Consider the following 90,003-nt stretch of genomic DNA (forward strand, 5'->3'; position numbering starts at 1 on the left):
TAACCGGGGATTTCAATCCCCGGTCTTGGGGAAAGGTTCACCCCCAAGAATCCCGTAGGGATGGTAAAAATACCATAAGACCAGATTTTGCGCGAGTCTCCCCAAAAAAAATCGATTTTTCACTTAGGTCTCGACCGTCTTTTTCCCATAAGGAATTGTGGGGTTAAGGGTTCGGCCGTGCCTCCGGCACTTTGATCTGGGGAACGATGTCTGCTTTCCCCACAATGAATTGTGTGGTTAAGAGTTCGGTCGTGCCTCCGGCACTCTGATCTGGGGAGATTGATGGATAAGGCCTGGATTCGTCCATGGTTAAAATCGCGTAGCGATGGAAGAAATCTTAACCGGGGATTTCAATTCCTGGGGGAAGGCTTGATCTTGGAACAGATCCATTTTCTTCAATTCCCTTGTTCAAACCCCAATATCTTCAATCCATTCTGGATGTCGGAGGCCTGCATAAATAGGTTCCAACCCAAACCGGTCCTGTGGTTTTCGATCATGGCCACCATGGGGCCTTGATCGATGGCCAAATAGCGCTGTGGGTAAAAGCCATGCTCTGGACTCATCGCATCATAAAACCCATATCTCCCCAAAACCTTTTCACCATAGTTGTAATAAAGATTCTTCAATACCCTCATGGATTCTTCGGGGGTATAGGGAATCGAAGAAATGGCGGCCGTCGGTGAGATGACCCCGTTGTCGTTACCCGGATGGTGGGCATTGTAAAAATTGATGGAATAACTGGCCGTCAATCCCCAAAGGTCCTCTCCATATCCTTTGAATCCCCCTGAATTTTCGATTGCCCAAGCCCTGTTGATCAGCGTTTGGTTGCGGTTTTCCTCCCAGTAATCCGCATACCTGTCCTTTAAACCTTTGGGATTCAATCCCAAATAGGAGTAATGTGCCCAGAAAAGCGGGCCTCCCATCTTCTCAGATCCATTGTGTAGCAATTGAAGGTCGAATCCATAGGCTTGGACCGGATTGTTGATCTTTCCATTTCTGGCCCATCCCTCATGGTAGGCTTCAGGGCCAATAGGGTGGGTAGGCGAGGCGGCGGCAAGCACATACGTGATGAGACATTCATTGTATCCCTCCAAGGGAAAATTCATCGCCCATTCATGCTTTGGCGACCAATGCCAATACAACACGTTTTTTCCGCCTTGGGTAAACCAATCCCATTCCATGGTTTCCCAGAGTTTCTGAATCCGGTCCGCTACCGCTTTTTGGGGAGCAGATCCATCGCTGTAATATTCCCGAAGGGCCAATAATCCCTGAATCAAAAAAGCGGATTCCACCAAGTCTGCACCATCATCTTTCTCTGAAAAAGCTTTGGTTTTCCCTGTCTTTCCATCCAGCCAATGTGGCCAAATGCCATGGAATCGATCTGCTTTCTCCAGGAATCCAACGATTTTTTCGAATCTTTTCAAACCCTGCTCTTCACTGATCCAGCCCCGTTCGATTCCGGTGATCAAGCCAAAAATCCCAAATCCAGTACCACCGGTAGTGACGATATGGGCATCATTGTTTTCGTATTCCCCATCGATATGAATTCTTTCTGGCGCCATCCCTGAATTGGGTTCTGCCCCATGCCAAAAATAGCGGAAGGTATATTGTTGGATCATGTCCATCAATTCTTCATCACTCATCTTCCTGGTCTGGACGTCAGTTTTGCCGATTTCGATGGCCTTATCTTCCTTTTGTGCCAAAATGCTGTAATGAATAAGCCCATGTCTTTTCAGGTCTTCTGCGAAATCAAGGTAAATGGTGTCGTTTACCTCAGCCCTCAATTCATAATTTTTTCCATCACTGCTGGCCATGACTTGATAAACATCCACACCTTCCAATTTTGACCACTGCAGTTCCACATGTTGGTCATACCCTTCCGCCAAAAGTGTATACTCATTTTTGCTTTCTCCTTCCTGACAACTTTGAGCAAGCAATGCGAATAGCAATATTCCGCTCAGGAGAAAAAATGAGCTGTCCCTTCGCGTGCTTTTTTTGTGAATCGGGCTTGAAATCATGGGAATTTCTATTGGGTGGATTTTGGTAAAATTTTAGAGGTCGAATGGCTTTTGAAAGCGAATTGGTAGGTGTTTTCTAAACTCAAAAGGGGATCGAATTCAATACAGTGGCTCTTTGTTTCTGTTTTTTATTCAGAAATGAAAGTAAGGAACAAAGGGAGAATAGGCAAGCTCTTTTCATTTAAATGGTGGATTCGTGTCTATTTCATATCCAGGTGATGCCAGACAATGAATTGATATTGCTACATAAAACCAAAGTTTATGGTGCCATGAATCAGCAAGAAATAAATTTGGGATAGTGGAATGGAACCAAACCAAGTATTTGGATGGGAAGACTATTGAAGGCTTTGAGGAGATTTTTTTTTAGAATTGGTCTGGGTATCAAATGTGGATACTGATTTGTCCCCCATCAAAAATTGTGTGGTTCTTGTTGGAAACTTCTTTAAATTCCACAAATTTGTAACACTTGAATTTTAACCAACCCACACCATGAAGAGATTTTTAATTTTAGCAATGGCTGCAGGCTTTATGCTTTCCTGCCAGAATCAACCTTCCCAAGAGGAAAAAACCGTAGAAAAAGTGATCGAAAAGAAAATCATCAAGGGCGAAAAAGTCCTTAGACATGTCGTACTCTTCAAATTCAAAGACGAATCGAGCGCTGAAGATGTCAAAAAAGTAGAGGATGCCTTCTTGGGCCTGTCCTCGAAAATTGAGCAGATCCAGGACCTGGAGTGGGGAATCAACAACAGTCCCGAGGGGCTGGATCAGGGGTTTACCCATTGCTTCTTGGTGACCTTTGCTTCAGAAGAAGACAGGGCGATTTATCTTCCACATCCGGATCACAAAGCATTTGTAGATGTTTTGGGTCCTCATTTGGACAAAGTGTTGGTCGTGGATTACTGGACGGCTGACTGATAAACCATTGATATTAAAAATCGCCGAAGGGAGGGAAGCCGCGTATGCAAACGACGCGTTTTTCCTTCCTTCGGCGATTTTGTTTAAAGAAATGGTGCTGTCCGATTAATCAAAGGGCAATTCTTGCGAAGTGCTTTTTCCGCCTGCCACATCCAGGACCTCAATGACCACATATTTGCTTGCACCTCTCCAAGGTAAGGGTTGGAGGTATTCTTTGTAGCGCAATTCCACGAACTTCCCGCTGGCTCTTTCCAATGCATTTGCCACCTCGTCGCTTTTGGAACTGAACCTAAATTCATTGCTTTGCAAAGCGCCTGCGGTTGGGCTCTGAAAACCCTCCTGAACCAATCTTCCTTCCCAGGTTTTGAAAACAAAGCCTTTCTTTTCGAAGTAATTTAGATTTCCGGCTTTGACCCCTTCGGAGAAAACAAAGAAGTACCTCCAATAAACCACAGCGGTCAAAACGACTACCAGAACTAGAATTCCGATCTTTACATATTTGTTCATAAAATTGAAAAAGGGTTTTGTATAAAAATTTAGGCGTTAATATCTTGTTTCTTTTCTTATAAATCAAGAATAAAATTTTTGTATTATCCTGTCGATTTGCAAAGTTTAACCTTCAATATGCATTCCGTTTCCAAATGAGATCGAAACTGAAAGAAAATCAGTTTATTGGGAGACTAATTCCTGATACCAATAGTGTGGAGTCAAAAATAGTCAACATCTAAATGATTATCAGGTAAATACATTCTTGAATTGAGGGCGTAATGCATAAAACGGGTTCCAAGAAAAACAATGGATTAGCTGCCAAAGCGGTTCTTCTTAAAACCATGTTTCAATATTCAATGTTATGCAATGACATCCAATAGCCGATTTTCCATGCCTACAAATCTCCTGCCCTTTCAAGGGGAAGCCTCCTTTTTCCCGGATTTTTTTTCTGAACAAGAAAGTGATCTCCTCTTTCAGAAAGCAGTGGAGGAAATCCATTGGAAACAGGAACCGATCTGGATGTTTGGTAAAAAAGTGATGCAACCCAGGTTGACAGCCCTCTATGGCCATCCGGAAATCAGTTACGGGTATTCGGGGATCGAGATGAAGCCATTTCCTTGGACCGACTTCCTGTTGGAAATCAAGAACCGGATTGAAAAGGAGGCCGGTGTGATTTTTACCCATGTATTGCTCAACCATTACCGGGATGGAAAGGACAGCATGGGTTGGCACAGGGACAATGAAAAGGTTTTAGGGCCAAATCCCGTGATCGGTTCGGTAAGTTTTGGTGCGCTTAGAAATTTCCAGCTGCGCCACTACGTGGACAAACAGCACAAGATCTCCCTTGATTTGTCCCATGGAAGCTTTCTGCTGATGAAAGGGGAGACCCAGCACCATTGGGAACACCAAATCCCAAAAACCTCCAAAATCATCGGGCCGAGGATCAATATGACCTTTCGGAGGATTGGATAAACCCTAGTTGTACATTTCCAAATGCTATTCAAGTCAGAAATTGATTGATAATCAGCTAATTGTTTGCATTTTTTTGACTTCACCATGTCGAGAACACGCCTTATTCAACCAACAGCCTGATGATCTATCGGTTTCAACTCCAACCCAAAACGGAATGCATATTTTGCGTTCAATGGAACGGTCTATGAAGACACAGATCAAGGTTTGGTTTTTATAAAATGGTGGCCAAAGATCATGGAGGGGATTCAAAAGCAAGAGGGACGGGATTCCAACACTGTTGAATCCCGTCCCTCTTGCTCCCCACCCAAGGGGCCATTCAATTCTTGTGTTTTTTTAATCCACGAGCCAAATATATTCACCGTAGCCTTCTTTTTCCATATCCGCTTTTGGGATAAAACGGAATGAGGCGGAATTCATGCAATATCTTAAACCTGTGGGTTTGGGGCCATCGTAAAAAATATGTCCTCCATGGGCATCTCCCAATTTACTCCTGGCTTCTACCCGCATCATCCCGTAGGCGGAATCAATGGGTTTGCTGATCAACCTTGCATCAATGGGTTTGGTGAAGCTTGGCCAGCCTGTGCCCGAATCAAATTTATCCTTGGAACTGAACAAAGGTGCTCCAGAGACGATGCAGACATAAAGTCCTTTCTCCTTGTTTCCATCAAATTCATTGTCAAAAGACCTTTCCGTCGCTTCTTCCATGGTCACCTGGTATTGCAGGGGGCTGAGCTTCTTTTTCAATTCTGCTTTGGAGGGCATTTTGTATTTTTTCTCCAGATCCGATGGCCAGTGGTCAGCGATGAACTTGTCCCTGCCGGAGCCTTTTCTGTAGGAATAATAATCCGCCGGATTTTTCTTGTAGTAGTCCTGGTGGTATTCTTCCGCTTCATAGAAATTGTCGAATTTCACAATGGGCGTCACAATGGGTTTTGAAAATTTCCCTGACTTGTCCAGTAATTTTTTGGAGGCTTCGGCTACTTCTTTCTGAAGGGAAGAGTGGTAGAAAATCGCGGACTCGTATTGTGTGCCTCGGTCATAAAATGATCCTCCTGCATCCGTTGGGTCAAACTGCTGCCAGAAAATATCAATGATTTCGGAATAGCTGATCACCTCGGGGTTGTATTTGACTTGAACAGCCTCTTTGTGGCTGGTTTTGCCTGCACTGACTGCCGCATAGGTCGGGTTTTTCTCCTTGCCGCCGGAATAACCCGATACGACAGAAACGATGCCTTCGATCCCTTCAAAAGGGGCTTCGATGCACCAGAAACAGCCTCCTGCAAAAGTTGCCAATTCCGTTGGACCCTTGTAATCTATGGCAGGGGAGGATTCGGCCGATTTCTCTTTGGCATCGTTCGCCTTGGAACAAGACATGAGAGATAAACTGAATACTTGGATAATTACCAGTAGGATAATTTTTTTTGCGTTTTTCATGGAGATAAAACCAGAGGTTTCTTGGAACATATTTTCAGGCATGATTTTAGTAAATAGGTAAAAAGCCATACGAGGCTGAATGGGGTATATTGACTTTGGTGGCCAAAAAGGGATCCTTTATTCATTTGTTGGATGAAGAAACGAAAAACAATTGATAACCATAGTTTTAAACTGTAATCAAGGGACTTCTGTTTTTGGATTTGCCTTTTTTAACATTTGTATCAGTATACGCACAAACAACCTCAGGTGGATTGTCAGTGTTTGGTTCACATTCATTTCAAATGAATGAACAGTTTTGCTGGACAGGACCATTGCACAATCATTTTAAACTAAAACGCTATAAACATGAGAAAATTAACAAAATCAACAGTTCTGCTCCTTTTGTTGTCCTTTTTTTACTTTTCCGCCAATGCCCAAACCGGTGGAGGTTTTGGGATAAAGGGTGGATTGAATTACAATTCCAATGGTAAATATTTTAAGGATGCCGGTGCCGCTTTTGGCGATCCGTTGAACAACCTGGGCTATAATCTGGGAATCTTTGGCAAAGTAAATTTGGGGCCTGTATTTCTGAGACCTGAATTGTCCTACACGCAATTGAATTCCGAAATCAACAACCAGAAATTGACTACGCAAAGATTGGATGCGCCACTTCTTGTAGGAATCAATGTTTTGGGGCCCTTATTTTCCGTATTTGCGGGACCGTCTCTTCATTATACCATCCAAGATGAGTTGAGGTCTTTTGATTATGATGCTGTCAATGCTGGATACCAGTTTGGCATGGGGTTGAACTTCGGTACTGTAGGGCTTGATCTTCGTTATGAGAGGGAATTGAACAACAAGGAAATCGATGTGGATCGGGTATTCAACGGCAGCGGAAATTTCCGGTACCAACAAATTATCCTTGGTTTATCCCTGAAATTCTAAAGTAATTTCTACTAAGGCTCAATTTTTTCATGCATTGGATAAATCAAGTTCATCCAAAACAAAAAAGCTTCTCTTTCGGGAGAAGCTTTTTTGTTGCCTTTAGAAATCCTGAAGAATACAATGAGCGGCTTTAAAACAGGATAACTTAAACCCCGTCTGCGGTCTTCCATCTCCCCTTAAGGCAAATATTTCTCTTTCAAATACCCAATGGCCATCTCGTAGGCTTCTTTGGTGGCTTCCACGTCGTGCTTTGGATTGGAAGGATTGGCGAATCCGTGTACGGCATTGAAGATCTTATATTCCAATTTTTTACCAGCGGTTTTCATGGCTACGGCAAATTCCTCGATCACCTCTTTGCTGATGTTTTGCTCGGTGGCAAAAATCCCCAAGACATCCGATTGCAGTGTTTTTAACTTCTCCACTTCCCTGATTGGCATTCCGTAGTAAATGATGGTACCAATGTTTTGGTTTTCCAAAAGCAAGGCGGATTTCAAGGACCATGAACCTCCAAAGCACCAACCCACATTGGCGATTTGTGCTTCTCTCCCTGCCATCCCTTTTGCGCCAAGCACAATGTTTTCCAACCTGGTTTCATTGGTCTCCCTCATGATGCCCATGGCTTCCTGTGGCGTCGTTCCCACTTTGCCATCGTACATGTCCAAGGCAAGGACATTGACATTTCCGCCAAGATCCTGATAGAATTTATCCGACTCCTCCTTGATATTGTCATTGAGTCCCCACCATTCCTGATACACAAAAAGCCATTGATCGGAAGGTGTTTTGGCTTTGATCAAATAGCCACTGCCCTCGTTCCCATCTGGAGTTGGAAAGGAGATCATTTCTCCCATTCCGGTGAAGTCAAATGCAACCGGTGAAGGGTGGAATGCGACGAATTTGGGATCGTCCAAGAAGGCGAGCATTTCCGATGGGCCGGTGGCATGACAGATTGTGATTTCAGGGAGGTCCGCTTGGCTGGAAGGCGGAGAGAGTTTCCAGCCCAGAAGGCTGAAAAGGATCAGATTGAAATAAAAGACGATTTTGACCATGGCTTGTTTTTTTGAAAATCTAAACACTAAAAAAAGAACATTGTTGCAGAGAAAATCGGGAATATTTCTCGGAATGCGTCATAATGTTGACCTATAATTCAAATATACCTGTTTTTATTTGCACACAAATCACCAATCAACCCTTATTCTTTCCGATTAAAACTGGGCTTTTGTTTCGTAAATCAGGGCATGTTAAATTTATTTCCACACCTTAATACTTTACCATGATAAGAAAAATTTACTGGTTGTTGGGACTGGCCTATTGGATGGTTTTGACCAACGCTATTGCCCAACAGATTCCCAGCCCCAAGGAACATTTTGGTTTTGAAATTGGGGAAGATTACAAGCTGGCGACTTTCACCGCTACAGATGCTTACTTCAGGAAGGTGGCGGCACTTTCCGACAGGGTTAAATTTGTAGAGATCGGGCCCACGGAAGAAGGAAGGCAAATGCCAATGATGATCATTACCTCCCCCGAGAACCATCAGAAATTAGCCCGATACAAAGAAATATCCCAACTCTTGGGCCGCGCCGAAATTGGCGAGGAAGAAGCCAGGAAATTGTCTCTGGAGGGAAAAGCGGTCGTTTGGATTGACGGCGGACTCCATTCCACGGAGACCGTTGGATCCCATCAGCTGATCGACACCTATTATCAACTGGTGACCCGGACAGATGCCGAAAACATGCGCATGCTCGATGACCTGATTATCCTGATGGTACAGGTCAATCCAGATGGCCAAGAAATCGTGACCAACTGGTACATGGGCAACGAGGATGTGAAGAAAAGAGACATGAACAGCCCTTACATGTACCAAAAATATGTTGGGCATGACAACAACAGGGATTTTTTCATGATGAACATGAAGGAAACCACCAATACATCACTGCAACAGTATGTGGAATGGCTTCCCCAGATCATTTACAACCATCACCAGACTTCCCCAGCGGGAACGGTTGTGGCGGGACCTCCTTACCGGGATCCCTTCAACCACGTTTTTGATCCCTTGATCATGACCAGTTTGGACGGTGTAGGTTCTGCCATGATCAACAGATTGAATGTGGAAGACAGGCCAGGATATACCCGTTTGAGTGGTTCCGTATTTTCCTCTTGGTGGAATGGCGGTTTGAGAACCACACCTTATTTCCACAACATGATCGGCGTCTTGACCGAAATCACAGGAGGCCCGACGCCTTCCGAAATCCCACTGATTCCAGAACGCTTGATCCCAACACATGCAACGCCCTTTCCTGTAGAACCACAGGCTTGGAACTTTAAAAAATCACTCGATTACTCGGTTTCGCTGAATTATGCGATTCTGGATTATGCCAGTAGAAATTCCGATGCCTTGTTGTACAATATCTATAAAATGGGTCGCAACAGTATCGAAAGGGGAAGCATGGACCATTGGACCAAATACCCAAAGCGTTCGGCGGCGATTCAATCGGCATTTGATGCAGCTAAAGAAAAAGCCGCGACAGATGATCCGGAAATGGCTTTCTTTGGCATGCGCAGTGGGCTTCCCGGCCAATACTTTGACTCGGTTTTTAAGGATCCAAACCTCAGGGATCCAAGGGGATTTATTTTGTCCTCCGACCAATCCGACTTTTCAACGGTCGTGAGGTTCATGAATGCCCTGATCAAATCGGGTATTTTGGTGCACAAAGCCACGTCAGCCTTTACTGTTAATGGAAAACAGTATCCGGCAGGTTCCTATGTGGTAAAATCAGATCAGGCATTTCGGCCACACGTTTTGGACATGTTTGAGCCACAGGACCATCCCAATGATTTTCAATTCCCGGGAGGACCTCCTGTAAGGCCTTATGATGCAGCAGGCTGGACATTGGCTTTCCAAATGGGGGTTGAATTTGACAGAATAATGGATGGCTTTGACGGTCCGTTTGAAAGAATCACTTTAGGGGAAGTTCAGCCTTTTCCGGTGTATAAAGTTCCTGGTGGCTCCGGCTTCTTGCTGGATTCAAGGGCAAACAATTCCTTCATGGCTGTCAATGATCTGCTGAAGGCGGGAGTGGCTGTTTCCAGAACCACGACCACCGTTTCAGGATTGCCGGCGGGCAGTTTTTATGTTTCTGGAGGAAAATCTGTTTTGGAAAAGGCAGCCAAGGAGTATGGAGTGAAAATGGTGGCTAGCTCCAAACCTGCTGGTGTTGTCAAGATCAATCCCGCAAGAATCGCCCTATTTGACCATTACGGAGGTTCAATGCCCTCAGGTTGGGTCAGGTGGATGATGGAACAATATCATTTTGCTTTCCAAGTGGTGTATCCTGAGGAAATTGACAAAGGCAACTTAAAAGCCAAATATGATGTCATCTTGTTTATCGGAGCAGGAGCACCTGGAACGGTCAGGAATTGGAATAGAATGCCAAAAACAGATGAAATCGATGCACAATACCACAATCTTTTGGGAGCGCTTACCAAGGATAAATCCATCCCGGAATTGAAGAAATTCATGGAAGCTGGGGGAAATGTCGTGGCAGTGGGAGAAAGCACCTCATTGGCTTATGATCTTGGATTGCCGATCAGCAATGCCTTGGTGGAAAAATTGCCCAACGGAAAGGAAAGAGCTTTGCCGGGCGATAAATATTATGTTCCGGGAAGTATTTTGAAGGCCAAATTGGACGGGAATCATTCCTCAAACTGGGGAATGGGTGAATCTGCCAATATGGTATTCAACAACAGCCCAGTCTTTTCTTTGGCACCAGATGCCTTGATCAAGGGCGTGAAGCCTCTCGCTTGGTTGGGCACTGAATCCTCCCTGATTTCTGGTTGGGCCTGGGGTGAATCCTATCTGAAAAATGGTGTGTTGGCTTTTGAAGCCCCAATTGGAAAAGGAAAACTGATCGCTTATGGACCTGAAATCACCTTCCGGGCACAAGCACACAATACCTTCAAATTGTTGTTCAATCAGCTCTATACACAATAAACAATAAATCTGGAATGCATTTTCCTAAACCTCCATACCTAGTGGGGTCTTGGAATTGTATTCATAATCGGGTAGAACAAAAGAAGGCTTGGAGAAAATTTTCTCCAAGCCTTCTTTTATTTAATCCTTGTGGATGGTTTGTTGGGTGATTTTATGACCTACCCAAAAGCCTATTCCATCATGGCGAAAAATTTGTCCAAATCAGGTATGATCACGATTCTGGTCCTTCTGTTTTTGGCCATGTTCTCTTTGCTGTCATTTTCAACAAGTGGAGAATAGCTGCTTCTTCCTGCTGCGATCAGTTTCTCTGGAGCAACATTGTATTTGGTTTGAAGGATACGAACAATTGACGTTGCTCTTTTTACACTTAGATCCCAGTTGTCCTGCAATACGCCAGTGGAAATAGATCTTGGATCTGTATGTCCCTCAATCATGACTTCCATGCTCGGCTCAGAATTGATTACTTCGGCAAGTTTTTTCAAAAGATTATCTGCATTTCTGCTGATGTTGTAACTACCGGTGTTGAACAATAACCTGTCGGAAACAGTGATCATCACGACTGTTTTGTCGATGTCGATCTGGATATCTTCGTTTTCTTCAGCAGAACCATCTGTGATGGATTTCTTCAGGTTGTAGGAAACTGCAAGATTTACTGAATCTTCCAATGTTTTGGCATTCTTCAATGCTTCCTGATCAACTTTGGCCATTGTGGCTTTCAATTTGTCCATAGTGGTGTTCGACATTGGTGTCTTTCCATTGATGGAGAACTTTGAATCGCTTTCGTCCTTTAGGGAGTTGATTCGCGCATTGTATTCTTCTACGCGTGCTTCGATACGGGCAAATTTGTCTTCCAAAATCTGGTTTTCGGATTCAAGCGCCTCTTTCGCGGCGTTGGTCTCTGCCAGTGAACTTTCTGTTTGGTACAGATCATTTTGTAGTTCGACGTATTTCTTTTTGGAAACACATGATCCCATAAGGGTTGCCGATGCTAATGTGAAAAGAATAATTTTTTTCATGTTGGTTAAGTTTTTATGACATGACCCCACATACCAAAAATGTTGCCATCTAAAAGCCAGTATCATATTTTACCCTATTCATTTTAAATATTGCGGGTATTTAGATGATTATTACCAGTAATATTTCATTTATTTTGAAAAAACAGTGTGCTTTTTCTTAATTGGGGAATTTCCAATGGGCTGAACTGAATAAATAAAGTGAATTTCCCCTACATATGTGGAATATCAATTCCCTGATATGCATTGCCAATTCAATTTCAGCCTAAAATTGATTCATAATCAGCCTTTGTCACAATTTTTCACTTCAGCAAATCTGTAATATGGGTTATTCTCAAAACAATCAGATTTTGTTGTAGGGACAACCTCATTTGGAAACGGAAAATGTTTTTCGGTTTGAACCCGATTCTGTAAAGAATATGAAATTAAAAAGTTAAAAAGGGATGGAAACATCTTACACAGGTATCAAGGAATAATAACGTTTGAATTCTAAAGTGGGGGGCAATCAAATTGTTTATAAATATCCATTCCCAAAATATTATTCTGACATTGATTATATTTATACCTAACCAAAGCCTTGAAGTATGAAAATCCTTAAAATTGTTGCCGTTTTATTCGGCTTGATGATAGCGGTGGTCTTGATTGTTGGCCTTTTTTCTCCCAAAGATTACCACATCTTGAGGGAGGTGATCATCGAAAGGCCTCATCAAGAAGTTTATGATTATGTCAAGTTTCTCAAGAACCACGATAATTTCAGCAAGTGGGCAAGTATGGATCCCAACATGAAAAAGGAATACAAGGGAACGGATGGAACTGTAGGTTTTATTTCTTCTTGGGAAAGTGAAAACAAGAATGTGGGCAAAGGAGAACAAGAAATCATTGCCATTGAAGAAGGAAAGAGAATCGATTATCAGTTGAGATTTTTTGAACCTTTTGAATCTTCGGACAAAGCTTTCATGACTTTTGAATCCTTAAATGCATATCAAACGAAAGTCCAATGGGGTTTTGACGGCCATATGGGCTTTCCCATGAATACGTTGTTGCTTTTTATGAATATGGAAAAAATGATCAAGGATGATTTTGAAACAGGTCTCAACAATCTTAAAAGTATTCTGGAGAATTGATCTTTTAATTTCTTATTTAAAAACATGATGAGCCGCCTTTGTGCAAATATCGCCAAGGTTCACAGGAAGGACGCGAAGGTCTTTTTCTTCTGATTTTTGGTATCTCATCAAATGATAGAGAGGCAACTTGTTTTCTTTGCGGACTTTGCGAAGTACTTTGCGTACTTGGCGTGAAAATTTTAACGCAGCGAGCGCTAAGGTTCACGGGAAGGTCGCGAAGGTCTTTTTCTTCTGATTTTTGGGTTCTCCTCAAATGATAGAGAGGCAACGTGTTTTCTTTGCGGACTCTGCGAAGTACTTTGCGTACTTAGCGAAAAAATTTAACGCAAAGGGCGCCAAGGTTCACGGGAAGGTCGCGAAGGTCCTTTTTTTCTGATTTTTGGTATCTCCTCAAATGATAGAGAGGCAACTTGTTTTCTTTGCGGACTCTGCGAAGTACTTTGCGTGCTTGGCGTGAAAAATTTAACGCAAAGGGCGCTAAGGTTCACGGGAAGGACGCGAAGGTCTTCTTTTTCTGATTTTTAGTATCTCCTCAAATGATAGAGAGGCAACTTGTTTTCTTTGCGGACTTAGCGAAAAAATTTAACGCAAAGGGCGCTAAGGTTCACGGGAAGGTCGCGAAGGTCTTCTTTTTCTGATTTTTGGTATCTCCTCAAATGATAGAGAGGCAACTTGTTTTCTTTGCGGACTTAGCGAAAAAATTTAACGCAAAGGGCGCTAAGGTTCACGGGAAGGTCGCGAAGGTCTTCTTTTTCTGATTTTTGGTATCTCCTCAAATGATAGAGAGGCAACTTGTTTTCTTTGCGGACTCTGCGAAGTACTTTGCGTACTTAGCGAGAAAATTTTAACGCAAAGGGCGCTAAGGTTCACGGGAAGGACGCGAAGGTCTTTTTCTTCTGATTTTTGGTTTCATCTTGAATGACAAAATAATGCTTTTTTCCTTTGGGATTTCCTCTTGTGATGTTGCGAGAAAATTTTAGCGCAAAGAGCGCCAAGGTTCACGGGAAGGACGCAAAGGTCTTTTTTTTCTGATTTTTGGTATCTCCTCAAATTATAGAGAAGCAACTTGTTTTCTTTGCGGACTTTGCGAAACGCTTTGCGTACTTGGCGTAAAAATTTTAACGCAGCGGGCGCTAAGGTTCACGGGAAGGACGCGAATGTCTTTTTCTTCTGGTTTTTGGGTTCTCCTTGAAGGATAGAATAACAACGTGTTTTCTTTGCGGACTTTGGAAGTACTTTGCGTACTTGGCGTGAAAATTTTAACGCAGCGAGCGTTAAGGTTCACGGGAAGGTCGCGAAGGTCTTTTTTTTCTGATTTTTGGTTTCTCCTTGAATGATAGAGAAGCAAATTGTTTTCTTTGCGGGCTCTGCGAAGTACTTTGCGTACTTGGCGAGAAAATTTTAACGCAAAGAGCGCTAAGGTTCACGGGAAGGACGCGAAGGTCTTTTTTTTCTGATTTTTGCTTCTCCGAATTTGGGTTTTCAATAAGGGTAATCTGGATTTTGGCATGAGGTGGGGACATTCCGGAGAGGCATAAAAAAAACGTGGAATCGATCATGTTAAAAAGACCAATTCCACATTTTTACTTTTCATTACCAAATTTTGGATCAATACAAAGGAAATTCCTTTTGCAAACCTTCAAAGGCGTCAATCATTTCCCATTTGGGTCGGTAAAATTCGGTCCTCATCCGTGCATTGACGGTTCCGTTTTCGATAAATTCCATTGCCGCCTTGAACCTTCTTTCCTCAGGATTGCCCCAGTTTTTTGCTGGATCATCTCCCACGGGGAAGTTGACAGGAAACCCATCAAAATATTCCGCCCTGCCCTGTGAATTGGCGATTGCGAAAGTAATGGGAACAAGTTCGACGTTATTGGAGCTTAGACTTCTATTGAATCCGGAGAGAGGAAATGAACCCACTGGCTTTCCGTAGGTATTGTCCCCAATCAACACGATATCCATGTAGGGCTCGAGGCAATTGATCAACAGTTCTGAAGCGGAAGCCGAACCTCTGGAAGTGATGAAAATCACACGAGAGAGATTTAAATTTCCTTTCTTGGCAAAATTGACAGTCCTATTGTTGGAAAATTTGTTTCCATTGTGTTTGTTGGTGTACATGGTATTCCCATTGGCACTGTTGGGTGCAATGTAGTTCAGTATCTGCTCAGTGACCGCCACCGATCCACCACCGTTGTACCTGAGGTCAATGATCAGTTCATTGATCCCTTCGGCCTGAAAATAGGTGAACAAATCGTCCACTTCCTGGCTTCTGGTAGGGGTGAGGCCGGCAGTGGCCTTAAAGCTTTGATACACCCAGTGTCCCACTTTTTTACCTCCGATTTCATTTACTTGCTTGTGCAACACCGAATTTGTTTGGAAAGCACCTTTTAGAATGGTCCTTGTCGATTCGGTGCCATCCGGCAACTTAAATTTGAAGGTATTGCTTACGCCAACTTCATTGGCTCCGAGGGAAAAACTATAGCCTCCCTGGCTGTTTTTGTAATCAGAAATAGGTTTTCCATTCATTTCCACGATCTGCCAACCTCTTTTCCATCCATCTTTTCCGGCAGGCGATTCGTCATAAACAAATGCGACAAACAATCTTTCCTGCTGATCGAATGCGAAACTGAATCCGTGGGCGCCAGTCGTCTGCCCGGTAAAGGAAGCATCAAATGCCGCCCTCGTGGTCAGGTAGGACCATCTATCCAGGGGTTTGAACATCAAGGCATCCAGCAATTCCTCGTTGGAATTGTATTTGGTGACATCAAAAGTCAAAGGCAGTTCGGATTCCCAAAAATACCATTCTTTCATGCTGTCAAAAATGGCTTTTTTGACCACATCTTCAGCCGCAACCGGCATCGGGTCATCTTTTTCAGGATTACAGGCAGAAAAGAATGCTGAAAACAGAAATAAAAGCGTCCAGTGGGATAAATAGTTTTTATTCATTCTGATTGATTAAAATTCACACGCTATAAACGATGTTTATAGCCATTTGGTTTAGATGATAAAATCATAGACTTTAACTTGGGTCCACTTGGTCGAATTTCTTTCGATAAAGGCCAAGTGCATGGGGTCTGTCTGATAGTAATTCTGATCTTCGATGCTGTCAAAAAACAGTGTACAGGCAACCTGAAAACTGTGGTCAACAACATCCCTTCTCTCTGTTGGGGCGGGAGTTCCCATGTAGAATTTAGCTACGGTTTTGCATTTCCCCAGTACAGCAGCTTCTTTTTTGAAGGCTTCGGCGCCTTCTTTGTCTGCCAACCAGAAAAATACTTGGTGGATCATTTTTTGGGAATCTTGCGTGTTTGCCATGGTTTGAATAGGTAATGTAGCGGCTACGCCTGCTACGGTTAAGGTTTGAAGAAATTTTCTACGGGATTTCATAGCCATTTTGTTAAAGGTTTCTAAAGATAAAAATTTAAATTGCTTCCTGAAAAAATCACCGAAATAATCATTTGAAATATGGAGTATAGAAAACTGGGCAAGACCGATTGGAAGGTATCTGAAATATCTTTGGGGACTTGGCAAGTCGGTGGAGGATGGGGAGGAACCTTTGATCCGAAGGCTGCTTATAAAATCATCCATACAGCCATCGATCAAGGGATCAATTTCATTGATACTGCTGATGTCTATGATGGGGGATTGAGCGAATCCGCAGTGGGAAAAGTCGTTCGGGAAAGCAGCGAAGAGATATTCGTAGCCACCAAATGCGGGAGACAAATCAATCCTCATGATAATGCAGGCTATACTACCGAAGCGCTTCGTGGGTATGTGGAAGGCTCATTGAGAAACATGGGTTTAGAGACCATTGACTTGATGCAACTCCATTGTCCCCCCACAGCGGTGTACCAGAGGGATGAGATTTTCGAGCTTTTTGAGCAGTTGAAAAAGGAAGGAAAAATCCGTCACTTGGGCGTAAGCGTAGAAAAGGTGGAGGAGGCCATGTTGGCCATGAAATACGAAACCGTCTCCACCGTTCAAATTATTTTCAACATGTTTAGGCTTAAGCCTTCGGAGAAGTTTTTTTCCCAGGCGGCAGTCAATAACGTCGGCGTCATCGTGCGGGTACCGTTGGCAAGTGGTTTGTTGACCGGAAAATTGACCTCCAGTTCGGTTTTTGATCCAGAAGACCATCGGACTTTCAATCGCGAAGGGGCTGCCTTTGACAAAGGAGAAACTTTTTCAGGTGTGCCTTACGAAAAGGGATTGTCTGCGGTGGATGAATTGAAGCAAATATTCGAAGGGAATGAACCCCTCGCTGCAATGGCCTTGCGATGGGTATTGATGTTTCCGGAGGTGAGTACGGTGATTCCTGGAGCTTCCAAAGTGGAGCAGGTTCTGTCCAATGTCAAGGCAGGGAGTCTCGCTCCGATTGCCGCAGAAAAAATGGAGGCAGTGAGAAAGGTGTATGAAAAATACATCAAGGAAGAAGTCCATCCCCAATGGTAAATACTGCTTGTGCATCCAAAAAAGGTCAGAGCCAGTATCATATGGAATTGATTTATCCCGTTGGTACTCCTTGACTTTCCTTCTTTTAATTTGTCCATATAGAGAAATTTTCTTTTGGTGGAGTGTCTCGAAAGCCCAACTTGCACCTATCTTTTATAGTTGAAATTCAACAATAACCTTATGTCCAAACGTGTCCTGATCATCACTTATTACTGGCCGCCGAGTGCGGGATCAGGTGTGCAGCGCTGGTTGAAATTCGCGAAGTATCTTCCCGGTTTTGGCTGGGATCCGGTGATTTTTACACCCGAAAACCCGGATTTTGAATTGAGGGACGAAAGCCTTTTGAAAGAGGTGGACCCACAAACCGAGGTGCTTAAATTCCCGATTTGGGAACCTTATGGGATTTTTAGAAAACTCAAAGGCGAAAAGCTGGGCGATACTGCCAAGGTATTGGAGAAAAAAGAAAAATCCATTTTGGACCAACTGGGAATCAGCTTGAGGGCCAATTTACTGGTGCCGGATCCAAGGGTGTTTTGGGTGAGACCTTCGGTAAAATTCCTGAAGGACCTAGTAGATCAGGGGCAGTTTCAAGCCGTCATTACCACCGGTCCGCCCCATAGCATGCATCTGATAGGGAGGAATCTCAAAAGAAAAACTGGGATACCCTGGTTGGCCGATTTCCGGGACCCCTGGTCGCAGTGGGAATTTCTGGATGCACTGCCCATGATGAAGATGGTGCGGAATATCCATAAGAAACTTGAAATGAGTGTTTTGAAAGAGGCCGATACGATCACAACCATCAGCCCCACCTTCCAAAAGGATTTTGAAGCTTTGGCGCACAAAAAGATCCATTTGTTGACCAACGGCTATGATCCATCGGATATGCCAGGAAATTGGTTCGACATCCTGCCTGATCAGGGGAAATTGGAAATCGTCTACACGGGTGTGATCGATTCCATTCGGAATCCCATCCCTTTCTTGGAGGCGATGCAAGCGGTGTTTGAAAAATCCGAAAATCCGGTAAAGCTTCGGTTTGTGGGCAAGGTTTCGGAACAGGTCCAGGAGTTCATTGCTGAGGAGGAATGGCGAAGGGCCCATGTTGCATTGGAAGGGTATGTCAGCCATGAGGAGGTATTTGGTTTTTACCAAAAAGCCCATCTTTTGCTCCTCATCTTGACGGATACCAAAAATGCCAAGGGCAATATACCCGGCAAACTTTTCGAATACATGGCAACGGGAAGGCCAATTCTTGCCTTGGGTGATCCCTATGGCGATGCGGCCATTATCCTCAAAAAAGCAAATGCAGGACAGGTTTTCGCCCATACGGATAGGGAAGGTGTCCAAACATTTCTTCGGGAATTTATTTCTCAAAGAGATTTCCCCGTCTCTGATTCGGTGGTCCAATATTCAAGAAAACAACGCACGCAAGTACTTGCCCAACTGCTGGATGCCCAAACCGATCCCCTTCCTTGACCGGAACAGGATTTCCGGAGGAGGCACACCTTAGCTGAGGACTTCATAGACCACCACTGGGGATTTTTTGTTTTTGAGGGTCATTTCCCCGATTTTGTTGCACAAAAAGGAATCTTTGATGGACAAATAACTTTTCTCTGATATCAGGATTTGGCCTTTGTTGGCTGCGGCCTGTAGCCGGGAAGCCACATTGACGGTGTCTCCGATGACGGTATAGTCCAGCCGCCGCAAAGTGGAGGAACCAATGTTGCCGGAAATCATCTCGCCACTGTTGATGCCGATGGACACTTCTGGACGATATTCATTTTTATCGGTAGATGCTGAAATGGCCTTTATGGCCTTCCGGATATTCAGGCAGGCTTCGAGGGCACGGTCCAAATGAAAGTCACCCTTGAAGACGGCCATCAAGGCGTCACCTAAAAACTTGTCCACTATGCCCTTCTGCTGGATGATTTCCCTGACCATCAAGTCAAAATATTCATTCAAAAGCTGGACCACCTGATCGGGGCTTTGGGTCTCACTGATGGAAGTAAACCCACAGATGTCGATAAAAGCGACGGATCCCACCACGGTTTCATTTTCAAAAAGTGATTTTTCAAATTCCTTTCGACCCATAAAGTTAAGAACTGCCTCATCGACGTACATCTTGAGGATATTATTTTCCTTGATGGCCTTAAGTGTTTCATGCACTTGGTGTACTTGTTGGATCGTCTTCTCGATGGTGATGGACAAATCCGTGAAATTGATGGGTTTGGTGATAAAGTCAAAGGCTCCACGGTTCATGGCCGTCCGGATGTTGTCCATGTCACCATAGGCAGAGATAATCACGGATTTGATCAGTGGTTTTGTTTCAGAGAGTCGGCTCAATAGTGTCAAACCATCCATTTCCGGCATATTGATATCGGTCAGGACAACATCCACATCTTTGTTTTCTTCGAGGCATTCCAAAGCATGCCTACCGTTACAAGCGAATAGGAATTCGTACTTCTTTTGCCGGATTTGTTGTCGGAATTTTTGCTTGATCAAGGTCTCCAAATCCGCTTCATCATCCACTACCAATATCTTCGCCATGGTTGAGTTTGTTCATTCATTTCTATCCAATTCTTTTGCATTGATCGGCGACACCCTCCACTATTGCATACTTCGGATTTAACTTTTCACCCCTTCTGGTCTATTAAAATCTAAGAATCCATACATGTCTCACACAAGTTAGCAAAAGAAAACAAAGTTTCCAGTGGATCAATCCAATGGCAGCAGGATGGTGAATGTGGTGCCCTCACCTTCCTTGCTTTCTACCCGTATCTCTCCACCGTGCGCCATGACGATGTCATAGCTGAGAGACAATCCCAAGCCTGTCCCTTGTCCGGTGGGTTTGGTGGTGAAAAAGGGTTGGAAAATTTTGGTCTTGATCGCTTCCGGTATTCCAGAGCCATTGTCGCTGACTGAAATTCGAATTTTTTGGTCAATCATTTTCGTGCTGATCTTAACCTTTGGTTTGTATGCATCAATGCTTTTTGGCCTTTCTTTCCTGTCTTTGCCGAGCTCTAGGGCCTCCATGTGGCTTTTATCGGCACAGGCATAGAATGCATTGTTGATCAAGTTGAGCAAAACCCGTCCAAAATCTTCAGGGATCACCATAATCTTCGGGAGGGCGGGATCAAAATCGGTGGTGAAATCCGCATTGAAGGATTTGTCCTTGGCCCGCAGGCCATGGTAGGAAAGCCGGAGGTATTCATCTGCAAGTGCGTTGATATCAGTGAGCTCTTTTTTTCCGGAGTTGCTTCTGCTGTGCATGAGCATTCCTCTGACGATTGCCTCTGCCCGTTTGCCATGGTGGTTGATTTTCTTTAGATTTTGTTGGATGTCATTGGCAATGGACTTGGCCTCTTCCAAATCACCATTTTCCAATTCGGCGTTCATTTCTTGGATGAGTTCATTGCTGACCTCAGAAAAATTATTGACAAAGTTGAGCGGGTTTTGAATTTCATGGGCGATTCCGGCAGTCAATTCTCCCAAAGAAGCCATTTTTTCGGCATGAATCAGTTGGTTTTGGGTAGCTTTTAGTTCATTCAATGTTTTTTCCAACTTATTTTTCTGAAGGGTCAGCGCCGCTGTCCGCTCTGCAACCTGGATTTCAAGTTCTGCCTTCAAAGATTCAGTGATACGATGTTCTTTTTCCCTCTCTTCTGCCTTGATCCTTTCCTTTTCCAGGGCCTTCTTTTGCTTGTTGTTGATGATCAACATGGCCGCAGCCCACAGCAAGGTGAAAAATAGGGCGGTTTCAAAATAATTCTCCCATTTCGCATACAATTCAGGATTGATAAAGCCCAAAAGATCGCCTATAAAGGAAATAAGGAGGTAGGGGAGGCCAGCGAGGACGATGGGCTTTGCACTTTGGAATTCGGGAATGCGATACACTGCAAATATCAAAGATGCCAAAAAACCGAAAGTCAACACTTTCAAAAGTGCGGCATTGGGGAGTCCCATTATGCTCAATATCAAAAGCCCAATGGCTATCCAGATACCGATTTTCAGGATTTTGTCCCATTTTTGGGTATTTCCTGCTTTGCTGGCATGCCTGCGCAGGTTATAAATGATGAGGATTGCGATAATGTTCTCTAAATTCATGTAGCGGCAATTGAGCAATTTTCAAAAAGATACCCAAAGAATAATCGATAACCAAAATACGTTTTTTCTTTGAAAAAGTAAGATGTTGCACCCTAAAACAAAGAGATAATCAGGCAATCTGAAAACGAAAAACCAGGATGGGTTCAATTTTCAATCCATTCGAATTTAACCCGAAATATGCATTCCCTTTCCAAATGAGATCGAAACTGCAAGAAAATCAGACTATTGTGAGACTAACTCCTGACGCCAATAGGATGAAGTCAAAAACAAGCAGCAAATAATTGAATATCAGTTGATTGTAATATTGAATTGAGTTCTTAATGCATAAAATGGGTTTAAACAATTTGGATTTAACCCGAATTCCAAGACTTGGAAAAATTAACGTAAAGCGGCCAACTTGACGCAAGATAGATGGAAGTAGGTATTCTGTTTTCCAATTGGGATTGAAACAAATCCGACTAATTGGAGAATGACGCATGTCGCCGATATGGCGAAGTCAAAAAATGTAAACCATTGACTGAGTATCAATTAATTTCAGGCTGGATTGGGCATTCCTGCCATGGGTTAAAACCCAAATCGACACGGGTTAAAACCCGCAAAAGAAATACGGGTTAAACACTTTTGAAGCCAATACGAGGAAAAATAGCTCCCGAAATCACAAAAGGTGGTGAAACCCCATTTCTGCGACTTCATCACACTTTTCATGATTTCGGGAGAGTACAAAGGTCCGAACCCTTTACTTTAACTTAACGGGTGCTGCGCTTTTGGCTTTTTCCGCGGCTTCGATTTCCTGAATGGCCATGATCAAGGGGCCATTGTCCCAATAGCCATGCTCTTCCACTATTTTTCCATCCTTGAATTGGGCGGTCAAGTGGACCGGCATTTCAATTTTTCTGTTGTCTGCAGCTAGTGTTCCCTCCCAGATCCCCCAGAAATTTACCCAGGTTTCACCCTTGTCCGTGACCACCATTTCGTAATCTTGATCCCTATCCAGAAATCCCCTAGAAGAAAAATTCACATCATTCTGGCCATGATAGGCAGGGACCTCTTTAAATGAAATTGGGGATTTTTTGGTGTTGTAATAGACCTTGGCCGTATCTGCGAAATTTGCAGCCATGGCCTCCCAGTTTTTTGTGTTGTAGTGACTGATTCCTGATTTCAAAATGTCAATTTCAGGGGAGTTTTGCGTGTACCTCGGCGCTTCTTTTTTTTCACAAGCTGCCAATATTAACACTGCCAAAAGAATAAGGATTGAATTTTTCATAAGCGTTTGATTTTAGGTAAATAAAAATTAGTTTTTCGCTTCAACTTTTACCGATGTGTATAGAACATATAAAAATAAAGCAATAATTGAATAATTGCACAAAAAAATTATTTTTTATGAGAATTTTTAGTCAAATGATTTTATCTGATAGAATAATAATATTGAATTTTCAAATAGAATCAGTTAAACTTCTCAGAATCTGATTTTACCTTTTCTGAAAAACCTCATCAAGAAATAAATCATGGTCAATACCCCAATCAAAATGAGGGTTCCCTGAATTTCAACTCCAGATAAGTTGGACAGGAAATAAAGAATAATGCCCGCCGAAAGTAGGGGGACGGTATAGCCAAGTGGGATTTTGAATTCTTCAGGTCTCGTTTCCTTCATCTGTCGAAGCTTGATGACGGAAAGTGATACACCAAAATAAACCAACAGCATGCTTGCCGAGGCGATAATGGCGAGTTGCCGAAAACCACCGATGGCGGCCAAGGTAAATCCTAGACCCGCATACAGGAAAATCGCCAAATGTGGGGTCTTGAATCGGTGGTGGATGGAGGCCAACTTGCCGAATGGGATTACCCCGTCTCTGGCCATGGCAAATATCACGCGGGGATTGTTCAGGATTTCTCCGCTCAGCATCCCAAACATCGAGATCCCTGCGCCGATAAATAGGAGCGTGTACCCAACAGGACCGAATACAATCTTGGCCGTTTCCGCCAATGGTGCTTCCTTGAAATTTGGCAATTCTGCGCCCAAAACCCCTTGAGAAACTGCCTGGATCATGATATAAAGAAAAAGAACAGATGAGATCCCGATAAAAATGGCCCTTGGAACTGTTTTTTGAGGGTTTTTGATTTCTCCACCAATGGTAAGTCCCGCATCCCCGCCCTGAAAGGCAAAAAACAAAATCAAAGAGGCCTCTCCAAATTGTTGGAGTGTTGGCGTGGATTCCCAGTACAAATTGGCCATGGAAGCATCTTTCCAACCAATGACAATCAAAAACAAAAGCGGCGTCAACTTGGCAATCGTATTGATTTTTACCAAGCCGATTCCTTGTTTGACACCGATCACATTGACCATTGCCAGTCCGGAAAATATGAGGAATAGAAAGATCAACCGGACAGTTTGATTTTTGAAAATAGGGAATGCCAAGGCCAGGATCTCCACCAATGCATTGGACACAGCCGCATCGGAAAATATGCTGCCCATCATCATGAATATGGAGGCTAAAAACCCGGGATAAGGCCCAAAAGCAGTTTCCACATAGGCGTATCCTCCGCCCGAGTGGGTTACTTTGCTCCCAGCTTCAGCAAAACACAGCATCACCAAAGCAATCAGAAATCCGCAAAAAAGGTAGGCAATGACCCCGGAAGCACCCATTGTCTCGGCAACGATGGCCGGCAATACAAAAATCCCGGCACCCACGATGATGTTGACAATGTTCGCGGAAATCCCCCAAACCCCAACTTCCCTTTTTAATCCTTCGTTTACTTGTGCCATTGATGGGTCTTCTTTTTGAAAATGTAATGGGAAATAAAAGTCATTCGAAATTCGGATTTCCACCAAATAAAATCAATGCGCTCGCCCAAGTAAATTTTTGAAGGGATTGTCGAGCAGCATTCGGTTGATTTTCCCCCAAATATAATATGGTTTGCATTGATTTGATCTAAAAACCAACATTGTTCCGGTATTTGCCCCCGAAATATGCAGGGATTTTTTTCCGGCCATCTTTCTTTTCACAATGCGGAGCCATGTTCCCACGATCAAAAATCCTGGAATCCCATCAAATCCGGCTCAGAATTCGGGTATTGATATTTTGGTAGGGGATAGGTTTGGTCAGTTCCGTTTGACTTGAAAATAGCGCACTTCAAATCCAAGGGAATCAATGCCCGCTGACCAATTTCACATGTCCCAAATGATGGAGGCCATGCCAGGAATAGAGGGCGATGGTCTTGTCGAGTCGGACGGATTTTTGGCTTTCGGGATGAAAGAAGGTTCTGGCAAAATCTTCCGAGTCCATGCCGCGAAGCAACGCTACCCAGCGTACATGAAGACCTTCCAGTATTGCCAAACTGGATACCACTGGTAGGGTTTTGGCATCTGACATTTCTGCCCAGAGGCCCTCAAAATAGGGCTTAATTGTTGGGTTTTCTTCGGTCAAGGCGAGTTTGAACCGGATAAAACTGTTCATGTGGCTGTCTGCACAATGGTGCACCACTTGCCTCACCGACCATCCACCAGGGCGGTATGCCGTGTCCAGTTGGGCTTCTGAAAGCTTTTGAATTTCCATTTTCAGCATAGCCGGAAAGGCTTCAATATTTGTGATCCATTCATGAATGCTTTCCGGGTTGATTTCTTTTGGCGACGCAAATGGGCCGATGGGATATTGAAGAGGATTGTTCATATGCGGATCAAGATACAGCATTGGAACCAATTCAAAAACTCAGGGGATACAAGAATAAATTCCGGTTTTGGAATTTATCCATCAATAAGGATCCACATCCACCACGAATCGGGTTCCCCTGAAATCTTTATGCGCCTGCATTTCCATCAAGAGTCCTTGCAGTTCATGCTTGAAATGGGCTTGGGCATTTCCTGATTTGTCAAGTTTGGCGAAGGACTCATAGATGTATTGGTTTTTAATTTTTCCCACCAGTCCTTTTTCCGGACCCAAGAGTATCTTCTTAACCTGAATGTCTCCCATCAGATTGTGGAGGTGCCTAGCTGCTTTTTCCGCGGTCTTGTAATCCTTGTGTCGGGTGGAGATTTTGATGATTTTGACAAATGGGGGGTAGAAGAATCGCTGTCTTTCCGCCATTTCCTGCAGATAGAAGTTTTTATAATCCCCAGAAATCACCTGTCCAAAAATTGCCTGATCCGGTTTTCGGGTCTGGATGATGACGGTTCCTTGCTTTTCTCTCCGTCCTGCCCTTCCGGCCACTTGCGTAATTTGCTGGAAAGCCCTTTCCCCAGCCCTGAAATCCGGGAAAAACAAGATCCTGTCCGCATCCAAGATCCCAACCAGCGTTACCTTTTCAAAGTCAAGGCCTTTGGTGATCATTTGCGTACCTACCAGAATATCAATGTTGCCGGCGCCAAATTCTTCCAGGAGTCTTTGGTATCCGTATTTGCTTCTGGTCGTATCCAAATCCATCCTGGCCACCCGTGCCTCTGGAAATAACAGGCTTAAACTTTCCTCGATCCTTTCGGTCCCCAAACCAACGGCGCCCAACTTTCCGCTTCCGCAGGCGGGGCAGACTCGGGGTACTTTCTCCTTGAATCCACAATAGTGGCAGCGCATTTCTTCCCCAAATTGATGGTAGGTCAGACTCACATCACAATGCTCACATTCAGGGATCCAACCGCAATCGTCACAGGCAATATAAGGGGCATAACCCCTACGGTTTTGAAAAATCAGCACCTGTTCCTGCTTGTTGAGCGTCTCCTGTATTTTTTCCCGCATCAGTCTGGTAAAATCCAGCTTGAGCAGGTTTTTCTTTTTGTCCACCAAAATATCGGAAAGCTGGTATTGGGGAAGTGATGCCCCTCCATAGCGTTTGTCCAGAAAGACATATCCGTATTTTTTTGTGCGTGAATTGTAATAGCTTTCAAATGATGGAGTCGCTGAGCCCAGGATCGTTTTTGCCTGGTGCAGCCACGCCAGCATGAGCACAGCATCCCTGGCCTGAAAGCGTGGGGCGGGATCGTATTGTTTGTACGAACTCTCATGCTCCTCATCCACGATGACCAATCCCAGACTGTCAAAAGGCAAAAAAATCGAAGACCTTACGCCGATGACAAAGGAAAATTTGCCGCTGAGCACACCGTTCCAAACCTCCACGCGCTCATTGTCGGAGTATTTGGAATGGTAAACACCCATTTTGCTCCCGAAAACCTTTCGGAGTCGGGAAACCATGTGGGTGGTCAAGGCGATTTCAGGCAACAACAAAAGCACTTGGGAGCCACTGTCCAAGGCCTCATTGATCAGCTGGATGTAAATTTCAGTCTTGCCGCTTCCGGTAATGCCATGCAGCAAGAGTGTGTTTTTTTCCTCAAATTGGGTTTTGATTTGCTGAAGGGCTTCGTCCTGTTCGGTGGAAAGGATGATTTTCTCCTCCGTTGCATTCATCTCCTCAAAGCGACTGATGATGATTTTATACTCTTCCAAAACTCCGTTTTTGATCAGTGTTTTGATGGAACTTCCCGTCATTCCTGCATCCGTGAACACCTTCTTGTCCAAACCTTTGATATTCAGTTCCGGTTTCTGGTAAATGGGGATTTCCTGAAGGTATTTGAGCAGGATTTCTTCTTGCTTGGGTTTGTTGGCCAATTCTTTAAAAAGCGATTCCAATGCTTTGATATCGGAAAAGTAAGGTGGACAAAGCCTGATTCTGGATTCTACTTTGGGGCTGTATTTTTCCATCACCTTTTCAAAGACCAGAATGGCTTCCTTGATGATCAAACTTTTGATGATCCCCTGAATGGATTTGATCCCCAACAAATCCTCGCATTCCTCATAACTGAGTTCTTTCTTGCTGGCAAGTGCCTGAAGGATGATTTCCTCCCGTGCATCCAAAGGGTAGGGGGATTGGTCGGAATCATAGCTGGGATTGAGTTGGATTTTGCTTTGGCTGCTGAGCTTGAGCCCCGAAGGCAAAGCGGCATTCATCACCTCTCCGATATGACAGCAATAATATTCCGCCATCCAAACCCAAAATTTGATCTGAAGTGGATTGACTGTCGCAAAGGTGTCCAGCACATCCAAGATCGGTTTTGCCTCATATTCTTTGGGGGCCTTTTGATGTACCTTGGCGATAATGCCCGTCAGAACCTTCTTGAGCCCAAACTGGACGATCACCCGGTAGCCAATGCCGATTTCATCTGCAAAATTCCTGGGGATTTTGTAGGTGAACATCTTGGGGATGGGGACAGGCATGATGATGTCAGCATACAAATTGGATTTGCTGTCCTGTGGTGCGTAAGCGTCTCCGAATAAACTCTCCAAAAGTATTTAGGCTAAAGTGGGCAATTGTACCAAAGCGTCGGCTGGATCAGCAACCGGCTTTTGACAGGCCTTGTTGAAACATACGTAAATTAAAGCATTTCCCTCCAGATCAGGGGTCTTGTGTGCCAGTAGTGGAGGATTTTCTCCGACATTCTCCGTCGCTGCAAGGATAAAATGTGGATGATGGGATTGCATCAAGGTTTTGGCTTTATCCTTTGCTCCTGTGCCTACGATGACGATTTCGGCTTTTCGGACTAAAGTGGTCAAATACAAACTGGCCCAATTGCACAGATATGCGGGTTCGGATACAATCAGTTTATGGATCGATCCAAGCATATTCTGGGCAATTTCAGCATATTTTTCCTCATAGAAATACAGACCCAGATCCTGGAGATTTCGGGCCATAATGGAATTCGAAGCGGGGATGACATTGTCGAAAAGCTCTTTTTTGTTGGCGATGAGTTTTTCCGCCTTGGGATTGTTGAAAAAGAAAAAACCATCCTCTGGGTCAAGGAAATTGTCCAAAACAAAATCACATAATTTCTTGGCTTCAATCAGCCATTTTTGATCAAATGTGGCTTGATAGAGGGCTATAAAACCCCGGATCACGGCGGCATAATCCTCCAGAAATGCGGGCGTATATGCCGTTCCGTTTTTATAAGACCTTTGAAGAACCCCATTCAGGAGCATCTTTTTTAAAATAAATTCCCCGTTGCTGACGGCCAAATCCAATGGTTTTATGTCGCTGGTGGCCAAATAGGCCTGTACCAATCCGGAAATCATCAACCCATTCCAGCCACTCAGGATTTTGTCATCCAGTCCTGGGTATATTCTCTTGCTCCGCACTTGGAGGAGTTTTTCTTTGGTTTGCTGTAGCCTTTTCAGATATTCAGTTTCGGAAATTCCCTCAGCCTTGGCCAGTGTCTCATAGGAATCGGTCTGGAAAAGAATGTTCACCCCTTCTTCCCAGTTTCCGTCCTTTTTGAGGGTGTAGAGTTTGGCAAACCATCCCAGGTCTTCCCCCAGCAGGCTTTCCAACTCGGTATATTTCCAGGTATGGAATTTCCCTTCCACCCCTTCACTGTCCGCATCTTGTGCGGCAAAAAAACCACCTTCTTCCTGAAGCATTTCGGATTCCAACCAGCCTAGGGTTTCATTTACCTTTTCCTTGAAAAAAGGGTCCTGGGTAATCTGAAAGGCTTTGGCATAAAGCTCCAGCAATTGTCCATTGTCATAGAGCATTTTCTCAAAATGAGGGGCAAACCATTCCCCATCCACCGAGTACCTGGAAAACCCACCCCGGAGATGATCGTAAATACCGCCCATTCCTATTTTTCGGAGTGTAAAGAATACTTCATCCAATAGGGTTTCGTCTTTCTTGAGGACTCCATAGTCCAAAAGAAAACTCCAAATGGCTGGCATGGGGAATTTTGGGCTGCGTTTCATACCTCCCCATTCCGGGTCGAATTTGTCCCGCAATTGCTTGACGACAGCGGCAAGTTCTTCCTTGGAAAGCAGGGCTTTTGCAGCTTTCAAATCATATTTTTCACTTTCACTTCTGGCGATACTTTTCCCGAACCCTTCGGCGCTCTCGGCCAACTGGTCGAAATGTTTTTCGAATGAATCCGCGATGTTGCTGAGCAAACCTTTCCATTGTTTGTTCGGGAAATAGGTGCCTCCGTAAAATGGTTTTTGGTTTGGCATCAAAAATACATTCAGAGGCCATCCTCCCTGCAAACCCATGGTTTGCACGGCTTCCATGTAGATGTTGTCCAGGTCAGGTCTTTCCTCACGGTCGATTTTGATGCAGACAAAATGGGTATTCATGAGCGCAGCGGTGGTCGCGTCTTCGAAGCTTTCCTTCTCCATTACATGGCACCAGTGACAGGCAGAATAACCAATGCTGACCAAAATAGGCTTGTTTTCCGCTTTTGATTTACGAAGGGCTTCCTCTCCCCAAGGATACCAATCCACGGGATTATGGGCATGCTGGAGGAGATAGGGGCTTTGGCTATGGATTAATCTATTTGTCTTCATGGAAAAATAAAAATTGATGAAAGGGAAATCCCGATTTACGATCACATGAGGGGGCGCAAATCGAATTTTATTTCCCCCTGTATTGAACCTGCTTCCTGAGTTGGTCGATCTCTTTGGAAAAATCAAAATCATGGCTCATTCGTTCCAATTTTTTGTGGAGATTTTCGAGGAACTTCAGGTGGGCAGGGCTCTCCACATTGAAGGGCCTGTGCGCCAAGTCTTTTTTGATGCTTTCCACTTCCTTGATAATCGGGAAGGATTTCGGGTCGATCCAAGCCATCATGAATTTTTCCCAGATATATTCTTCGGCCTGCTCGGTGGGGTGGACGAGGTCTTCCTTGTAAAATCGATAATCCCGAAGCTCATCCATCATGATCTCGTAGCTTGGGAAATAATGTGCATTTGGAAATTCGGTGACGATTTCATGACAGGCCAATCGCAAAATACTTTTGCTCAGCTGGTTTTCGGGGATTCCATCCTTGGTGTGGCGCACAGGACTGACTGTCAGGATGATTTTTGCTTTGGGATTGAATTGCTGGAGGATGGACAAAAAGGAGGCAAATGCCTTGGTGATTTCCTCTGTTTTCAGCAGGCGCTTTTCGAACAAACCGGCCGGTTGTTTATGGCAATTGGCCACAATTTGATCCGAATTTCCATATTCATAGACCCATGCCGTCCCAAAAGTGATCAAGATGTGCGTTGCTTTTTCCAGTTGCACTTTGCTCAGGTGCTGCTTTTTTTGAATCAGTCGGTCCAAGGATTCCTTGCTATAGGCCACCACATCGGAATGCATGCCGAAATGCAGGTACAGACCATCCCGAATCAAGATCAGATCCGTATTGACCGGCATCTCCAAAATGGAATCTTCCATGGCTTGGCAGATGGACACTGGATTGAACAAGGTTCCAAAAGGATTGTTGACCATGTTGAATTTCCTGTCCTGGAGTTTCTCGCCTATTGTACTGGAAAAACAGGACCCAATCGAATACAGGACCGTATCGTGGTTGATTTTTGGTTCAAAAGATGGGATTTCAAAAGCTGTGGTCCATTGCATGTCCTAAAATTATAAAGAATGAAGGCAAAGTCATGAGTTTGCGATACTAATTTTTTGAATTTGCCAAGTGGGTGGCAAGGAAACAAAAATGAGACCGATCATTTCCATCGGTCTCATTTCTCTGTTTTTTATATCTTTTTTCGTAATATCCAGCATTCGCTGAAAATCCCCAAACCGGATTTCTCTATCCAAAATCAAAGAATGATTCTGGTTTTTATTTCCGGTTGGTTTGAAAAGCAATGGCCATCAATGGCTTTCCACCCATTTGTACGCATTCACGAAGGCTTCCACCCAAGGGCTTACTTCTTCGTTGAGATTTTCCGATGGATAGTAGGGCCAGTTCCAAGGTTTTAGGGATCTTTCGATATGGGGCATGATGGCCAAGTGTCGGCCATCTTCCGATACGATTCCCGCTACCGCATGGTCGGAACCATTCGGGTTTCCAGGATAGGCTTCATAGCTGTACACCATCCCGATATTGTAGGAATCTTTGGGTTTTGGAAGTTGGAATTTTCCTTCTCCATGTGCTACCCAGACACCCAGTCTTTGACCGGCAAGGCTGCGGAACATCACCGAATTGTTTTCGGGGATATTGACATTGACAAATGCCGATTCGAATTTATGGCTGGCATTGTGGAGCATTTTGGGTTTCACGTCGTGGTCAGGGGTGACCAAACCGAGTTCAACCATCAACTGGCAGCCGTTACAAACCCCGAGGCTGAGGGTGTCTTTTCTTGCGTAGAAATTGTCCAAAGCCAATTTTGCCTTTTCGTTGTAAAGGAAAGCGCCTGCCCAGCCTTTGGCCGAACCCAACACATCGGAGTTGGAGAAACCTCCCACAAATACGATCATCTGCACATCTTCCAGATTCTCACGGCCGGCAATCAAGTCCGTCATGTGCACGTCTTTCACGTCAAAACCCGCCAACCAAAGCCCGTAGGCCATTTCACGGTCTCCGTTGACTCCTTTTTCACGGATGATGGCGGCACGTTTTCCACTGCTTGTTTTCCTATAAGGATTCAAGCCAAAAGCGTCATACGTTCCTTCCCAGTTTTGACCAAATCGATAGGATAATCCTTGGGATTTGTAATTGTTGAACCTGTCCAAAGCCAGCTGATCGCCGCTCTGTTTTTTGTCCAAGAGATAGGAAGATTTGAACCAAACGTCGCGCATTTCAGCAACAGACAGGCTCAAGTCAGTACCAATTAGTTCTACCTTGCCATCAAGGGTTACTTCCCCGATTGAAATGTACGCAATGCCGTGGTTTTCCAAAACGGACCTGGTTCTTTCTGGATTGGCTACCTGGATCAAGACTCCTGGGTTTTCGGCAAAAAGTGCCTTGGTCAAATCTTTTTCGGGAAGCCTGTCGGTCTTTACCTTCAATCCGATTTGGTTGGAAGGGAAAGTCATTTCCAACAAGGCGGTAATCAATCCGCCGGAAGATATGTCATGGCCTGCCAAAATCTCTCCTTTTGAGATCAAGTTCTGAACAGTCATGAATGCTTTCGCAAAATATTGGCTGTCCAACACATCAGGGGTTTCGGTACCCACTTTGTTCAAGACCTGCGAGAAGCTGGATCCGCCTAGTTTGGCGCTGTCTTTGGAGAAATCTATGTGGAAAACCTTGCTCCCGACGATCGGTTTCAGGTCGGGGGAAACGATTTTTTTGATGTCTGCACAGGTTCCTATTGTCGAAATGATGACAGTACCTGGCGAAAAGACGATTTTTCCATCGGGATACTTTTGGGTCATGGAGAGTGAATCCTTTCCCGTGGGAATATTGACGCCCAGATCGATGGCAAATTCACTGACTGCCTGCACCGCCCTGTAAAGCCGGTCATTTTCTCCCGGATTTTTGGAAGGCCACATCCAGTTGGCACTCAGGGAAATTCCCTGCAAGCCTTCCTCGATCGGCGCCCACACCAGGTTGGTCATCGCTTCCGCAATCGCAAGTCTGGATCCAGCCTCTGGATTGGCCAATGCCGCTACCGGCGCATGCCCTATCGAGGTGGCGATTCCTTTGACTCCTGTATAATCCATGGCCATGACGGCCACGTTGTTCAATGGCAATTGGATTTCTCCCGTGGTTTGTTGCTTGGCCACCCGGCCCGTTACAGATCGGTCCACTTTGTTGGTCAGCCAGTCCTTGCAGGCCACGGCTTCCAATTGCAACACTTCGGTGATGTGTTTTTTGAGGTCTTGGAGCTTGTATTCAGGCTCTGAAAAATTGACTGCCAAGGTGCTGTCTTCCAGGATTGTCTTTGGAGAGCTGCCAAACATGTAGGAAAGGTTCCAGTCCACAGGTTTTTCGCCTGTCGCCTGGTTTTCGAACTTGAAGTGCATGTCCCCGGTGGTTTCTCCCACGACATAGAAAGGAGCTCTTTCCCTTTCGGAAATTCTCTTGAGTAAGGCGACGTCTTTTTCGCCAACGACCAATCCCATTCTTTCTTGGGATTCATTGCCGATGATTTCCTTGGCCGAAAGGGTAGGGTCTCCGACAGGCAGTTGATCCAGATAAATGGTTCCCCCTGTGGTTTCCACCAATTCCGAAAGACAGTTCAGGTGTCCACCTGCGCCGTGGTCATGGATGGAAATGATGGGGTTGTCCTCGCTTTCTGCCATGGCACGGATGACGTTGGCCACCCTTTTTTGCATTTCCGGGTTGGATCTTTGGATGGCATTCAGTTCGATGGCATTGCTGAATTCTCCCGTATTGACGGAGGAAACCGCGCTTCCACCCATTCCTATCCTATAATTGTCTCCGCCCATGATGATGATTTTGTCACCTTTTCCGGGTTCGTTTTTCTTGCTGTATGGGGCTCTGGTAAAACCCACGCCTCCTGCCATCATGATCACTTTGTCAAATCCATGATGTTTTTGTCCTTCTTCGTGTTCGAAAGTCAAGACTGAACCTGAGATCATGGGCTGACCGAATTTGTTTCCGAAATCACTTGCGCCATTGGAAGCCTTGATCAGGATGTCCATGGGGCTTTGGTAAAGCCAGTCTCTTTCTGGAAGATTTTTTTCCCATGACCTGCCTTTTTCCGATCGGGTGTAGGACGTCATATAAACCGCCGTTCCTGCCAGTGGAATGGAGGCAGTACCGCCAGCCATTCTGTCCCGGATTTCGCCGCCCGCTCCCGTGGCGGCTCCATTGAAGGGCTCCACAGTGGTAGGGAAATTATGGGTTTCCGCTTTCAGGGAAATGACGGTGTCGATGGTCTCTGGCTCAAAAAAATCCGCTTTGTCCTGTGTTTTCGGGGCAAATTGCTGGGCTTTCGGGCCTTGGACGAAGGCCACATTGTCTTTGTACGCAGAGACGATTTTATTGGGATGTCTCTTGGAGGTTTCCTTGATGAGTTGAAAAAGGGTGTGTTCCTTTGTTTCTCCATCGATGATAAAAGTGCCATTGAAGATTTTGTGCCTGCAATGTTCCGAATTGACCTGGCTGAAGCCGAAAACCTCGGAATCTGTAAGGGGTCTTTCCAGTTGACGGCTGACATCCTCCAGGTAATCGACCTCTTCTTCACTTAGGGCAAGGCCTTCCTTTTTGCTGTATTCGCCGATATTGGATACCGGGATGATTTTTTCGGGTTCCAGATGGATGTCAAAAACATCCTGGTCCAATCCGATATACACTTTCTGCAACATCGGATCGATGGAATCCCCTTCGAGGATTGGGAAGTATTCTTCCATCCGAAGGATACCGCTGATACCCATGTTGCCGGAGATTTCGACGGCATTGGTGGACCATGGGGTGATCATTTCTTTTCTTGGTCCCACAAACCTGCCTTCAACCTTTCCGGTTTTTAAGGCCTTTGCTTCGCCAAAAAGCCAGATGAGTTTGTCGGTGTCAGTGGCATTGAGGGGGTGATGGGATTGTACGGCATATATTTTTGCCTCAAGGGATTGGAAAAAGAGAATCATGTCCGGGGTTTTGGATGGCTTTTCAAGAAGTACAAAGGTAAACAATTGGGGCAAAAGAATAAAGATTTATCAACAGTCAGGCTCGAATAATGAAAGGGGATTGTTTTTTCGCCCATTCGAGCCGTCAGAATAGAGGTTCAATTCCAATTTATAAATCGGCGATTGGAGTCGTTTCCCTTCAATCCTTTCAATTTTCTGATCAAAATCCATCAGAGAAGTTTTGAAAATAAGGGAATGCCCAAACCAAAAAAAAATAAAAAAATCCGATTTGATTTCTTCTTTGATAATGATTTATCGTTTAAATAATTGTGTAAGGAAACACAGTTAAAATTGATTAATTTTATACGTGTAAGTAAATACAGTGGGTATCCTTATCAATTCAAAAAAAACTGAAACACCGAACTTAGCCGGCCTCAAAATTCCCCAATTGAAAAAATAGTTTCTTCACAAATATGGGGCAACAGGGGCCGGAGTTGTTGGATCTTGTTGGAGGTGCAATGGGGACAAAAACAGCTATGGCTTTTCCGGGATTCTTAATGGAAGAAGTGCCAGCATACGCCTGTTTGCCAGTTTGATATTTCAAATTTCAGCTTCTTGAACAATTTTTTTTAGCCACAAATGAAAAAGGAATTGACAAGAACTTCAGCCGCGATCATGTTTTCGGACATCGTCGGATATACCGCCTTGATGGGGGAAAATGAAGAGCATGCGTTCAAGTTGCTGAAAAAAAACACAAAAAATCACCACGATATCCTCAAATCCCATCACGGAAAGATGGTCAAAGAACTTGGCGATGGAGTTTTGTGTGTGTTCGAAAATGTGACCGAGGCCGTACAGTCCGCCTTGGATATCCAGCGGCTTTACAAAGATTCAAATGAAATCAGTCTTCGGATAGGAATTCATTATGGCGAGGTAATATGTGACAAATCAGATATCTATGGAGATGCCGTCAATCTGGCCTCCAGAATCCAAATGATCGGAATTCCCGGATCAATATTGTTGTCGGAAAGGGTCCATCAGGAAATTTCCCATGTGTCGGTTTTCAAATGTGTTTCCTTAGGAAATTTTGATTTAAAAAATGTCAACCATACCACCGAAATTTTCGCCCTAGCCCTTCCAGGCCTAAAAGTGCCCAAACGCGGAGATTTGGAAAAAATCCTTAGGAAGCAGGAGAAAAAACTCATGTTGGCGGGCTTGGTCTTCCTGTCCCTTTTGGTGATGGCGCTTTGGATGTATTACAGTTCTTATATCAGGGCACTCACAAACGAACCTGAAAAGTCCATTGCCGTCTTGCCATTCCAAAATATCGACAACAATCCCGAAAATGACTTTTTTAGTAAAGGCTTGACAGAAGACATCATTTCACACCTTTCCAAAATATCGAGTTTGAAAGTGATCTCAAATGCAAGCGTAGAGGCCTATGACTACCAAAATGAATCCCTCAAGGACATCGCAGCCAGTTTGGGGGTAAATGTAATTCTCGTGGGAAGTGTGCAGCGCTCGGGGAATACCGTCAGAATCCGGGTGCAATTGGTCGACGCAGTCAATGAGGTGAATTTATGGGCCGAAACATTCGACAGGGAGTTAGTGGGGCTTTTTGATGTACAAAGTGAAATTGCCTTCAACATCGCGCAGTCGATGAGTGCCCGGCTGACCAAGGAAGAAATTTTGCTCTTGGACAAAAAACCCACGGCAAACATCAGCGCTTACGAAATTTACCTGAGAGGAAGGGACTATTATTATCAATATGAGGCCGGTACCAATAAATTGGCAATCGATGAATTCAAAAAAGCGATTCAAATGGATTCCAGTTTTGCCTTGGCTTGGGCAGGTTTGGGTGATGCGTACGGTCAATTGTATGGGCGGTTCAATGGGGAGAAATTCTGGATTGATTCCAGTCTGGTGGCAAGTCAAAAAGCCCTCAGCTTGGATTCCAATCTTTCGGAGGCGTACAATTCAATGGCAATTGCCCATAATTACAGAAGTGAATATGACAGAGGGTTTGAGCTCTTGCAGAAAGCGGTTTCGCTCAACCCAAACAATGCACAGGCGGTTGGGAATCTGGGGACCGGGTATTTTTTCAAAGGAAACCTTGAGGAAGCCCTCAAGTGGGAAAAGAAGGCAGCGGGGCTCAATCCAAAACATTATGTCCCTTACCAAATCGTGGGATGGACCTACAGACTTTTGGGAGATTATGAAAATGCGGAATTGTGGTTGAATAAATCACTTGAATTAAAACCATTTAGGGATACCTACGAACAACTTGCCCTTCTTTACATAGGCCAAGGTAAAAAAAGCGAAGCCAAAAAGCTGATCCCTGAACTTTTCAAACTCGGACCAACAGAAAAAGTGTATGAAACTGCTGGCCTGATTGCCTTTATGTGTGGAGATCCTAAAATGGCTAAAACCTTTTTTGAAAAATCCCTGGATCTAAATCCCTTGTTTGGAAGAGATCCGATGGCCATCAGTGCAATCTATTTGGGACATATTCTGCTTGCCGAAAAAGAATATTTGGAAGCCAATTTGTATCTGGACAATGCGTTTGAATTGAACCTTCAGGAAATAAGGAAAGGTGCCCAATATGAGGAGCATGCCTTCTACTTGGCCGGAATCTATGCCACCAGAGGCAAAACAGAGGAAGCAATCCAGTATCTGAAAATCGCAAGGGGCCAGAATTGGAAGGATCATGTTTTGGCTTTTTACAATCCACTTTTCAAAAGTATTCATGACCATCCGGAGTTTGTCAATATCTGTAAGGAAATGGAAACCGAAATGAAAACCCAATTGGAGAGGGCCCAAAAAAATCAGACCCTCGGGATATTGTATGAATTTCCCTGGAAGGTGATTGAGCCGTCGATTGCGGGTGGAGCTGCCTTTGCGTGGATAATTCCTGCCACCAGTGCACAAGCCATGGAAGTTCCGGACATCACTTCATATGTCGCATCTGGAAAAGTAGAAAACACAGCAGTCCCCGGTGCTACCCAATCCACTGGAGGTATTCCTGAATTGGAGTACGAGGCAAAGTTGCCATAGCCGTTTTTACAATCAAAATCCAGGGCTGCCACTGTAAAAACCCTGGGATTGGAACTATGGAAACAACCGGGCAAATTCCGATTGGCATCTCCAAAATCATTGCCAGCTGACATCACTATATATGAACCCCTCCGTGCCAACCTTCGGATTGCCGGGATCACATTGCGATTGGAAGCGCAATTGTCCACGTCATATTCTCCCAAGCTAATCATGACGACATCTCCTTTTATTGCATTTCGAGCAAGATAATCAAAGGCCAAAAGCAAATCAGACCAATATCCTTCTCCGCAGCGATCGAGCACTTTCAAGGGAACCACTTTTGCAAATTTTGAAACCCCATTCATCCCATATCCATCAGGACTTTGGTTTGCTGCTTTGCCGGCAGCTATTCCGGCACAATGGGTTCCATGTCCGGTGCCATCAACGGTAGCATCAGGTTCTCCATCGACAAATGATTTTGCAAATCGGGTTTCTACGTTCAGGTCGGGATGGTTTTTGTCCACCCCTGAGTCCAATATCCAGATCCATTTCATGGGATTTGCGCTTTCCACGGAACCACCCACCAAATTCACCGCGCAACTCGTCTTTTTTGTGGGATCATAATTCCAAGATTGCTGGATAGGCCTGCCTTGTTGGATGGGTCTTCCTTGCTGTATGGGTCTTCCCTGCATTTGGAAATCCGGCTCTACATTTTCTACAAAGGAGTCCTTTTCAAGCGTCCTTATTTCCTCATTGGTCAAGTAAGCAGTGAAACCAATATTGCTGAAGATAAATTTATTTTCGACCTCAATCCCATAACCCTTGGCAAATTCATCGATCTGGTCAAGAAGTAGAAGCATTTTATCATCATACTCCTGCGCGGGTTTTTCCGGACGCTCCTCTTTTAAATCTTCTTGGATGAGCGGAGAAGCAAATGAATCGTTCAGAATGATAATAAAACGTTTTTTTTTCGACTCTTGGACCAAAATCATTGAGACAAGAGCGGGTAAAAATGACAAAACAAGTAGGCTTGCGATTTCCATGGTCATAAAAGTTTAACCCATGGGATGCATTCACATTTCTTCTCGAGCTTGAAAGTGATTGATAATCAGTAAATGGTTCGCTTTTTTTGTCTTCTCCAGTTCAATTAGACGCCACATTCTCCCAATAGTCTGATTTTCTAGCATTTTCAACCCCTTGGATAAACCAATGCATATTTTGGGTTGGATAAAATTAAAAGTCTAATGACAAGGAAGTTAGCTAATTTTCTACAAAATTCAAATGCCAACATTCCAAGAAATGCTTAAGCAATTTCTGAATTCTCCTTCAGTAGGTAATCCACCGTTTCCTCGATAAGGGTATTGTGTCCACAGGGCAATTCGAGGATTTGGATGTGTGGGATTTTGGAGCTGAAAGGGTGGAGGTTTTCGGAAGTGACCATTTTATCAAATTTTCCAGAAACCAAAGTAATCGGTGTTTGGGATTCCCGAAAAGCAGCGATAATCTTTTCTAAGTCAGGCTGAAGGGGTTTGAAGACATTCCAGGTGAAATAGACCTGAGCCCGCTTGGTTCGGGTGCGCATCTGGGATTTCACGAATTTGATAAAGCTGCTTTCCAATAGTCCCAGGCGGTGAAAACGGTCCATCCATTTGAAAAATTGCCTGGGATGAAAAACCACGTACTTGAACAAGCGGTTGAAGGCACCTGGAAATGTCGCCATGTTGTACCAAAATCCGGTTTTGATACCGTCTGGAGCCATTAATAGGAGAGAAATCACCCTTTCGGGAAACAATTCGAAAGTGACCAAGGAAAATTTCCCACCCATGCTGTAGCCCACCAAATGGAATTGTTCAAAATCCTCCTTTTCCATCAGATTCAAAAGGATTTCCTCCCAAACCTGTTTTGTTAGTTTTTGACGGGTGCTGATCCAACTGCTGTGTCCATGATAGAAAACATCAAATACCAGAAAGCAGTCATTATTGGTTTTCAACCTTAGAAAGGGATCAAAAGCTTTCATCGTCTGGCCAAAGCCATGGAAAAGCAAGTGGATATTTTTGCCGTTACCGTGTTTTTTGTAGGCCAATTCCCCAAATGGAGTCTGTAAAAATTGCATGTCCAATATTAAATAAAATTGCAGACAAAAAGGTGGTTTGGGTAAGGAACACATTTTTCAATGGAATTAAACCCGTTTTATGCAGTTCGAAGTCAATTCAATACGCTACTTAACTGATGTTCAATTAGTTGTGAATTTTTTTCTAAATTCACCCTATTGGTATCAGGAATTAGTCTCCCTGTAGTCTGATTTTCTTGCAGTTTCGATCTCATTTGGAAACCTGCTGCATATTTCGGGTTAAAAGAATAATAGTTGGTTATGGAAATTGAATTGAGTTTTTAAATCGGTAAAAATTGGGTTGTTGGAATGAAATGAAATTTTCTTCTTAAAAAAACCACGGAAACTTTGAACATTCAAATAGTTTCTCGAGTTTTGCATCTTAATTGAAAAAATGTTGGATACAAAACACAAAATAATCGAAACCGCAACGGATCAATTTATGCGTTTTGGCGTGAGGTCAGTGACCATGGATGATATTGCCAGGCAAACAGGAGTTTCCAAAAAAACGATTTATCAGGAATTCGCAGATAAAAATCAATTGGTTTACGAGACCTTTCAAGCGGCTTTGCTGCAAGATACCCAGATGGTCGCCGACCTTCCCCGAGTGAAGGACGGCGTAATCGAGCACCTGATTGGGCTCTTCAACTATATGAAAAGCCGGTTTGGAGAGGTCAATCCTTTTGTTTTGAACGAAATAGAAAGGTATTATCCACAATGCTGGCAGTTGTTCGAGGATTTTAAGCAGGAGCATATTCTTGAGAAAATCATCGAAGTCATGGAAACAGGAAAGGAAGAAGGATATTTCCGATCGGAGATCAATACCCAGATCACGGCAAAACTTCGGGTGGAGCAAATGATGATCAGTTTTGACCCCATCAAATTCCCCCCCTCCAAATACAATATGGTGGATTTGCAATTGGAAATATTTGAACAGTTCCTTTATGGGATTTTTACAGAAAAAGGGAGAGCAGCGTATCTAAAACAAAAACTAAGTCAGGCATGAAAACTTTTATGAATCTTAAGGCGGCGATGTCAATCCTCTTGGGCTTGATTTTCATTTCCCCCAGCTATGGGCAAGAGGTATTGGTACTTACCCTTGAGGAAAGTGTCAAATATGCCATCGAAAACAATGTGGACGCAAAAAATGCACAATTGGAGGTGATGGCCTCCAAAGGGATTATTGGGGAAAATTTGGCAAAAGGGCTTCCCCAGATTACGGGAAACTTTGATTTCACCCACAACATGCTTATTCCTGTGGTGTTCTTGCCCAATGCAGGACCATTTGCGGACCCGAACATAGACTCAGATGTCGTCCCTGCCAGGTTTGGGGTAGATTTCCAATCGGCTCTGGGGGTGAGATTGGAGCAAATGATCTTTGACGGGTCTTATTTCGTCGGTCTAAAGGCAGCCAAAACCTTGAAAATGCTGACGGAGTTCGATAAGGAAAAAACCGAAAATGACATCATAGAAGGCGTGAAGAAAGCCTATTATTCTGTCTTGGTCAACGACGAAAGAAGGAAATTGGTGGAAGCCAACCTAGGAAGACTCGAAACCTTGTTGCACGATACTGAGGCCCTTTTTGAGGCGGGGTTTGTGGAGAAGATCGATGTGTCCAGGATCAAAGTCCAGCGCAACAACCTCAATACCGAGCTTGACAAGGTGGTGACCGGAACGGCGATCAGTGTTGAAATGCTAAAATTGCAGATGGGACTTCCCATGAATTCAACTATCGAAATCAGTGAAAAACTCAGCGATCTGAATGAAAAAGCAGAAATCGCATCACTTTTGGAAAATGATGGCTATAGGAGGGTTGAAATCGACCAGTTGAACACGAACCTTGTGCTGGCCAATTTGGACTTGAAAAACAACCAAGTACAATACATGCCAAAAATCAACGGCTTTTTGACTTACCAGAGATCAGGTGCTTCCTTGGATTTCAATTCCTTATGGCAAAGCAACAATTGGTTTTCCGTCTCTACGGTTGGGGTCAACATGAGTATCCCGATCTTTGATGGCTTCTCGAAAAGCAACAAGATCAAACAAAACAGGGTGCAGATCCAACAACTTGAAAACCAGAAGGGATTTGTGGAAAGCAATATCGATATCGAGCGTTTCCAGGCCAAAGCCAACCTCAAGAATAGTCTGAAAGCCTTGTCTGTCCAGGATGAAAACAGGCAATTGGCCTTGGAAGTATTTCAAATGGCCAAAATCAAGTATGATGAGGGAGTAGGCTCCAACCTGGAAGTGGTGGAAGCGGATTCCGCATTGAAAGAAGCCGAATCAAATTATTTTTCAGCGCTGTTTGATACGCTGATTTCAAGAGTGGATTTAGAAAAAGCCTTAGGCATATTGTAAGAAATAACAACAAGACAAGCACATAACAATCATATGAAAATTTACTCCAAATTTTTGATCCTTCCCATACTCGCCCTGGTATTTTCCTGCGCAGAAAAGGATGAATTGACAGAAAAAAAGGCAGCGCTTGAAACGCTCAAAAAGGAATCATTGGCCATGAGGACCTCCATTGAGGAGTTGGAAAGAGAGATTTCAAAACTTGATCCTGAATTCGGTGTTTCCAACCGTAAATCGGTTTTGATCACTACCATCCAGCCTGAGAAAAACAATTTTGCACATTACGTGGAAGTGACCGGCTCTGTGCTTTCAAAGAAGAATGTCAGTATCAGCGGAGAGACATCCGGTAGAATCCAGGAAGTCGCAGCAGTGGAAGGCATGCGTGTCGGCAAAGGCCAAGTTTTGGCACGGATTGATGCCGAATCCATCCAGCGGAACATGGAGGAAGTGGAAAAGCAAATGGAATTGGCAGTCATCATTTTCGAGAAGCAAGAAAGACTCTGGAAACAGCAGATCGGTACAGAAATCCAATACCTCGAGGCGAAAAACCGAAAGGAAATATTGGAAAAAAACATGGCAAGCCTGAAAACCCAAGCGGACCGCAGTACGGTGAGAGCACCTTTTTCAGGAACGGTGGAATCCGTAATGGTGAGGTTGGGTGAGTTGGTCCAGCCAGGTACACCCATGTTTCAATTTGTGGGGGAAAGCGATCTGTTTATTGAGGCAGATGTGTCCGAACGCTTTATCGGTGTGATCAACAAGGGAGATTCAGTGATGATCAACTTCCCTTCCACAGGCCAAAACTTAAAAACGAAGGTTACGGCAGTGGGCGCCATTGTCAATGCCGATAACAGGACATTTAAAGTGGAGGTTTTTGTTCCAAAAATGGACAAGTTGAAACCCAATATGATTTCGGTATTGAAAATCAAGGATTATGAAAATCCTGCAGCGATCGCGATCCCCAATTACCTGATCATGCAGGACAATTCAGGGGATTATGTCTATGTCGTGGAAAACAACTTGAGTAAGAAGCGCATTGTGAAGCGGGGAGTGACCTATCAGGAAGTAACGGAGATTTTGGAGGGATTGACTGGGGATGAGCTTTTGGTGGACAAAGGGTTCAGGGAAGTAGGGGATAATTTCAGTGTAAACATCGCGCAATAGTTCTACTTATGTCAAATCAAGAAGAAAAGAAAAAAGGGGTCATTCGGAATTTTGGGCTGAGTAGTTTGTCTGTTGACAATCAGACCTCTGTCGCAATTTTGGTTTTGATCATTTCGGTATTGGGCATCATGGCCTACAATACCATGCCCAAGGAGAGTTTCCCGGAAATCGTGATCCCCACGGTTTATGTGGGAACCGCTTATCCTGGCAACTCACCCGTGGATATGGAAAACCTGATTACCAGGCCCATTGAAAAAGAATTGAAATCCATCAACAATGTAAAGGACGTGAAGTCCACTTCTGTTCAGGATTTTTCTTCCATTGTGGTTGAATTTACTCCCGGTGTGGAAATTTCCAAAGCCATCCAGGACGTCAAGGATGCTGTCGACAAATCCAAAAGCGAATTGCCATCTGACTTGGACAGCGATCCAGATGTCATTGAGGTAAACACCTCGGATTTCCCGATCATGAATGTCAATATTTCCGGAAACTATTCAGAAGAGGAATTGAAGAAATTCGGGGAATATCTGGAAGACGAGATCGAGAAATTACCCGAAATCTCCAAAGCAGAATTGAGGGGAACGATCGAAAGAGAGATTCGGATCAATGCAGATATTTATAAAATGGAAGCCCTGCGTGTTTCATTCAGCGATATTTCAGAGGCAGTGGGCCAGGAGAATGTCACGGTGTCTGGCGGGAATCTATTGGCAGGCGATTTCAGAAGGTCCCTCAGGATCACGGGAGAGTTCAAAAAACCCGAAGAGTTGCTGGATGTCATTGTCAAAACCGAAAACAACAAGATCGTTTATCTCGGGGATGTGGCAGATGTGGAGGATACTTTCAAGGAAAGGGAAAGTTATGCACGGAGCAACAAGCTCCCGGTCGTCACAGTCAACGTAATCAAAAGAAGTGGTGAAAACCTTTTGGATGCATCAGACAAGATCAAAATTCTGATTGATGATGCCAAAAACAACAGGTTTCCAAAGGATTTGGAAATCACCATCACCAATGACCAATCCAAAGCCACACGTTCGCAAGTTAAGGATTTGGAAAACAGTATTATTTTCGGGGTTATTCTCGTGGTATTGGTCTTGATGTTTTTCTTGGGATTCAGGAATGCCCTTTTTGTGGGTATTGCCATTCCCTTGTCCATGTTTATCTCTTTCTTGATCCTCAACGCCTTTGGGGTGACCTTGAATTTGATGGTGTTGTTCTCATTGATCCTCGCCTTGGGGATGTTGGTGGACAACGGGATCGTGGTTGTGGAAAATATTTACCGCTTGATGCAGGAAGGGAAAACTCCCGTTCAAGCAGCGAAGCAAGGTGTTGGTGAAGTTGCCTGGCCGATCATCACGTCGACAGCAACGACTTTGGCCGCATTCTTTCCCTTGATTTTTTGGGACGATATCATCGGAGAATTCATGAAATACTTGCCGATCACCTTGATCGTGGTGTTGTCTTCTTCCCTTTTCGTGGCATTGGTGGTGAATCCGGTTCTGACCTCACTTTACATGAAGGTTCAGGATGTGGACATGATCAAACCGAAGAAAAAACCATTGGTATTTGCCTTGGTCACTTCCACGCTTGGTATCGTTTCCTACATACTGGGCTGGATGGTCATGGGGAATTTATTGATGCTGATCGCCATCTTCACCGTATTCAATGTACTGGTACTCAGAAAAGCCATTCGCTGGTTCCAAAATGTCTTTTTGGTCAATCTGGAGAATGTTTATGAAAAAACATTGAATTTTGCGCTTCAGGGAATAAAGCCTTACTTCTTTCTGGGAGGTACATTTCTCCTGCTTTTCCTCTCCCTTGTTTTGCTGGGCATAAGAGCTCCCAAAATCCTGTTTTTCCCAGACAATCAACCCGCTTTGATCAATGTTTTCATCGAAAATCCTATCGGTACGGATACAGAGGCGACAAATACCTTTGTGGCCTCCATGGAAGATGAATTGATTGAGGTATTGAAGCCCTTCAATGATGTCATTGAGTCTGTCATTACGCAAGTAGGACAGGGGACAGGTGATCAGTCGGAAGGCCCTGCCATCGCAAATACCCCACACAAGGCGAAAATAACAATCAGTTTTGTGGAATATCAATTTAGACAGGGAGTCAATACCAATGCTGTAATGGAGGATATCCGTGACTTAGTCGAAAAATATCCAGGAGTGTTGATTACCGTGGACAAGCAGAGAAACGGCCCGCCAGTGGGCAAAGCGATCAACATCGAGGTGGCAGGCGAAGATTTTCAGAAATTGATTGCCTTTGAGAGTCAATTCAGGGAATATCTTTCGAGTGCCAATATTCAGGGAATCGAGGAACTCAAATCCGATTTGGAACTGGGCAGTCCTGAAGTGATCCTGAATATCGATCGGGAAAAAGCCAGGAGATTTGGACTTTCCACCTCCTCCATCGCCAATGAATTGCGGACGGCTCTTTTTGGTTTGGAAGTATCCAAGTTCAAGGATGGTGAGGATGATTATCCCATACAACTTCGCCTGAAGGATGATTACAGGTATAATCTGTCTTCCTTAATCAACAAAAAAATAAATTTCAGGGATAAATTCGGCAACCAAAAAGAGGTGCCCATCTCTGCAGTTGCAGAACTGGAGTATGGTTCCACTTACGGGTCGGTCAAACGGAAAGACCTCAATAAAGTTATCTCCATATTTTCCAACGTGACCGACGGCTACAATGCCACCGAGATCAATGATCAATTGAAAGGAATGGTGGCTTCATACGATATTCCGGATGGGATTACGGTTAAGTTTTCAGGTGAGCAGGAAGAACAGGCAAAATCCACTGCCTTTCTCTCCAAGGCTTTGTTGATCGCCGTATCCATGATTTTCCTGATCATCGTAGCGCAATTCAACTCCGTGACCACACCTTTCATCATCATGGCAACGGTGATCTTGAGTACCATTGGTGTATTCTTGGGCTTGGTGATTTTCAACATGGATTTTGTGGTGATCATGACCGGGATTGGAATTATCTCACTCGCGGGTGTGGTGGTGAACAATGCCATCGTTTTGATTGATTATACCGATTTGGTAAGGTCAAGAAGGAGAGAGGAATTGAATACTCCGGATGAAGAATTTCTTCCTGAAGAGGAATTGTTGGGCAGTATTGTCCAAGGAGGAAAAACGAGACTGCGGCCAGTCTTGCTGACGGCCATCACCACGGTGCTGGGTTTGATCCCTTTGGCCATCGGGATGAACATAAATTTCGGTACGCTTTTGTCTGAATTTGACCCCCAATTCTATGTAGGAGGGGACAATGCAGATTTCTGGGGCCCAATGGCTTGGACAGTGATATTTGGTCTAACCTTTGCCACCTTCTTGACGTTAGTAATTGTACCTGTCATGTATTTATTGGCAGATAAATTGAACATGTTGATTCGCAGAATCAAATAGCATGATTAATTAAAGGTTGGTGGTTTTTAAATGTTGAAACCCTTGGGATATTATCCCAAGGGTTTTTATTTTTGCAGATCGATTTTTGCGATTTAACCCGAAATATGCATTTGGTTTCGCAGTAGGGGTTGAAACGGAAAGAAAATCACACTATTATATATAAGACTAATTTCTGGCACCTAAAGGGTGAAGTCAAAAATAATCAACCCCAATTGATTATTAGGCAATTTCAGGCTGAAATGGAATTGGTAATGCATACATAAAACGGGTTTAATTTTTGGTTTTTAATTCAAAAGAAAAATATGGGCGACCAACAGTGGTTCGTGATGTACACAACATCCAGAACAGAAAAAAAGGTGGAGCAGCGGTTGAGGGAAAAAGGAATTGAGGTTTTTTTGCCGATTGTGGAAGAACTTCGACAATGGAGTGACCGGAAGAAAAAAGTACAAAAGGCCTTGTTCAGTGGATATATTTTTGTGAAAACGACCAAGGCCAATTTATGGGAATCACTTCAGGTACCAGGGGCAGTCAAATTTGTCAATTTCTCAGGTGATCACGCCACGGTAAGAGACAGGGAAATCGAGGCGATCAGAAGGATTGTGGAAACCGGTGTGGCTGTAGAAACGGACAATGATGAGATACAAAAAGGCGAGCAAGTCAAAATCCTCGGTGGACCCTTGCAAGGTATGGAAGGTGAATGTGTGAACAAAGGAAACAAGGACTACTTTGTCATCCGGGTGCCGGGTATCAACCAGGTCCTGATGGTCAATGTTCCCCGGAAATTCCTTGAGGTGACTTCTTGAGGCGATTCAGATGGACATAAAAATAAAAACCCGTTCAACCTCTGGGATTGAACGGGTTTTTTTAGGACGATAAAAAAAACAGGTTTTATTTTTTTGATCTTGGCTTCAGGAATTTTTTGTAGACAAGTTGAGCCTGTGCCATATGGTCTCCGAAGCGGTTGAAATTCGCATTGCCATCAAGATTGTCAGAGAAGGAAAACAACATGGTTCCCTCGAGAGCCAAATCGGAAAGTGCTCCCAATCTAAAACTGATGCCCGCTCTAAAAGGGACATAACCCGTCGTCGTTTTTGCGCGGGTTTCCAAAGCATCATCACTCATGGAAAATGCCTGAACCCGATTGACATGCAGCAAGCCAATCCCAAGACCTCCGTAAAGATTGACAAATCGCCTGTTCATGTGGCTGTGAAAGGGGAACAAATACATGATAGGCATTACATCGGCATAAAATGCATGCCCTTTGAACCTGAACGCCCCATTATTGGCGATCCAACGCTCCTGTACTTGTATGCTTGGGCTTACACTGCTTTGGATCCACTGTATACCAGTGGTGGTTTTGAAGGCAAAGCGATTGCTGAATTTTTTTGTGTAGGAAAGGGAAAAGGCAGGGTCCCATTCAAATTTAAAAGTACGATAGGGTCCACCATTGTCTGCATAGATGAAAGAAGGACCAATTCCAATAGAAAAGATGTCCGTTTTGGGAATGCGCTCTTTGTAAAAATTTTGGCCATAACCTAAGGTTGAGAATCCCAAAATCAGGAATCCAACGGCTAAAAATCTACTTATTTTTTTTATTTTCATGAATTTGGATGTGCATGCCACAGCCTTAACCCTTCCAAAAGGTAGTCTTATTTTTTTTATTTTCATGAATTTGGATTGCTAAATCAGAAGCCAATCATACAAGCCTTTTTTAAGGCAAGATATTAAATGACAAAAAACGCATTTTGAATGCATTATTTAATTTTGACACTGTCACAACAAATATGCCAAGGCGTCAAGATTGGGCTGTTTTTTGACTATAAAAGTGATTTAAAACCAATAAAAGGTATTTAATTTTCTTGATAATGGTGGAGGGCCAAGAAACATCCCGATTGAGGTTTTTTTTTTATGTAAATGGATATTCCACAACCCCAACTTTCCCCATTTTGGGATTGGGGTTTTTGGCTTTCATTATTCCATCCTCTTTGTCAAAAATGGGGTAACGATTTGAGGGATTTCAGAATCAAAAAAATCCCTTTTAGGCTTCTTTTCCTTCGTCAAAAGCCTTGGCGATTTCTTCCTCTGTCATCCTCAGTTTGGATTTGCATTTTTTCACCAGACCAGAAGCTTCCTTTACCAGTTCAGACAACTCATCCATTCCCTTGTCCCCTTCTTCCAAAATACCAAGAATTTCTTCGATTCTCTCCAATGCTTTACTGTAACTATAATTTGGTGTTTCCATTTGTCTCGATGTTTTGAATGATACTTTTAAGGCTTATGTTTTTTGCGAAAGTGACCAAGGTGTCACCTATTTGAACTTCCGTTTTATTGATGGGGATTCCATTGACTTCGGATCGGGTATATCCTTTGGCCAAGAATGTATTGGGATCCAATTTCTGGAGATCCCTTTCAAGATTTTCCAGTTTTCTGTCTTCGGAATCCACTCTGCTTTTCCAAGATCTTCTGATTCCCATTTCGAGGTTGTTGATTTTCACCAAATCCATTTTCAAGAGATTGGAGGAAAGGGATTTCAGCTGATTGGTTTTGTAGTTCAGGTTTTCTTTCTGTCGTTGAATGCTGAAATCAGCCAAGGTTTTGATGGTGGTCAGCATATCCCTGAGTCTTCGGTCTTCCATCAGGAGTTTTTGCGAAGTGGCTCTTTCCAGGGTTTTCAAGGCAGTGTTCAATTGCTCTTCAAAATCCCTGAATCCCGAAAGGATAAATTCCGCAGTCGCCGTAGGCGTTTTTAGCCGGGTGTGGGCCACCAAGTCCACGATTGTTTCATCGCGTTCATGTCCTATTCCCGTGATCACGGGAAGGGGGTATTTTGCGATGGTGGCTGCCAATCCATAATCGTCAAAACAGTCCAAGTCCAATTGGGATCCACCGCCCCGGATCAAAACGACAGCATCAAAGGATTCCTTTCCGGACAAAAGGTCGATTTGGTCCAAAGCCCTGATAATTGTCGCTGCGGCATCGGCACCTTGTAGAGTGGCTTGAAATAGCTGCGCATGGATTTGGTAACCTTGTCTGTTTTTTAGGAGTTGGTCCATAAAATCCCCATATCCCGCGGCCGAGGCACTGCTGATGATGGCGATTTTTTGAGGAACCAAAGGCAAAGGGAACCGCTTGTTCAAGTCCATCAAGCCTTCCCGCGTTAATCTTTCGATGACCTCTTGCCGGATTCTTGCCCTTTCTCCCAATGTGTAATTCGGGTCAATGTCTTTGATATTCAGGCTGATGCCATACACTTCGTGAAAAGTGACGTTTACCTGCGCAAGGATTTTCATCCCTGCTTTGAGGTTTTGACCGGTGACGGCGCTGAACCTTCCCGCGATGACCCGGTAGGTGTACTGCCAGATGTTTGCACGGATTTTGGCGGCAATTTGGCTTCCCTTCTTTTCCACCAAATCAAGGTAAGCATGCCCTTGTGCGACTTGTTTGAATTCCCCAATTTCTGCGACTACCCAATAACTCGGATGAAGATGCTCATCCAGTGTAGAGCGGATAAGTTGATTGAGATCCAAAAGTGATAGCGCCTGCTGCATGGCCAAAATTAAACAAATTAAGAAGGGTGACCAAATGTATGCTTGTTTCCGAAGGCCGATCGGTGACTTACGGGGCCCGGAAATTTTATTCAAAGACGGAACCAATGGAGAGATTTACTTTCAATTGGTTCCGTCATTAAGATTGAAGGAGGAAAATCAACGATTAGGGGATCGCAAATTGGAAAATGGAAGGGTTTAGTTCTCTATTTTCGGGATAAAGAAAATAGTGCTAAATTAAATTTGCCGCAATTTTTTCTCTGAGGGATTCAGTCGCTTTCACCAAAGGCAAACGGACTGCGTCCCAGCATATGCCCAATTCCTGCATCAGACATTTCAGACCCACAGGATTGCTTTCTTCATACATCAGTGGATTCAGGTTGAGGAGACTGAAAGTCGCTTTCCGAGAGAGTTCGAGTTCTCCATGGCTGATGTTTTTGAAGGTTTCCGGATAGGCGTTTGCCAAAACGGAGATGACACCGATGGCACCAATGGACCGCATGGCGGTGGTGAGCATGTCGTCCCCAGAGATCAAAGAAAAATCTTGGGGTTTTCCGGCAGCGATGGCCATGCACTGTTCCATATTTCCACTGGCTTCCTTCATGCCGATGATATTCGGATGTTGGGCCAGGGCAAGCGTGGTCGAGGCGGTCATGTTTGACATCGTACGTCCGGGTACATTGTATAGAATGACGGGAACCGGACATGCATCCGCAATCGCTGTATAATGGGCGATAATTCCAGCTTGTGGTGGCTTGTTGTAGTATGGGCTTACGGAAAGAATTGCAGAAATCCCTGAAAAGTCAGTGGCTTTGATTTCATCCAATACGGCTTGGGTATTGTTCCCTCCAATTCCGTAAACGATCGGGAGGCGGTTGGCATTGAACTCCAAGGAGGATTTCAAAACCTGTTCTTTTTCCTGCTTAGACAAGGTGGCGGACTCTCCGGTAGTACCCATGACCACCAAATAATCTACCTCTCCACGAATGACATGATTGATGACATTTTTCAATCCGTCAAAATCGATGCTCAGGTCTGCGTGAAATGGGGTAATAAGTGCAACTCCCGTACCATTTAAATTTAACATGCTTCTTTGATTTTCTTTAGATAATCTAATAAATGGTGGACATTGGAGCCTAGATCTTCTTCATCCTGGCCAAGCATAAAATCCAAGTAGGGTTCGTTTTCCTTTGAATAGAACCCGATTTTGAACCCACTTTGATTTTCGAGGAGCAAATAACGCAAATATGGATTAAGGTGTAAAGAAGGAACCAAAATAAAATCCATGTTTTCCAATTTAAATTCATTGAAGTAGTCAGAGGGATGACCCCAAAACGTGAAATGCTGGCTAGAAAATGCTTCGATAAGTCTGCTGGGTTCCTCAGAGTAAAAAAGACCGATGATCCTCACCTTATAACTCCACAATTCACGGACAACCTCCTTGGTTTCCAAAAACTCGGATTCCGAATTGGCCAAAATGCCGATACACCTAAATTGCTCAGGAATTTTTATCTCCTTGGACTCTTTTAGTTGCAGCTTTTTTGTCAATTGCCATTCGGTCATTCGGTCTTTGATCCATTTCATGTTTATCGATTTTGGGCATTCCCATTGACCAATTCCAAAAATTCAGCTTCAGAAATCATTTTGAGTCCAAGTTTTTTTGCTTTTTCTTTTTTGCTCGGGCCCATATCCTCTCCTTCTATGATGAAGTCCAGGTTTTTGGAAACCGCTTTTACATACTGACCCCCGTTGGCTTCGATAAAATCAACGATCTCATCTCTTTTGAAATGGTTGAGTTTCCCGGAAGCAAGGATTTTCATGCCCTCCAGTTGATGACCTAAAATGGTTTTTACAGCTTCGACAATTTCAAATTTGATCCCTTTTTCCCGTAATCTTGCAATGATTTGGTTGTTTTCTTCTTGGGAAAAGAAATCTTGTATGCTTTGGGCCACGATTTCCCCGATTCCGTTGATTTCCAAAAGGTCCTGCATGCTTGCCGATTTCAAAGCATCGATGTTTTTGAAGTGTCGGGCGAGGATTTGAGCGGTGTTTTCACCGATATTCCGGATGCCCAGCCCAAAAAGAACTTTTTCGAATGGCTGATTTTTGGAAGTGTTGATCCCCTCGATCATGTTCGAAATGACGCCCGCTTGGAAGGTGTTGGATTTCAGTTTTTTGATGCGTGCATTTTGTTCGTCGTTAAGTTCCAGATTGAGCTTTAGCAAAATGCTATGGACTGTACTTTCTTGCTTGCATTGTTGAACCAATTCGGGCAGGTCGATTTGTTTTCCAGTCAATAGGAACAAAACGAGAGGAACGGGAACAAAATCTTCCATCGCAGGGAGTTTTGCTTCGGTCAATAATTCTTCAAGTCTTTGGATGGTGCCGACATTTTGAGCAACTTTTTTGTTGCTCTCCCGAATGTAGGTTTGAAAGGATTTCAAGGTTTCGAAAAGGGAAGAATCCTTCTGTTTTTCCAAGAAATCTTTGATCTCTGTCAAAGAAATCCCTTCCGTAAGCCCAAAAAGCGCCTTGTGCAAGGCAATATAAAGGAGTCCTTCCTCTGTTTTTTGGTACTGGTCCTGATTCATTTCCAATCCTAATAGTTGGTCTTTTTTGGCTTCCAAATCATAGATGTCGGCGGGATTGGAAATGTAATCCTGATCGATCAATGCCCTGATCCTTTCGGTTCCCATCGAATCGATATCCATTGCCCTTTTGTGGACAAAATGCTCGATTCTACCCAGAATCTGTGGAGGACAGTTTTGGGCATTGGGACAGGAATGTTTGGCCTCGGTTTCTTTTCGTTCCAAAAGGGTTCCACATTCCGGACAATGTTCAATGTATTGAATGGGTTTTGCGTCCGGTTTTCTTTTTTTCAAAACCACAGCGGTGATTTTTGGGATGATTTCCCCACCTTTTTCGACAAGGACGGTATCTCCCTCATAGAGTCCGAGGCGTTCGATTTCATTGGCATTGTGGAGGGAAGCGCGTTTTACAGTGGTGCCGGCAAGTTTTACAGGGGCAAGATTGGCCACCGGGGTGATGGCGCCTGTTCTTCCCACTTGATAGGTGATCGAAAGCAACTCACTTTCGGCACTCTCCGCCTGGTATTTATAGGCAATCGCCCAGCGGGGAGTTTTGGCTGTAAATCCCAATTCTTCCCTTTGGTCGAAATCGTTGATTTTCAAAACCACGCCATCGATGTCGAGTGGGAGCGTATGTCTTTTGTCTCTCCAGCTTTCGATGTATTGGAGGACCTCCTGGACGTTCTCACATTTTTTGTAGGTAGGGGAAACGTTGAATCCCCATTTTTCCATCAAATGGATGGCCTCGTCGTGGAAATTGACGCCGATATCATCCCCCAGCATCTGATAGAAATAACAATTGAGTTTCCTTTTGGCCACCAAGCCGCTGTCCTGCATCTTGACCGTTCCGGAGGCTGCATTCCTTGGATTGGCCAGCAATGGATCTCCATTGGCTTCCCGCTCCGCATTGATTTTGTCAAATTCCCTTCGTGGCAGGAATATCTCTCCACGCACCTCCAGTTTTTCCGGAATGTTTTCACCTTTGATATGAAGAGGGATATTTTTGATGGTCTTGATGTTTTCGGTGATCACATCCCCGCGTGTACCGTCGCCCCGCGTCACGGCTCGGATCAGTTTGCCTTTTTCGTAGACCAAGCTGATCGCCACCCCATCAAATTTCAACTCACAGAAATAGCTGTATCGCCTGCTGTCGAGTCCTTTTGCCACACGCTCATCAAAAGCCAAAAGCTCTTCTTCCGAATAGGTATTGCCGAGTGAGAGCATCTTGAATTCATGCTCCGCGGTCTCAAAGTCCTTGGTGATGGCTCCACCCACGCGTTGACTGGGGCTGTCGGGGGAGAGAAATTCAGGAAATTCCAGTTCCAGTCGGATCAATTCCTCCAGCAATTGATCGAATTCCAAATCCGAGATCGCGGTTTTGTCCTCCTGGTAGTAGAGAAAATTGTGGTAGTTGATCTGTTCTGTAAGCTGGGCAATCCTAGCTTTGGCTTGGTCTGGCGTCATAAAATGCTTTGAATTCTTGATTAGGCAAAGACAATAACCAAAATTAAGACTTGGGAAAGGAATCACCAAGTATTAAGGTGTGCGGGAGCTTAATTTATTTGAATGGGGGAAATAAAATGGTTTTTCTATATTTGCCCACTATTCGAAACCAATGCGTAAAAAGATAGACATCGAGTCCAAAATATTGGATATATCCTACAAGTTATTTTTAAAACAAGGATATAAAAACACCACCATGGATGACATTGCCCAAGAATTGGCGATGAGCAAAAAGACCCTTTACAAACACTTTGAAGGGAAAATGGAGCTCTTGGCTGCGGCATTTGAGCAATTGAAAACACGGCTGACACTTAAAGTGGAAACCCTGGTGGAAAACAGGCACATTCCCTTCACTGTGAAATTAAAATCAATGTTGACCGTGATTGCCAACGACCTGGCGCCAATCAATCATGTGCTGTTGCAGGATTTGAGAGAGCATGCGCCCGAAATCTGGAAGGAACTACAGGATTATATCAGGGAATCCGCATTTCTTCGTTTCCAAAAGCTGATTCAAGAAGGCATCGAAAAGGGTTTTGTCTCGGCAAATGTCAACAAAAGCTTGATTGTATTGGTCTATGCCTCTGCGATTCAGAATCTAATTGATCCCACATTCTTGGCCCAATTTCCCAAGGAAATCAAAGAAAATCTGAATTTGAACACCGCCGATATTTTTGATCAAGTGATCAACATGATCTATCAGGGGATTTTAACTGAAGATGCCCGAAAAGAACTCCAAGGGGCCTGATTCCCGATTCTTTAACCCGAATTCCAAGACTTGGAAAAAGTAACGTAAGGCAGCCAACTTGACGCAAGTTAGATGCAATCGATTTCCAAATGGGATTGAAAGGGAAAGAAAATTTGACTGTTGGAGAATAATTGATGATATCAAAAGGGTGTGGAGTCGTAATTAGTCAAGCCTGATTGATGAGCTGTCAATGACAATGTAAAATTGAGTTCGTATTGCATAAAACGGGTTTAACCACCCAATTCCTTCAATTTACCTATCTTTGCAAATGATGAAAAATAAAGAATTCAAAAGATATACGGTTACTTCTGCTTTGCCTTATGCCAATGGGCCCTTGCATATCGGGCATCTTGCCGGATGTTATATTCCCTCAGATATTTATGTCAGGTATCTCAGGTCATTGGGCAAAGATGTCGTGTATGTCAGCGGTTCGGACGAACACGGAGTCGCCATCACGATCAAAGCGCGGAAAGAGGGGGTCACACCACAGGAAGTGGTGGACCGCTACCATACGATGATGAAGGAAAGTTTCCAGGAGTTTGGGATCAGTTTTGACCATTATTCGAGAACCTCAGCACCGATCCACCACGAAACTGCTTCCGGATTTTTCAAGGATCTCTATGGCAAAGGTGAATTTCTGGAACAAACAACAGAGCAATATTTTGACGAGGAAGCCGGACAATTTTTGGCTGATCGATACATAGAAGGGACCTGTCCCAAATGTGGTTATGAAAGTGCCTACGGCGATCAGTGTGAAAAATGTGGGAGTTCCCTCAGTCCAACGGAGCTGATTAATCCCAGATCTAAATTGAGCGGAAGTGTCCCTATTCTCAAAGAAACTAAACATTGGTTCTTGGATTTGGCCCGCTACACGGATTTTTTGAAACAATGGATCCTGGAAGAGCATCAGCACGATTGGAAAAACAATGTGTTGGGACAATGTCGGTCATGGTTGGAAGCCGGTGATGGGCTTCAGGCCAGGTCGATGACCCGGGACATGGATTGGGGAATACCCGTTCCGGTGGAAGGCGCAGAAGGCAAAGTGCTCTATGTATGGTTTGATGCACCCATCGGCTACATTTCCTCTACCAAAGAATGGGCAGCAGAAAAAGGCATCGATTGGGAGCCTTACTGGAAAGATGAGGATACCAAATTGGTCCACTTCATCGGCAAAGACAATATCGTTTTCCATTGCATCGTTTTTCCTGCGATTCTAAAAACCCACGGCGGGTATATCCTCCCGGACAACGTCCCAGCCAATGAATTCCTGAACCTGGAAGGGGACAAGATCTCCACTTCCAGAAATTGGGCGGTTTGGTTGCATGAGTATCTGGCCGAATTCCCGGGAAAACAAGATGTGTTGCGGTACGTATTGACCGCCAATGCGCCGGAAACCAAGGACAATGATTTTACCTGGAAGGATTTTCAGTCCAGAAACAATTCAGAATTGGTGGCGATTCTTGGGAATTTTGTGAATAGGGCAGTCGTGCTCACCCATAAATATTTTGAAGGAATCGTCCCAGAGGCAGAAAACCTGACGGCCCATGACCGGGAAGTAATGGAAACCTTACAGGGTTTTCCTGATAAAATAGCCGCCTCGATCGAGCGGTATCGGTTTAGGGAAGCACTTAGCTTCGTGATGGATTTTTGCAGGTTGGGAAACAAATACCTGGCGGACACCGAGCCCTGGAAGGTGATCAAGGAGGACAAAGCCCGAACGGGAACGATTCTGAATATCGCCCTGAACATTGCTGCCAATGTCGCCATAGTAGCAGAACCCTTTTTGCCTTTTACGGCTGCAAAGATTTATGAGATGTTCAATCTGAAGGATTTGAATTGGACCAAGGCTGGCGATACCGGGATTTTGGGTTACGGACACATCATCAATCCTGCGGCTTTGTTGTTTGAGAAAATTGAAGATGATGTGGTGGAAGCCCAAGTGCAGAAACTGCTGGAAGCAAAGAAGAAAAACGAACTCGAAAATGTACAGGTTGCTCCGATGAAAGACATCATTTCCTTTGATGACTTTGGCAAGTTGGACATGCGGGTGGTGACTGTCTTGCATGCAGAACCGATGCCGAAATCCAAGAAACTCCTGAAGCTCACGGTAGAGACGGGATTGGGAAAGAAAACGGTATTGAGTGGCATTGCAGAACATTTCAAGCCTGAGGATCTGATCGGCAAACAGGTGACGATGCTGATCAACCTTGCCCCAAGAAAAATGATGGGGATTGATTCCGAAGGGATGATTTTGATGGCAGAGGACAAGGACGGCTCCTTGAGACTCTTGCATCCGAATCAAGCGACTGGAAACGGCTCCACGATCAGCTAATAATTATTCTTGGAATCAAAGTATAAACCTTTGCAGTCTTTCGGGACTGCAAAGGTTTTTTTGTGTGCAAATTCGAATCAGTAGATAAAGTCCAATTTCTAATTAGGGATTTTTTAGAGTGATGATATTATTTAAAGAATATTTTTACTTTTCGACTTCAAGGGTCTAAAGAGTGAATATTTTTTTTAATCCAAATATCAGTAAAAATAAACTATATCAGCTTGTGTAAGAGCAACAACAGTTATAACTGTAATCCCAAATCCTATTCCCCAGTTTTTCCAAACTTTCCCACTTTTAATTTTTTTTGATTTTTGGGTATAACCTCTATAATATTCCGATTGATCCATTAGTTCAGAATTTGGAAATCCAAGATTCGCCTCTTTTGGTTCAGTTGAACTGGTGATTAATGCTGGAATTAATCCAACTAAAGGAGAAAAAAGCAAAGTAGTGAAAAGCGTTCCAGTTCCGGCAGGTTTATATCCTTTGTAATAAATGGAAGCGTCTCGTTGACCATTCACGTAAAGATCTCCACTTTTCACCTCAGAATGAGAACTCTGATTTTCATTTGCAAAGATACTACGAGTACCGTTTTCATATTGGACCATTACAACATCTGATTTTAGAATTGAAAAGGTTGGTCCTTCTGTATTATTAAACATTTTGTATTTTATTTCAGTTTGCCCGATTTCTAGCACTTTCACAATAATGTCTTCTCCATTTTTTTTAGTTAGTACATCCTGAGCGTGTACTTGAATTGAAATAAAAATCAGTAACAATAATACTTCTAGCTTTTTCATGTTTTTTAATTTGTTTTTTTTCTGAATAATTTCGGGTGGTAAAAAAAAATTACTTACCCCTCTTTTTTGAACTAAAATAGATGTCGCAAGAAACTAAAAAAAAGGATACAAAAAAATACCCTAAACAGGGTATTTTTACGAATTATTAGAACCACTATTATTAACTAAAAAAACTAATTATGGAACATAATTCGGTTTAAAATATGTGATTATTTAATTTTTTTTGGGATTTGTTTTGAGCATGTTATTTTTAGTTGAACATCAAATTTTTTTCAATAAAAACTTTAGGAATACTTGATAATCTCTTTAAAGTTTATTCAATTTGAACATGAAATCAATTTCAGATGCCTAGTTAAAGGTTTTTAAGCTTTGGTAACCTCAAGAAATATTAAATCTTTCATCTATTAAGTCCTCTTTTTTAGGCTTTTACTTTAAAAATTGCGGTTAAGGTATATCAAAAATCAAATTTCTTTTTTGGAAAACTCCTTGCTTTTGCTCTTTCTAATTATTGAGTTAAACAATCGCGAGTCATCTCTGTTTTAAATATGGTATTATGCCGGCCTCAATTTTTTTCATCCATCAATTTTGAGGTATTTACAAAAATGTTAAAGGGCATTAAAAATTATTGATTTCGTTATTTTCAAAATGTTATTCTTTTTTTTAACCAAAAAACTCAAGAATAAATGTTTTTTTGATAATAATGGGTGATATTTTTTGAAGTAAAATTAAAAAGCCTTTATATTATGCACGAACACGCTTTTTTTCAACCCAAAGAATAAATTATGGAAACAAACAAGTACAAGGTTGGAGATCATTTCGACGAAATGTTCGGCGCTGACGGGAATTGCAGGCCGCACTACAATGAATTTTTAGAGCTATTGAATAAGACCTCGACCAAAAAAATGTCCCAGTTGCAGTTTGCGGCAGATAAGACACAGGTGGCCATGGGCATGACATTCAATGTTTACCATGACAATCAAGGCGTGGAGAAAATCCTTCACCTGGATATTGTACCAAGGATCATCCCAAATTCCGAGTGGAAAATACTTGAAGCCGGCTTGAAACAAAGGATCCAGGCGCTCAACATGTTCCTCCAGGACATCTACAATGAGCAAAGAATATTGAAAGACGAGATCATCCCTGCCGACCTTATCCTCAACAGCAAGGATTATCTGAAGCCCTGCATCGGGCTTACTCCTCCAAAAGGGATTTGGTGCCATATCACCGGAACCGATCTTGTCAGGGATAAAAGCGGGGCTTACTACATTCTCGAGGACAACCTCAGATGTCCTTCCGGGGTTTCTTACATGTTGGAAAGTCGGGAGATCATCAAAAGAGCCTATCCGGAACTTTTTAACAAATTGGGCGTGATGCCCGTGTCGGATTATCCGGCAAAGTTGTTGAACATGCTTCAATTCCTGTCCGACAAGCCTAAGCCGGTGGTAGGCGTCTTGACGCCGGGGATTCACAATTCCGCATACTTTGAGCACTCTTATCTTGCCTTGCAAATGGGCGTTGAGTTGGTTTCCGGAATGGATTTGATTGTCAAAGACAAAAAGGTCTATATGCAAACGACCAAGGGTTTGAAACAGATCGATGTTTTGTACAGGAGGATTGATGACACATTTTTGGACCCGACGGCTTTTAATCCCGATTCCATGCTGGGAATACCGGGAATATTCGAAGCCTACAAGGCAGGAAACATTGCCATCGCAAATGCGCCAGGTACAGGTGTTGCCGATGACAAGGCTGTCTATTCCTATGTGCCCAAGATCATCAAATACTATCTTGGAGAGGAACCGATATTGAACAATGTGCCTACCTATTTGTGCCGAGAGGAAGAGGATAGGAATTATGTCTTGGAAAACATCGAACATTTGGTGGTGAAGGAAACCAATGCAGCTGGTGGATACGGCATGTTGATCGGTCCCAAAGCCGACAAGGAGGAGCATGAGAAATTCAGAAAACTGATCCGTGAGAACCCCACAAATTACATTGCGCAGCCCACTTTGTCCCTTTCTACCGTCCCAACATTGACAGATGAGGGATTGGATGGGAGACATGTGGATTTGAGGCCTTACATTTTGTATGGCAACGAAATAGAAGTGATTCCAGGCGCATTGACGCGCGTGGCATTGAAGAAGGGCTCATTGGTCGTGAACAGTTCCCAAGGTGGAGGAAGTAAAGATACCTGGGTTTTATATAAATAAGAGATATGCTAAGTAGAGTCGCAAATTCCATCTATTGGCTAGGTCGATATTTGGAGCGGGCTGAGAATTATGCCCGATTTATAGATGTGAATTTCAACCTGATGCTGGATTTGCCCCAGGACATGAAGGAGCAGTGGGAACCTTTGATCATGACATCCGGAGACAGTGCTTTGTACTTATCCAAATACAAGAATTTTGACAGCAAAAATGTCATCCACTTCATGGTGTTCGATTTGGAAAATTCAAACTCCATTTTTTCCTCCATCACCATGGCCCGGGAAAATGCAAGGATCATCAGGGAAAACCTAACCAAGGAGACTTGGGAAAAACTGAATGAGCTGTATCATTTCATCAAAGAAAAATCAGAAATCAAGGATTGGAAAAAAGAAGATCCACGGATGTTTTTTGAACGGGTCAAAAACCAAATCCTGCTCTTGTATGGTTTGGCTGAAAGTACCGTCGCCAGGACTGAAGGCTGGTATTTCCGCCAATTGGGCATGTATCTCGAAAGGGCGGACAAGACCAGTAGGATCTTGGACGTGAAATACCATATTTTACTTCCTTCACCCAACATGATCGGATCTCCCTTGGATTTCCTGCATTGGACAGCGTTGCTGAAATCCGTTACAGCTTTCAATACCTACCGAAGGCTATATGGCAACATCGATCCTTCCGGTGTGGTGGAGTTTCTGATCTTCAACAAGTATTTCCCCAGATCGGTTTTTTACTGCCTTCGAGAGGCCGAAAACTGTCTTTCCAAAATCTCAGGTGGAATGGAAAGCGGTTTCAGAAACAGTGCTGAAAAAGCCATGGGAGAATTGAGATCCAAGTTGGAATATGCCGATGTCAATGATGTGATTGAGATTGGCCTCCACGAATATCTGGATGACCTTCAGGTGAAAATAAATCAGGTTTCCAACAAGATCGATTCCAATTTCTTTCAAATTAAGGATAACTTTGTGTCTCAAACGAACGAACAGGAATGACCTTTTGTCTAGGAATTAAAACCAAATACGGTTTGGTCGGGCTTTCCGATACCCGGATTACATCCGGTAACGAAACGACTACTTCAAAAAAAGTATACACCGTCAACAGGGAAAAACATTCCTTTTTCATCATGACCTCCGGTCTGAGGTCGGTTCGGGATAAGGCCATCACCTACTTTACCGAAGTGATCGAGGATCAGGATGAAAGTTTCAACAAGCTGTACAAGGCGGTGAATGAATTTGGCGACCAAATCAAAAGGGTGGCGAAGGAAGATGGTGAGCAGCTCGAAAAAAGCGGCTTGTCCTTCAACCTTTATTCCATAATTGGAGGCCAGTTGGAGAATGACAAGGAACCCAAATTGTATCTGCTTTATCCCCAGGGCAATTGGATTGAGATCAGGAAGGGGACACCTTTCGTGATCATTGGTAATACAGGTGCGGGAAATCCGGTTTTACGTAGGTCCCTGAGTTATGATGATTCCTTGGATTACGCCCTCAAATGTGCCTTCCTTTCCTTTGATGCCACTCGGATTTCGGCCAATGATGTCGATTTCCCCATTGATACGGTCGTCCTCGAAAATGACAGGTATAAGATAAAAGAACAACGGTTCGAAAGGTCGGAGATGGAGCATATTTCCGCTTTTTGGAACAACAGGATAAAGGAAGCGATCAGGGAATTGCCTACGGAGGTGATGAAAAAGGCATTTTTGGATGAAGTTGCTCCCATGGTTCCAATCACTGCCTCATGAAAATCCAGATAGACCACCTCAGTCGCTACACCTATGAGGAGCGGGTTCCGCTCAATCCCCACGACCTTTACCTGATCCCACAGCAGCGCAGTTATTTCAAAACATTGGACAGCCAATTGGAAATTTCTCCCAACCCCATGGGGATCCATGAAAGGATTAGTGCAGAGGGCAATCCCTATTACCAAACTTGGTTCAAGACCGAAACCGATCAGTTGGAAATCAGGTCCAAGTTGACCTTGGAAATCGGAGATTTCAATCCCTATGCCTTTATTCTACAGGCTGGCTTGAGTTTCCCATTTGATTATTTTGCTTATCCAAGCTATTATTTGGAGACTTTGGCACTTTACAGAACTGGGGGAGAGGATGGAGCCCGTCTTGTGCCTTTTGCCAAGGACATCATGGCACAATCAAGCGACCACATCTCCTTTCTGGCGAACTTGGTTGCTTCGATCCACCAAAACTGGAAGCATATCATCCGGGAGGAACCTGGACTGATGACCAGCAAGGAAGTGTTTGAGGAGAAGAAAGGTTCCTGCAGGGACCTTTCCTGGATGCTGATGGAGATGCTCAGGAGTCTGGGATTGGCAACCCGTTTTGTCAGTGGATATGCCTTCAACCCGGAACTCGATGAGGGGCATGAATTGCATGGATGGGTGGAGGTTTTCTTGCCCGGAGCGGGTTGGATCGGTTTGGATCCGAGTTTGGGTTTATTGACCGATCAAAATTACATTCCCTTGGCGACCAGTTTTCATCCCGCCCATACACTCCCAATAATGGGAACTTATGGAGGAAAAGCGGGCTCAAATCTTTTCTCCGAAGTGTTTTTGAAGGAGCTTTGATACAACCGGTTTCAACTCGGCTTGAGGGCTGGGTTGAAACTCTATTTTTTCCAAGACAAATTAAAGGTGTTTCCATCCGTTTTATGCATTGCACCCAACTCAATTTCACCATTGACTGATGATTAATTAGGTGATTACTGTTTTTTTAACTTCACCCCATTGGATTCGGGATTTATCTTCCAAATAGTCTGATTTTCTTTCCCTTTCAATCGCATTTGGAAACCTATTGCGTATTTCGGGTTCAATTCTGGAAAAATTGTTGTCCAAGCAAATTGTCAATGTGCGTTTTCTTTGATTTTTTAAACCATTTCATCAGAATTGATGTATATGACAAGAATCTGCACCCAGTATTATGAACCAATTAGGATCCATCATTTTTCTTATCGCCATCTTTCTCTTCTCTACCTTTCTGAATTGGTATGTTTTTCAGGCAGTCAAAACCCTCACATTTGGCTTGGAAGGGGAGCGAATGAAACAGATTGTGGCGGTTTCTTATTGGTTGATTTTTGGAGGGATTTCCATTTGGTTGGTGATCACCTTTCTGAGGATTTTTCAGATGGGCGAAATAAATGTACAAACCCAAACGGCCCTCAATGTTTTTTTGACCGTGATGGTCACGCAATTGGTCTGTGTCGTTTTTCTTTTCGGGGAAGATATTGTCAGGAATGTTCAGGCTGGAGTAACCTACCTGGTGAACGGGTCCAATGGTTTTAGTTTTCCGGAAAGGATGAGATGGGTAAGCGGGATTGCCTTGGTGGTAGCCATGATCCCTTTTTCGAGTTTCATCTATGGAGTGACCAAAGGAAAACACAATTTCAAGGTGCACAGGGAAATCATTTATTTCGACGATCTGCCTGATGCTTTCGACGGATTTACGATCACCCAGATTTCTGATATCCATTCCGGTAGTTTTACCAATTATGATGCTGTTCAAAAAGGAATTGACTTGGCGATTGACCAAAAATCAGACCTCTTCGTTTTCACGGGGGATTTGGTCAATCATAAAGCAGAGGAGATCGATCCTATGCTGGATCAATTTAAAAAAATCAAGGCTCCCTATGGTCAGTTTTCTATTTTGGGAAACCATGATTATGGAGACTATGTCAGCTGGTCTACCAAAGAGGCAAAGGAAGCCAATTTCTTGAAATTGAAAAACCAACACAAAAAACTTGGTTACCGGCTCTTGTTGGATGAAAACGTGGTCATTGAAAAAGACGGACAAACCATCCAATTGCTTGGAGTGGAGAACTGGGGGCTTGGTTTTAAGGCAAAGGGAGATTTGGAAAAGGCTTTGGCCAACACTGCCGCCTCCGATTTCAAAATCTTACTTTCCCACGATCCTTCTCACTGGGACGAGGAAGTCAAGAAAAACATGAATAAGGTTCACCTGACGCTTTCCGGGCATACACACGGGATGCAATTTGGGATTGAAACTCCGATTATCCGGTGGAGTCCTGTCCAGTATCGCTATCCGAATTGGGCGGGATTGGCCGAAGAAAATGGGCGGTATCTTTATGTCAATAGAGGCTTCGGTTTTCATGCCTTTTCCGGAAGAGTTGGGATTTGGCCTGAGATCACGGTGATTGAGCTTCGCAAGACCGTTTCCTCAATGGAATAATTTTTTCGTTTTGACAGGCAATAGCCACATGCCTGAAAAACAATTCATTGGGTCTGCCAAACCAATTTGAACCAATCAAGGTTCTCATTGCATGGGGTTATACTGGATGATATTGGCAATGATGATGATGGCTGGACAGGATAATGATTTGAAACTGGAGGATTTGAAATGGAAAAACAGGGTGGTCTTGTTTTTTCCGGAAGGTGGCGAGCAGGAATTGGACTTCACGGACAGTCTTTTGTTGGAAATGAAAGACCGTAAGCTTGCACTTTTTGTTTTTGAGGGCTCCCCGTTTACGAATCATGAAAAAACTTTTTCTCTCAATGAAATCGATCAACTCCAAAAAAGATATCAAATGGGTTCCACCAAAAGCTGTTGGGTTTTGATAGGTCTGGATGGAGGGGTTAAGCTGAGAAGAGAAGGAAACTTAGACATGGATTTGGTTTTCAAAACTATCGATTCCATGCCGATGCGCGTGTCTGAAAAAAAAGAAATTAGCAGTATTACTATTCAACTAATTTATTATTAAAATAGGATTAAATTGATAATAAAAGAATTTTTTACGTTAAAACATTGAAAAATACCCTGTACAGGGTATTTTTCAATGTTTCCGAATTTATTAGATTTAAGCATATTTAAACTTAAAATAATGAAATTCTTTTATTTATCCACGAAAAGCAATTTAATAGATAAAAACGAAGTCCATGATCGTGACTGCCCCAAATTGCCTGGGATTTTTGATCGGGATTATTTGGGACCCTTCAACAATGAACAGGAAGCGCTCAGAAAAGCAATCATCCTTCACCCCGAATCCCAGCTTTGCGAAGTTTGTTGCAAAAAAGAAAGCACTGTGATTTTTGTTAAATAGTGAGTATTGGGAGGTCGATTTTGTCTTGATCAATATTGGTCCAAGAGGTATTTGATCACATCGGTAGTGGTGACGATTCCCCTCAGTATTTCACCTTCCACAACGGGAAGGGCATGGAATTCTTCCTTGGCAAATATTTCGGCAACTTCCTTGATGGGATCATCAGCATGGACGGATTTGAGTTTTGAGGTCATGACCTGGGGAATGCTCAGAATCTGCAATATGGCCTCTTCCGACCCTTCCTGATTGTCGAACAAGGCACCGAAAGTCAAGCGGTTGATGTCTGTCCTGCTGATCATCCCGGATATTTTATTGCCGGAAAGCACAGGGATATGGCGGATCTTGTGTTTTCGGAAGATGTTGACTACATCCTGAAGGGTTTCATTTTCCTGAACGGTATAGACATTGGTCGTCATGATGGTACTGACGGGCTCTCTTTTCTTCATGGCACTGTGGTTCTTGATTGAAATATGTTTCAGCTAATTTAACCATTGGGACAAAGACAAATGCTGATAAAAGTCATTTTTTGTATTGATTTTATGGGAAATCGAAACCCAAATAGCAAAATATCCGACGCGCTTTTGAAATATTGATTTTTTGGTGGGCGGAATTGTTTTACTAATGCATTGGCAATCAATTTGGAAAAGCACCGGTGGTTTTTCTTCTTAGATTTAAGTTGGATTTTTTTTTGACATTGGATGGGATTTCTGAATGAATCCCTTAAATTCGAATCTTCAATCGGGGTGTGGCGCAGTCCGGTAGCGTGCTCGTCTGGGGGGCGAGAGGTCGCAGGTTCAAATCCTGTCACTCCGACAATTTGATTGAAATAAAAACAAAACCCAGTGGTACGGATGTAGCACTGGGTTTTGTGCTTTTTGTTGATTTCAGCCCTGCATATAAAGACTTTTTGGGGCTGCGCAACGAATACTCTTCACTTCTCCTTTTATAAACTCAATCCTTGGTGACTGAGAGATCAAAAAGCATAGATGGCCTTAAGAACGAATTGTCTTGGCCTGAGCAAGAGGGACTGTTCTGTGATCAGATAGGAGGAATTGGAGGTGGTAAAGGAGAAGTTCTTGTTCAGCAAGTTTTGGCCGGACAGATGGAATTCAAATTTTGTTTTGGGGACGATCACTGAATAGTCAAAGTCCAAGAAGTTTATATTTGATCTGGAACTGTTGAGATTGGACTTGAAATTTAGAGCCGCATAGGTGAGAGAAATCTGATGGTTTTTGATGGGGAATATATAGAGGTTGACATTCGATTTATTTCTCCAAACCTTGTTGTCAAAAGATTCCTGTGCCTTTGAGTTTACAATGGAATGGGTTTGTTGTATTTCAAAATTCAGGATTTGGACAGGCCGATAACTTAGACGGAAGTTTAAGGTTTTTTGCGAATAAGTTAGATTCTGCAATTGGCTGTTCAATAATAACTCGACAACCGAACGCGTCAAGCTTAAACTTGTGGAGAGACTTGTCCTTAGTTTTGGGATATATTTGCTCGCATCTCCGACCCAAGTAAAAGTTTTCCCGGTGTTGGTCCTGTTTATCGAATTGATGACAATTCCACCGTTCGGAAGAATCGTGTTTTCTGTCAATGTGTTTTTCTCAAAGAAGTTGGCTGTAAAAGTTGAATTGATAAACAGAGAAATCAAAGGATCCTTAAAACTTTGATTGAGCAGGAAAATATTGTTTTTGGAGATCGGCAAATCTGAAGAATTGGTGTTGAGCAATTGATAATTTGAGGCAATGTATCCTGTATAGAGATCGCTGATATTGCCCACTGATATTCTCCTTGATAAGGAAAGTCTATTGGTGATTTGTTGTCCCAATTCCAACTGCCAGAAAAATCCGGGTTCAAAGAACAACTTGGTGTAAGTTGGTTTTATTTCTGATTCGGTTTCCCTGTTTTTAAAATAAGAGAATTTAAGGGGCGCCTTTAGGGTGATGTTGCTGTTTTTTTTGACAAAATTCCAGGAGGCGTTTGCGTAGCTGGTATTTTCTTCAAAATCCATCTTGTTTTCCTGGTTTTCAAAAATCGGCAATTGAGGAATCAATAATTCTGATGCTAGTTTTTCCCGCTTCCAGTAATTCCCCAAAACCAACGATGTGGGGATTCCCAGAAGCGATAATTTTCGTACTGTCATGGAATTGTCGATATAGAAATTATTGTATTTGACTTTCTGTATACCCGGCATGTCTCCAGTCCGCATGCCTTCTTGGAATGCTAGGAAAGAGGGTTGAACAATTAAATCAGGGTCTTCATGGATGACATTGATCGTGGATTTTAAATCGATTATTTTATTTTTGAAATTCAGCAATTTGTTGAATGCATTGTTTACCAACAGCTGATTGTTGTTGATCCTCTGGGAATTGTTTGAGTCGTTGAACAATCTGTTTTGATTGTTGTACACATCCTTGTATTTGATTTTGAGGTTGTTTTTGAGATAATTTTTGTCCGTGTTTTTTAATAGGCCCAGATCAAAATTAAATGATTTGTCTCGTTGATTTTGAATCCCGGATGTAAGAATATCCAATGTGTCGGCTCCTGTCAGGTAGGTTTGACGATTGGAGAATTGATTTTCCACCTTTTCCAGTGAAAAATCAAAGAGAACTTTTATCTCAAGAGCCTTTTTCGTTTTAAAGAGGTGGTTGATGGAACCCAAGTGGCTCCTGTTGAAGTCCACACGGTTTTTATCGATTTCATCATTGCCGGTGGAGGTAATGTTGAACCATTGAAGAGGGTTGGGTTGGTTTGGGCTCAAATTGTCTGAGTATAGATTTTTCACTTCTCCGGAAAGGTCGTTGCTGGTATTGTTGGTGCCTGCACTCAGAATCGTTTGGGAATTGGCATTGAAGAGCATTGGCGCGATTTTTAAATCCCACAAACCAGGAATCCCTGCCCCAAGGTGTCCATTGCCTATCAAGACATCTTTCTTTTTAAGGGTTAAATTCAATGAGGTTCTCGGATTGAATTCCAAGCTGTCCAACATCCTTATCGGTTGGTGGTTTTCCAAGACTTCGATGGATTTGACGGCATCGACCGGAAGGTTCTTGGTCGCCAAATTGTATTTCCCTTCCAATAAGTCTAGACCTTCGATATAGAATTTTTGAATCGCTTTTCCCTGATAATTGATGGTGCCATTGCTGTTGACATCGATTCCAGGCAATCTCCTCAAAACATCAATTATGTGCCTGTCACCCGTGCTTTGAAATGAGGATACGGTATATTCAATTGTGTCTTTCTTTTGTGTGATGGGGTTTTTGATTCCTTCCAGGGTGAACTCGTTCAGTTCGATTTCTTTTTCCTCCAGATAGATTTCCAATTCCTGAGTCTTGGAAGGTGTTTTTAAAATAAAATCTCTGGTCGTCATGGATTTAAAACTTATCAAAACACTGTCTTGATCCGTTGCAAATTCAATTTGAAATATTCCATTTTGGTTGGTGAATGCGAAAGCCAGTGTTTCGGAATTTTCAATATCGATGGCCATCACATTGATTGAGCGTAAAGGATCTTTGGAATCCTGATACATCACTTTTCCTTTTATGATGTTCTGGCACATCCCTTTACCCAGAGAGAGCAGAAGAAAAAGTGATAAAAAAATTAGATATTTAATAGTCCTTAGCATTAATCCAATTTTAATTCCAAAGGATTATTTGCCCGACGGTATCTTTCCTGAATTCGTCTAGCATCTTCAGGGCTTACTCTACTGGCATCGAATTCACTCATTTGACTAAAAATATTTTTTTTATGTTCCTCTTTAATACCAAAGTATTTCTTTTTATCGGTGGCCCTGGCGCTTGAAGGTCTTTGGTCAGAGATGTCAAATTTTCCTTTTTTCAAGGAGACCAGCGTGAAGCGGTAATGATTTTGTGTATCTGCTATTTCGACGATGAGTCCCGGTAACCCATTGAATGAATAAGGGCCATCATTGATCGGGATCTCTGGAGAATACCATGCGAAAAATGTTCTACCCCCATAATCAAGTCTTGCTTTTTTACATTTGTATCCATTGATCTCCTTTTCTCCCGGTTCCAATTTCCAATGGAATTGGTTTTTTGCTTGATGATAAACATAGATGTTTTTGAATAATTTGTCGTAGGTGACGATGGTATTTTCATTAATGCTTTTAAAAATTTTATATAAAAATATCGGATAGGGAAATACGGTCATATCCAGCATGAGTTGGGTGTAATCTTTACCCTTTCTGTTTTCAGGATGTTTGATATATTCGTTCACAACCGAATCCTGCTGGTAACCATGATAGCTTTGGAACAAGCTCAAGGTATCGCTGTGCCACAAAACCATTAAATCTTTTGTTTTTTTTTCTGGATTTAAGCTGTCCCCGGAAAATTCCACCTCGTAGAAAAATGCAAAATTCGCTTCCTGAGCCTCCGCAGGGTTGTTCAAAAAGAAAATCAATAGTATAGAAAAGAAAATTAGGCGAGTTTTTTTCATCTTTTTCATTTAAGGGTTAGAAATCTGAAACAAATACCAAATAATTAGACTGTTAGCGGCAAGAACTAATTTTATCCTAGATAAAACAAATTTAGTTAATAAAACTATTGACTAAATTTGTTTTTTTTTTTTTTTTCGTAAAAAATTGTAAATCAATTAAATAATTTTTTTTTAAGCCGGGGAATCAAATAGTTGTCAATGGGGGTGTTGATTTTGATTCTTCTTTGTTAATTCGAATACTGGAAGAGAAACCGAGATCTTTCGGCCACTGGATGGGTTGCAGCGTAATTGAAAATACTGCTAAGATTTCCCGAAGAACTTAAAATTCCGACAAACCCTTTCTTTCAATACTAATGATTAAAACTCCTCATTGGTATTGAATTAATTAAGAGATGATTTTTATTCAAATGTGTATTGATTATAATGTTTGATAATTCAATCTTCAATGAACCCCCATTTTCCTAGACCATCATTACCATTCACAATGAAATTGGTGAAGCCAAAATCTCAATCCCATTAATTCACCATCCATCCCAAATGATTGGCAAATGCGAGGTATTTTTATTTGATTTTGTCCATGGAGAGAAGAACCGCGCTCAAATCCTTGGCGATCAGCATCTGGGGAATAATGCTCCTGCCGGGCTGCGGCACAGGACTGGAAGAAAATGCCCTGCCGGAGGTTAAATTGCTTCCCTTAAACGCCCTTCAAAAAGCCAACCTTCAAAGCTTGGTGGATACCTTGATTCCCAAAACCGATACCCTTGGCGCGGTGGAATTGGAGGTCCATGGATTTGTGGATCGGATTCTTGCCAATTGCCATGAACTTGAAGTTCAAAATAAATTTATCCAGGGGCTTTCCAAACTGGAAAGCAAATCCCAAATGATGTTCAAAACTTCCTACAATGCCCTTGAAAAGCCAGAGCGGGAATTGGTGCTCATCGGTTTGGACAATGCTGAATTGGAAGCAGACAAAGAATTTTTCGATTTGGCCAAGGAACTGACGGTATTGGGATACACCACTTCGGAATATTTCCTGACCAATTTCACCAATTACCAAATGGTGCCGGGAGGCTATGATGGCTGTGTTGCCGTCCCTAACACTCCTTTTAAAATCTAAAACATGGCCAATATAGCGATAGACGCCCAAAAAGAAATGACCTTTGATGCCATCGTCATCGGCTCCGGAATCAGTGGAGGTTGGGCGGCGAAGGAACTCTGTGAAAAAGGATTGAAGACCTTGGTCCTCGAAAGGGGCCGAGATGTAAAACATATTGAGGATTATCCCACTGCCACAAAAAATCCATGGGATTTCCAGTTCGGTGGAAAAATCCCTTTGGAGCAGCAACAGGAATTCGGTGCCCGTGGTGCCAGGATTCAGGAGTCCACCGCCCATTTTTGGATGAAGGAGAAAGAACAGGAAACCGTTCTGGAAAAACCATTCCAGTGGACACGCGGATATCAGGTAGGAGGGAAGTCCTTGCTTTGGGCAAGACAAACCCAGCGTTGGTCCGACTATGACTTCGAAGGCCCTGCAAGGGATGGCTATGCAGTCGATTGGCCCATTCGGTACAAGGATCTCGCGCCTTGGTACAGCCATGTGGAGAAATTCTCCGGTATCTCAGGCAACAGGGATGGATTGCCCCAACTTCCGGATGGAGAATTTCTGAAGCCATTTGACCTAAGTTGTGTCGAAAGGCACTTTCAAAAAACACTGGCAGCAAATTACAAGGACCGCCACTTGATCCATGGTCGATGCGCGCATATCACAGCACCGGAGGAAATCCACCGGGAACAGGGAAGGGCAAAATGTTTAAACCGAAACCTGTGCAATAGAGGATGTCCTTTGGGCGGCTACTTCAGTTCGAATGCATCCACGCTCCCTTGGGCAGAAAAAACGGGAAATATGACCTTGAGGCCTCATTCGGTGGTCCATTCCATCATTTATGATGAAGGCCAAGGAAAAGCCACCGGTGTCAGGGTGATTGATTCGGAGACGCAACAAACTTCTGAGTATTTTGCCAAGATCATTTTTGTCAATGCTTCTGCCCTTAATTCCAATTTGATTTTGCTCAATTCCACCTCTTCCCGATTCCCCAATGGGCTGGGAAATGACAATGGATTGCTAGGGAAATATATTTCGTGGCACAATTACCGGGGCCATATTTCTGGGAGAAGCGAGGAATTTCAAGACATGATGAGTACTGGAAAAAACCCAAGCCACAGCTATATCCCCAGATTCAGGAACGTTTTCAAACAGGAAACAGATTTTTTGAGAGGCTATGCGGTGGGTTTTGGCTCCTCCTCCAGAGCAGTCCAATTTAGCCGTGGAGGAATCGGAGAAGCGTTGAAAGCCAATTTGTTTGACCGGACACTTGGGCCCTGGTGGGTCAGTGGATGGATGCAAGGGGAAGTGATCCCCATCGAGACCAACCATGTCAGGCTGCACGAAACCTTGAAAGACAAATACGGCATTCCGCAATTGGTGCTTTCCTGTGATTGGACCGAAAACGATGACAAGATGGTGTTGGATTACATGGCCCAGATGACAGAGATGTTTGAAAAAGCAGGATTCACGGATATTTCCGCAAGGGATTCCCATTCCGCTCCGGGCTCAGATATCCATGAAATGGGAGGTGTCAGAATGGGCCTTGACCCGGAAACCTCCTTGTTGAACAAATGGAATCAGCTTCATTCCTGCAAAAATGTGTTCGTGACCGATGGTGCCTGCATGACATCCACCGCCACGCAAAACCCCTCCTTGACTTATATGGCATTTACGGCAAGGGCGGCGAATTTTGCAGTTGAGGAGTTGAAAAAGGGTACTTTTGATTAAAGTATTTGGTATATAGAAATTGGACTTTTTGTCCAATTATTTGGTATTTAGAAGACTTTTATTCTTATAGCTTATTTAGAAGTAATTAAAAGAGAAGGGAAAAGCATTTGCCCGTCCAAATTGATGGATTTTTAGCCCAATTTGGTTTTACCTTTTTCTTTTTCAATGGAATGGCCCAAGGTTTTTGGGTATATTCGGCATTCCAATAAACCTTATCCACATGAATCTCGCAGCGATCGATATCGGTACCAATTCCATCCACATGATCATCGTGAAGGTGACTTCCCGACAGACTTTTGAAGTACTCATCCAAGAAAAGGAAATGGTCAAGTTGGGCGTAGGCGTTTTTGCCAACAAGCGCATCAACCAAAAGGCATTTGATGCCGGCATCGAGACCATCACCCGATATGTGCAGCTTGCCGACCAATACGGAGTTGAAGAAATCATCACCGCCGCCACCTCAGCCACAAGGGAAGCCAAAAACGGAAGGGAATTTTTGGATCGATTGATTCAGGACATAGGCCTTATTCCACAATTGATCTCTGGAAAGGAAGAATCAAGGCTTATTTTTCTGGCGGTCAGAAAGGCAATTGATCTTCGGGGAGAAAATGCTTTGGTCCTGGATATTGGAGGGGGAAGTACGGAGGCAGTGATAGGCAACCAGGATTCGGTGCTTTTCAAAAGCAGTCTTAAATTGGGAGTACTCCGTTTGTTGGACAGGGTTGGTGTTCAAGGACCGCTGGATGCAAATCAGCAGGAAGCTTTGCGTGAGCATGTCAGGGAAACTGCCCAAAAGATTTTTAAAAGAATCTCAACATTTAAATTTTCCAGGGTCATTGGCACTTCGGGAACCATTCGTTCTTTGGGCGAGGCCTGCCTTATTTCCAATGACACAACCATCGTCAATTCGGTCAATGCCGAGGTGGTGAAGGTTGGCGATCTCGAAAAAATAGTAAAGAAGCTCCTTCAGATGGAGCCTGAAAAGCGATCAGACATTCCGGGGATCAGTTCAAACCGGGTGGATGCCGTCCATCTGGGTGGTTTGCTTTTGTTGGAATTGCTTGAACTTGCGGGAGCAGACAAAATCACGCTCTGCGACGCCTCCCTTCGTGAGGGTTTGATCATTGATTATATCGAAAAAAACGGTCAAAAGCTGGAGGAAATCGGGGATGGAAAAAATCTTCGCGAGAGAAGCAGCTTGTTGTTGGCTGCCCGATATGGGACCGATATTGAACCCAAAAAGCATGTTTCCAGACTGGCCATGCAGCTGTTTGACCAATTGAATGGGTTGGCAGGGATGAAAAGTCTATCCAAGGAATTGCTGTGCCATGCTTGTTTGATTTACGATGTTGGCTTGTTTGTCAATTTCCAGGATTACCAAAAGCATTCCAGATATTTGATTCTGCATGGAAGATTGAGGGGATTCAACAATGAAGAATTGATGCTGCTGTCCCATCTGGCCCGCTACCACCGCAAGTCAGGCCCCAAAAAACGGCACAAGAAATTCAGGAGATTGGACAAAAAACAGCGGATGATGCTTCGCGGTCTTGCAGGGATTTTGAGGATTGCCGTGGGTTTGGACAAAACCAAAAATCAATGGGTTGAAAATATCGACTGCATAACAGACAATAAAAAAATCACCATCAAAATATTTGGGGAGGAAAACCTGGATATGGAAATCTGGGAAGCCCAACGCTATTCGGATACGCTTTCTGGATTTTTGAAAAGAAAAATTGAGGTGGTGAAGGGCTGATCCCTAAAAGGTTTTTCCGAGTCATTTGAGAAAGTGGTGGAGGACAAACAAAAATCATTGCCATGATGATTTTTATCTAAAAAATGAGCATTCAGGGGAATTTTAGATTCTCGTTTTTTGTAAAATTCTATTTCGCCAAAAGTGTTCAATGGGGCTTGAGAACTCGTTTTCATTGTTCTTGATGAATAAATAAGCCAGCTTAAAACTGACTTTTTTATTCATCAAGACTCTAAAAATAAATTGAATTACTCTTTTTCTTTGTTTTTTCTCTTAAACATCATTTCTCCCAAGTTCTCGTATTTCAAATCCATCAATCGGGTGATATTGAATCCGATCAGGAATCTCCCGTCAAAGGGGTCGTTCCTATTGAAAACATTGTTGTACTGAGGGACCAACCATTTGTAATTGCCCATAAATATCTGGAATGCGTGAAGTGGTGTTGCCAATTCTACACCAAGGCTTATATTCGGATTTGGATTGTTCAGATTGTGTTTGGTGATGGGTTGATCATAATTCCCGATAAAGGCAAAGGCATCAGAAACTTTATATCTACCCAAAACAGAAAAGGAAAAATGGTCATTTTTCATCTTCGCGATTTTTTGTTCTTCTTGTCCCAAGAATGCTTCTACGGCGTTAAAATGGGAGAAATTAACGGATCCTTGAATTGAGAAATCGCGCGTTACCTTTTTTGATACCATCAGTTGATGGAAAAAACTATATCGATCTGATTTATGAACAAAGCCTCCCTCAGGTCTAGAATCAAGCGCTACGTTTCCAAAATAGGTAACACTTACGGGAGCTGGGGTTTTTGAATCTTCGCTAATAAAGGCATATTTGGCATTGAAATCCCAAAGCATCCTGTCCTTAGTTAGACCAAAACCGACCATCAATTTGTTGATGGGTGTATAGCTAAAGCCCATCCTGATGTTTGAAGGGGCATACATTCCCCATAGGTCATCGAAGCCATTGTTTACAGTGCCAAACCTGTGAAGAATATCAAACTGGAAAGTTTGCTTCATCGGAACAAGCGTCGTCTGGTTGTCGATAATCCAGGTACTTTCAAATGTATTGCCTGTTCTTTGAAGCTTCCTGCTGTGTACCGAAATCGTTTGGAGCTCATCTTCGGGCTCCTCTACCTTTTCTTTTCCTGCTTTTGTTTTTTCTTGTGCATTTGCCTCTGGAATAATAAAATAACAGCAGGTTACAAGAAGTAAACTTCCGAGAAGGGTTATGGATTTGTTAGTTTTTTTCATGATTGGAGGAATTTAATTGTTGAGTGCCCCTTGGTTTATCCATGCCAAAACTTTGGCGTTGTAAGTGGGGTTTGGACCGCTAAGCGGCATGGAAAGGCTTCTATCTCCCCTCATCCATTGGATCAATTCGCTGTTTTCAGGATTCGCTTTGTCAATGTAATTGCCATTGATGAGCGCATTATAGGCAATGTCCAGTCTTAAATCCGGAGCAGCCGCACCACCGTGGCAGCTTGCGCTGTTACAGCTGGTGTTGAAGATGACCATGATATCTCCAGAGAATGACATTTCTCCCACATCTTGTGTTTCCGGTAAGTATTGATCATAGTAGCAGGCATTCATAAGGAGGAGCAATCCTGAAAAAAGCCCCAAGAGCCAGAATTTTTTTAGATTTTTCATATTTGTTTGGATTTCTGATTAAGGTTGGGAGAAACATTTCAGATGGATATATCGTGTTTCTCCCAGCTTCAATTTGTTGATGTTCCTTTAGGACTAATCCAAAATTGAGGCATTCAATAGAGATTGGGCTCCAGTATGGCAAGTTCCACAGGTGGTTGATTCCAAAGAACCTGAACCAGGATGTGCACCACTCTTCAACCAATCACTTGTGTATTTGGGCATCAGAGCTTGTTTTACCCAATTGGTTTCCAAGGCAGGGATACTATTCCAGTCTGCATTTTGAATACTGCCGACCGAGATCGCTCGAATATCTGTATCGGTGGTGTTCGAAAGACTATATGGGATTGAAATATCATGTGTTTCAGATCCAGCTCCTGAATCATGCATGGCAAAGCTTATGGTGTATTTTGAACCATTTCTCAAACCTGCCAAATCTTCATCTCTTTCAGAACCAGTCGTGAATTTCCTTTTCATGATTACAGTCCATTCATTTTTGCTTTGGTCATAGAATCTTTCTGAAGTAATGTCATGTTGGTCTGAATTGTAAATGAAACCAACACTTCTGGTGACCATGGCCATTTTCTGTGAAGAAGTCCATTCTGCATGAACCTCATTGAGTTTGGTAAGGGCGGCAGTTGCGGTAGTTATTTTACTTTCTGTAGCCGAAAATGATTTCCAGGTATTGAAGTCATTACTGTTTTCATCACGAAGGTGAGAAGGGAGATGCCCCACACTTCCTAGGGCAACATATACCAAGTAGCCCAAATCAAGTGCGTTGACTTTGTCTTGGGTATCAAAATTTCTGTCTTGATACACCACCAATAAACTTCTGTTTTTGGAAACGTCTTTTATGGCAGAGATATCAACATGTGGATTTGATAAAATAGTGTTTGATTCATTTGCCAAGAAATAAGCAGGTATTGTAAAATTCCCGGGTAATGATTTTCCTTTGTTGAACACAAAGCGAGGTAACCCATCTGTCAAAACAGGATGTCCTGTTCCCGACAAGGCGCCTTGGTCCTCCCGAAGTCTGTCACCACCGGATCTTAAAAATTTTGTGGGCATGGTGCCCAGATTATCTCTTATTCTTTCGGTTTTGTTTACAGCAGCATCTTCTGCATAACCCATAGGCCCACTTCTTCCGCCTCTCCAATGCCAATGGTCAAGGATGTCATCTGTCAAAAGGTGGTGGCTTTCCATCCCAGAGTGACAGGTAATGGCACATCCTGCCGCCGAAAATCCCTGAATACCACCCGCTTGTTGGTTAAACATGATGGAGATTCTGTCCTCCTCCAATCTTTGTCCTGAAGGTAAACGGTCAAATTTTGTCCCGTCGTGCTTGAGCATGTCATGGAATTGCATCGGATAATTTTTGCCAGTATTGGGCAATCCTGACGGGTAAAGTTTTTTCTGACTTTTCCATGTAAATCTAAAGGCTACGTCTGTGGCATCATAAGCCACCTGTGTACTTACCTGAGCCGGTGTTTCCAGTGTCGGAGGTGTGAATACCCGGTCATCATGGGTACAGCTTGTTAAATATCCTGCCGCTGTAATTACTCCCAGCATAGAAAGGAAGTGTTTTGCTGATTGTAGGTTGGTTCTTGACATGGCGTAAAAATTTCGTGAAGTGTATCAATTGTATTTCATCTGTAATGTTAAAGCTTTATTTGATCCCATGTCCTGACATATTTCATGTAAAAACATGACAGTCGTCAGTGAAAAAATCAATTAAATAGTCTTTATTACCTATGTTTTTTGAATTAATCTCACGGAATGATGTCAAATAAAACAGTCATAATTTATGCCTCGGTCGATGGCCAAACCCAAAAAATTTGTGATAAAATCAGAAATATTCTTTTGTCTGAAAACCATGCTGTAGAGATGATTTCAGTGAATGAAGGCGGTATTGATTTTAGACATTTTGGAAAAATTATCTTGGCCTCCAGTATCAGGTATGGCAAACATCATCCTAAAATGATCCAGCTCATTAGCGAAAATTCAGAAAAGTTAAATGAAAAAAAATCGATTTTTATTTCAGTAAATCTGGTGGCTAGGAAACCGAATAAAAACTCCAAGGATACCAATCCATATGTTGCTAAATTTTTAACAAATTCCACATGGAAACCTGCCCTTGTTGGGATTTTTGCAGGGATGTTGGATTATGAAAAATATTCATTTACAGATGCATTGATGATCCGGCTGATCATGCTGCTAACCAAAGGTCCCATTTACCCTAAAGGTCCGGTTGAATATACAGATTGGGATCGTGTCCATACGTTCGGAAAAGAGATCTCACTTCTTTAATGAAATATACAATTAGGTGAATACGCGAGCTAAAAATTGCAATTTCGGGTGTAAAATACTGTTTAAATTCTCGTCGATTAATTAAAAATAAGTTCTTCCGATACAAATCCGGAGACTTTATTATCCTCTCCTGCATTGACTTTAAATCCTTTTCTTTCAAGAAAAATACGGTCCCGGGTTTTGACAAAAGAAATCATTGGAATGATCGTCAATGAAAATTTGCTCCTTCTCTCATGTTTTGGTTTAACCCGAAATATGCAATGGGTTTCCAAATGGGATTGAAACTGAAAGAAGATCAGACTATTGAGAGAATAATTCCTGATACCAATAAGGTGAAGTCAAAATCAATCAACACCTAATTGAATATCAGTTAATTATAATATTGAATTGAGTTCGTAATGCATTTAACGGGTTTAACCAGTTTCTTTTTTACTGTTTTGACTTCATTATATCGGCAAAGCAACACATTCTCCAATTATTCTGATTTCTTGGAGTTTCAATAACTTTTAACAAACCTAATGCATATTTAGGGTTGAAGGTTTCCCGATTTATCCACCTTGAATCTCTTGTAAGTGACGGACCATGAGTTTCATTTGAATGTAAAAAAAATAAATAAACATGGGTAATCCACTGAAAATGATAAATATGCAAAAGGTTGCGAACTGTTATTTATAGCCTAATATAAATATGAAGCTATAAATAACGAGCCCAACATCATTTTATAGATATTCAGAAATGAGTTTTTGGTGTGACAAATCGAAATGATAAAATTCGAGAAAATTTCACAAAATCACCAAACACAAATCGGTTTCAACGGATGGGAATTGTTTGATTAAAGACCTTTTCCCTTTTCCATATTCTCCGCCAATTCTGAAATGAACCTGGCCATCGGGGCGCCATCCACGACATCATGATCCAGCAGGATTGTCAGGTGGAGGATTTCTCTGATTTCAATTCGCTCACCGATGACCCATGGTTTCTTGGAAACTGTACTGATCCCAAAACAAATGGGATGGATGGAGGAGGGGATAAACCAACCCTGAACTTCGCCCATCATTCCGACCGAAGTGATGGCCACGTTGCCCATTTTCGAAAAAGCAAGGTGGGGATGCTTCAGTAAATTTCTCCAAAAGGCTCTCCTGATAAAACCGGGTAGGAAATAATAAAACCTCTCCATTGCTGTCGATCTTTTCTGGAGGACAATGTCTTTTTTGTTTAATGGATTCTCACGCGCAACGCCAATCTCATTGGTGATGGTTTCAATGCTCTTTTTATCCGCTTTTTCGATCAACAATGGGAGGGGGATTTTTTGGCCGTTCAACTCTTTTTCAACAATAAGCGAGACATTGACGTCCTCAAAAACCAGCAAGCTTCGATTTCCCTTAAGATAGGCAGCAACAAATTCGTGGCTCTTTACGGTATCGCTGATCACTTTGATGAGCCAAGAAGTGAAAGTAATTTTGCCACTTGATTCTTGATGATGCTTTATCCTTTTCTTGCTTTCGGTTACGTCTATTTCAACCAAGGCAACCACATGGTGCTTTCTTCTCCCAATTCCGAAAATGTCGATTGAAGCCATTCTGGTTTTAGGAAATCGATGGGTTTTGTGGCTGATCATATCTTTGTTTCAAAAAATGGAAAGTAAAGCACATGAATTCCAAAGCAGATATTTGGGCTTATGAAAAAATGAACAATACCCTTTTTTCAGAGCCCTCAATTTTATCCCGAAATATGCATTCCTTTTCCAACTCAGATTGAAACGGAAAGAAAATAAGGGCCAATACCAATATGGTAAAGTCAAAATTACCAAACAAGTAGCTGATTAATAAACAATTAAAATCTAAAATTGAATTGGCAATGAATAGCACGGATCCAATCGAACAAAAAATCAGCTTAAAATAAATAGCTCAATCCCAATCCCAGGGAAATATATTTGAAGTCCAAATCCCTGGTGAAAGGTCCGATTTCAAGCCCTCCTGAAAATGACCTGTACCGAACACTGGGTTGCAGGCGAAATCGCTCCGCCAAGGGAATCGAAAGCCCTGCTTCCACCTGCCATCCAAATCCATGGCCCGTATCAAAAAGGGTATTGCCATCGTCATCTTCGATTTCAACATGGTTCCACAAGCCACCCGCCCTCAATAACAAACTGGTTTCGGAAGCACCCAAAGGATATAGGAACTGCAGTCCATAAGTATATCCCGTTTCTTCAAAGTCCAAATCTGTTCCTGCAAAGGATTCCTTTGAACCAAAACGATTCCAGCTCCATCCCGCATAGGCGCTGAGATTTGGCAAAAATCGATAGGCAACAGTGCCTTCAAGCCCAAAGCCATTTTTCAGATCCCCATCAGCCGCATCACTGGTGGGGAGATTAAATCCCGGACGGAACTCCACGCTCCACCGATTTTGGGCATTTGAAACGAAGGATGCCAAAACCAAACAAAATGTCAAGGTACCGATCAAAAAAAATGATCCGGACCTTCTGGGAGGGAAAAAGTGCTTCATAGTTTATTAATTTAGTGAAATAATACTATTAAACTTAAATTAACCTCAATAAAGACTCTAATATAATGAATTATTTATCAAGCGTAAAATAAAACGTGGTCCCTTTGTTTATTTCTGATTCCAACCAAATTTTTCCATTTAGGTTTTCAACGATCTTTTTCACGATGGCCAATCCCATACCTGTTCCGTCAAATTCCTCTTTTCCATGCAGTCTTTGGAAAATCACGAAAATTTTATCAAAATATTCCTTTTCGATACCAATTCCATTGTCCTGAACAGAAAACTCCCAATGGCTATCCCTGTCCACTGCCTGGATGTTGATTTCCGGCCCCATGCCCGGCCTGCTATACTTGAGTGCGTTGTCAAGCAGATTATGGAACAATTGCGTCAATGGTGCTCTATAATTGCTTATCAAAGGAAGGGAGTTCTTGAGGAGAGTTGCGGATTTTTCTTGAATCAATCGGTGTCTCAAAATCCGAAAGTCGTCCACCAATTCATTGATATCGATCATCTCTTTTTGATCTTCAAATCTTCCAACCCGGGAAAACTGCAACAAATCCAAAATTATCTGTCGCATCCTTTTTGCACCATCTACTGCAAAATGAATGTATTGTCGCGCTTTTTCGTCTAATTGTTCTGCATATTTTTTCTCCAACTGCGCCAAAAAACTTGTGATCATCCGCAATGGTTCCTGCAAGTCATGTGAGGCGACATACGCAAACTGCTCAAGTTCGGTATTGGAAATTTCTAATTCCCGAGTGTGTTTTTTCAATTCGTCATTGAGTTCCTTCAGTGAACTTTCATACTCTTTTCGATAGGTAATGTCCTGACTTGCGCCGATCATCCGGATAGCTTTTCCAGTTTCATCTCTGACGATAAATCCCCGATCATACACAAAGGCATAGGTGTTGTTTTTCCTGAGAAATCTGTATTCCTTTTCCCAAAAGTTTTGGTGTGGATCTTCGAAAACCAAGGTTTGGGAATGGATGACCGCTTGCAATTCCTTTGGATGAACCTTTTTTTGCCAAAAATATCCGTCGTTGTTTGCTTCTTCATTGGAATAGCCAAAGATTTTCGTGAATCCTTCTCCAGTCCGGTTTACTTGGTTGGTTTCAAAGTCCCAGTCCCATATTGCATCGTTTGTGGCCAATGCGACTTTTTCAAATCGATCATTGGTTCTATTGATCTGTTCTTCTGCTATTTTTCTTTCGGTAATGTTTTTGAAATAAACGGTGATTCCATCATTGGAGGGATATGCACTGATTTCAAACCAGCCGGCAACAGGGGCGTAGTAATCCTCAAAATGTACCGTTTCGCGTTCTACCATCGCTCTGGCATAATTTTGAAAGGAAGGTAAATGAACGGCATTTGAAAACACCTCCCATAAATTTTTCCCCAATACTTTTTCCCGTGGGGTAAAGAGTAAGGTTTCTGCCAATCTGTTCCAGTACGTGACCGTATAATTTTTATCCAAGGCAAAAAAGGCATCCCCGATACTTTCCAAGATGGTGTTTTTTTCCTCCAGTGATTTTAATGATTCGATTTCGGCACTCTTGAGCTGATGAATATCCTGAAAACTCCCAAATATTTTGATGCATTCTCCATTTATGCGTTCCGATTCCCCAAGACAACGTGTCCATTTTTTATTTCCCTTAGGGGTATTGAGCAGAAGCTCCAAGTCAAAATTTTCTCCCGTTTCAATCAAGTGATTGACCGCCAATACCAATTTATTTTTGCTGTCTTCGTCAAACAAGGATAGTCCATTTTCGAAAGTCGGAATAAAGCTCGAATCAACTTCAAGGATTTCTCTGCTCATTTCTGACCAGTACTGTGATTCTTGCTCATTGTCTTTTAGGTTGAAGTCCCAAGTGCCGATTTTCGCCAAACTCGTGGCCTTATCCAGTAAATCTTCAAGTTCTTTCTTTTCAGTAATGTCCCTTCCAAATGCAAAAACCAACTTTTCTTCCCCAAAAATACTTGAAGAATTCCAGGAAATCCATTTATGGGAACCGGATTTTGTCATCAACCGGTTCACAAAATTATTGGCTTGCCGATCGCCGGTAATGGTTTCCTCAAATTCAAATTGAGTAGCTTTCAGGTCTTTTGGATTGATGAAATTATCGAAAGGTTGGGAAGTGAGCTCCTCCTCTGAATAACCTAAGAGCTTACAGAATGCAGGATTGACTTTTATAAATTTTCTGTTGGGAGAAACGATGGCCAAAATTTCCGGAGCGCTTTGAAAAAATAAATGGAGTTCCTCTTCTTGTTGTTTTCTTTTGATTTCCGTCCCAAGGTAATCTTCCAATGGTTTGAGAAATGCGACATTGTCACCAGCTTCTTGGCGTGTTTTTTTACTGCCTAGGACCAAGACGCCCACAAATCTTTCGTTTTGGAAAAGTGGGATACCCCAGATGGTGTTGATACCTGCCTTTTGTGCTGCGGTCTTTCTGATAAAATCCTTTGAATCCGCAATGTTTTCCCAAACTTCTGTTTTTTGGCTTTCCCAAACCCAACCGGAAATCCCCTCTCCAATTTTGACCTGTTTGACAAATTCGGTTTCCTTGTAGAATGTTTTTGCAATATCATCCTTCGAAAAATGTGAAACCCTATGCAATAGATTTCTTTCATTTCCGAGAAGCCAGAATTCTGCAGTTTTATAATCCCCGAAATCGGTGAGGAAATTCAGCACCTTCTTTAAAATAGTGGAGAGTTTTTCATCCTCCTTAAAGATATTGGCGATTTGCTGTTGGATTTGTTTTTGGACTTCGACCTGTTTGGTTATCGATACGTCGCGCAAAGCACCAATCATCCGTTTTGGTTTTCCGTCCGCATCCCGAATCAGGTGTCCGGTTTCTTCTACAAATGCGTATGTCCCATCATTCCTTCTAAATCGGAAATTACCCAACCACCTTTGCCGGAATTTGTCTTCCAAAAATTCTGTCCAATCAGATTGGTTATTGTCCCGATCTATTGGATGTGTCAATGCTGCCCAATCCTCCAATCGAAACGGTTTGTCGTCTTTTTGAAATCCAAAATTGCGATAAAATCCATCTCCCCAATAAAACAAATCTTTCTCTATGTCCCAATCATAAATGGCATCGTTTGTCGCTTTGTTTACATATTCAAAGCGTTCATTGCTCTTTAAAAGTGCCTTTTCAACTTGGATCCTTTCTGAAATATCAATCCCCACGCACTGTAATTCAAATGGAATGCCTTCCTCATTTGCAATGCAAACAAAATCCCATAGTGTCGACATGTAGGAGCCATCTTCTTTTGGTTTGTCCACTTCAACTTTAAAGACTTTTCCAGGGTGGAGCAGGCATTGATCGACCACTTCCGCAACTTTCTGGTGATCGGAGGCTATAATGGATAAAAAACAGTTTTCTCTAATGATTTCTCCATTTGGATAAAGCCATCCGAAATCCATTTTGAATTTTTCATTGACATATGAATATCTTCCTTTTAGATCTGTTCGGATCACGTAACTGGTCTGGGACTCATACAATCCCCTGATACGGGCCTCGCTTGCCTGCAAGGCCTTGAATGATTTTTCTTTTTGGGTAATATCAATGCAGACCACCATCATGCAATCACGCTCATTGAGCTGCAAGGGATGTCCTGTCACATCCATTCGCATCAACTCACCATCCTTTTTTTTGTGGGTAAACACGCCAAAAGATATCCTTTCCTGAAGATGTCGGGTTTTTTCATGCAATTGGATGAGCCTTGGGACTTCCTCGAGGGGTTTTATGGATGTCATGGTCAGGGATAGAAATTCTTCCCGCTTGTACCCATAATGGTCCAATGCGGTAGGGTTTACATCCAAAATCTGAAATGTATTCAAATCATAAATCCATTTGGGAAGAGGACTGGTATTGAAAAGCCGCCGATATTTTTCTTCAGATGCTTTGAGGTTTCTTTCCGAAGTTATTTTTTCTGTAACATCTCTAAAATTATCCACAATGCCATTGATAAATGGGTCATTCAATAAATTGGTGATTGTAGATTCCAGCCAACGCCAAGAACCATCCTTGTGAAGCGTCCTTGCCGTGTGCCCTTGAATGGGGATTCCAGGATTTGCCAATACTTCTTCCATTTTGTCTACAATACCTGCGACATCTTCGGGATGGATAGAAGCGAATAAATTCAGCTGCATCGCTTCCTCCTCCGTATAACCCAAAACCTTGGTGATAGAAGGTGAAACATAATTCACATTTCCATTTTTCTCCAAGATGATCATCGCATCTGCGCCATTCTCCACCAAAGCTTTAAAGCGCTTTTCACTCCTCAAAAGCTTTTCTTCCTCGATCTTCTTTTCTGTGGCATTTCTTGCCACGCAATACATGATTCTATCAGCGCTGTCCCATCGGGCAGACCAAATGACTGTGATGATACCGCCATCTTTTCTGATGTACCGGTTTTCAAAGTTGGTCACCGGTACACCTGATTTAATTTGCTCCGTGGATTTTTGTGTGAGGTCATAGTCTTCCTCGAGCACAAAATCCACATGACTTTTGTTTTTTAACTCTTCAGGGCTGTATCCCCAGATATTTTCAGCCGCCGCACTTACTTTTAAAAACTTCCCATGTTCATCCAGTGTACAGATCACATCCAGAGAGGAATCCATAATTCTTTCCAGGGCAGCATTGGATTGATTCAGTTTCCATTGTTGATCCACCATTACCGTGATATCCTGAAAAACACCTGTCAACTTGATGGTTTTCCCATTTTCATCCTTCATTTGGATGGCAGAGGACCGGATATGCTTGATATTGCCGTTTTTTGTGACAAATCGTTTTTCGATGTTGTAATCGGCTCCTGTTTCCAACACCTCTTGCATGTGTGCGAGTGCTTTTTCCCTGTCTTCCGGATGGATGACTTTTGTCCCGATCGTAAAATCAACCTTGAAAGATTGCGGGGCATACTCTAAAATATGAAATACACCATCAGACCAGTAGACTTCATTACTTAATAGGTCCAATTCCCAACAGCCCGTTTTAGCCAATGCTTCAGTTTGCATCAACAGGGTCTTGTCCCGAATATCGGTTTTGTTATTGATCATTTGGAAATGGTTTTGTTTTATCCATTTGAAAATTGTAGGATAAGAGCAGTGTGTTGATTTTTGGTTTAGGTTGCTTTGGGTGATTTGAATTCAACTATGCGGGTAATTTTCAGTTCACCTTCCATCGAATTTTATGGCGAATGGTACTGAGCATTTAATTTAGTTCATTTTTTAATGAATTCCTAAAACTTGGTTTTGCCTATGATCAAGGTATTTTCGAGTCTGCCAAAAGGATCAAAATAGAAAAGACAATTTATGCATCACTTGGAGGTAAGGCGAATTACTCGAAATTGGTAAAGTGAAACAATCTTTGTCCAATAAATATTTCGGGCCAATAAAAGATTTCAAAAGCTTATCCCTCTGAATGAATCTTTTTGAGATTTGTCTTTTGCAAAATTGGATTTTAAAGAAAATTAGTTTTTGATGATTTTAACACGTGATATGTTCTGCCATTTATATTTCAGCTTTAAACCCTTTAATCCATTACGAACACAATTCAAGGTTGTGATTAACTGAGGATCAGCTAGGTGTGGGTTGTTTTGGCTTTGCCTTATTGGTGCGAGGAATTGGCCTCCTAAAAGCCTGATTTTCTTGCGGTTTCAATCTCATTTGGAAACGGAATGCATATTTAATGTTTAATCTTTTGGGAAATGGGACCCTTCTGTATTTTGAGAACTCAAGGTTGCTTTGGATTTGATTTTTTCTTGACCCATTTGAATAATTCACCCATCCATAGGACTATTGAAGAAATGGAAATGAGAATAGCAAATTCCCAAGGATCGACAAGAACAAATTTAAAAAGGCTTGAAAAGAATGGGATTTCAATGATTCCGATCAAAATCGCAAAGGAAAATAACATGGAAACATTGATATATGGATTTGAAAAAAAGCCGATCTTGAACACAGATTTTTTTAAAGCACGCATGTTGTAGAGGTTGAAAAGCTGGCTGGAGGCCATGACAATAAACACCATGGTTCTGGCGGTCTCGATGCCCTGGGGCAAATAATAAAAGTAGGTCACCAAGGACATGCCCATCATAAACAAGGCAATCAACAACAAGATGGGCAATGCTTTTCGGGTCAGAATATTCTCGTTTTTGTGAACAGGCTTTTCTGAAAGTTCGTCTCCATGTCCTTTTTCTGCCGCCAATGCCAAATCGGCCACCCCATCTGTCACCAAATTCAGCCATAGGATTTGCGTAGCGGTAAGCGCAATGGGATACCCCATTGCGACAAGCACAATCAAGATGGAGAGAGAGGCAAAGTTGGTGGTGATAAGGAAAAAACTGGTTTGCCGGACATTGGTAAACACAATTCGGCCTTCTTCCACCGCGTTGACGATGGTGGAGAAATTATCATCGGCCAAGACCACATCTGAGGCGTCTCTCGCCACATCCGTACCCATGATTCCCATCGATACACCCACATCAGCTTTTTTTAAGGCTGGGGCATCATTTACACCGTCCCCGGTCATGGCGATGAGTTCGCCTTTGGCTTGTAAATGATCTGCAATCTTCAATTTCATGCGTGGGCTTAGCCTTGCAAAAACATCAATCTTTTGGATGGCTTCGGCAAATCCGTTTTCATCCAAGTCCAGCAAATCCGCTTCAGTCAAGGCTAGGGTTTCGTTTTCTTTTTGAGTGGAAATGATGCCTGTTTCCCTGGCAATGGCCTTTGCTGTGTTTACATGATCACCAGTGGCCATGATGACCCGGATTCCTGCATTTCGGCATTTCTCTATCGACTGCTTGACATCTGGCCGAGGCGGATCGAACATGCTTACGATGCCAGCAAAAACCAGATTGGAAATATCCTTTTCCGAGATTTTTTCTGTGGCGGCATCCGTGGTTTTATAGGCCAATCCGATGACCCGCATGGCATCGTTGGACCACTCCTCAATCTTGCCCTCGATGTGTTTTTTGGTCTCTTCGGTTTTGGTTTTTTCACCCTCCTTGTCAAGGAATCTGGTGGAGATTTCCAGGATTTTTTCTGGAGCGCCGATGACAAATAATTCCCTTCTATTGTTGTCCTCAAAAAGCGTGGCCCTGTATTTCAACTTTGAATTGAAGGGCAAATCATCAATTTTTTTGGATTTATCCGTATCGGCCAAAATAATCCCACCGATTTTTGCCATCACTTTAAGGGCTCCTTCTGTGGGATCGCCAACGATTTCATCCGTCTTTTTTTCCTGGTTGTATTTGATTTCTGAATTGTTGGAGATGGCCGCAATTTGCAGGAGCTTGTCAAGGGCTGGATTTTTTTGGAGATCGATTTTCGTGGGATTTTGTTCCGAATTTTCAACTTGGGTAATGCCTTCCTCACCAACCTTGAATTCCTGTTTATCCAGTTGCATTATTTTTTCTACGATGAGCCTGTTTTGGGTAAGGGTCCCGGTTTTGTCGGTGATGATGACGGTCACGGCCCCCAAGGTTTCCACAGAATTCAATTGTCTGATGATGACATTTCGTTTGGCCATCCTGTGAGAGCCTATGGCCAAAACCAGCGAAAGGATGGCGGGCATCCCTTCTGGAATGGCAGCTACCAATGCAGCAATCGAAATGAGCATCAACTCTTCATTCGACAAATCACTGAAATAACTACCCAGTACATACAGTATTATTGCGCTGACAATGGCGAGTACGCTCATCTGGGTAGCAAGAATGTCTGTCTTTTTCTGAAAATTGGTTTTCTCGTTCTTGATGGAGCTCAGGGTGTCAGCAATATCACCGATTGCGGTGTTGGTCCCTGTCCCCGACACCAGCGCCCTGGCAAAGCCACTTGCCACAAATGTGCCTTTGAAGAGCATGTTTATTTGATCGGCAAGTACCGTGTTTTCGGGAAGGGCCTCCGTTTGTTTTCCCACAGGAACCGACTCCCCCGTTAGGGATGCCTCGATGCAGCGCAAGTTTTTTGACTCGATGACCCTGCAATCCGCCGGGATACTGTCGCCTTCCTCCAACACAACAATGTCACCGGGCACCAACTCCCGAGCCATTACAATTATGGATTTCCCGTTGCGGAGTACCCTTGCCTTGACCACCATCATTTTTTTCAATGCGGATATGGCCTTCTCGGCTTTCTGTTCCAGAAAAAAACCAATGGCTGCATTCAAAATCACGATCCCCAGAATCACATAAACATCCAACATGTCACCAATAAACCAACTGATGGTGGCTGCTATCAATAGAATGAAAACCAAAAGGCTTTTGAGTTGTCTCAATAAGATCCAAATCCAATGAGTTCTGCCTTTTTCGGGGATTTCATTCCAACCATATTTTTTTCGGATTTTCCCCACCGTCTCCTGATCTAACCCATTGATGGAACTTTGAAGATTTTTAAGGGCTTCTTCTGGCGACTGGGAGTGGAATTTCATGTTGTTGCTTGCCTTTGATGTTGATGATTAAAAATTCAACTCGTTATGCATTACCAATTGCATTTCAGCCTGAAATTGCTAAATAATCGGTCAGGTGGTTGCTGTTTTTGACTTCACTCGATCGGGACAACCGCTTCTTCTCAGAATAGGCTGGTTTTTTTTTGGTTTCAATCCCATAAGGAAAAATAAAGTATTTGTCGGGTTTAAGAATTAAATCAAGGTTTCTTCTAATTAATTTCTCTCTACAAACCAATTTAATCCTTTTTATTCGGACCCTAAAATTAAATCAATCATAAGAAAACCTTCCGGGTATTGGCGAAGTTCTTGTTGCGTTTTGTGTCGAGTTTTGCGTTGAATTTTTCGCGCAATGGTCGCCGAGGTTTTCCCGGAGACCGCAAAGAAATGAGGTTGGGGAGGGTAGTTTTATTTGAGGTTTATAAAATGATTTGGAAAAAGTCTTTGTGTTAAGTTTTTCGCGCAAAGGTCGCTAAGGTTTTCGCGGAGATCGCAAA

General features: G+C 43.0%; 60 protein-coding genes, 1 tRNA gene and 1 pseudogene. 27 read left to right on the forward strand and 35 right to left on the reverse strand.

Annotation, left to right across the window (positions count from 1 at the left end; all coding sequences use genetic code 11):
* Nucleotides 1–395 precede the first annotated feature (395 nt).
* A complete protein-coding gene (locus tag F824_RS0119150; protein WP_019599553.1) occupies nucleotides 396–2,018 on the reverse strand; it encodes a glucoamylase family protein in 1,623 nt (540 codons plus the stop codon).
* Nucleotides 2,019–2,531: 513 nt separating this feature from the next.
* On the opposite strand from F824_RS0119150, the gene F824_RS0119160 reads away from it, so the two are divergent.
* The gene (locus F824_RS0119160) at nucleotides 2,532–2,933 is read left to right on the forward strand and encodes a Dabb family protein (protein WP_019599554.1); all 402 of its coding nucleotides are present in this window, start codon (nucleotides 2,532–2,534) and stop codon (nucleotides 2,931–2,933) included.
* 105 nt (nucleotides 2,934–3,038) lie between these two features.
* Here F824_RS0119160 and F824_RS0119165 read toward each other — a convergent pair whose 3' ends face one another.
* A complete protein-coding gene (locus F824_RS0119165) occupies nucleotides 3,039–3,440 on the reverse strand; it encodes a hypothetical protein (RefSeq protein ID WP_019599555.1) in 402 nt (133 codons plus the stop codon).
* Between the two features lie 372 nt (nucleotides 3,441–3,812).
* Here F824_RS0119165 and F824_RS0119170 point away from each other — a divergent pair, with 372 nt between their 5' ends.
* Nucleotides 3,813–4,394 (forward strand): alpha-ketoglutarate-dependent dioxygenase AlkB family protein, encoded by a 582-nt coding sequence (locus F824_RS0119170; protein ID WP_019599556.1) that lies wholly within the window; start codon nucleotides 3,813–3,815, stop codon nucleotides 4,392–4,394.
* A gap of 333 nt (nucleotides 4,395–4,727) precedes the next feature.
* Here the strand turns inward: F824_RS0119170 and msrA are convergent, their stop codons facing one another.
* Nucleotides 4,728–5,897 carry a peptide-methionine (S)-S-oxide reductase MsrA gene (msrA, locus tag F824_RS0119175; RefSeq protein ID WP_019599557.1) on the reverse strand — a complete coding sequence of 390 codons (1,170 nt, stop codon included), beginning with the start codon at nucleotides 5,895–5,897 and terminating at the stop codon, nucleotides 4,728–4,730.
* 276 nt (nucleotides 5,898–6,173) lie between these two features.
* Between msrA and F824_RS0119180 the strand changes: the two genes are divergently transcribed.
* A complete protein-coding gene (locus tag F824_RS0119180) occupies nucleotides 6,174–6,752 on the forward strand; it encodes an outer membrane beta-barrel protein (protein WP_019599558.1) in 579 nt (192 codons plus the stop codon).
* A 176-nt stretch (nucleotides 6,753–6,928) separates the two neighbouring features.
* Here the strand turns inward: F824_RS0119180 and F824_RS0119190 are convergent, their stop codons facing one another.
* A complete protein-coding gene (locus F824_RS0119190; RefSeq protein ID WP_022582381.1) occupies nucleotides 6,929–7,798 on the reverse strand; it encodes a dienelactone hydrolase family protein in 870 nt (289 codons plus the stop codon).
* A gap of 224 nt (nucleotides 7,799–8,022) precedes the next feature.
* On the opposite strand from F824_RS0119190, the gene F824_RS0119195 reads away from it, so the two are divergent.
* Nucleotides 8,023–10,740 carry a M14 family metallopeptidase gene (locus F824_RS0119195; protein ID WP_019599561.1) on the forward strand — a complete coding sequence of 906 codons (2,718 nt, stop codon included), beginning with the start codon at nucleotides 8,023–8,025 and terminating at the stop codon, nucleotides 10,738–10,740.
* Between the two features lie 170 nt (nucleotides 10,741–10,910).
* On the opposite strand, the gene F824_RS0119200 is transcribed toward F824_RS0119195, so the two are convergent.
* Nucleotides 10,911–11,756 carry an OmpA/MotB family protein gene (locus tag F824_RS0119200; protein WP_019599562.1) on the reverse strand — a complete coding sequence of 282 codons (846 nt, stop codon included), beginning with the start codon at nucleotides 11,754–11,756 and terminating at the stop codon, nucleotides 10,911–10,913.
* Between the two features lie 581 nt (nucleotides 11,757–12,337).
* On the opposite strand from F824_RS0119200, the gene F824_RS0119205 reads away from it, so the two are divergent.
* Nucleotides 12,338–12,877 (forward strand): SRPBCC family protein, encoded by a 540-nt coding sequence (locus tag F824_RS0119205; protein ID WP_019599563.1) that lies wholly within the window; start codon nucleotides 12,338–12,340, stop codon nucleotides 12,875–12,877.
* A gap of 1,608 nt (nucleotides 12,878–14,485) precedes the next feature.
* Here the strand turns inward: F824_RS0119205 and F824_RS0119235 are convergent.
* Together F824_RS0119235 and F824_RS0119240 are read right to left on the reverse strand one after the other, a co-directional pair.
* Nucleotides 14,486–15,823, reverse strand: a complete 1,338-nt coding sequence (locus F824_RS0119235) for a S41 family peptidase (RefSeq protein WP_019599568.1) — start codon at nucleotides 15,821–15,823, stop codon at nucleotides 14,486–14,488.
* A gap of 51 nt (nucleotides 15,824–15,874) precedes the next feature.
* A complete protein-coding gene (locus tag F824_RS0119240; protein WP_236613269.1) occupies nucleotides 15,875–16,270 on the reverse strand; it encodes a Dabb family protein in 396 nt (131 codons plus the stop codon).
* Between the two features lie 72 nt (nucleotides 16,271–16,342).
* Here F824_RS0119240 and F824_RS0119245 point away from each other — a divergent pair, with 72 nt between their 5' ends.
* Complete coding sequence (locus tag F824_RS0119245; protein WP_019599570.1) at nucleotides 16,343–17,329, forward strand: aldo/keto reductase; 987 nt, start codon at nucleotides 16,343–16,345, stop codon at nucleotides 17,327–17,329.
* 180 nt (nucleotides 17,330–17,509) lie between these two features.
* Complete coding sequence (locus tag F824_RS0119250) at nucleotides 17,510–18,802, forward strand: glycosyltransferase family 4 protein (protein ID WP_019599571.1); 1,293 nt, start codon at nucleotides 17,510–17,512, stop codon at nucleotides 18,800–18,802.
* Nucleotides 18,803–18,832: 30 nt separating this feature from the next.
* On the opposite strand, the gene F824_RS0119255 is transcribed toward F824_RS0119250, so the two are convergent.
* The 9 genes from F824_RS0119255 to purL form a co-directional block, all read right to left on the reverse strand.
* Nucleotides 18,833–19,873 carry an adenylate/guanylate cyclase domain-containing protein gene (locus tag F824_RS0119255; protein WP_019599572.1) on the reverse strand — a complete coding sequence of 347 codons (1,041 nt, stop codon included), beginning with the start codon at nucleotides 19,871–19,873 and terminating at the stop codon, nucleotides 18,833–18,835.
* 168 nt (nucleotides 19,874–20,041) lie between these two features.
* A complete protein-coding gene (locus tag F824_RS0119260; protein WP_019599573.1) occupies nucleotides 20,042–21,430 on the reverse strand; it encodes a sensor histidine kinase in 1,389 nt (462 codons plus the stop codon).
* A 736-nt stretch (nucleotides 21,431–22,166) separates the two neighbouring features.
* Nucleotides 22,167–22,694, reverse strand: a complete 528-nt coding sequence (locus F824_RS0119265) for a nuclear transport factor 2 family protein (protein WP_019599574.1) — start codon at nucleotides 22,692–22,694, stop codon at nucleotides 22,167–22,169.
* A 192-nt stretch (nucleotides 22,695–22,886) separates the two neighbouring features.
* Nucleotides 22,887–24,194 (reverse strand): APC family permease, encoded by a 1,308-nt coding sequence (locus F824_RS0119270; RefSeq protein WP_033405459.1) that lies wholly within the window; start codon nucleotides 24,192–24,194, stop codon nucleotides 22,887–22,889.
* A gap of 382 nt (nucleotides 24,195–24,576) precedes the next feature.
* Nucleotides 24,577–25,098, reverse strand: a complete 522-nt coding sequence (locus tag F824_RS0119285) for a YfiT family bacillithiol transferase (RefSeq protein WP_019599578.1) — start codon at nucleotides 25,096–25,098, stop codon at nucleotides 24,577–24,579.
* A gap of 81 nt (nucleotides 25,099–25,179) precedes the next feature.
* Nucleotides 25,180–27,699 carry a replication restart helicase PriA gene (gene priA, locus F824_RS0119290; RefSeq protein WP_019599579.1) on the reverse strand — a complete coding sequence of 840 codons (2,520 nt, stop codon included), beginning with the start codon at nucleotides 27,697–27,699 and terminating at the stop codon, nucleotides 25,180–25,182.
* Between the two features lie 6 nt (nucleotides 27,700–27,705).
* Nucleotides 27,706–29,736: a thioredoxin domain-containing protein gene (locus F824_RS0119295; RefSeq protein WP_033405461.1), complete on the reverse strand. Its 2,031-nt coding sequence runs from the start codon at nucleotides 29,734–29,736 to the stop codon at nucleotides 27,706–27,708.
* A gap of 67 nt (nucleotides 29,737–29,803) precedes the next feature.
* Nucleotides 29,804–30,790 (reverse strand): GSCFA domain-containing protein, encoded by a 987-nt coding sequence (locus F824_RS0119300; RefSeq protein WP_019599581.1) that lies wholly within the window; start codon nucleotides 30,788–30,790, stop codon nucleotides 29,804–29,806.
* A gap of 246 nt (nucleotides 30,791–31,036) precedes the next feature.
* Nucleotides 31,037–34,717 (reverse strand): phosphoribosylformylglycinamidine synthase, encoded by a 3,681-nt coding sequence (gene purL, locus F824_RS0119310; protein WP_019599583.1) that lies wholly within the window; start codon nucleotides 34,715–34,717, stop codon nucleotides 31,037–31,039.
* A gap of 654 nt (nucleotides 34,718–35,371) precedes the next feature.
* Here purL and F824_RS28025 point away from each other — a divergent pair.
* Nucleotides 35,372–37,456: pseudogene (locus F824_RS28025) on the forward strand (adenylate/guanylate cyclase domain-containing protein); the annotation flags it as partial.
* A 65-nt stretch (nucleotides 37,457–37,521) separates the two neighbouring features.
* Here the strand turns inward: F824_RS28025 and F824_RS28030 are convergent.
* Entirely contained in the window at nucleotides 37,522–38,772 is a 1,251-nt protein-coding gene (locus F824_RS28030; protein ID WP_161629741.1) for a S8 family serine peptidase, read from the reverse strand.
* Nucleotides 38,773–39,032: 260 nt separating this feature from the next.
* Nucleotides 39,033–39,842, reverse strand: coding sequence for an alpha/beta fold hydrolase (locus F824_RS0119355; protein WP_019599592.1), 810 nt, complete (start codon nucleotides 39,840–39,842; stop codon nucleotides 39,033–39,035).
* 394 nt (nucleotides 39,843–40,236) lie between these two features.
* Between F824_RS0119355 and F824_RS0119360 the strand changes: the two genes are divergently transcribed.
* The 5 genes from F824_RS0119360 (at nucleotide 40,237) to F824_RS0119380 (ending at nucleotide 47,577) form a co-directional block, all read left to right on the forward strand.
* Complete coding sequence (locus tag F824_RS0119360; protein ID WP_033405464.1) at nucleotides 40,237–40,845, forward strand: TetR/AcrR family transcriptional regulator; 609 nt, start codon at nucleotides 40,237–40,239, stop codon at nucleotides 40,843–40,845.
* The gene (locus F824_RS0119365) at nucleotides 40,842–42,197 is read left to right on the forward strand and encodes a TolC family protein (RefSeq protein WP_051107581.1); all 1,356 of its coding nucleotides are present in this window, start codon (nucleotides 40,842–40,844) and stop codon (nucleotides 42,195–42,197) included. The genes F824_RS0119360 and F824_RS0119365 overlap by 4 nt, the downstream gene beginning before the upstream one ends.
* A 33-nt stretch (nucleotides 42,198–42,230) precedes the next feature.
* Nucleotides 42,231–43,358, forward strand: coding sequence for an efflux RND transporter periplasmic adaptor subunit (locus tag F824_RS0119370; RefSeq protein ID WP_019599595.1), 1,128 nt, complete (start codon nucleotides 42,231–42,233; stop codon nucleotides 43,356–43,358).
* A gap of 8 nt (nucleotides 43,359–43,366) precedes the next feature.
* Nucleotides 43,367–46,774, forward strand: coding sequence for an efflux RND transporter permease subunit (locus tag F824_RS0119375; protein ID WP_019599596.1), 3,408 nt, complete (start codon nucleotides 43,367–43,369; stop codon nucleotides 46,772–46,774).
* A 302-nt stretch (nucleotides 46,775–47,076) separates the two neighbouring features.
* Nucleotides 47,077–47,577 (forward strand): UpxY family transcription antiterminator, encoded by a 501-nt coding sequence (locus tag F824_RS0119380; protein ID WP_019599597.1) that lies wholly within the window; start codon nucleotides 47,077–47,079, stop codon nucleotides 47,575–47,577.
* 85 nt (nucleotides 47,578–47,662) lie between these two features.
* Here F824_RS0119380 and F824_RS0119385 read toward each other — a convergent pair whose 3' ends face one another.
* The 6 genes from F824_RS0119385 to ligA form a co-directional block, all read right to left on the reverse strand.
* Complete coding sequence (locus tag F824_RS0119385; protein WP_022582265.1) at nucleotides 47,663–48,376, reverse strand: hypothetical protein; 714 nt, start codon at nucleotides 48,374–48,376, stop codon at nucleotides 47,663–47,665.
* Between the two features lie 436 nt (nucleotides 48,377–48,812).
* Complete coding sequence (xseB, locus tag F824_RS0119395) at nucleotides 48,813–49,016, reverse strand: exodeoxyribonuclease VII small subunit (RefSeq protein WP_019599600.1); 204 nt, start codon at nucleotides 49,014–49,016, stop codon at nucleotides 48,813–48,815.
* The gene (gene xseA, locus F824_RS0119400; protein ID WP_019599601.1) at nucleotides 48,997–50,322 is read right to left on the reverse strand and encodes an exodeoxyribonuclease VII large subunit; all 1,326 of its coding nucleotides are present in this window, start codon (nucleotides 50,320–50,322) and stop codon (nucleotides 48,997–48,999) included. Before xseA ends, xseB begins: the two co-directional genes overlap by 20 nt.
* A 229-nt stretch (nucleotides 50,323–50,551) precedes the next feature.
* Nucleotides 50,552–51,406, reverse strand: coding sequence for a 4-hydroxy-tetrahydrodipicolinate synthase (gene dapA / locus F824_RS0119410; protein WP_019599603.1), 855 nt, complete (start codon nucleotides 51,404–51,406; stop codon nucleotides 50,552–50,554).
* Nucleotides 51,400–51,903, reverse strand: a complete 504-nt coding sequence (locus tag F824_RS0119415) for a DUF6913 domain-containing protein (protein WP_019599604.1) — start codon at nucleotides 51,901–51,903, stop codon at nucleotides 51,400–51,402. Before F824_RS0119415 ends, dapA begins: the two co-directional genes overlap by 7 nt.
* Nucleotides 51,904–51,905: 2 nt before the next feature.
* Complete coding sequence (gene ligA / locus F824_RS0119420) at nucleotides 51,906–54,371, reverse strand: NAD-dependent DNA ligase LigA (protein ID WP_019599605.1); 2,466 nt, start codon at nucleotides 54,369–54,371, stop codon at nucleotides 51,906–51,908.
* A gap of 151 nt (nucleotides 54,372–54,522) precedes the next feature.
* Here ligA and F824_RS0119425 point away from each other — a divergent pair, with 151 nt between their 5' ends.
* Nucleotides 54,523–55,155 (forward strand): TetR/AcrR family transcriptional regulator, encoded by a 633-nt coding sequence (locus F824_RS0119425; RefSeq protein ID WP_019599606.1) that lies wholly within the window; start codon nucleotides 54,523–54,525, stop codon nucleotides 55,153–55,155.
* A gap of 271 nt (nucleotides 55,156–55,426) precedes the next feature.
* Nucleotides 55,427–57,487: a methionine--tRNA ligase gene (metG, locus tag F824_RS0119430; protein WP_019599607.1), complete on the forward strand. Its 2,061-nt coding sequence runs from the start codon at nucleotides 55,427–55,429 to the stop codon at nucleotides 57,485–57,487.
* A gap of 197 nt (nucleotides 57,488–57,684) precedes the next feature.
* On the opposite strand, the gene F824_RS26960 is transcribed toward metG, so the two are convergent.
* Nucleotides 57,685–58,284 (reverse strand): hypothetical protein, encoded by a 600-nt coding sequence (locus F824_RS26960; RefSeq protein WP_019599608.1) that lies wholly within the window; start codon nucleotides 58,282–58,284, stop codon nucleotides 57,685–57,687.
* A gap of 782 nt (nucleotides 58,285–59,066) precedes the next feature.
* Here F824_RS26960 and F824_RS0119440 point away from each other — a divergent pair.
* The 7 genes from F824_RS0119440 (at nucleotide 59,067) to F824_RS27745 (ending at nucleotide 65,554) form a co-directional block, all read left to right on the forward strand.
* On the forward strand, nucleotides 59,067–60,494 hold the full coding sequence (locus F824_RS0119440; RefSeq protein ID WP_019599609.1) for a circularly permuted type 2 ATP-grasp protein: 1,428 nt from the start codon (nucleotides 59,067–59,069) through the stop codon (nucleotides 60,492–60,494).
* A 5-nt stretch (nucleotides 60,495–60,499) separates the two neighbouring features.
* On the forward strand, nucleotides 60,500–61,480 hold the full coding sequence (locus F824_RS0119445; protein WP_019599610.1) for an alpha-E domain-containing protein: 981 nt from the start codon (nucleotides 60,500–60,502) through the stop codon (nucleotides 61,478–61,480).
* Nucleotides 61,477–62,229: a peptidase gene (locus F824_RS0119450; protein WP_019599611.1), complete on the forward strand. Its 753-nt coding sequence runs from the start codon at nucleotides 61,477–61,479 to the stop codon at nucleotides 62,227–62,229. The genes F824_RS0119445 and F824_RS0119450 overlap by 4 nt, the downstream gene beginning before the upstream one ends.
* The gene (locus F824_RS0119455; RefSeq protein ID WP_019599612.1) at nucleotides 62,226–63,068 is read left to right on the forward strand and encodes a transglutaminase family protein; all 843 of its coding nucleotides are present in this window, start codon (nucleotides 62,226–62,228) and stop codon (nucleotides 63,066–63,068) included. The genes F824_RS0119450 and F824_RS0119455 overlap by 4 nt, the downstream gene beginning before the upstream one ends.
* Before the next feature lie 352 nt (nucleotides 63,069–63,420).
* A complete protein-coding gene (locus F824_RS0119465; RefSeq protein ID WP_019599614.1) occupies nucleotides 63,421–64,686 on the forward strand; it encodes a metallophosphoesterase in 1,266 nt (421 codons plus the stop codon).
* A 91-nt stretch (nucleotides 64,687–64,777) separates the two neighbouring features.
* Nucleotides 64,778–65,215 carry a DUF4174 domain-containing protein gene (locus F824_RS26250; RefSeq protein WP_019599615.1) on the forward strand — a complete coding sequence of 146 codons (438 nt, stop codon included), beginning with the start codon at nucleotides 64,778–64,780 and terminating at the stop codon, nucleotides 65,213–65,215.
* 120 nt (nucleotides 65,216–65,335) lie between these two features.
* Nucleotides 65,336–65,554 (forward strand): hypothetical protein, encoded by a 219-nt coding sequence (locus tag F824_RS27745; RefSeq protein WP_019599616.1) that lies wholly within the window; start codon nucleotides 65,336–65,338, stop codon nucleotides 65,552–65,554.
* Between the two features lie 29 nt (nucleotides 65,555–65,583).
* Here the strand turns inward: F824_RS27745 and F824_RS0119480 are convergent, their stop codons facing one another.
* A complete protein-coding gene (locus F824_RS0119480) occupies nucleotides 65,584–66,000 on the reverse strand; it encodes a CBS domain-containing protein (protein WP_019599617.1) in 417 nt (138 codons plus the stop codon).
* 293 nt (nucleotides 66,001–66,293) lie between these two features.
* Here F824_RS0119480 and F824_RS0119485 point away from each other — a divergent pair.
* Nucleotides 66,294–66,367 (forward strand) — tRNA-Pro (locus F824_RS0119485).
* Nucleotides 66,368–66,527: 160 nt separating this feature from the next.
* Here the strand turns inward: F824_RS0119485 and F824_RS0119490 are convergent.
* Together F824_RS0119490 and F824_RS0119495 are read right to left on the reverse strand one after the other, a co-directional pair.
* The gene (locus F824_RS0119490) at nucleotides 66,528–69,116 is read right to left on the reverse strand and encodes a Plug domain-containing protein (protein WP_019599618.1); all 2,589 of its coding nucleotides are present in this window, start codon (nucleotides 69,114–69,116) and stop codon (nucleotides 66,528–66,530) included.
* Between the two features lie 65 nt (nucleotides 69,117–69,181).
* Nucleotides 69,182–70,012, reverse strand: coding sequence for a GLPGLI family protein (locus tag F824_RS0119495; RefSeq protein WP_161629742.1), 831 nt, complete (start codon nucleotides 70,010–70,012; stop codon nucleotides 69,182–69,184).
* A 577-nt stretch (nucleotides 70,013–70,589) separates the two neighbouring features.
* Here F824_RS0119495 and F824_RS0119500 point away from each other — a divergent pair.
* The 3 genes from F824_RS0119500 to F824_RS0119515 all read left to right on the forward strand — a co-directional run bounded on the left by F824_RS0119500 (nucleotide 70,590) and on the right by F824_RS0119515 (nucleotide 74,598).
* Nucleotides 70,590–71,129, forward strand: a complete 540-nt coding sequence (locus F824_RS0119500) for a gluconate 2-dehydrogenase subunit 3 family protein (protein WP_019599620.1) — start codon at nucleotides 70,590–70,592, stop codon at nucleotides 71,127–71,129.
* Nucleotides 71,130–71,132: 3 nt separating this feature from the next.
* Nucleotides 71,133–72,845, forward strand: coding sequence for a GMC oxidoreductase (locus tag F824_RS0119505; RefSeq protein WP_019599621.1), 1,713 nt, complete (start codon nucleotides 71,133–71,135; stop codon nucleotides 72,843–72,845).
* A gap of 220 nt (nucleotides 72,846–73,065) precedes the next feature.
* Nucleotides 73,066–74,598, forward strand: a complete 1,533-nt coding sequence (locus F824_RS0119515; protein ID WP_019599623.1) for a Ppx/GppA phosphatase family protein — start codon at nucleotides 73,066–73,068, stop codon at nucleotides 74,596–74,598.
* 245 nt (nucleotides 74,599–74,843) lie between these two features.
* Here the strand turns inward: F824_RS0119515 and F824_RS26260 are convergent, their stop codons facing one another.
* The 3 genes from F824_RS26260 to F824_RS0119530 form a co-directional block, all read right to left on the reverse strand.
* Nucleotides 74,844–75,851, reverse strand: a complete 1,008-nt coding sequence (locus F824_RS26260) for a DUF5777 family beta-barrel protein (protein WP_019599624.1) — start codon at nucleotides 75,849–75,851, stop codon at nucleotides 74,844–74,846.
* Nucleotides 75,852–75,863: 12 nt separating this feature from the next.
* Nucleotides 75,864–76,247, reverse strand: a complete 384-nt coding sequence (locus tag F824_RS26265) for a c-type cytochrome domain-containing protein (protein ID WP_019599625.1) — start codon at nucleotides 76,245–76,247, stop codon at nucleotides 75,864–75,866.
* A gap of 93 nt (nucleotides 76,248–76,340) precedes the next feature.
* Nucleotides 76,341–77,813, reverse strand: coding sequence for an ethylbenzene dehydrogenase-related protein (locus tag F824_RS0119530; RefSeq protein WP_031327279.1), 1,473 nt, complete (start codon nucleotides 77,811–77,813; stop codon nucleotides 76,341–76,343).
* Between the two features lie 207 nt (nucleotides 77,814–78,020).
* Between F824_RS0119530 and hemG the strand changes: the two genes are divergently transcribed.
* Entirely contained in the window at nucleotides 78,021–78,551 is a 531-nt protein-coding gene (hemG, locus tag F824_RS0119535; protein WP_201769090.1) for a menaquinone-dependent protoporphyrinogen IX dehydrogenase, read from the forward strand.
* An 832-nt stretch (nucleotides 78,552–79,383) separates the two neighbouring features.
* On the opposite strand, the gene F824_RS0119550 is transcribed toward hemG, so the two are convergent.
* From F824_RS0119550 to F824_RS0119570, 4 genes are all read right to left on the reverse strand, one after another.
* Nucleotides 79,384–80,130, reverse strand: a complete 747-nt coding sequence (locus F824_RS0119550) for a 2-oxo acid dehydrogenase subunit E2 (RefSeq protein ID WP_201769089.1) — start codon at nucleotides 80,128–80,130, stop codon at nucleotides 79,384–79,386.
* A 314-nt stretch (nucleotides 80,131–80,444) separates the two neighbouring features.
* The gene (locus tag F824_RS0119560) at nucleotides 80,445–81,056 is read right to left on the reverse strand and encodes an outer membrane beta-barrel protein (protein ID WP_019599632.1); all 612 of its coding nucleotides are present in this window, start codon (nucleotides 81,054–81,056) and stop codon (nucleotides 80,445–80,447) included.
* A gap of 70 nt (nucleotides 81,057–81,126) precedes the next feature.
* Nucleotides 81,127–86,118 (reverse strand): PAS domain S-box protein, encoded by a 4,992-nt coding sequence (locus F824_RS26965; protein WP_019599633.1) that lies wholly within the window; start codon nucleotides 86,116–86,118, stop codon nucleotides 81,127–81,129.
* Between the two features lie 676 nt (nucleotides 86,119–86,794).
* The gene (locus F824_RS0119570; RefSeq protein ID WP_019599634.1) at nucleotides 86,795–89,491 is read right to left on the reverse strand and encodes a cation-translocating P-type ATPase; all 2,697 of its coding nucleotides are present in this window, start codon (nucleotides 89,489–89,491) and stop codon (nucleotides 86,795–86,797) included.
* Between the last annotated feature and the right edge of the window lie 512 nt (nucleotides 89,492–90,003).

It is taken from the genome of Rhodonellum psychrophilum GCM71 = DSM 17998 (genome assembly GCF_000381545.1).
Lineage (GTDB): Bacteria > Bacteroidota > Bacteroidia > Cytophagales > Cyclobacteriaceae > Rhodonellum > Rhodonellum psychrophilum.

Excerpts from the sequence above, each read along its gene's own strand:
- F824_RS0119265 (WP_019599574.1), bottom strand. The coding sequence starts at position 22,694 with ATGAAAAATTCAATCCTTATTCTTTTGGCAGTGTTAATATTGGCAGCT.
- F824_RS0119150 (WP_019599553.1), bottom strand. The coding sequence starts at position 2,018 with ATGATTTCAAGCCCGATTCACAAAAAAAGCACGCGAAGGGACAGCTCA.
- F824_RS0119375 (WP_019599596.1), top strand. The coding sequence starts at position 43,367 with ATGTCAAATCAAGAAGAAAAGAAAAAAGGGGTCATTCGGAATTTTGGG.
- F824_RS0119550 (WP_201769089.1), bottom strand. The coding sequence starts at position 80,130 with ATGGCTTCAATCGACATTTTCGGAATTGGGAGAAGAAAGCACCATGTG.
- F824_RS0119445 (WP_019599610.1), top strand. The coding sequence starts at position 60,500 with ATGCTAAGTAGAGTCGCAAATTCCATCTATTGGCTAGGTCGATATTTG.
- F824_RS0119440 (WP_019599609.1), top strand. The coding sequence starts at position 59,067 with ATGGAAACAAACAAGTACAAGGTTGGAGATCATTTCGACGAAATGTTC.
- hemG (WP_201769090.1), top strand. The coding sequence starts at position 78,021 with ATGATGTCAAATAAAACAGTCATAATTTATGCCTCGGTCGATGGCCAA.
- F824_RS26260 (WP_019599624.1), bottom strand. The coding sequence starts at position 75,851 with ATGAAAAAAACTAACAAATCCATAACCCTTCTCGGAAGTTTACTTCTT.
- F824_RS26265 (WP_019599625.1), bottom strand. The coding sequence starts at position 76,247 with ATGAAAAATCTAAAAAAATTCTGGCTCTTGGGGCTTTTTTCAGGATTG.
- F824_RS0119455 (WP_019599612.1), top strand. The coding sequence starts at position 62,226 with ATGAAAATCCAGATAGACCACCTCAGTCGCTACACCTATGAGGAGCGG.
- F824_RS0119370 (WP_019599595.1), top strand. The coding sequence starts at position 42,231 with ATGAAAATTTACTCCAAATTTTTGATCCTTCCCATACTCGCCCTGGTA.
- metG (WP_019599607.1), top strand. The coding sequence starts at position 55,427 with ATGAAAAATAAAGAATTCAAAAGATATACGGTTACTTCTGCTTTGCCT.
- F824_RS26965 (WP_019599633.1), bottom strand. The coding sequence starts at position 86,118 with ATGATCAATAACAAAACCGATATTCGGGACAAGACCCTGTTGATGCAA.
- F824_RS0119355 (WP_019599592.1), bottom strand. The coding sequence starts at position 39,842 with ATGCAATTTTTACAGACTCCATTTGGGGAATTGGCCTACAAAAAACAC.
- F824_RS0119285 (WP_019599578.1), bottom strand. The coding sequence starts at position 25,098 with ATGAACAATCCTCTTCAATATCCCATCGGCCCATTTGCGTCGCCAAAA.
- F824_RS0119165 (WP_019599555.1), bottom strand. The coding sequence starts at position 3,440 with ATGAACAAATATGTAAAGATCGGAATTCTAGTTCTGGTAGTCGTTTTG.
- F824_RS0119465 (WP_019599614.1), top strand. The coding sequence starts at position 63,421 with ATGAACCAATTAGGATCCATCATTTTTCTTATCGCCATCTTTCTCTTC.
- F824_RS0119255 (WP_019599572.1), bottom strand. The coding sequence starts at position 19,873 with ATGGCGAAGATATTGGTAGTGGATGATGAAGCGGATTTGGAGACCTTG.
- F824_RS0119250 (WP_019599571.1), top strand. The coding sequence starts at position 17,510 with ATGTCCAAACGTGTCCTGATCATCACTTATTACTGGCCGCCGAGTGCG.
- F824_RS0119530 (WP_031327279.1), bottom strand. The coding sequence starts at position 77,813 with ATGCTGGGAGTAATTACAGCGGCAGGATATTTAACAAGCTGTACCCAT.
- xseB (WP_019599600.1), bottom strand. The coding sequence starts at position 49,016 with ATGGAAACACCAAATTATAGTTACAGTAAAGCATTGGAGAGAATCGAA.
- F824_RS0119235 (WP_019599568.1), bottom strand. The coding sequence starts at position 15,823 with ATGAATAAAAACTATTTATCCCACTGGACGCTTTTATTTCTGTTTTCA.
- F824_RS0119260 (WP_019599573.1), bottom strand. The coding sequence starts at position 21,430 with ATGAATTTAGAGAACATTATCGCAATCCTCATCATTTATAACCTGCGC.
- msrA (WP_019599557.1), bottom strand. The coding sequence starts at position 5,897 with ATGGCTTTTTACCTATTTACTAAAATCATGCCTGAAAATATGTTCCAA.
- F824_RS0119200 (WP_019599562.1), bottom strand. The coding sequence starts at position 11,756 with ATGAAAAAAATTATTCTTTTCACATTAGCATCGGCAACCCTTATGGGA.
- F824_RS0119180 (WP_019599558.1), top strand. The coding sequence starts at position 6,174 with ATGAGAAAATTAACAAAATCAACAGTTCTGCTCCTTTTGTTGTCCTTT.
- F824_RS26250 (WP_019599615.1), top strand. The coding sequence starts at position 64,778 with ATGGGGTTATACTGGATGATATTGGCAATGATGATGATGGCTGGACAG.
- F824_RS0119480 (WP_019599617.1), bottom strand. The coding sequence starts at position 66,000 with ATGAAGAAAAGAGAGCCCGTCAGTACCATCATGACGACCAATGTCTAT.
- xseA (WP_019599601.1), bottom strand. The coding sequence starts at position 50,322 with ATGCAGCAGGCGCTATCACTTTTGGATCTCAATCAACTTATCCGCTCT.
- F824_RS0119270 (WP_033405459.1), bottom strand. The coding sequence starts at position 24,194 with ATGGCACAAGTAAACGAAGGATTAAAAAGGGAAGTTGGGGTTTGGGGG.
- F824_RS0119415 (WP_019599604.1), bottom strand. The coding sequence starts at position 51,903 with ATGAAATGGATCAAAGACCGAATGACCGAATGGCAATTGACAAAAAAG.
- F824_RS0119425 (WP_019599606.1), top strand. The coding sequence starts at position 54,523 with ATGCGTAAAAAGATAGACATCGAGTCCAAAATATTGGATATATCCTAC.
- F824_RS0119505 (WP_019599621.1), top strand. The coding sequence starts at position 71,133 with ATGGCCAATATAGCGATAGACGCCCAAAAAGAAATGACCTTTGATGCC.
- dapA (WP_019599603.1), bottom strand. The coding sequence starts at position 51,406 with ATGTTAAATTTAAATGGTACGGGAGTTGCACTTATTACCCCATTTCAC.
- F824_RS0119195 (WP_019599561.1), top strand. The coding sequence starts at position 8,023 with ATGATAAGAAAAATTTACTGGTTGTTGGGACTGGCCTATTGGATGGTT.
- purL (WP_019599583.1), bottom strand. The coding sequence starts at position 34,717 with ATGATTCTCTTTTTCCAATCCCTTGAGGCAAAAATATATGCCGTACAA.
- F824_RS28030 (WP_161629741.1), bottom strand. The coding sequence starts at position 38,772 with ATGGAAATCGCAAGCCTACTTGTTTTGTCATTTTTACCCGCTCTTGTC.
- F824_RS0119515 (WP_019599623.1), top strand. The coding sequence starts at position 73,066 with ATGAATCTCGCAGCGATCGATATCGGTACCAATTCCATCCACATGATC.
- F824_RS0119205 (WP_019599563.1), top strand. The coding sequence starts at position 12,338 with ATGAAAATCCTTAAAATTGTTGCCGTTTTATTCGGCTTGATGATAGCG.
- F824_RS0119495 (WP_161629742.1), bottom strand. The coding sequence starts at position 70,012 with ATGAAAAAAACTCGCCTAATTTTCTTTTCTATACTATTGATTTTCTTT.
- F824_RS0119500 (WP_019599620.1), top strand. The coding sequence starts at position 70,590 with ATGGAGAGAAGAACCGCGCTCAAATCCTTGGCGATCAGCATCTGGGGA.
- F824_RS0119570 (WP_019599634.1), bottom strand. The coding sequence starts at position 89,491 with ATGAAATTCCACTCCCAGTCGCCAGAAGAAGCCCTTAAAAATCTTCAA.
- F824_RS0119240 (WP_236613269.1), bottom strand. The coding sequence starts at position 16,270 with ATGGCTATGAAATCCCGTAGAAAATTTCTTCAAACCTTAACCGTAGCA.
- F824_RS0119160 (WP_019599554.1), top strand. The coding sequence starts at position 2,532 with ATGGCTGCAGGCTTTATGCTTTCCTGCCAGAATCAACCTTCCCAAGAG.
- F824_RS0119385 (WP_022582265.1), bottom strand. The coding sequence starts at position 48,376 with ATGAAAATAAAAAAAATAAGTAGATTTTTAGCCGTTGGATTCCTGATT.
- F824_RS0119365 (WP_051107581.1), top strand. The coding sequence starts at position 40,842 with ATGAAAACTTTTATGAATCTTAAGGCGGCGATGTCAATCCTCTTGGGC.
- F824_RS26960 (WP_019599608.1), bottom strand. The coding sequence starts at position 58,284 with ATGAAAAAGCTAGAAGTATTATTGTTACTGATTTTTATTTCAATTCAA.
- F824_RS0119190 (WP_022582381.1), bottom strand. The coding sequence starts at position 7,798 with ATGGTCAAAATCGTCTTTTATTTCAATCTGATCCTTTTCAGCCTTCTG.
- ligA (WP_019599605.1), bottom strand. The coding sequence starts at position 54,371 with ATGACGCCAGACCAAGCCAAAGCTAGGATTGCCCAGCTTACAGAACAG.
- F824_RS0119295 (WP_033405461.1), bottom strand. The coding sequence starts at position 29,736 with ATGAAGACAAATAGATTAATCCATAGCCAAAGCCCCTATCTCCTCCAG.
- F824_RS27745 (WP_019599616.1), top strand. The coding sequence starts at position 65,336 with ATGAAATTCTTTTATTTATCCACGAAAAGCAATTTAATAGATAAAAAC.
- F824_RS0119380 (WP_019599597.1), top strand. The coding sequence starts at position 47,077 with ATGGGCGACCAACAGTGGTTCGTGATGTACACAACATCCAGAACAGAA.
- F824_RS0119170 (WP_019599556.1), top strand. The coding sequence starts at position 3,813 with ATGCCTACAAATCTCCTGCCCTTTCAAGGGGAAGCCTCCTTTTTCCCG.
- F824_RS0119490 (WP_019599618.1), bottom strand. The coding sequence starts at position 69,116 with ATGTGCCAGAACATCATAAAAGGAAAAGTGATGTATCAGGATTCCAAA.
- F824_RS0119300 (WP_019599581.1), bottom strand. The coding sequence starts at position 30,790 with ATGCAATGGACCACAGCTTTTGAAATCCCATCTTTTGAACCAAAAATC.
- F824_RS0119560 (WP_019599632.1), bottom strand. The coding sequence starts at position 81,056 with ATGAAGCACTTTTTCCCTCCCAGAAGGTCCGGATCATTTTTTTTGATC.
- F824_RS0119245 (WP_019599570.1), top strand. The coding sequence starts at position 16,343 with ATGGAGTATAGAAAACTGGGCAAGACCGATTGGAAGGTATCTGAAATA.
- F824_RS0119450 (WP_019599611.1), top strand. The coding sequence starts at position 61,477 with ATGACCTTTTGTCTAGGAATTAAAACCAAATACGGTTTGGTCGGGCTT.